Here is a 114,007-nt window from a genome sequence, read left to right as displayed (position 1 = left end):
AGGACCGGAGTGGACGAACCTCTGGTGTACCGGTTGTCACGCCAGTGGCATCGCCGGGTAGCTATGTTCGGAAGAGATAACCGCTGAAAGCATCTAAGCGGGAAACTCGCCTTAAGATGAGATATCCCTGGGGACTAGATCCCCTTGAAGGGTCGTTCGAGACCAGGACGTTGATAGGTCAGGTGTGTAAGCGCAGTAATGCGTTCAGCTAACTGATACTAATTGCCCGTAAGGCTTGATCCTATAACAAGTCTGCCTTGTAGATCGGCGCCGTGCGACAGCACCGGCCGCAAGATCCAGAGCGACAAGTTGGATTCTCGTGTGTGATACACACAACTCAAAATTACTGCTTCTTCCAAGATTGGTTCTGTTGGCCACGCCAGCAGAACAACCCTCTTTGCCTGATGACCATAGCGAGTCGGTCCCACCCCTTCCCATCCCGAACAGGACCGTGAAACGACTCTACGCCGATGATAGTGCGGATTCCCGTGTGAAAGTAGGTAATCGTCAGGCTCCCTAAGCCAGAAACCCCCGCCCGAAAGGCGGGGGTTTTTGCATTGGCGCGACGGAAATGCGCGAGTGATCGGGATCGGTGGCCTGGCTGCAACCGGGCGCAGAATGCGTCGAGCGATCGGTAGCTCTGCGCTCCCGACACGTTCCCCATTGCACTCCATGTACTTTGGAACCTCTTCCACAACCGCCACCGGCACGATTCTCCCGAGTGCGGCACGGTGAGTCATACCGCTTCCTTCCGCCTCACGAGTCAGATCGTGATCCGCAAGATCGGAAAGAACCTGCCCGGGACGATGCTTGATTCCTTTTCACCGATTTTTTCAGCCCCGATCGTCAGATAGAACGGAACCGCATTGGGATCGGCTTCGATCACAAAGCTCCTGATCCCTCTCGAAGCGCTTTCCTTGCGGACCGCTTCCCACAGCGCACGGGCGATACCCCGGCCCATGTGGTCGGGATGGACGAACAGCCATCCGGGTGTCGGGCGATCGGATTCCGACGACGCCCTGACCCAGAACCCGATGATTGCCTCCGCGGATTCCGCGACGTAACCGATCGACCCATCAATCGTTTCCGGTGCAATTGTGAGATCGCTCTGCCACAAGTCGAGCCAGTCCTTCGGATAGCCCCAGTGTGCCTTCGAAATGCGAGCCAGACGCGTGAGTTCGCCCGCGTCCGCGGTACGGGCAGCGCGTACGGTAAATGGTTTGTGCATTTCGTCTCCTGTCATGGTCGACACCTTCGTCGAGGTATCGTCTGGCTCGCATCGACTCAAACAACTCCGGATTCGCAGCTTGCCGACTCGAAGGGAGGCGAGCTCGACGCGACTACATGACCTGCGATGCGTGTCCGGCGACGATGCGCCAGCCGGCATCCGATCGACGCCACAGCCGAGTATAGGCAAACACGCCGTCGAACGCCGTGCCGTCGAAATGGCCGGCGAGCGTCGCCTTCGTTGTGGTCAGGATCATCTCGCCGATCGCGCAGGCGCGCGTTTCTTGCACCTCGAGCTTGTCGAGACGCAGCAGATTCTCGCGATGCGCGGCCAGGTCGTCTTCCTTCGAGATGACCTGGCCGGTCGGAACGGTGAACACCAGGTCGTCGTCCAGCAACGCTTCGAGTGCTTCGACATCGTTGGCCAGCATTGCGGCGCGAAGCGCGGCTTCGCTGGGTTCGATGACTGTACGGATTGCATCCATTTCCGGGCCTCGTATCGTCTCTGAAGGTTTGTGGTTCCGCTCATATCGACGAGCCTCAACAGCAGGCAACATACCGCACCGACGGATACCGCTTACCGCGTGGCCGACAACGATTGACGCCGGACCAGCATCACCACGCAGATGCCGATCGACGCAACGATGTTGACAGCCGGATAGAACGCGACCGCGATACCCCACGTGCTCAATGCCAGCAGTGCCAATGCGTACTTGAGCACGCACAGCGCGAAATACGCGAGGCTCTCGCTCCACGGATCGCGGATCGTCTTGCGGACGGTCGGGCCGAGGCCGGCAAGTTCGATCAGCGTCACCAGACAGACCGAGATCGTCGGATCGTCAGTCAGTATCCAAAGCGGAATGGCCGACAGGGCCGCGACCAGGAAAAACCAGTCGACGCGCGTCCAGCCGCGTTCGCCGCGAAACACGCTGGCGACCAGCGTCAGAAAGCATGTCACCGCAATCGCCGCCGTGCACCACGCGGACGGCCCGGCACCCGCGACGAACTGGCCGGCAGCCGCGATCGCCGTGACGACCGACCACACGAGCCATGTGAACAGATGCGGACGAACGGTGCGCCGGTAGATCGCGAGCGCGTACGGGATTGCCGCCAGCAACGACACGGCCGTTCCGACGACGCCGAAGATCGAAGCGGCACCCTGATCGACATTCCCCATCGAATGCATCCTTGTTCGCACCGTCCGACCAGTATGTGGTCGGACGGGCCGCGGCGCAATGTCGTGCCGGCTCGGCGTCGCATCGGGTGTCACGTTGCATCGCACCGAAAAGCCGATGAGGTCGCACGCAAACAAACGGCACCGGGATCGTGCCGTGGCAGGAAAACCCACTGCACGCGCGCAGGATGAATAGAAATAACCTCTTCAATGAGAAGAAAAACTGTTCTTTCAAATCGCTTTTTGATGATCGACAGTTTGTCGACCGGACGACTGCGGCGATTCACTGCGGTCATGAGCATCGGCTGCGCCCACTGGCGTCTTTCGTCGGGTCGAGTTCAGGCGAAGAACAACGCACAAACGCCTGGTCGTCAAAACGGAGTCTTGAATGAACCCAACTTCAGCAGAAAACCATCAGCACGCGGACTGGAGACGTCTCGCGGCGCAAGTCGAGCCGAGAACACTCGCGCATATCGGTGGCCGCAGCGTGCCGGCCCGAAGCGGCCGGACGTTTGCCGCAATCAATCCGGCTACCGAGGCCGTCATCGCGGAAGTTGCGTCGTGCGATACCGCGGACGTCGACGATGCGGTGCGTGCCGCGCGTCACGCGTTCGAATCCGGCGTCTGGTCGCGCTGCGCACCGGCGGAGCGCAAGCGTGTGCTCTGCCGGCTCGGCGAGCTCATCGCATCGCACGGTGCGGAGCTCGCACTGCTCGACTCGCTCAACATGGGCAAGCGCGTGGCGGACGCGTTCAGCATCGACGTGCCGGCCGCAGGAGGGCTGTTCAGCTGGTACGGTGAAGCTGTCGACAAGTTGCACGGCGAAGTTGCGTCGACCGACCCCGGCAACCTCGCGGTCGTCACGCGCGAACCGCTCGGCGTCGTCGGTGCGGTGGTGCCGTGGAATTTCCCGCTCGACATGGTCGCGTGGAAAGTGGCGCCGGCGCTGGCGGCCGGCAACAGCGTCGTGCTGAAGCCGGCGGAACAATCGCCGCTGTCCGCATTGCGTCTCGCCGAGCTGGCGCTCGAGGCCGGCCTGCCGCCGGGTGTGCTGAACGTCGTGCCGGGCTATGGCGAAACCGCGGGGCGGGCGCTCGGGCTGCATCCCGACGTCGACGTGCTCGCATTCACGGGCTCGACGGCCGTCGGCAAGAAATTCCTCGAGTACGCCGCACAGTCGAACATGAAGCAGGTGTGGCTCGAGTGCGGCGGCAAGAGCCCGAACCTGGTCTTCGACGATACGGACGATCTCGATCTTGCCGCACGCAAGGCCTGCTTCGGCATCTTCTTCAACCAGGGCGAGGTGTGTTCCGCGAACTCGCGGCTGCTGGTCCAGCGTTCGATTCACGATGCGTTCGTCGACCGCCTGATTGCGCATGCCGCTGCGTTCATGCCGGGCGATCCGCTCGATCCGGCGAGCGGCATGGGGGCCATCGTCGACGAGCAGCAGCATCGGCGCGTGCGCGAGTGGATCGCACGCGGCCGCGACAGCGCGACGCTCGCGATCGGCGGAGGCGCGCCGCGTGTCGACGGCAAGGGCTACTTCATCGAGCCGACGATCTTCATCGACGTGAAGCCTGACGACGCCATCGCGCGCGAGGAGATCTTCGGGCCGGTGTTGTCGGTGATGGCATTCGACACCGAGGACGAGGCCATCCGGCTCGCGAACGACTCGATCTATGGCCTTGCCGCGTCGGTCTGGACCGGCAGCCTGTCACGCGCACACCGTGTGTCGGGCCGGCTGCGCGCCGGCACGGTGTCCGTCAACACGGTCGATGCGTTGAGCGCGCAGACGCCGTTCGGCGGGTTCCGCCAGTCCGGCTTCGGTCGCGATCTTTCGCTGCATGCGATCGACAAGTACACGGGCCTCAAGACGACCTGGATCAGTTACTGATTCGACGCAGCGGGCCGCAAGCGGCCGCGCCGCGCTACACGACAACGACTTTATCCACACAACGAACCGGAGACTTGCCCATGAATGCGCCCAACTTTCCGCATCGTACGACGCAGGACTATCAACGCAGCGACGCCGCGCATCACCTGCATGCGTTCGTCGACCAGAAGGCGCTGAACGAGGAAGGCGCGCGCGTGATGGTACGCGGCGAAGGTGTCCATCTATGGGACAACGACGGCAACCGCTACCTGGACGGCATGTCCGGGCTCTGGTGCACCAACGTCGGCTATGGTCGGCCGGAGCTGATCGACGCCGCCGCGCGGCAGATGAAGGAACTGTCCTACTACAACATGTTCTTTCACACCACGCACCCCTCGGTGATCGAACTGTCGGAACGTCTGTTCGCGCTGCTCGGCAATCGCTTCAGTCACGTGGTGTATACCAATTCGGGTTCGGAATCGAATGAGGTGCTGATTCGCACCGTACGGCGGTTCTGGGACGTGATGGGCAAGCCCGCGAAGAAGGTGCTGATCGGCCGCGTGAACGGCTATCACGGGTCGACGGTGGGCAGCGCGTCGCTGGGCGGCATGGCATTCATGCACGAAATGGGCGACCTGCCGATTCCGAACATCGCGCACGTGGACGAACCGTACTGGTATGCGAATGGCGCCGACCTGAGCCCCGAGGCATTCGGCAAACAGGCGGCGCTGTCGCTCGAGCGCAAGATTCTCGAGATCGGCGCGGACCGTGTCGCCGCGTTCGTCGCTGAGCCGTTCCAGGGGGCGGGCGGGATGATCTTTCCGCCGGACGGCTACTGGCAGGAGATCGAGCGCATCTGCCGTCAATACGACGTGCTGCTCTGCGCGGACGAAGTGATCGGCGGCTTCGGCCGTACCGGCGAGTGGTTCGCGCACCGCCACTTCGGCTTCGAACCTGACCTGATCTGCGTGGCCAAGGGGCTGACCTCGGGCTACGTGCCGATGGGCGGGCTGATCATGAGCCGGCGCGTGGGCGATGCGCTGGTCGACAAGGGTGGCGTCTATGCGCACGGGCTGACCTATTCGGGGCACCCGGTCGCGGCCGCCGTCGCGCTGGCCAACCTCGACGTGCTCGAGCGCGAAGGCCTCGTCGAGCGGACGAAGACCGACACGGGGCCGTATCTGCAGAAGGCGCTGCGCGAGGCGTTCGACGGCCATCCGCTCGTCGGCGAGATCCAGGGCGCGGGCGCGGTCGGCGCGATCCAGTTCGCGAAGAACAAGGCGACGCGCGAGCGCTTTGCGAACGAGGCGGACCTGACCTGGCACAGCCGGACGGTCGGGTTCGAACTCGGTGCGATCGTGCGTTCGACGAATGGCCGCCTGATCGTTGCGCCGCCGCTGGTGATCGATCACGCGCAAATCGATGAACTGGTCGACACGATGCGCAAGGCCGTGGATGCCACCGCGCGGGAAGTGCTCGGCATCGACTGCTGACCGTCGAGCGACGCGCTTCCGTCCGGCAACAGACGGGCGGAAGCGCACTGAACCACGGGTTCCGCTCCGGAGGCGGGCCGGATTCGCGCATCCACAGGAGCGGCTGGCCGACGCGTTGAGAATGGAGTGCCGCAGGCGGCAGTCATGTAAAGCGATGCGCTATCGACCGCCTATTGATCAGGAATGCGAATAAGAATGATGAGTTCGTCGCAGAACCCGCGCTTCACGTGCACCTGGCATTCCGGGCCACCCTCCAGCCGCCGAACCCGCGAACACCACAACATAAACAAGGAGACGAAATGAGTCAGGGCGAGTCCATTGCTCATCTCGAGGAAAGCACCATCCAGCCGATTCCGCTGACCGAGCGCCATGGCAGCGCGAAGGACCTGTTCACGATCTGGTTCGGATCGAACATCATGATGCTGACGATCGTCACCGGATCGCTCGCGACCACGGTGTTCAAGCAGCCGTTCTGGTGGGGGGCGCTCGCCACGCTCGTCGGCAGCCTGATCGGCGCGGTCTTCATGGCGCTGCATTCCGCGCAGGGGCCGCAGCTTGGCGTGCCGCAGATGATCCAGACCCGCGGGCAGTTCGGGTCGTTCGGTGCGCTGCTGGTGGTCGCGCTGGTCGTCGTGATGTACGTCGGCTTCTTCGCATCGAACTGCGTGTTCGGCGGGCAGGCGCTGCACAGCCTGGACGCCGGTATTCCGCTCGATGCGGGCGTCGTGGCGATCGGCCTGATCAGCCTGCTCGGATCGATCTATGGCTACAAGCTGATCCACGCGTATGCGCGAATGCTGAGCTGGTGCTCGGGCAGCGTACTCGTGCTGGCGTTCGTCTGGATCATTTTCGTGCATGGATTGCCCGTCGATACCTTCTCGAAGCATTCGCTGAACCTGTCCGGCTTCCTGGGCGCGATGTCGGTCGCCGCGCTGTGGCAGATCGCTTATGCGCCTTACGTGTCGGACTATTCACGCTATCTGCCGCCCGATACCGGGCCGCGCACGGCGTTCTGGTCGAGTTACTGGGGCTGCGTGCTCGGCTCGTTCTTCCCGATGCTGCTCGGCTGCCTGGTGGGCCTTGCGACGCCCGACGGCAATGTCGTGAGCGGCCTCACGGGCCTCACGCAAGGGATCAGCGTACTCGTGATCGTCGTGCTGTCGTTCGGCATCGCGGCCAGCAATGCGATGGAGCTGTATTGCGGCGCGCTGTCGGCCATCACGGTGCTGCAGACGCTCTTTCCGTCGTGGTCGGGCAAGGCGCGTGCGCGGGCGATCACCGCGATCGTCCTGTGCGCGATTGCGCTCGCGATCGCGTTGTTCGGGCAGGACAATTTCCTCGCCGGCTACACGAACTTCATCCTGCTGCTGCTGTACGTGCTCGTGCCGTGGACCGCGATCAACCTCGTCGACTACTACCTCGTCTGTCACGGCGAGTACGACGTCGATTCGTTCTTCCGGCAGGACGGCGGCATCTACGGACGCTTCAACACGATCGCCGTCGGCTCGTATTTCATCGGCATCGTCGCGCAGGCGCCGTTCATGGCGACCGATCTCTATACCGGCGAACTGGCGAGCCGGCTCGGCGGTGCGGACGTGTCGTGGATCGTCGGTTTGTCGCTGACGTCGCTCGTCTACTACGCAGGCTGCAAACTGTTCTCGCGGCCGCTGCGGGATATCGCCGTGCGCGTCGACGGCGTTTCCCGCTGAGTGCGCGTCACGTCACGGCCTGAATGTCCGCAGGCGCTCGGCGTGGGCTTCGAGCCCGTCGAGGCCGAGATGGTGGTGGAGCTTGCCGGCGCGGACCCGGGCGATGTCGGTCTCGAGTTCGTGCAGCAGCGTCGCGATCGCCGAACGGCAGGCAGACGCCGCATCGGCGCCTTGGGCCGACAGTGCGGCGCCGATCAGGCGCGCGCTGTCGGTGCCGCCGGCGGCGACGCAGCGCGCCATCGCGTCGGCATCCGGCTGCACGCCGGCGTCGAACAGCGCGCGAATCAGTGCGGGCGGCACCATGCCGGACACGGACTCCAGCGAATCCGGCGCGACCGGTGCGCCGGATTCGAGCAATGCGCTCGCGGCAGCAAATTTCTGTCGCCGCAGCGCATAGTCGGCCGGGTTCGAACTGCCGGCGAGTGCCGCGCCGAGATTCGCGATGAGCGGTACCAGTTGCACGGTGAGCGCTGCGTCGTCGTGGTCGATCGCATGTCGCAACGCGTGGCGCGCGAGCGCCGGTTGGGCGGCGAGCGTGCCGTCGGCGAGCGGTGTGCGCCAGTCGATCACGGCCCGGCGATAGAACGCGATGACCTTGTCTCCCAGCGATGCCGACAGGCCATGCTCGGCCTGGCGTTCGTCGATATAGTCGAGCAACGTCGCGCCGGTGCCGTTTTCGTTGCCGGGTTCCAGCGGGCCCGCATTGAGCTGCAGGGCGCCGAATGCCGCGTACAGGTCCGGCGCGACCGTCGCGAGGCCGTCCTCGTGCATCGCGCCGCGCCACGCGGGCGGCAGCCCCTGTTTCCACGCGAGCACGTGGCCGCGATCCTTCGCATCGGGGTCCGTCACGATGTAGATGCGGTCGCAGTACTCGAATCCGCCGAACGGCAACACGTCGAGCCTGCCGCTCCACGGGCGTGAATGCTCGTCGGCGGCTTCCTCGGCCAGTTCGAGTTCGTGGTCGATCCAGCCTTCCAGGTCGCGGTAGCCGTTGCTGCCGTTGTAGAACAGCTCCCCCCAGCTGATGGCTTCGATGTGTCCGTTCATCTCCAGCGTCAGGTCGTAGTCGAGGCTGCCGCCGGCCGTCGTGCGCCACAGCTCGAGTAGTGCGGGCGGAAGGTCGCCGTGACAGCGGGCCTGCACGGCCGCGATCTGGTCGGCCGGCATCGGTGGCTGAGCGTCGAAGATCACGCGGTCGGCAAACAGCACGATGCCGTGCGCGCGCAGTTCAGCCAGTTCAGTGTCGGAAAAGTCGGTGGCTTGCATCGGAGCGGTAGTGGTGAGTCGTGTATTCGCCGTCGCTTGCCGACAACCATCGACAACGAACGGCAGCCGGCAGGTCGCATCGTATCAGCGTCGAGTGAGCGTTTCCATGTCGGCCCAGCACGCCTGTCGACGACCGCCTGCCGCGTCATCCGCTCGCACTTCCCGGTTCCGCCTCGGCCGCATGCACGTCCCGACGGAACGCGCCGGGGCTCGTGCCCGTCCATTTCCGGAACGCGCGATGAAACGCGCTCGGCTCGGTGAAGCCGAGCTCGACCGCGATCTCCGCGACGCTGAGCGTGTGCCCGCGCAGCAGCGACTGGGCGAGCGCGCCGCGCAACTCGTCCTTGATTGCCGCGAAGCTTTGCCCTTCGCTGCGCAGACGCCGCCGCAGCGTCGCGGGCGTCGTGCCGACGCGCACGGCCAGCGTATCGAAGTCGGGCCACTCGGCGGCCGGCAGCATTTTCAGCTGCGCGCGCGTTTTCGCGACCCAGCCCGTATCGTGCCGGTAGCGCACGAGCAGGTTGCCGGGCGCGCCGCGCAGGAAGGTCTTCAGCGCCTGCTCGGAGCGGATCGTCGGCAGCGCGAGGTAGGCGGCGTTGAATGCGAGCCGGCTGTCGGGCCGGTCGAAATGCACGGGCACGCCGAAGAACTGGTGATAGTCGCTGCGCTGGTCGGGGCTCGGGCACGCGAAGTCGATGTGTTGCAGCGGGATGCGCCGGCCGATCAGCCAGCATGCGACGCCCAGGAGGATCAGCCAGAACGTCCGGTACGCGAACGCCGGGTAGGGCGCGCCCGTCTGCGTCAGCACGATCTGCGCCTGCCCGTCGGCCACGACGAGTTCGCCGTGCGGCTCGTCCAGCACCACGCGCAGGAACTGCAGCGCGCGCCGCAGCGCCTTGTCGAGCGTGCCGGCGTGCAGCACCGCGTGGCAGAGCAGCGTGAAGCTGCCGTGCCGCATCGGGCGCGCGGCGAGCCCGAAGAATTCGTCGTCGAGGGCGCCGGCGATCGCGAGCCACAGCCTGCCGTACTGCTGCGGCGTGACGGGCTCGCGCACGGCGGCCGGCAGGCCGGCGGCGCGCAGCACGGGCGTCGTCGCGATGCCTTGCCGGCGCAGGCACGCGAGCGCGTCGTCGACGAAATCCGGCGAAATCATCTGCGGCCCCATTTTCCTGCATCCTCCCGACATGGCAAAAGCGATCACGATTCTAGATTCCGTTTGTCATTGATTGCAATGTGGGGGCTGTCTACTATCGAGCTATCCCCGTCGCGCCCCTGGCTCGCCGGGGGCCATAACGCACAGGAGACACGCATGCCTGATGGAGCTACCGCCCGGGCGGTGCCGGCCTACGCCGACGCCGTGGCCCGATTCAGTATCGAGACCGCCGCGCAGCAATTGCACGGCGACCTGGAGCGCGGCCTGAACGCGTGCGTGGAATGCTGCGACCGGCACGCCTCCGCGGACGCGATCGCGCTCGACTGGATCGACGCCGGCGGCCAGCACCGCCGCTACACGTTTGCGCAGATGAAGGCGCTGTCGGCACGCGTCGCGAACCTGCTGGTCGCGCAGGGCGTGAAGCCGGGCGACGTGGTGGCGGGCCTGTTGCCGCGCACGCCCGAACTCGTCGCGACGATCCTCGGCACGTGGCGCGCGGGCGCCGTCTACCAGCCGCTGTTCACCGCCTTCGGCCCGAAGGCGATCGAGCACCGGCTGCGCATGAGCGACGCGCGCCTGGTCGTGACCAACGTCGCGAATCGCGCGAAGCTCGACGAGATTGCCGCTTGCCCGACCGTTGCGACGGTGCGCGAGCCGGGCGAGACGCTGCCGGAAAACGACATCGATTTCCGTGCGGCGCTCGATGCGCGGTCCGACTCGTTCGAACCGGTGCTGCGCAAGGGGTCCGACCTGTTCATGATGATGTCGACGTCGGGCACGACGGGTTTGCCGAAGGGCGTGCCGGTTCCGCTGCGCGCGCTGCTCGCGTTCAGCGCGTACATGCGCGAAGCGGTCGACCTGCGTGCGGGCGACCGGTTCTGGAACATCGCCGATCCGGGCTGGGCATACGGGCTCTATTACGCGATCACGGGCCCGCTGATGCTCGGCCACGCGACGACGCTCTACGAGGGCAGCTTCACGGTCGACAGCACGTACGACGTGATCGAACGGCTCGGGATCACGAGCCTCGCCGGCTCGCCGACTGCGTTCCGGATGCTGATGGCGGCCGGGACGGAAGCGGCGGCGCGGCTGAAGGGCAAGCTGCGCGTGGTCAGCAGCGCGGGCGAGCCGCTGAATCCGGAAGTCGTGCGCTGGTTCGACGCGGCGCTCGGCGCGCCGATCTACGATCACTACGGCCAGACTGAACTCGGGATGGTTGTGAACAACCACCACGGCCTCGCGCATGCCGTCCACGCCGGTTCGGCCGGCTTCGCGATGCCCGGCTACCGCGTCGCGGTGCTCGACGAAGCGAGCCGCGAACTCGGCCCCGGCGAGCCCGGCAACCTCGCAATCGACATCGCGCGCTCGCCGCTGCTGTGGTTCCACGGCTACTGGCAGCAGGACACGCCGGCGATCGCGGGCGGCTATTACCGGACCGGCGACAACGTCGAGCTCGAGCCGGACGGCACCGTGAGCTTCATCGGCCGCGCGGACGACGTGATCACGTCGTCCGGCTACCGGATCGGCCCGTTCGATGTGGAAAGCGCGCTGATCGAGCATCCGGCCGTGAGCGAGGCCGCGGTCATCGGCGTGCCCGATGCGGAGCGCACGGAGATCGTCAAGGCGTTCGTCGTGCTGTCGAACGACTTCGACGGCACGCCGGCACTGGCCGAGGAACTGAGCCAGCACGTGAAGCGGCGGCTGTCCGCTCACGCTTATCCCCGCGCGATCGAATTCGTCGACGCGCTGCCCAAAACCCCGAGCGGCAAGATCCAGCGCTTCGTGTTGCGCAAGATGGAAGCCGACAAGGTCGCTCAACCCTGAACACACACTGTACGGATTGCGAATGGATATCAAGGATCGCGTTTTTCTGATCACGGGCGCCGGGTCGGGCCTCGGCGCCGCAGTGGCGCGCATGGTGGTCGCAGAAGGCGGCAAGGCCGTGCTGCTGGACGTCAACGAAGAGGCCGGTGCGGGCCTCGCGCACGCGCTCGGCGAGGCTGCACGCTTCGTGAAGACGGACGTGACGAGCGAAGCCGACGGCCAGGCGGCCGTCGCCGCCGCGCGTGACGCGTTCGGCCGCATCGACGCGCTCGTCAACTGCGCGGGCGTCGCGCCGGGCGAGAAGGTGGTGGGCCGCGATGGTCCGCATTCGCTCGACCGCTTCGCGCGCGCGGTGTCGATCAATCTGGTCGGTACGTTCAACATGATCCGGCTGGCCGCCGAAGCGATGTCGAAGCAGGACGCCAATGCGGAAGGCGAGCGCGGCGTGATCGTCAACACCGCATCGGTCGCGGCGTTCGACGGGCAGATCGGGCAGGCCGCGTATGCGGCATCGAAGAGCGGTGTCGTGGGCATGACGCTGCCGATCGCGCGCGAGCTCGCGCGGTTCGGCATTCGCGTGGTGACGGTCGCGCCGGGCATCTTCGCGACGCCGATGATGGCCGGCATGCCGCAGGATGTGCAGGACGCGCTCGGCAAGAGCGTGCCGTTCCCGCCGCGGCTCGGCCGCCCGGAAGAATTTGCGGCGCTGGTGCGCCACATCGCCGAAAACACGATGCTGAACGGCGAAGTCATCCGTCTCGATGGCGCGTTGCGCATGGCACCGCGCTGACACTGGAGGAAGCGAATCATGACGACTCAGGATCCGATCGTAATCGTTGGCACGGCGCGTACGCCGATGGGTGGTTTTCAGGGCGACCTGGCGGCAGCCAGCGCGAGCGACCTCGGCGCGGTGGCGATTCGCGCGGCGCTCGAGCGCGCGAACGTGCCGGCCGAGCGTATCGATGAAATCGTGTTCGGCTGCGTGCTGCCGGCGGGCCAGGGCCAGGCACCGGCGCGGCAGGCCGCGCTGAAGGCCGGACTGCCGCTCGGGGCAGGCGCGACCACGGTCAACAAGATGTGCGGCTCGGGGATGAAGGCCGCGATGTTCGCGCACGACCTGTTGCTGGCGGGCTCGGCGGGTGTCGCCGTCGCGGGCGGGATGGAGAGCATGACGAACGCACCGTACCTGCTGCCGAAGGCGCGCGCGGGGATGCGGATGGGCCACGGGCAGGTGCTCGACCACATGTTCCTCGACGGGCTCGAGGACGCGTACGAGAAGGGCCGCCTGATGGGCACGTTCGCGGAGGATTGTGCGCAGGCGTACCAGTTCACGCGCGACGCACAGGATGCGTTCGCGATCGCGTCGCTGACGCGCGCGCAACGCGCGATCGCCGAAGGGCATTTCGTGTCGGAGATCGCGCCGGTGACCGTGAAGGCCGGCAAGTCCGAAACCGTCGTGTCGATCGACGAACAACCGGGCAAGGCGAAACTCGACAAGATCCCGACGCTGAAGCCGGCCTTCCGCGACGGCGGCACGGTGACGGCCGCCAATGCGTCGTCGATCTCGGACGGCGCGGCCGCGCTCGTGATGATGCGCCGCTCGGAAGCCGAGCGCCTGGGCCTCACGCCGAAGGCCGTGATCGTCGGGCATTCGACCTACGCGGACAAGCCGGGCCTGTTCGCGACCGCGCCGATCGGCGCACTGCGCAAGCTGTCGGAGAAAACCGGCTGGAACCTGCGCGACGTCGACCTGTTCGAGATCAACGAAGCGTTCGCGGTGGTACCGATGGCCGCGATGCGCGATCTCGACCTGCCGCACGAGAAGGTCAACGTGCACGGCGGCGCGTGCGCGCTCGGTCATCCGATCGGTGCGTCGGGTGCGCGCGTGATGGTGACGCTGCTGGCCGCGCTCGAGACGTATGGCCTGAAGCGCGGCATCGCATCGCTGTGCATCGGCGGCGGCGAGGCGACGGCGATCGCGATCGAGCGCGTTGCTTGACGCGTAGTACAAACGTAACGACGCACACGCGCGATACGGCACGCTGACCGTATCGCGCTACGGGCGAAGGGCATCGCGCAGGCCTCTCTGCGCGTCGACCTTCGCCCGCTTCGTTTTCAGTGAATGGCGATTCGCGTTGCCCTACGCCTTCGCGTGCGGCGACACCGCCCCGCACGCACGAATCACGAGCTGCACGACCTGCTCGGTCTGCTCGTCGAACGCCTTCTGCGTGAACGCACGCTTGCCGCTCAGCGCGCGGATCTGCGCATCGAAATCCGCGTAGTGCTGCGTGGTCGCCCAGATCAGGTACATCAGCGCGTGCGCGTCGATCGGCGCGAGCAGCCCGCGTGCGATCCAGCCGTCGATCACCTTCACGCGCGTGTCGAACCACGGCTTCACGCGTTGCGACAGGATGTCCTGCATGTGCTCCGCGCCATGGATGATCTCGTTGGCCCAGACCTTCGAGCCGAGCGGGCGCCGTCGCGACAGATCCATCTTCGCGCGCACGTAGCCGCCGATCGCTTCCACTGGATCGTCGCCGGCCTCGAACGTGCCGGCCGCGCGATGCCAGTCCTCGAACAGGTCGTCGAGCACGCGGCGGTATAGCGCGAGCTTCGTCGGGAAGTAGTAATGCAGGTTGGCTTTCGGCAAGCCCGCGCGCTCCGCGATCATCGCGGTGCTCGCGCCGTCGAGCCCGCGCTCCGCGAACACGGCCTCCGCACACGCGAGCAGATGCGCTTCGTTGGACTCGCGGATGTGTGCCTTGCGTCGCCGCAAAGGCGCGGACGTTTCGTCGCTGTCGGTCGCTTCGGCTGTCGCCTCGTCATGTCTCATCGTTACCCTCGCGCGGCGGGCATGCCGCGTTGGGCTTCATTCTAGCCGCTGATCCGCGTCGAACGCACGCATGCGGAAACGGCGCATCCGCAGCGATGCTGCGTTGCGATGGCACGTTTCTCGCTCTATCGATCCACGGAAGAAAGACATTGCTTTGGTCATTTTGATCGTCTAAAACCTGTCCAATCGGACAGGATTCGACGAGCGGTGGAAGGCAGTTCCGGCGATTCGTCGGACGAACTTCGCGCACGACCGGGACATGCACCGCACATGGGCGGGATTGCCCCGAAACAGGTATTGCACGCACCGGCACAGACCGGGCTGACGACATCACCGACCCCACAGGAGCGATACGAATGAACGCGGTATCGGAAACAGTGAAGCGGGCAGCTTTCGACACGTCGATCAAGGTCGACGGCAAGCGGTTGTGGGACAGCCTGATGGAAGTCGCGAAGATCGGCGCGACGCCGAAGGGCGGCGTGTGCCGCCTCGCGCTGACCGATCTCGACAAGGCCGGCCGCGACCTGATCGTGGGCTGGGCGAAGGCCGCCGGCTGCACGGTGACGGTCGATACGATGGGCAACGTGTTCATGCGCCGTGCAGGCCGCGTGGCCGATGCGGCGCCGGTCGTTACCGGCTCGCACGCGGATTCGCAGCCGACGGGCGGCCGCTTCGACGGCATCTACGGCGTGCTCGGCGGCCTCGAGGTGATTCGCAGTCTCAACGATCACGGCATCGAGACCGAGCATCCGGTCGAGGTCGTGATCTGGACCAACGAGGAAGGCTCGCGCTTCGCGCCCGCGATGGTCGCATCCGGCGTATTCGCGGGCGTTTTCCCGCTCGAATACGGGCTGTCGCGCAAGGACGTGGAAGGCAAGACGATCGGCGAGGAACTGGCGCGCATCGGCTACGCGGGCGACGTGCCGTGCGGCGGGCGCAAGCTGCACGCGGCGTTCGAACTGCATATCGAGCAGGGGCCGATACTCGAAGCGGAGTGCAAGACGATCGGCGTCGTGACCGACGCGCAGGGGCAGCGCTGGTACGAGATCACGTTCACCGGCCAGGAAGCGCATGCGGGGCCGACGCCGATGCCGCGCCGGCGCGATGCGTTGCTCGGTGCGTCGCGCGTGGTCGATCTGGTCAACCGGATCGGCCTCGATCATGCGCCGTTCGGCTGCGCGACGGTCGGCATGATGCAGGTCTACCCGAACTCGCGCAACGTGATTCCCGGACGCGTGTTCTTCACCGTCGATTTCCGTCATCCGGACGACGCGGTGCTCGCGAAGATGGATGCTGCATTGCGCGACGGTGTGGCGCGCATCGCGGCCGACATCGGGCTCGAGACCCAGCTCGAGCAGATTTTCTATTACAAGCCGGTCGCGTTCGACTCCGCATGCGTGGAAGCGGTGCGCGGTGCGGCCGACCGCTTCGGCTACTCGCATCGCGACATCGTATCGGGAGCGGGGCACGATGCGTGTTATCTCGCCCAGGTCGCGCCGACGTCGATGGTGTTCGTGCCGTGTGTCGACGGGATCAGCCACAACGAGATCGAGGACGCGACGCCCGCATGGATCGAGGCCGGCGCGAACGTGCTGCTGCACGCGATGTTGTCGCGCGCATGCGAGCCGGCTTCATGACGCAAGGACCGTAGCAGCCGGCAGGCTGCGTACCGCCTGACCGTAGCATTCCTGATAATGATGACCGCCCCGACTGTGCATTCGCAGCCGGCGGGGACGGCTTTGTCTCCACCCAGTCGAAGGAACGCGTATGACCACCAAGCCAACCGGCGATATCGCCGCGCATCGCCTGTCGTCCACGCAACTCTCGTGCGAATTCGCCGATATCGCGCCGCTGCTCGATCCGACCGCGGCAGCGGCCGCCGCCAGCCGCTGCCACTACTGCTACGACGCACCGTGCGTGCAGGCCTGCCCGACGCAGATCGACATCCCGAGCTTCATCCGCAAGATCGGCAACGGCAACCTGAAGGGCGCCGCGACCGACATCCTGTCGGCGAATCCGCTCGGCGGGATGTGCGCACGCGTGTGCCCGACCGAGATCCTGTGCGAAGGCGCATGCGTGCGCAACCACCAGGATGCGCAGCCCGTTGCGATCGGCGCGCTGCAGCGGCATGCGACCGACTGGGCGATGGCGACCGGCGCGGTGCGCTTCACGCGCGCGCCCGACACGGGCCGCCACGTCGCGGTGGTCGGTGCGGGGCCGGCTGGGCTCGCGTGTGCGCACCGGCTCGCGCTCGCCGGGCATCGCGTCACGCTGTTCGACGCACGCCCGAAGGCCGGCGGTCTCAACGAATACGGGATCGCCGCGTACAAGACCGTCGACGATTTCGCGCAACGTGAAGTCGAGTGGCTGCTGTCGGTGGGCGGCATCACGCTGCAGACCGGCGTCGCGCTTGGCCGCGACATCACGCTGGACGCGCTGCGCGAGCAGCACGACGCGGTGTTTCTCGCGATGGGCCTCGCCGGCGTGCGCGCGCTCGCGATTGACGGCGAACAACTGGACGGCGTGATGAACGCGGTCGACTTCATCGAGCAGGTACGGCAGGCCGACGCGCTGGAGAACGTGCCGGTCGGGCGGCGCGTGGTCGTGATCGGCGGCGGCAATACGGCCATCGATGCGGCGGTGCAAAGCCGCAAGCTCGGCGCCGATCGCGTGACGATGGTGTACCGGCGTGGCGTGGACGCGATGAGCGCGACGTGGGCCGAGCGCGAATTCGCGCAGAAGAGCGGCGTCACGCTCGTCACGCACGCGAAACCCGTGCGCATGGCGGGCGCGAACGGGCAGGTGACGGGTGTCGAGTTCGAGGCGGCATCGGGCGAGCGTTTCACCGTCGAAGCGGACATGGTGCTGAAGGCGATCGGCCAGACGCTGGTGCCGGACGATGGCGCAGCCGCGCTGCTGACCGCGGACGCCACGCGTATCGCGGTGGATGCGGACGGGCGCACCGCATGGCCCGACGTGTGGGCCGGCGGCGACTGCGCGGCGACGGGCGGCATCGACCTCACGGTGCAGGCCGTGCAGGACGGCAAGCGCGCGGCCGCGTCGATCGACGCGGCGCTCGCGCAACGCGACGCGAAGGCCGCGTGAGCGCACCGCGCGCGTCACATACCACCACGAGCACAACGAACACGACCCCACTCTCACGGAGCCGAACATGGCCGACCTTCGCTGCACCATCGCAGGCATCACTTCGCCGAATCCCTTCTGGCTGGCGTCCGCGCCGCCGACCGACAAGGCCTACAACGTGAACCGCGCGTTCGAGGCGGGCTGGGGCGGTGTCGTGTGGAAGACGCTCGGGCTCGATCCGCACGTCGTCAACGTCAGTTCGCGCTACGGCGCCGTGCAGTGGAACGGCCAGCGCATCGCTGGGCTGAACAACATCGAGCTGATCACCGACCGTCCGCTCGACGTGAACCTGAGAGAGATCGCGCAGGTGAAGCGCGACTGGCCGGAACGCGCGCTGATCGTGTCGCTGATGGTGCCGTGCAACGAGCGGGACTGGAAATGGATCTTGCCGCTCGTCGAGGATACGGGCGCCGACGCGGTCGAGCTGAACTTCGGTTGTCCGCACGGGATGAGCGAGCGCGGAATGGGGGCGGCGGTCGGGCAGGTGCCCGAATACGTGGAGATGGTCACGCGCTGGGTGAAGGAAGGCACGAAGCTGCCGTGCCTCGTGAAGCTCACGCCGAACATCAGCGATATCCGGATGGGGTCGCGCGCCGCGTACAAGGGCGGCGCGGACGGCGTGTCGCTGATCAACACGATCAACTCGATCGTCGCGGTCGATCTCGACCACATGGCGCCGATGCCGACCGTGGACGGCAAGGGCACGCACGGCGGCTATTGCGGCCCGGCGGTCAAGCCGATCGCGTTGAACATGGTCGCGGAGATCGCGCGCGACCCGGAAACGCCGAACCTGCCGATCTCCGGCATCGGCGGCATCTCGTCGTGGCGCGACGCGGCCGAGTTCATGGTGCTCGGCGCCGGCAGCGTGCAGGTGTGCACCGCGGCGATGCATTATGGATTCCGGATCGTGTCGGACCTCGCCGACGGCCTGTCGAACTGGATGGACGAGAAGGGTTACGCGACGCTCGACGATATCCGCGGCCGCGCGGTGCCGAACGTGACCGACTGGAAATACCTGAACCTGAAGTACGACATCAAGGCGCGCATCGACCAGGATCGCTGCATCCAGTGCGGGCTGTGCCATATCGCGTGCGAGGACACGTCGCACCAGGCGATCACTGCGACGAAGGACGGCGTGCGTCACTTCGAAGTGGTGGACTCGGAATGCGTCGGGTGCAATCTTTGCATGCATGTGTGTCCGGTCGAGCAGTGCATCACGATGGAGCGTGTCGATTCGGGCGACTACGCGAACTGGACCACGCATCCGAACAATCCGGCGAGCGCGGACGCGGGGGCGAGTGCAGGTGCGGGGGCGGCACCCGAGAAGCACGCGAAGAAGGCTGCCTGACCGGCGTCCGGCGGCGCGGGAGAGCCCCGCATCGCCGCTTTTCGTTCCACCCGGGCCGGCACGCATGGTGCCGGCGCCGACGTTTTCGTGGAGTGCGTTCGATGAATCACGCAGCGAATCCCGCCGATCCCGATGGCGCCGCGGCGCAGGGCGGCAGCCTGTACAACGACGACCTCGCGCCGACGACGCCGGCGCAGCGCACGTGGAAGTGGTATCACTTCGCGGCGCTCTGGGTCGGGATGGTGATGAACATTGCGTCGTACATGCTTGCGGCGGGGCTGATCCAGGAAGGCATGTCGCCGTGGCAGGCCGTGGCGACCGTGTTGCTCGGCAACCTGATCGTGCTCGTGCCGATGCTGCTGATCGGTCATGCGGGCGCGAAGCACGGGATTCCATACGCGGTGCTCGTGCGCGCGTCGTTCGGCACGCAGGGCGCGAAGCTGCCGGCGCTGTTGCGCGCGATCGTCGCGTGCGGCTGGTACGGGATCCAGACCTGGCTCGGCGGCAGTGCGATCTATACGCTGCTGAACATCCTGACCGGCAACGCGCTGCACGGCGCCGCGCTGCCGGTCATCGGCATCGGGTTCGGGCAGCTCGCGTGCTTTCTCGTGTTCTGGGCGCTGCAGCTCTACTTCATCTGGCACGGCACCGATTCGATCCGATGGCTCGAGAGCTGGTCCGCGCCGATCAAGGTCGTGATGTGCGTGGCGCTCGTGTGGTGGGCAACGTCGAAGGCGGGCGGCTTCGGCACGATGCTGTCGGCGCCGTCGCAGTTCGCGGCGGGCGGCAAGAAGGCCGGGCTGTTCTGGGCGACCTTCTGGCCGGGCCTGACCGCGATGGTCGGCTTCTGGGCGACGCTCGCGCTGAACATCCCCGATTTCACGCGCTTCGCGCATTCGCAGCGCGACCAGGTGATCGGCCAGTCGATCGGGCTGCCGTTGCCGATGGCGCTGCTGTCGGTGGTGTCGGTCGTCGTGACGTCCGCGACCGTCGTGATCTACGGCAACGCGATCTGGGATCCGATCGACCTGACGAGCCGGATGACGGGCATCGGCGTGGGCATCGCGCTCGTGATCCTCACGCTCGACACGATGTGCTGCAACCTCGCCGCGAATCTCGTCGGCCCGGCCTACGATTTCTCGAGCCTGTGGCCGAAGGCGATCTCGTACCGCACCGGCGGGATGATCACCGCGACCATCGCGATCGTGATGATGCCGTGGAAGATCCTCGCGACGACGGACGGCTACATCTTCACCTGGCTCGTCGGCTATTCGGCGCTGCTCGGGCCCGTGGCGGGGATCATGATGGTCGACTACTTCCTGATTCGCGGCACGCGGCTCGACACACGCGCGCTGTTCGACGAACGCGGCGGCTTCAGCTACGCGCGCGGCTGGAACCCGGCCGCGCTGGCCGCGCTCGCGGTCGGCGTGCTGCCGAACCTGCCCGGCTTCCTGCACACGGCATTTCCGGCGTCGTTCCCGAACGTGCCGGCGTTCTTCAACACGCTTTACACGTACGCGTGGTTCGTCGGCCTCGTGCTGGCGTCGGGCGTGTACGGCACCTGGATGAAGTGGCGCGCCGGACAGCGCGCGCAGATCGCGAGCGCATGACACGTGCGATGCGCTTGATGCGTGCGATGCGGCACCCGACAGTCAACGAGGAGGCAACCCCATGGCAATCCTGATTCGCGGCGGCACCGTGGTCGATGCGGACCGCTCCTATCGCGCCGACGTTCTGTGCGCGGACCCTGAAGACGGCGGCACGATCCTCCAGATCGCCGAGCAGATCGACGCGCCGGCCGGCGCGAGCGTCGTCGACGCGCACGACCAGTACGTGATGCCGGGCGGCATCGATCCGCATACGCACATGGAACTACCGTTCATGGGCACGACCGCGAGCGACGATTTCTACTCGGGCACGGCCGCCGGGCTCGCCGGCGGCACGACGAGCATCATCGACTTCGTGATCCCGAGCCCGAAGCAGCCGCTGATGGACGCGTTCCGCGAATGGCGCGGCTGGGCCGAGAAGGCGGCGGCCGACTATGGCTTCCACGTGGCCGTGACGTGGTGGGACGAGAGCGTGCATCGCGACATGGGTACGCTCGTGCGCGAGCACGGCGTGTCGAGTTTCAAGCACTTCATGGCGTACAAGAACGCGATCATGGCCGACGACGAGGTGCTCGTGAACAGCTTCTCGCGTTCGCTCGAACTCGGCGCGCTGCCGACCGTGCATGCCGAGAACGGCGAGCTCGTGTTCCAGCTGCAGAAGGCGCTGCTCGCGCGCGGGATGACGGGGCCGGAGGCGCATCCGCTGTCGCGGCCGCCGGAGGTCGAGGGCGAGGCCGCGAACCGCGCGATCCGCATCGCGCAGGTGCTCGGTGTGCCCGTGTACATCGTGCACGTCTCCGCGAAGGACGCGGTCGACGCGATCACGCGCGCGCGCAGCGAAGGGCTGCGCGTGTTCGGCGAGGTGCTGCCGGGGCACCTGGTGATCGACGAGGCCGTTTATCGCGATCCGGACTGGACGCGCGCGGCCGCGCACGTGATGAGCCCGCCGTTCCGCTCGGCCGAGCATCGCGAGGCGCTGTGGCGCGGGCTGCAGGCGGGGCAACTGCATACGACGGCGACCGACCACTGCGTGTTCTGCGCGTCGCAGAAGGCGATGGGCCGTGACGATTTCACGAAGATTCCGAACGGCTGCGGCGGGGTCGAGGATCGCATGTCGGTGCTGTGGCATCACGGCGTGAATCACGGCCGCATCACGCCGAACGAGTTCGTGCGGATCACGTCGACGAACGCCGCGCAGATCTTCAACCTGTATCCGCGCAAGGGCGCCGTGCAGGTGGGCGCCGATGCGGACCTCGTCGTGTGGGACCCTGCCGCGACGAAGACGATCTCGGTGAAGACCCATCATCAGCAGGTCGACTTCAACGTGTTCGAGGGGATGACGGTGCAGGGTGTCGCGACGCATACGCTCACGCGCGGCGCGCTCGCGTGGGCCGACGGCGAATTGCGCGCGGTGCGCGGTGCGGGCCGCTACCTGAAGCGCCCGCCGGCGGCCGGCTACTACGAGGCCGCGCGGATCGCGAACCGGCTGCGCGAACCGCATCCGGTCGAGCGCGCCGGCTGAACGGTGCGTAACGTGTGTAACGTGCGGGGCGTGTCGGGTCGAGCGGCACGCCCCGCATGCTTCCTCTTGCCTTCCCGTGCATGCCGGAACCGCTTCTGTTTGCTGCTCACCATCCCGCCAATTCTCTCAGTATTTGGGACGGATCGTAGCGTGATCCCGTCTTGTCGATCTCCCGGTATGTAGAAGAACTGAGCAAGTCGACGAAGCACGCGACGTTGCTCGAACGCGGCCATTTTGTTTGCGTTGTCGGCGTGCATGCCGGCGAGTAATATCCACCGACGGCGTTTCGCAGGCATGCCGGGCCTGCCCGCCGAACAATCCAACAACATTGAGAGCAAGGAGTACGAGGTGGATATTCTGCGCAGTCTCCTGGGTATGCTGTTCCTGCTGCTGGTGGCCTATCTGCTGTCGAACAACCGGCGCGCGGTGAGCGGCAGGACCATGATCGCCGCGCTGTGCACGCAGCTGGCGATCGGCGCGCTGGTGCTGTTCGTGCCGTCCGGCCGCACGGCGCTGGCGGCGGCCGCGAACGGCGTCAATCGCGTGCTCGACATGGGCAATCACGGCATCGCGTTCGTGTTCGGCGGGCTCGTCGACAGCAGGATGTTCCAGCTGTTCGGCGACGGCGGGTTCGTGTTCGGCCTGCGCGTGCTGCCGATGATCATCTTCGTGACCGCGCTGATCGCGGTGCTGTACTACATCGGTGTGATGAAGTGGATCGTCGCGATCCTCGGCGCCGCACTGGCGAAAGTGCTCGGCGTGAGCCGCATCGAGGCGTGCTCGGCCGTCGCGACGATCTTTCTGGGGCAGAGCGAGATGCCCGCGCTCGTGAAGCCGTTCGTGCGGAACATGACGAGCGCCGAGATCTTCACGGTGATGGCAAGCGGCATGGCGTCGGTCGCCGGCTCGGTGCTGGTCGGCTATGCCGGCCTCGGCGTGAAGATGGAATACCTGCTCGCCGCGTCGTTCATGGCGGTGCCCGGCGGCCTGCTGTTCGGCAAGCTGCTGTTTCCGACGGTCGAGCCGAGCCGCGTCGTGGTCGACGGGCTCGACTTCGACGACAAGCGCGCCGCCAACGTGATCGAGGCGGCGGCGTCGGGCGCGTCGGTCGGGCTGCGGATCGCGATCAACGTCGGCGCGATGCTGATCGCGTTCGTCGGGCTCATCGCGCTGATGAACCTCATCGTCAGCGGCGCGGCGGCGTTCGCGGGCTTTCCGCAGATCACGCTCGTGGGTATCATCGGCCACCTGTTCGCGCCGCTCGCGTGGATCATCGGCGTGCCGTGGCACGACGCGGCACTGGCCGGCAACTTCATCGGCGAGAAGCTGATCTTCAACGAGTTCGTCGCGTATGGCGACCTGTCGCCGTACCTGAAGAGCGGCGAGCACGTCGCGGCGGCCGGCCTGCAGGTGCTCGACCCGAAGACGCTCGCGATCGTGTCGTTCGCGCTGTGCGGCTTCGCGAACTTCTCGTCGATCGCGATCCTTGCGGGCGGCTTCAGCGCGGTCGCGCCCGAGCGCCGCTCGGAAGTCGCGCGGCACGGCCTGCGCGCACTGACGGCCGCGACGCTGTCGAACCTGATGAGCGCGGCGATTGCGGGCCTGTTCTTTTCGCTCCATTGAACTTGCGCCTGAACCTGAACGATCGAGGAGAGGCAACGATGTTTTTACCGCAGGAATTCATTCGCCGGAAGCGCGACGGGCAGCCGCTCGATCGCGACGGGATCGCCGCGTTCGTGCGCGGCGTGACCGACGGCAGCGTGACCGAGGGCCAGGTGGCCGCGTTCGCGATGGCCGTGTTTTTCAACGACCTGAGCACCGACGAGCGCGTCGCGCTGACGCTCGCGCAGCGCGACTCGGGCGACGTGCTCGACTGGCGCGCGCTCGATCTCGGCGGGCCGGTGATCGACAAGCATTCGACCGGTGGGGTCGGCGATGTCGTGTCGCTGATGCTCGGGCCGATGGTGGCCGCGTGCGGCGGCTACGTGCCGATGATCTCGGGGCGCGGGCTCGGCCATACCGGCGGCACGCTCGACAAGCTGAGCGCGATTCCCGGCTACGACGTGACGCCCGATACTGACGTGTTTCGCCGCACGGTGCGCGAGGTCGGCGTCGCGATCATCGGGCAGACCGCGCGGCTGGCGCCGGCCGACATGCGCATCTATGCGATTCGCGACGTGACGGCGACCGTCGAATCGATCGCGATGATCACCGCGTCGATCCTGTCGAAGAAGCTCGCGGCCGGGCTCGACGGGCTCGTGATGGACGTGAAGGTTGGCTCCGGCGCATTCATGCCGACCGCCGAACAGTCGGCAGAACTGGCGCGCAGCATCGTCGACGTCGGCAACGGCGCCGGCATGAAGACGACCGCGATCCTCACCGACATGAACCAGTCGCTCGCGCCGTGCGCGGGCAATGCGCTCGAAGTGGCGTGCGCGATCGACTACCTGACGGGCAAGTCGCGCCCGGCGCGCCTGCATGACGTCACGATGGCGCTGTCGGCGGAGCTGCTCGTCACCGGCGGGCTGGCGCGCGACGTCGAGGCGGCGCGCGTGAAGTTGCAGCACGCGCTCGATTCGGGGGCGGCTGCGGAACGCTTCGCGAAGATGGTCACGGCGCTCGGCGGCCCCGCGGACCTGATCGACGCACCCGCGCGTCATCTTGCGCGGGCGGAGGTGATCGTACCGGTTCCGTCGCGCGTGAGCGGTGTCGTGCAGCGGGTCGATTGCCGCGCGCTCGGGCTCGCGGTCGTCGCGCTCGGCGGCGGGCGCGCGCGCGCGGCGGACGCGATCGACTACAGTGTCGGCCTGACGGCGCTCGCGGAGATCGGGCAGCGTGTCGAAGCCGGCCAGCCGCTCGGCCATGTGCATGCTCGCGACGCAGCCGCCGCGGCGCACGCGGTGGATGCGATCCAGCGCAGCTATGTGCTGGGCGAGACGGGCGACGCGCCGCCGACCCTCTATCAGCGGATCGGCTGACCGATCACACGGTGCGGATACCGGCGATCGCTTCACGCCACGGGCGTATCGTGGCGGCCGGGATGCGGCCGCGCCGATGCTCCCCGGCACACAATCGGAGGCACGACGAGATGGAACGACACGAACTGATCGAAGCGGCGAAGGCGGCGCGCGAACGCGCGTACGCGCCGTATTCCCGCTTCAAGGTCGGCGCCGCGCTGCTGGCGCGCGACGGGACGGTTTTTCACGGCTGCAATGTCGAGAACGCGTCTTACGGACTCTGCAACTGCGCGGAACGCACGGCGATGTTTGCGGCCATCGCCGCCGGCTATCGTCCAGGGGATTTCACGCGGCTCGCGGTCGTGGGCGACACGGACGGCCCGATCGCGCCGTGCGGCGCATGCCGCCAGGTGATCATCGAGATCGGCACGCCGGACATCGAAGTGATCCTGGCCAACCTGAACGGGGCCGTCGACGTCACGACGGCCCACGCGTTGCTGCCGGGCGCGTTCCGGTTGTAACGAACGGCGCGCGCGCCGGCGCGCCGCTCACGTCACGCGCCGTCGCGCGCTTCGCGGATCGGGATCACCGTGCGCGCGCCGCACTGGCGCAGCAGGTCGCGCAGCTCGTTGATGACCGGAAACACCTCGTGGTTCCAGTCGGCGCCCTGCCGGTCATGCGCTTCCTGCTCGCGCTCGACGATCCAGCGATCCTCGCGGAAGATGCGCTCGGTGAACCAGACGAGCAGCGGCCACGCGAGATCGAGCGCGAACGGTATGCCGGGCTTGTGGATCGACAGCAGTCCGAACGTGCGGTTGGTGCGCTGCTCGGCGTCGAGCGGGACGTAGACGATCCACAGGTCCATCACGAGCGTGCCTTCGCTCGAGCGGATCTGCAGTGTCTGGTACGGATAACCGGTACGCACCGTCATCACGCTCTTGTCCGCCTGCTCGCCCGGCTTCTTGCTCGCGCCGAACACGAGCGCCTCGCCGACCGGCTGCTTGCCTTCCATCCGCGCGAACGTGTAGTCCACCTCGACCCAGTCGTCGCCGCGACGCCGGCCGACCGAGCGCGCACGCATCTGCCCCATCTGCTTGCGATGCAGGAACTGATGGTTCATGTCCATCAGGTTCTCGTGCATGAACGAGTAGTGGCACTTGACCTCGCGGCCGAAGCGGCGCGTCTTGAACGCGCGGTCGTCCGCCGATTCGAGCGCGGGGAACGGCCGCGAGTCGGCGAGCGTCGCGTCGCCCGGGAACACGAAGATCAACCCGTGCGCTTCGCGGCACGGATAGGCGCGCACGCCGTTGGGCAGGCGCTCGCGGCCGAGGTACGGCACGTCGACGCAGCGACCGCTGTCGCACGCGTAGGTCCAGCCGTGATAACAGCAGCGCAGCGTCTCGCCGCTCACGACGCCCGCGTGCAGCGGCACCTGGCGGTGCGCGCAACGATCCTCGAGCGCGTATACGGCGCCGGATTCGGTGCGCACGAGCACGATCGGATCGCCGGCGAAGCGCACGCCGAGTGTCTTGCCGCGTTTCAGCTCGCGCGACCACGCGAGCGGGTACCAGTAATCGGGATGAATCGGCACGCGGCGCAAGTCGCGCACGGCCGAGCCGGAAGAGGGTTCTCCAAGGGTGCCGCTGTCAGGGAAGGGCACTGCTCGCATGCGTGACGTCTCCGGGCTGGACTGGAATTCCGGGCGCCGCAAGATGCGGCGGGGATCTGGAGAAGTCTACGCGAAGTTGCCGGTCGCGGCGGACGCGATGCGGGTTTGCCCCGGCACGGCGCCCGCGGTTTCGTTGATGCAGCGCAAACCGGATCGCGGGCGGCTCGCGCCGGCCGTGCGTGGCCGCACGGGCTTCGGCCGCGCGGCGGGCGTTACGCGGTCAACCCCGTCACCCCGTCACGCGGCCGCGTGACCGCGTGGCGGTCACGAGCGCGCATCGCGCCACAGCACCGCGTCGGTGCGGTACAGCGCCGGGAAGTACTGCTTCAGCCCGGCGATCTTCGGCATGTCGTTGTACGCGATGTACGGCGCGTCGGGGTGCAGCTCGAGGTAGTTCTGGTGGTAGGCCTCGGCCGGGTAGAACCCCTTGTAGTCCTCGACGCGCGTGACGACCGGCGCCGGAAACACGTGCGCGGTGCCGAGCTGCGCGATGTACGCGGTCGCGACCGCGCGTTGCTGCGCGGTGGTCGGGAAGATCGCCGACCGGTATTGCGACCCTTCGTCGGGGCCCTGCCGGTTGAGCTCGGTCGGATCGTGCGCGACCGAGAAGAACACCTGCAGAAGCCGGCCGTACGTGATCCGGGTCGGGTCGTAGACGATGCGAACCGATTCCGCGTGCCCGGTCAGCCCCGAGCCGACGAGCGCATAGTGCGCGGTTTCGGACGCACCGCCCGCATAGCCGGCCGTGACCTGCTTCACGCCCTTCACGTGCTCGAATACGCCCTGCACGCCCCAGAAGCAGCCGCCGGCGAACACGGCCGTCTCGTCGTGCGATGTGCCGGGCGTTTCGTCGAGCGTGGGCGCGGGTACGGTGCGCATCGCCTCGGCGGAGTTGACGATGCGCTGGTAGCCGAACACGGCGAGCGCCGCGACGGCGATGGCGCCGATGCGGCGCAGCATCGCCGTGCGCCGTTGCGGCGCGGAACCGCGGGGGGAGGTGGTGTTCACGGTGTGCTCCTTCGGAAGGCGGAATGGAAAGCGGGGCCCGGACGCGGCGCCGGTGCGCCGCCCCCGGCCGGGATCAGCCGAACGTGAACGCATAGGCATTCACGCCGGGATCGAGAAACTCGATCGAGAACGTGCGATCGGCGATCGCGCCGGGTTGCCGGACCAGCTGGTACAGGCGTTGCCCGGTCACGGTGCCGTAGCCTTGCGCATCGACGTCGCTGCCGTGCGCGGCGCCGGGGGCCGCGCCGTCGAGCGTCACGCGAAAGCGCACCGGCTTGCCGTCCTCGCCGGGGCCGAGCACCAGGTGGAGGTCGCGCGCATGGAAGCGGTAGACGATGCGGCCGGCGGGCGCCGCGAGCGTCGCGCGTTCGGCGCCGACCCGCCACATGCCGGCGAGGCCCCAGTCGTTCAGATCGGGACGGGCCGGCTCGGCATAGTGATACGCCGCATCGCGCACCACGCCGCCGGGCGACACGAAATCCTCGGCGCGTGCGTAGCCGACGTAGGTCTCGGGCGAGCGGACGTCCGCGCTGTCGGCCGCCGCGAGCGCACCCTTCGCGGGCGTGCCGGCGAGCCCGAGCGGCACGTTCAGCGCTTCCGGATGGCCGGCCTCGGCGAGCAGCGACTGGATCGCGCGCTCCGATTCCGCGTACTCGCCTTCGCCGAAGTGGTGACGGCGCACGCGGCCCTGCGCGTCGACGAAGTAGTGCGCGGGCCAGTATTCGTTGTTGAATGCGCGCCAGATCGCGAAACGGTTGTCGATTGCCACCGGGAAGTCGATGCCGAGGTCGTGCACGGCCTTCTTCACGTTGCCGATGTCGCGTTCGAACGCGAATTCGGGTGCGTGCACACCGATCACGACGAGCCCGTACGGCGCGTACTTGCGCGCCCACGCGGTCGTGTACGGCAGCGTGCGCAGGCAGTTGATGCACGAATAGGTCCAGAAATCGACCAGCACCACCTTGCCGCGCAGGCCGGCCGCCGTCAGCGGCGGCGAGTTCAGCCACTGCACCGCGCCGTCGAGCGACGGCAGCGTGCCTTCGACGGGCAGCGCGGCCGGCCCATGCGTCGCGTCCACCGCGCGCATCATCGCGCCGCCGGCCTGCGCGGCATCGGCTGTCGCGGCCATCATCGCGCCGCCGGAACCGTTCGCGGCACCGTTGGCCGCGCCGTCCGCCGCGCGTTCTGCCACGTTCTCCGCCGAACCGCCGGCCGCGGCCATCGCGACCGGCGCGCCGCTCGCATGCCCGCCGAGCCGGTCGACGAGCTTCGTTTCGAGCCCGCCCGTCGTGACGGTCGACAGTTGTGCGAGCGCACCCGTATCGAGGCCGAGCGCGATCGCGCCGACTCCGGCCAGCAGCGCCGCGCCGATTCCGCGCTTGATCCATTCGCCGGCGCCGAGCGAGCGCTCCATCGCGGCGAACACCTTGCCGCCGATCACCAGCGCGACGCCGAGCGACGTCGCCGCGCCGGCCGCATACGCGACCAGCAGCAGTGTCGTGCCGACGCTTGCGCCGCGCAGCGCGGCGCCGGTCAGCACGAGCCCGAGGATCGGGCCCGCGCACGGCGCCCACAGCAGGCCGGTCGCGACGCCGAGCAGCAGCGACGACGCGGGGCCGGCCGGGCGGCCGTCGCGTTGCGCGAAGCCGGTGAGGCGGTTGCCGGCGGCGACGAGCGGGCGCGTCAGGTGCTCCGCGAGACGCGGCATCAGCAGCGTCAGGCCGAACACCGCGAGCAGCACGATGGCGACCCAGCGGCCGGCCTGGTTGGCCTGCGCGACCCAGCCGCCGCCGACGGCCGCGAGCGTCGCGACGACGGCGAACGTGAGGGCCATGCCGGCCAGCAGCGGCAGGCCGGTGCGCACGAACGGCTGGTCGGCGCGCGCGAACACGAACGGCAGCACGGGCAGGATGCACGGGCTCAGGATCGTGAGCACGCCGCCGAGATAGGCAAGGACGATGAGCAGCATGGTGCGTTCTCCAGTCGATCAGGCGTGGGGCCGGATCAGGCGGTGGCGGGGTGGAAGGCGAGGGCGAGGCCGTTCATGCAGTAGCGCAGGCCGGTCGGCGGCGGGCCGTCGTCGAACACGTGGCCGAGATGGCCGCCGCAGCGGCGGCAGTGCACTTCGGTGCGGATCATCCCGAACGACGCGTCGGTGTGGGTGGCGACCGCGTGGTCGAGCGGCTTCCAGAAGCTCGGCCAGCCTGTATGGCTGTCGAACTTGGTGGCCGACGAGAACAGCGCGAGGTCGCAGCCGGCGCACGCGAACGTGCCGTGCCGGTGCTCGTCGTTCAGCGGGCTGGTGTACGGGCGCTCGGTGCCGGCTTCGCGCAGGACCGTGTACTGGGCGGGCGTGAGCCGGCGATGCCATTCGGCGTCGCTGAGGGTGACTTCGAAAGGCGCGGCCGTCTGCGGGGTGGCCGGCGGCGCGGCGAACGCGCGGCCGACCAGCGCGCGGCGGCCGACGGACGACAGGGTCGCAAGCGCGGCGAGGCCGGTGGCGCCGGCGAACAGCAGATGTCTGCGGGTGGGCATGATGGGCTCCTGGCAGCAGGTCCTGAAAACATGCGCCCATCGTAGTCAGCGGCCGGTGTCGAAGTCCTCACGGAAAGTTAAATGAATCGTGAAGTCTGGGATGGCGTTGCATGCGGGCCGGGAGGTTCTTCGATCCGGGCCGTGCGACCGGAGGTGGCTTTGTCTCTGGCGGTGCCGAAGCTCAATTGCGAGCGCGCACTTTTAGCGCAGTGACAGGCGAGAGCCTCGACGGGCCGGTGGCTGAATTCTCTCCGCGGTGCGGAGAGAATTGGGGGAGCGCCCAGCAGGGTTCCGCCGTTGCCGAGATTCCGGTAACGTGGCCACTACTGGCGCGCGCCCGGGCGGCGGCGGCCGTCAACGCAGAACTGACCCTACTTTATTGGCAGGTTGGGTGTCGCATTCGGGATGATGTGCTGGGCGGTGAGCGCGCGGGCTACGGACAACAGATCCTCCCCGCGCTCGCCCGGCAACTGAGAGCCGAATACGGCCGGGGTTGGAGCGAGCAGCAATTGCGCCACTGCATCCGCGCGGCCGAGGTGTTTCCGGATGAACCAATTCTCTCCGCACTGAGGAGAGAATTGAGCTGGACCCATCTGAAGATGTTGATGTACGTCGACGACCCGCTCAAGCGCGACTTCTATATTGAACTCTGTCGCCTGGAGCGCTGGTCGTCGCGGCAGTTGCAGGAGCGGATGCAGTCGATGCTGTTCGAGCGCAGTGCACTATCGCGCCAGCCCGACGAAGTGATCCGGCGCGAAGTGGCGCACCTGCGTGACGCGCAGCAGGTGACGTCCGATCTCGTGCTGAAAGATCTGTACATCCTCGACTTTCTTGGCCTCAACGATCACTACCTCGAGCGCGATCTCGAAGATGCGATTCTGCGCGAGATGGAACAGTTCCTACTGGAGCTCGGCGCAGGCTTCACGTTCGTTGCTCGCCAAAAGCGATTGCCAATCGACGATGACGACTTCTATCTTGATCTGCTGTTCTACAACCGCTTGCACGTCACGACGAGAATGTCTCAAGTCCGCAAAAAATCCATAGCTGTACGCCTAGACTTGTACCTGCACATCCGAGCAGCAATCAATGACAGTCCAACCTCGACCCATCAGCGTGTCGAGTTCCCCAGGCCCAAACGCGTCCTTTCGCATCGCCAAGCACAGCAGATGGGTCGGGCGAGTCATCGCGACGTAATGTAACTTGAGCCGCCCGAGCATTCTCGGGCCTTCAGGGACCTGCCGGCCCCTGGCGTTTGTCGAAAAGCCGCCCGACTTCGTGCCCAGCAACCATGGCTTGAGTTCGCTTAGATGATGCGCGTGGTAGAAACTGTCGAGGACGAGCGTCGCCGTGTGCGTTTCGCCCTTTACCGCATGGATCGAGCTCAGTCGAATGTGTACTTGTGGTGCGTCAGGCGGATAAGCAAACAAATTATCGGTACGCGCGGCGATTGCAGCTTCGGCCCCAGCTATGGCCTGAGCCTGCGGCGGTGCTAAGAAGGTGGCAACATCCTCCCCAAGTACCTCTGCGCCGCTCAGTTGCCGGATCACTGCCTCGAGATGGGCATGTGCTGCCTCCGCACAGAGCGCAGGGGTGATATCGCCTTGGTGCGTCAGGATGATCTCTTGCAATGCGAGATATTCGCTTCTTGCATCGCTGTCGCCAAGCATCTCGACCACCCGGCGATGAGGCGATTTTCGTGCGCTCGCTCCATATGGGGCGCCGGCAAGCTCGCTGGCAGCGAGGAGCGCCGCCGCCACGGCGTTGATAAGCCTGTCCGTGTTTCCGCTGCCAGCCATCTCAAAACGAGCCCGCGCAAGGTATTGGGCGAAGCTGCTCGGAGTTGACTCCTTCCGAACGCATGCCGGGTCGTAACCGGGCACATAGTGTCCCATCGCTCGCGGGATGCGATCGTCGCCTCCGGGTTCGTGAACCCCAGCCACTGCAGTGAACACTCCGTTTTCCAGTACAGCCGCGTCGAAGCTATCCAGCAGATGCTGGCCATAGCGCTCCAGCACTCTCTGGACCGACCCGTCATCGAAAAGGAAGATTGCCGACGCCTTAGGATCGGCGCTGAGGTGATCCGGTGGACCGGCGCCGATTAGCGCATGCGGCGTAACCCCAAATCCCTTCACTTGGTCCGCAAGATTCTGACCAAAACGGTAGCTTCGTGGCATCGGATGTACAGCAGCGCCTGGAAACTGGTCCGTCGTGGCGCCGCTCTCGCTGGCGCTACCGTAGATGGCCTGGTTGGAATCGCCGAAACGCTGACGGCGCGACGGTGCGTCGCCGCTGCAAAAGATGCGGTGCAGCAGCGCCGATTGTGCCTCACTGTTGTCCTGCGCCTCGTCGATGAATACCAGTGGAAAGCGCCGACGTAGCATTGGAATCGTCTCAGGATGCCGATCAAGCAATTCGCAGGCCCATACGAACATTTCGTCGAAGCAAAAATATCCCTGTTCGCTCGACTGGCGACGCGCATCGATCATCGCTTGATATGTCGGCGTCTGCGGTCCGAAACGGCCTGTCTTGCCCCCGCCATAGTCAGTCTGGTCGTAAATCAGGCAGGTCTCGCTCAGATTTGCCTGCTGCAAAGCCCAGCGCCGATTCGCGGGTAACAGGTTCCACCGCTTCGCAAGTGCAATCCTGGTATCGATGCAGCGCACTTCGACTCCTTTCGACCGGAGCCAAGGCAGCGCGAGATACTCATTCACAAACGCGTGGATCGTGCCGACGAAGTGCGGGTAGCGTGTCAAGGAGACACCCGACGCCGAGCTGCTGAGCTTCGCGCTGATTTCGTTGCGCGCGGCATTGGTATGTGACAGCACGCAGATGCCCTGCTGACGGCTTGGCCAGCGCATCGCTAGAACTGCGAGTTTTGCGACCAACAAAGTCGTCTTGCCACTTCCCGGGCATGCCTCGAAGTCGATTGTGTCGAGTCGCAGCATTGCTCGGAGTCGGCTGTCATCACCCTCGACAGCCGCAAATCCGGCGGGGCCAAGCCCCATCAATACCGCTGCCCAGGTAACGTCTTCCTCGCGGACTAGATCGTCGTACATCACTCAGGCCCCCGGTGCCCGCGCCATCACTACCGCGCCGGGCTCTCCGGCTGCGCCACCTGCGAGCGGCGGTGCGAACGGCCCGGTGACATGCTCGATAGCAGCAACGATGTAGGGCGGCAGCAATGCGCGCAAGCTATGGGCATCTAGGTTATTGTAGGCGGCCTCCTTTTCCAGCAGTTCGGCAAGATATTGCGCGCCGATCGCCTTTGAGGCCCCATCAGCCTCAAACAGCGCATAGACATGTGAGGCGAGCGTCGATGGGTCATGACCCGCATCGATCAGCGCTTGATAGGCTGCATCGGCGGCGGCGAGGATGACGGCCTGCTCGGCAGTGCCGGCAGAGAGGCGGTCATTGGCTAACGCCAGTGTCCCAGCGCGGTAGACGTGCTTGCCGAGACCGTGGAATGCGAGGTCAAATTCAAGCGTCCATTCGTTAGCGACGAACGTCTCGACCTTTTGGCCTGAGGCCTTCTCCCTGCGTTCGGCTCGCCGCTGTTCAAGGTGTTCGCCCGGAAAATCGTCCTTAATGCGCCATTGCCGCTTTGAGGGAGGTCTTGGAGGGATCAGCTGCCCGTCCTCCAGCTTGCCCACGATCCAAGGCGCATTGTTTGGCATCACGTCCATGTCGGTGAGGCAGGCGACGGAAATGTTAACGACCCCATCCTTCTCGACGTCTTCGCGCATGAATATGCGTGCGTATCGGCCGAGCCCAACACCGCCGACATTAACCACGGAGACACCGTGATGGTGGAAATCGCGGTCAAGTAACCTCGCTATGACGGGTAGGAGGATGTTCTCGGCATCCCCCTCGACAATCATTACTGCGCGCGCGAAGAACAAGTTTGCCTTGGTCACGTCGAGGAAGCGCTCGAGAAATCGATAGTCTGATCCACTGAGCTTGGTCTTACCCTGACTCAGAGGGAAAGCCCGTCCGCCTTCAATCAGTACGAGCTTGTCGAGTTGTAGGTCCGAAGCGAGATTGGCACTGTGCGTTGTAACGATGATCTGGATGCGCTGTCCATCAGCACGCGTCTTCTTTGCCTGTGCCTGCAGGAACGACATAAGTTGCAACTGCCGCTGCGGATGGAGATGCGCCTCGGGCTCTTCGATTAGCAGCAACGGGAACCCGTCGCTTTCAGTAGCGAGAAGCAGGAGCTCGCACGCCATGAACAGCAGGTTGTTTGAGCCGAGTCCACGACTGTGCGCACTTTCGGCGTCAGACGATGCGGTCAGTACGAGCTCAAGCTTCTCAAGTAGCTGCCGCAATCTGAGGCTGTCCTCCTGCGCTCCTGCTACGCCGATTCGCGCATTCAGCATATCGTTAGCGAACGAGAGGGGCTTCAGGTACTCATCATTGAGCCGCTTTCGAGCCTGCTTAATGCCTTCGCTCTCCGCAAGCAGATGAGTAGCATAGTCGCCAAGGCCCAGCACACTCAACGTCGTCGGGTCGGGTGGTGGATCGGCAAGCTTGTCGAAAGGGTTTCCTGTGTCGCGGATTTCCGTGGTGTGCTGGAGGATCTGCGATAGTCGCGATCCTCGACCAGAACTCATGGCCCGCTCGGCGTCGCGTAACGGCCGCAGATACGTCGCCGTCAGCAGCGATCGTGCCCCCAGATCGAGCAAGGGGCCGTCCCCCTTGGCACCCGTCCGCCACTCAGGCGGAAGCACCCGGCGTGAGCTGCCTTCCTTTGTGTTGCGTTTCGCAACCCAGGTCACGATCAGCACGGTATTGGTCGCTCCCGCTACCGTCTCATATGTGAGGAATTCGGCAAACGCACCTCGATCCGCCGTGGTGAGGCCTCTGAAAGTCAGACGGATGATAATTTCATCGGCACTTGGACCACCGGGGGTAGGCTGATGAAAATCAAGTGGATCCACCCGCAGTACGTCCTGATCACGCGTGCCGACCACCAAACGTAGCGCGTCAATAACCGCTGTCTTGCCGGCATCGTTCTCGCCGACCAATGCGGTAAGTCCCGGGGACAGTGGTAGCACGAGCGCCTTGTTATTGGCACCAAACAGCCGGAAGTTCTCGATTCGAATTTCTGCGATATACACAGTGACGCCCCCGCCGCGTAGAGCCCTACCGATAGCCTATCCAGTGACACAGCCGAGAGACTGAATATTTGTCGGAAATTCTAACCGATCATTGGAGCTGTGATAGGCCGGAATAGAATTTCAGGGATATCTAGCGAACGGTAATCCCTTGCTTTTGACGCAAGTCAAAAATAGAGTGTCTGTTGCGGCCATGAAGCGCCGTTTCAGCGCGATGCCGGCCGAACCCATGTTTGGGCAATTCTTCTTATCACGATAGCGCGATCGTCTTCCAAAACTTAGGTTTCGGAAAACGCGTGACCTCAGCTCCCGGCGCGGCGACGGCGCCGCAGTGGAGTTGACATCGGTCTTCGCGACGCCGCACTCAGTGACAACATTATTGCGCGACGTGAAACCTCATGAATTCCCGAGGGTTTTGCATTTCTTGGTCAACGATGACCGGCGACGTGACATCTTTCCTTCGCAAACAGTGACGACTTTATTTTGGTCTATGGTGCTGTCATGCCGTGATCGGCTGTTGTCGCAGTACAGCTGTGCCTCGGCGAAATAGAGTTGGGCGAGCGCCGCGTTGGTGGTTGTGGCTGGCGGTGGATGGCGCGTCGACCACGCGCCGCAGTCGAACGTGACGATGCCAGTTGACATGGTAAATTTCATGTTCCGAGCATCTGATCATTTTTACGAGCTACGGAAGTGTACATTTGCGCCGATAGACACGAAATCCGCGTTTGGATGTTCGCTTGGCTTTCAGCGACCTTATCCAGAGACCTCAATTTTTCGTTCTGCGTTGGAGGCGAATGTTGGAATCGAAAATCGGTAGCTTCGCACACATGCTACGGCAACATGGGTTACAGAAAGCGATCAGTGCCATTGTGCCGGTTGCATCAGCGTTTGGAATCATCTGCTTAACCGTGTATTTCGGCACGCTCGAGTTCACGCCGGATATTTCCTTCGCTCAGGGAGCCCTTGTTGCCGTACAAGCCGGTTTGACCGGGGGGATTTTTCTGGCCGTGCTCATAATTTCGCTGTCTGTACCGGCGTGGGTCTATTACATGCTTGGGATCAGGCCGGCAGAACTCGTGTCTCTAAGACGTCGGCGCGAGGCGATTAACCACCTCGTCACCAGATTTTTCTGCACCCAAGCGTTGACGATCTCCGCAGTGGCTGCGTGCGCCTACTTTCCTCAGCGTGCTGAGTCTCACGCAGCTATTTGCGTGGGTGTTGCTGTAATCGGTTTCATATGGTCCTGTATTTTCCTTGTGTCATGTCCACGCGTTTGGGGTGTGGAGGCATTGGAAAGTCGATGGACATTTTTCGTGTCGGTTGTGTTAGGCGCATTCACGACGGTCTCCTCGCTGGTAACGTTGAACTTACTCTGGGCGAGTTCGCCTGGCCATCATAGCAATTTTTGGTTTCTGATCACCGTCTTCGTCGTTGTCATATTGGGAGGGGCACAGGTAGCTATTGGGCTCCGGGACGTGGGCGCACAGTTAAGTATCAGCGCCATGCTGGTACTCGAAATAAGCCTGTTGCTTGGACCGCCGGTGCCTCGATTTATCGCGAACGCGGTTGGTATTGCTGAGAAGACGCCAGTAGACCTACTGGTTGGCAGTGAGCTGTGCAATGCCATTCGTACATCTGCCGCCGCACCCCAGCTTCGATGTGAGGGGAAAGGTCCATCCCTCGTAAAAAGCGTCGAGGTTCTTAACTCGTTGGGGAGTCGATGGGTGATTCGTATTCCTGCGTCAGGAAAGATATTGATTATTCCCGGTAAGGACTTGACCGTTGTGCGTGCGAACTAGCTGACTCATGGTCCACTTCCACCTGTTTTCACTCCTTCTCCAGCGGCATAAGTCCTTGCGGAGCTTCTTTGGGTAAAGCGGTTCCAGGCCGCTCTTGATGTCTGAGCGCTCGGTCGCCATCGCGTCGATATCGGCACGACGCGGCAGCGCAAAGATCAGCTTTTTGCGAATCGCGGGCGGTTCCTGATTTTCGGCCAGTCACCGATCGAAGAATGCCTCCGGCACGTCGTTGGTGATGCCGAAGACACCGAGAGCGGGCGCCGTTTGGGGATCGACAGGCTCTCGTCAGAAGCGAGAGCGAGGTCAAACGTTTCCGGCTCGAATTTCCGCATCGAACAGCTGCTTGGTCAAAGCCCCTACGACACACCTGCGAAACTTTCACTCTGACCGCTTGACGACGCATAAGGGACATTCGGTTGCGCGCCGCAAACGTCTACGATGGGTTGATCTGCGCCGGTCGCGCGTTGCAGGGCGGCGGTCGGCCGCCATGAACAGTCATTCGAGGTTGAAACGCGAGCATCTGCATCTTCTCGCCCAAAGGCCATTCGAAGAAGAGAGCGAGCATCGGTAAGTTCACCTCGTCCCATTTGAGATCTCGCTCTCTACGTACCACTCACTGCGTCGTTGCACTGTTTCGTCTACGACTCGTTTCGCGGGCGTGTACGGTTTGCGATGCTAGAGCCTCGGTCCACGACACAGATTTCGCGCTTTGCTTTGCGGTGTCAGACACTTGGAGTTTGCCAACCTTTGATTCCAGCGAGTCGATCCGATGATTGAGCATTTCAGTCGTGACTTTCCATCGCTCTGCATCACGAATCAAAGCGTCTCGTTCGTTACGGACCTGCGATTCCTGCCCCGCAGACTCCCACAGCGAGACCAACGAAAACAGGAATCCACTGAGCCCAATTGTCAGGACGTACTGAAGCACCGTACTAGCCACTCGGCTGGCCCGTCGCCCCTCGACCCTTTTATTAACCGACATGGGCTTCGTAAACCGCATCCAACCGACGCGAAGACGGTCAGCGAATGTCGGCAGCCCGTCTACGCTAGTGCATTGCATGCACGATACAAATGCCCGCCAGTGCCGCCGATGGATTATTTCTGAGCAAATTGAACGGGGCTTCTAATCCAATCTAAGACGATAAATTCCTCCCGCTGCTTCAATCATGCCGTAGTTGCGGGGTAAATGGTCACGAGGACTGTTCCAGCGTCCGTTCGTTCGGATATCAACTGGGCACCGGATTCCACGGTCGTCACCCGTTTTACAGTTGGCAAACCATTTGCTCCGGACGCAAGTTGTTGAGTCGCGCCTAGCGCGCGATTTCCATAAAAAACCTCCACCACTCGATCGTCGAGGGCACCATTTGAACCGCCAGGGACGGCGTAAAATGAATAATGTTTTTCTATTTCATTTGCGGCTTCGTCGTTCTGGAAGAAGCCATCAAATGTTACCTTCGAATCTTTATAGAACCGTTTGAAGGCGTTGTATCGGTCGACGAGTTGCGCCATAAACACCCCTATGAGCAAGATTATTTGTAAGTTAGGGGGTGAAGTTTACCCGTTCGAGACTTGAACTGATCGCGCTCGATATGAATGTCGCGGCGTCGCTGATCTTGCCGAGCTGAGGGCTACCTAAGACGCACGAATCGGTAACCCGCTCGTCGCGCAAGAGCCGACATCAACAAGTTAGACACGAAGGACCGCTCAGGGTAGTTCAGAGTCGTTCGCGCCGCCCCAGAACCGCTATTCGCTGTTGCGTACCGATTCTATCGTCGGGATTAACGCGCCAGAGAGATATGGCTTATTATCGTGACGCGCGGGTTTTTATCATCGCTTGGAACGCATCGCGTTCGCCTTCTAGTGTTTTTTTAAGTGTTCTGACTGGGGTAAGGAGCGTTTCGTTTGAGGGGCCGCAGTGGAAAGCCTTGCGGGTATTGGCTGACAGCACAGCCACGATCCAGAGTTAAATGAATCGTGAAGTCTAGAGTGTTTGGTTGGGGGGCGCTGGAATCCGGACTTTGGCTTGCCGATCGAACCGTACCGGGATACACGAGATGTCTGACCGAGGTCGCGAATCACACCGGGATGAGCAATCCCGGCTTGATCACCGCAGCCGATCCGGTGACGAAGTCGCCTTACAGTCACCACCGATTCATGATGGGGTATACCGGGATGCGGAAGGGACGTAACGGGTGCAGACCGTGGTCTGCACCCGTTTTCATTTTCTGTTGACCTTCCCGAATCTTCTCGGCCACTGACCAGGCTGATCGGGAGCGTGGAAACATGCACTTCCCATCTTCTTGTCATCGTTGAAAATCATTCAATCGCGAAGCCAATTATCAAGATCGACCGGAGGCAACAAAATACAACATCGCACCCTCGTACAGGCATGAGCCATGCATTTCGACCACGCCACCATCGTTACCGATGACATCGACGGTACCCGTTGCTTTTTCGATGAGGTTGTCGGTCTCGATACCGGGCCCCGACCGCCGTTCAGCGTGGACGGCTATTGGTTGTATCTCGATCGTCACCCGATGATTCACGTTACGCGCGCGACGCTTCCTGCGCAAAAAGGTCGTAGCACACCGCGTATCGATCATATTGCGCTGCGCATCGACGCGCGTCGCGAATGGGAGGCGTTGATCGAGCGGCTGACCACCAGGCGGATCGACTACACATTGAGCGACGTGCCGTTGTCCAACGAGCGACAGCTGTTCGTGTCTATTGCTCCGGGCGTTTGCGTCGAGTTCGTGACGGCACTCGCAACCAATGATCAAGGCGATATCAAGAATACTTGAACCGGCCACGCGATTTGCCGACCGCAGCCAACGCGCGTTATTACGCGCAGCGCGCGTCAGCGGCGCTGATCGTGACCGAAGCCACGCGGATTTCTCCGCAAGGTAAGGGTTACGCGTTTACGCCGGGTATTCACAGTGCGCGCAGATCGAAGGCCGGCGTAACGTGACAGAGGCGGTGCATGCAGAGGGAGGGGGCGCATCTTTTTACAGCTCTGGCATGCAGGCAGGATGTCGCCCCCGGCTTTCCACGATGGTGCGTTGCCGGTCGCGCCATCGGCGGTGGTGTTCGAAGGACAGATTCTTAACGGAGGAAACGGGCGATGAAACTCAATGATCAAAGGGTGTTGGTGGTTGGCGGAAGCTCCGGGATAGGTGAAGCGACAGCACGTGCATTTGCGGAGGCCGGAGCGACAGTGACGATTGCGTCGCGCGATGCGGCCAGGCTGGCGGCGAGCAAAGACAGGATCGGTTATGGCGTGAGCACCGGCGTGATGGACATTACCGACGACGCGAGCGTCCGTGCATTTCTCGATTCGGCGGGCGAATTCGACCACGTTGTCGTATCGGCCGCCCAGACAGCCACGGGGCCGGTGCGTGGTCTGGAGCTTGATGACGCCTACGCGGCGATGGACAGCAAGTTCTGGGGAGCGTATCGCATCGCACGGGCCGTCCGCATTCGGCAAGGTGGTTCCCTGACGTTTGTGTCGGGCTTTCTGAGTGTGCGGCCGAGCAAGAATTCGGTCTTGCAAGGCGCGATCAATGCGGCGCTTGAATCGTTGGCGAGAGGACTTGCGCTTGAACTTGCTCCGGTACGTGTCAATACGGTATCCCCGGGCCTGATTGCGACACCTCTCTGGTCGAAGATCGATGCTGAAGCGCGCGACCGGATGTACGAAGGCGCCGCGGCGCGATTGCCGGCCGGTCGAGTTGGACAACCCGAGGACGTCGCGAACGCCGTGCTCTACCTTGCGTCGACCCCTTATGCGACGGGTTCGACGGTGCTGGTAGACGGTGGTGGCGCGATCGCGTAGTACCCTGCGTCGGGACGCGTGCCGGTGAACCCAAAACATCATCGAACCTGACGGGCCGCGCCGTTGCGCGTGATCTTCCTTTACGGCCGCTTGCTGGTACCGCGCGTCCGCGATTTAGCGGAACTCCTTCGCGAATCGCTCACGTCCGTCCGGAGTTGGGGCGAAGGGGAGTATCCGCCTCATGAGCAGCCGTTCCGTCTACGCCACGGGCGTGTTCAGGATGCCGTCAACGCTGTCGAATACGCGGACGGCGGGACGGCTCCGACATGCGTGCCGAATCGTCGTCTGGCGTTTCCAGGCCAGACGAACGAATCGTTTGCAACATCGCTTCTTCAAAACGTTCCATGGCGGGTGTAAAGGTCCTGCCGCGGCGCCAGCGCAACGCAGCGATGCGCGCCAGGCCGTCGTCCGAGATAGTCGTCGTTTCGATTCGCGAGCCGGCCTGCACTGCCAGCGGGCTCGCGATTGTTGCGTAGTCGGCATGCTCGACGAGCCGTATCAGCGAATCGACATTGGCGGCCTCTAAGCGAACGTCCAGCGCAATGTTTGCACTCGCGCATGCGGCGTCGATTTGCCCGCGCATGGCGAATGTCCGATTCAGCAGCGCGAGCGGCTGGCGCGCAACTTCTTGCAGGCTGACGGTCTTTCCGGCCTTGCGACGCTTGGATCGCCGGACGAGCGCCAGCCGTTCCGTGAACAACGTTCTCTGCTCGATGTCCGCATTCGACAAGTGAGAGAACGACACGCCGATATCCAGTTCAGTTTCGATCAGCCCTTGATCGATCGCCGCGGCCGGGAGTTCGTGAACGGACACGCGCAGCTGAGAATGCCGGGCGAGTAGCGTCGATATCGTCGGTATCACGAGCGATCTTGCGTAGGTGTCGATCGCACCAATGCGCAATGTGCCGTGAACTTCGAGCGAGCGGTTCCGGACGTTGGCAAGCGTCACGTCGAGTTTTTCCAGGATCGGCTCGACTTCCGCGAACAGGTCCGCACCCGCTTGAGTGAGCAGAATGCCGCGACCCACCCGATCGAACAACGTCACGCCGAGCAGATCCGCGAGCTCACGGAGGTGCTGCGAGAGTGCCGATTGAGTCAAATGCAGTCGGGCTGCCCCGCGGGTCACACTGCCCGAGCGTGCGACCGCAATGAAGCTGCGCAGCAGGCGAAGATCGATGGCTGAATACATAACAGGGGCTAATGAATTGATGCGTAAAACATTAATTTACATCAGGTGATTCGAATCCTAACCTCTCACCCACGCATTCTTTCAACAGAGGTGAAGACATGCCGCACCTGATCATCGAATCCACGCCCGGGATTGCGCGACTGATCGATTTCCGATCCTTGACGAGCACGTTGCACAAACGGCTCGCGGCGCAAGGGCATGCTTTGTTATCCGAATTGAAGAGCCGCACCTATACGGCCGAGCAGTTCTTGTCCGGAGATGATCCGACAAACGAATTCGTCGTCGTCAGGCTGTTGCTGACGAAGCCCAGGAGCGAGCCGGTACTGCACGAAATGGGGAGACTGATTCACGACGTCGTGCGAGACGACGTCGAGCGTATCCAGCCGGCGTTCGGCTGGCAGTGCTGCGTACTCGTCTGCGATTTCAGCGGCGCGCCGTACATCAAGACCGTTCGTGACGGGACCCACGCCGAGACGGGTGCTTCTGCATGACGTGGCACGTACTAACAACAATTCATGGAGACTGAAATGGACATCATGCGCAGCACCGGGTGTGAGACGCCCGACGAGCGGAAAGCAATCCCGGCAGACTCGTCGCCCGCGGATCTCGACGCACTTTATCGACGCATCGGTTGGAAACTGATGCCGTTGCTTCTGGTGGCTCAGGTTCTTGCGTATCTCGACCGGGTTAACGTCGGGGCCGCGAAGCTGCAGATGGCAGGTGATCTTGGGTTGAGCGACACCGTCTACGGTATCGGCGCGGGGATATTCTTCGTCGGCTATTTCTTGTTCGAGGTACCGAGCAACCTCGTGCTGCATCGTGTGGGCGCGCGCGTGTGGATTGCCCGCATCATGGTGACCTGGGGTATCGTTTCGGCCGCCGCGGCGTGGGTACATTCTCCCGCCACTTTCTATCTGCAGCGGTTGATCCTTGGCGTAGCGGAGGCCGGATTTTTCCCTGGCATCGTGCTGTATCTGACCTACTGGTTTCCTGCTCACCGGCGCGGCCGGATGACGACGTTGTTCATGAGCGCGACGGCGGTCGCAGGCATTGTCGGCAACATGCTGTCGGGTTGGATCATGACGAATCTCGACGGATTCGCGGCGCTGTCCGGATGGCAATGGACGTTTGTAATCGAAGGCTTGCCGACGGTCGTCGTGGGCCTCGCCGTGCATTATCTGCTGCCGAGCCGCCCGAACGATGCCCGCTGGCTGTCGCCGGAAGAGGCGGATGCGGTGTTGCGAGGCCTCGATGTCAATGCAGGTCGTACCGAGGAGACGCAGCGCGCATCCAGGTTGTCGGCATCGGAGATGGTGTTGCTGACGACGATCTATTTCCTGCTTCTCGTCGGTCTGTACGGAATCGGCTTTTGGCTTCCGACGCTCGTGAAGGACACGGGTCTGACGAAACTGTCATGGATCGGCGTTTGCAGTGCGATTCCGTATTTGATTGCGGTGCTGGCGATGAATATCGGAGCACGTAGCGCGGACCGTGCGGGTAACTGGGCGGCCTATGTCGTAGGCGGCGCCGGTGTGGCATCGGTTGGTTTCATTTTGAGCGCATCGTTCAGTGGCGCTCTGCCGGCCGTGATCGCGGGGCTTTCACTCGCCGCTGCGGGCACGCTGACCGCATTGCCGCTGTTCTGGCATCTGCCGACCATGCGATTGACCGGCACGGCCGCGGCAGCGGGGATCGCGACGATCAATTGTTTCGGAAACCTTGCGGGCTTCGCCGGACCGATCGCGTTCGGGTGGTTGAAAGACCGTCATCACGATGCGATCGGGCCGACCATGTTGCTGGCACTGAGTGCCTTGTCGGCTGCGGTACTCACCGCGATTTATCGGCGGGTGGCGAGGCATTGAAGAGACGCATGCCGAGTTTGCCTGACCTGTCTCGGTGGGATCCGAATTTTTTGGTCTGGATTGAAAGTCTATTCATTTCAAGGCCCATTTTCAAAATATGGGCGTTTGCCGAAAATTAATCCCAAGCGCACGGTTTGGCGCGACATTCAATATCTGTTCATTCGTCATCATGCACCGCAACGCGGTGACATAGACGCAGACGCGCTTGTGCGTCATGTGGAGCTTATCTATGGCAATTCAGGTCGATCAAACGGATCGTGATTCAGTCAATCGGGCGCCGGATCAGCCGACGCGCCGTTCCTTCCTGACCAAGGCCGGTGTCGGCGCGGGTGCTTTCGCCGTCGGTGCGATGCTTCAAACGGCACAGGTCGGCGCGCAAACGAGTCATTCCCAATCGAACGCGGTCGCTGCGCCCGGGCGGGGAGAATTCTGGCCTGACGGCGCGCGGCTGGTCATTTCAATCTCGATGCAGTTCGAGGCGGGCGGGCAGCCCCCGAAGGGGGCCGACAATCCGTTCCCGAAGGTCGATTTCCCGGCGAGTGTCCCCGCCGATCTGGCCGCCGAAGCGTGGTTTGCGTATGGATATCGCGAAGGGATTCCCCGGATGCTGGATCTCTGGGATCGCCACGATGTGAAGGTGACGGCTCATATGATCGGCGAGGCAGCGAAGCGGCATCCGGAGATTGCTCGGGAGATCGTGGCGCGTGGCCATGAAGCGTCGGGCCACGGGCCGACGTGGAACTCGCAGTACGCGATGTCGCGGCCACAGGAACGCGAGTTCCTGATCCAGGCGCGATCGATGGTGGAAGAGGTGACTGGTCAACGCCCGATCGGCTATAACGCGAACTGGCTGCGACGCGGCCCGAACACACTGTCGTTGCTGCAGGAACTCGGTTACGTCTATCACATCGACGATACGAGCCGTGATGAGCCGTTCATCGAAAAGGTCAACGGCAAGGATTTCGTGGTGGTTCCGTACACACTGCGCAATAACGACATCCTGCTGGTCGAGGGCCGGAATTACTCTCCGGAAAAATTCCTCGAACAGATCAAGTTCGATTTCGATCAGCTGTACGAAGAGGCGGGATCGCGTCGACGCATGATGTCGATCAGCGCGCATGACCGTATCAGCGGAACGCCGCAGATGACGCGTGCATGGGACGCGTTTCTGCGTTATGCGAAGAGCCATCCCGGCGTTGCGTTCATGCGCAAGGACGACATTGCGCGGTTCGTACTGAAAAGCCCGATTACGGTACGCGAAAGCGAGACGATCTAGGGTACTGCCCGAGCGGCTTCGCACTGATGCGATCGCGCAGCACGTATTCCCGCCTGAACATTCAAAGCCGCATCATTTCCGGATTCATTTCATTTTTTCGAGCACACCGCAAAAGAGCCTGACATGAAAACCAGCACCGTCGTTTCCGTCGTTTCCCGCATCGCGTTGGCCGCCGCCACAGCTGCTGCCGCATTGCCGGCCGTTTCCGCCACCGACGACAATCTCGTGCAACCGAAAACGCTGATTGTCGACAAGAGTCTGTCGAAGCATCAGGCCGAGCAACAGATCCGTGCGGCACGCCTTTACGATACCTTCTGGAGCACGGGTGACGAGGCCCAGGCTCGAGAGGCGCTGGCGGCCGATTTCACCGACCGCACGTTGCCCGCCGGCCGGCCGCAGGGCATCGCGGGGCCACTCGCGGCATCGAAGGGTTTCCATGGCGCCGTGCCGGACGTTCACGCCGACGTTGAACAGATGATCGTCGCAGGCGACCGCGTCATCACCCATCTGCACTTCACCGGTCACTTCACGGGCAGCTTCAACGGCGTGCAGGGAAAGGGGCAGGTGGTCGACTTCATCGCGACGGACATCTATCGCGTTCGCGACGGCAAGATCACCGACAACTGGCATCTCGAGGACAATCTGACGTTCCTCCAGCAACTCGGCGTGGTCGCCGGGTAAACGGGCATGAGGCCGATCCCGCCGGTCGGCCTTTCCTGATTCGATCTGCATCGCGTTACCATGCCGGGGCCCACGCGGGGTATCGCGCGGCACAACCCATCATTATTTTCGCGTGACGCGATCATGGACAATCTCGGTGATATTCGCCTCTTCGTTGAAACGGCAAGCCAAGGCAGTCTTTCGGCTGCCGGCAGAAAGCTCGGCCTCTCTCCCGCCGCGGCGAGCGCCCGGCTCGTGAAGCTCGAGGGAGAACTCCATACTCAGCTGTTCGAGCGGTCGACCCGCAAGCTGCGCCTCACCGACGAAGGTCGCCTGTACCTCGTACATTGCCAGCATGCGCTGCAAACCCTGGAAGATGCGCGCGCTGCATTGCAGGCCGGACGGGCGTCGGTGAGTGGGGCGTTGCGCGTGTCGGCTACCTCCGATTTCGGACGCACCGTGCTACGTCGATGGCTCGACGAATTCAACGAACGCCACCCGAACGTCACGCTGACGCTGGTCCTGTCCGATTCGCTGTCACATTTGCTGCAGGACGACATCGATCTCGCGATCCGCTTCGGCGTGCCGGCCGACAGTTCGATGGTCGCCAAGCGCATGGCCGACAATCGCCGTGCACTATGTGCGTCGCCCGACTACATTGCCGCGCACGGTATGCCGAGCCATCCCGACGATTTGCGCGAACATCGGTTCATCGTACTTTCTTCGGCAGCGGGCGCGGCGAACAACTGGCGTTTCGCGCGCGATGGCGAGACAGCATTGTTCACGGCACCGCTCGACAGTTCACGTCAAACGAACGACGGTTCGCTTGCCCGCGAATGGGCGATAGAGGGTCGCGGCGTGGCCATGAAGTCGATCTGGGACATCGGCGCAGATCTGCAGGCCGGGCGGCTGAAGCTGCTCCTGCCGGAGTGGCGTTGCCCGGACGTGCCGGTGAACGCACTCTTTCAACGCACGCTTTATATGGCACCGCGCGTGCGCACACTGCTCGACTTCCTCGAAAAGCAGTTCTCCGAAGCTTCAGAAGCGTTGGCGCCGTTTCTGCGATAGCTCGCTTTATCGGCGGCTAACGATTTGGCCTGTATCCGCGCAGATCATTATGGCCAGTGAGCGAGTCGCGGGGAGGTCGGCGTCACTCATGGTTTCGAGTCGTTTCTGTCGTGCCGGAAATGCCGCGAATGCTCGTCGCCTGCCCAGGGTGACCTGGACCCATCACGTGTCGGCCGGGCGCGAGGCATCGCGTCGCGGAATGTCCGCTCGCCGTCTTCGTACGGCTCGGGAAGAGGCGATCCCGCTACGCGACGACACGGAGCCGGGTTCGACGCGACGCTCGCCGCTTTCCTCGCAGCCGGACACGACCAAGGTGATCCGGCATGCACGGGACTGTCAGCGAGCGCCGATTTTGAGCCTCCCGTTACCGGTCGTACTCGAAGGACTCGGTAAAGAGCGTGTCGACCGGATCGGACCAGTTCAAATTCACGAACGAGAAGTCCGTGCTGCCGGTCCAGCCGGCGACCGACGGAAACGCCACGCCCTGGTCGCCCGGCACGTTGAGCGTCACCGCAGCGCCCGGCTGGACCGGCAACGCCGATGCCGAACCATTGACGAACGTCGCCGCCGTCTGCCCGGCCGCGGTTGCGCGAATCTGCACGTTGCCGCGCTTGACGAACGGCAGTCCGGCTTTCGACGTCCAGGCCAGCGGAAAGGTCGTGCCGCCCACGAATGTATCGGCAGTGCCCGGCGTCAGCTTGTCGCGCGTGGATTGCGCCAGCTCGTGCCACGCGTACTGGCGCAACGCTTCGGGAAGCGGCGACGGCGTACGCAACCGAACCGTGTAGTGTTTGGCTGGTGTCGACGTGTTGCCGTTCTGATATACGTCGATCGTATAGGCGCTGAACGGCTTGATGTCGGCCAGCTCGGCGGCACTCAGTTGCGGTTTCGCCCACGCGGTATTGTTGCGCGGCGCGTCGCCGGGCCATGTGAACTGGCCCTGGGTGGCCGGATCCTGCGCGACGCCGGCGAGGCGGAAATTGTTGCGGCACAGCGCATTCTTCGCTAGTGCGGCAAGCTGCGCCGGCGTCTGCCCGCTCGCGATCTGCGCCCGGATGTTCAAGGTGTCGCAGGTGCCGCTCGACGGCTGCAGGAACACGCCGTTGCGCAAGCCGGGGCCGTTCACGATCGCGAAGTCCACGGCGGTACCGGTCGCATCGACAGCGCCCACCTGGAGGTTGAGCGAATCGACGAATGCATTGGTTCCCGTCGACGGGTTGGCCGGATTCAGCCAGTCCCATTTTTGCGCGTTCGCGTTCACCTTGCTCAATACCGCGCGCTGATTGCCGACCACGCGCCAGCCGTTGTCGCCGCTCGCGAGACTGCCCGCCCGCACCGCCAGTTGCACATGCTGCTGCATGCCATCGCGAATGCCGTCACTGCGCGTCCACGCGAGCTTGACCCACATCGTGTCACCGGCAACGACGCGGATGACTTCCGGCAAGCTGAAGCTGGCGTTGTTCATTGCATCGTCGGCGACGATCCCCGGCGTTCTGCCGGCCACTGCACCGAACTCCTGGTCGGCCGACATCCCGTTGTTGAGATATGCAGCCGGCACGCCGGCGTTCAGCGCACTCGATGCGACGTCGTCCACGAAGATCCGGCCGCACGCCGCTACGCTGCCGCCCGTTCGCGCGGTGCCGGTCGAGCCGGCGAAGCACTGGTTGAGTGCGGTCTGCAATGCGGCCAGATCGCTGGCGCTCGGCAAATTCGACACTACCGCACCGTTGATGGTCGCGGCGGCCGGCAGGCTCGCCTTGTCGCCGGCCTGCGGCGCGACACCAGCTGCTAGCTGAAGCTGTACCGGCGTATCGCTGGACGCGCCTGCCACCGAGCTGATCTGGACACCGCCATCCGGCAGCACGTTGACCTTCACCTGGTCGAGCAGCCGGTCGAGGCCCGGTGCGCCGGCGGTCAGCGGGCCGGAAATCAGGTCGACACCCGTATTGCCGGTCGCGGCCAGCAGGTCCGATAGCGCAGACGAATAAGCTTGCACGGTGCTCGCAACTGCCTGCGCGGTGACTTTGCTCTGCAGCAAGCCGGTGTCGGCGAGCAGCTTCGTCGGGTTGTCGCCGATGATCGTGGCGGCGATTGCATTCGTGATCGGCGTGATGTTGATGGTCTGCGTGCCGGCTTTCGCGCTGAGCGCGATCAGCGTGGCTTGCGAATCGGCGACGTTGCCGTACGCGGACAATGCGAACGGCGCGCTCAAGCCCGTTACGGTGCAATGAAACGCGCCGGTCGACGCATCGGCCGGGCAGTCCACCGCTTTGCCGGTGGCATCGACCAGCTTCACGGTGGAGCCCTGCATCGCCGCGCCGGCGGCCGCGACCCCGCTGACCGTCTGTGCTGTTGGTTCGGCAGGCGACGAGGACGAACTGCTACCGCCGCCGCAAGCCGACAGGACGAGCACTGCAATACCGGATACGACAGGTGTGAGCTTCATTGTTTTTTCCCCGAGAGCCTGCTGGTTGATACGTGCCATTTGCACTGCTCATGCACGCTGAATGGCCGGGATTCTCGCAAAGCCATTTTTTTTGATCATCATTCAGGTGGATGAAAATCAGGAAATAACATGGCACTGCATGCAAATAACCTGTGTTAGCCTGAAAACATTCGGTATTCGAAGCAATATCGTCAGACAAAATCAACATACGAAGATCGCGAAGCGACGGGGGGAGCATGCACCGTGACCAACTCATCGGGGACCTCTACGAGGCCGCGCTGCATCCGGATGGTTTTCTCGAAGTCTTTCACCGGGTATCCGAAAGCCTCGGTGCAAATGTATTTCACATGTTCAGTTGGGACGTCGCACGCAATGCGCCGAAATTCTCGATTTATTCACCGCGCGCGGAATTCGACGAGATCGTCGCGCTCTACGACCAGTATTACGGCGCGCTCGATCCACGCCGAGGCTTCGTGGAGAATGCACCGCTAGGCGAATTCGTTTGCTGCCAGGATTACCTGACCGAGCGCGATATCGAACGCAGCGAATTCTTCCAGGACTATCAGATTCCGTCGGGCATTCGCTATCTGATGGGCATTCGGTTCGCCCGCCCCGGTAGCGACAACATCTTGCTCGGGCTGTTGCGCGCACACGGGCGCCCGCCCTATTCACCGGAAGAGCGTGCGACGCTGACCGGCATGGCCGGGCATCTGCAACGTTCGATCAACCTGTGGCAGGACGCCAGGGTACTGCATCACGATGCGGCACTCGGTACCGAACTGATGGAGGAACTGGGCTTGTCCGTCTTCGCGCTGGACCGGCATGCACGCATCGTGTTCGTCAACAGGGCGGCCGAAGCGATGCTCCGCGCGGCCACCTGGATCAGGCTCGAGAACGGTCATCTTGGCGCGGTAAGTGCGCCTCAGAATGACGCGCTCAAGGCGGCGCTGGGGCGTGTCGCGAAAACCCGCAAAAGCGAGAGTCTGGCCTTGTCCAGCACCGTGAACGCCGCGCACGAAGTCTTTCTGAGCATCGCCGCCTTGTCCGGACACGGGCGGCATGCCGTTCTCGGCGATGCGACGCTGCTGGTCACGGCCAGGCAACGTAGCGGGGCGCCGCTCGTCGCCGCGCAACAGCTACGACAGGCGTTCGGCTTGTCGAGCGCGGAAGCCGCCGTCGCCGAAGCGTTGATCGGTGGCAAGACGCCGGACGAATGCGCGGCCAGCGCGGGCGTGTCGCTCGCGACCATTCGCACTCAATTGCGCGCGATTTACGAGAAGACGCACACCCGGAACCAGGCTGAGGCAGTGGGACGGATGCTCTGGGTGCTACCTCAGCATTCGCGCGGTGATTGATGCTTCGAAACCGCTCGCCGGATGAGGATAAGTCGCTTTCCGGCTCTGCGCGAGACCGCCGATCTCGCCGCAGTCGTGTGTCGCCTCGTTCACGGCGTAGTCGTAGTGGCGCAGGATCTGCCCAATCTGGTCGAGCAGGTGGCGCCCGCGTCGCCAGCCGTGGCACGTTCTCGAACACGATGAGTTCCACCGGGCCTTCCTTCCGTGCTTCACACGTCTGCCAGATACGCCCTTGCACGGCGAGAAAATGAACACGCAGTGCGGATGCTGGTTGCCGGCAGCGACATGGATGTCTGTGGCGGCCGCTTCGCCCCACGTTCAAAGCCGCGCGCGGAGCGCCGCAGCCCGCAGGGCGAATACCGAACGGGTGCCGCAGCCGGCGAAGCAGATCCTTGAATGGGAACGCGGAAGGGCCACGGTCGCGTTCGGGACGACGAGCTCAGGGGCTGGAGGTATGCGGATACGCGAGGCAGCACGCGCTCGCCGCGCGGCGAGCGCCCCTTCTCGTGGCCGCAAGGCCACAGTACTGGACACGCGGTTGCGCTATGCGTTCGCGTGATCGTGTGACATCAGAGACGAATCGATGCTCATTCGAGAACGGGGAAGCCTCATCATCAAGGTGCCACGCATCGAGCCACCCAAGCAAACGCCGACCGGGGGCGTCGATGAACCGATACCGACTCGATCAGTCGAGATGCATGTCGCACATTGGCCGAGATTGGGAAGAAAGATTGCGTTGATTCTCCACGCCTACAGGAAGTTGCTGAAGGCCCATTGAGGGCTAGGCAAGAAATTACGATGTCCACCCGACGAATACCATTAGTAGAACGACACAGGTATGTCGCGCTCGCGAAGCTTGCCAAAACCCGATTGCTTCCGATGCCAAATCGGCAAGCCGAAAGCTGGCGTTGGAGTATCACGCGGCGTTCGAGGCGTCGCACGTGCGCCGCGGCTCGGCGCACGGACTCGCTGTTCTGCTCCAGTTGGTCGTGCTCTTTCGCTTTATCGACGAAGCCCGCAAGCGCGAGCTACGCGCCGAGATCCTGGTGGCCAGCGAGTTTCCGTTGTAGATGAAAACGTGCCGTCGTCCCGTCAGTTGACCCGCGCTGACTCTCGCGACATGCTGATCATGGCGATCGATGTAGGACGCACGCGTCGCGGGCGGGATCGCCGCAAGTGCGTCAGGCATTCAGACAAGGCTTGAGATTAGATGGCACCCACATGTCGCCCGATGCCCGTGCCGGGCAATCGGGATACCGCCATCCGTCAACAAAGAATCGCCTTCCTCGATGACATTGGGCGAGACATCAGGGTGCTGAGGACACGACACATGATCACCCTTGCGAGCGACATAGCGGCCGTCGAAGCGCATTGTCGTTGAGCCAGTTTCGACTTTGCCGCCGTGGTCTGTAGCATCGCCGATGCGAATAAGGTTTATCATCGCCTTGATTTCAGTCTCCCTAATTGATGCAGTTTTTGACGAAGTCCGAGTATTTTTTCTTATTTAAATGCAATTATTGCGGATGGTCATCATCTCGAGACACGTCAAATGCCTTCATCTTGCCTATATTTAAATTAACCCATCCGATCGCAACTTTCCGTTAGCATTGTCTGGGCTATCTGCGGGAACCGAGATTTGCACACCATATGCAGCTGTGGAGGGGTTGCCGTCGTCGTCCGACATTTCCTGAAGCTCAACCTGCATCTTGCTTTTAGGCATAGGGAAGCTTGCGATAGCCGACACACCAAGATTTCGCAACTCTTGTTGACAATTGTGCGTCGCAGCCAAGCTGACGTATGAGAATTCCATAAGAAACGCAACAATTATAAATGAAGGATTCTTTACTTTCACATTACATTTTCGCGCAATAAAAATTGTAGAAGCGACGAACATTGGTCAATTTTGTCGTCGTAGCCAGCACCGTCACTCACACGGATGGGATTCTTCATTTAGCACCTTTCGGCTTAATAATTGGCTGAGGCGGAGCTATTCCGACACCATTCGCCCTTAGCCGGCTTTTCCTCACCCATCCTATCGTTGGCCCACCCTGCTTTGCGCCCAAGTATATTACCCGAGTGAATCCATTGTAGTTGGAATATGCATCAACCTGCTCGCTCGGCAAAATAAAGACTCCTTGCATTTTGCATGAATAATCCGGGGCAGAATAGAACTGGAGCCGCCCGTGTCCGACTACCACCCTACCAGCCCTATCACCCATTATAAAATCACCGTCTTGGGAGGCGCTGGCGTTTAATTTTCCGCAGTCGACGGCCGAAAGTGCAATAGGACAATACCCAGAAAGAGCAAATATTGTCACACCAATCAAGGTTGATCTCTTGACAATAAAATTAACATTCATATCAATCTTTACTTTAGATCGTATTGAGTTAGGTTGTACGGCTCGATCATCCTGCCAATTAGCTTCTTGCTGTAAATTGGGTCTGTCGCGTAGTGACCATCAAGGCCTCTCGCAAATCCAAATGGATCTGGAAGATGGGCCCGAGCCTCTGCGTACGGTTTTCGAGTGGCGAGGAGTTCAGCATGGAAATCGAATGCCTCCTTCCAGGTTGGGAATTTTTTAAATGGTTGAGGTATTCTAATTTCCTTCCCGTTGACAAACTCAGACGTCATTGCATTGACATAGTTTCCCGTTTCGAGATCATGCTTATTCGCCTTGATTCCAAATGGATTGTTACTTCCGTGCGGCATTCTTTTCCCGAAACCACTTTCAAGCGCCCATTGGGCAAGCGAAATAGATGCTGGAATTCCCCATTTAGATTGGCTTGCTTGAGCCGCTTCGATGACCTCCGCGGGGAAGGCCGCTGTCCCGATCGCAGAAGGGCGCCGGGTCGCAAAATTTCCGACGATTCCGATCGGATGAAAATGCCACGGATTGGGCTCCTTGGGAAACCCCTCCACGCTGGCGACTTGCTCCCACCACTGCAATTTACCGATCCGCTCGAGCTCCGCTTTCCACAACCACAGCAACTTCTTCATCAGCGGGGACAATGCTTCCCACTTGCCCAAGCCACCACCCCATTCACTTTCACACCGTACCACAAGGTGGGATAGGGCTTCCGCCGTCCACTGCGTTTCCTGCGCATGTTTCAACTCCTGCGCAGTGACCTTCCCATCTTGATTCGCATCGATCGCCTTCTCAAGCTTCGCGATCAGCGAACTCGCATTGACCTTCGTTGCACTTGTCTCGAATTCGGTCTTGTTTTCATCCGCCAGAAGCTGCTCGGTGACGTAGATGTAACGCTTGAGCATGTCGATCGGCAAGATGCTGGTGTTGTCGGCCAGTTCGAAGCCAGGCCAATCCCAAGGGCCACACATTCGCACGAGGGGAAGATTTTGCTCGCAAACCCAGCCCGCCCGCTTGCTGCCGTCCTTAGCACCGAGTTCGACGTAGTACCAAAACCGCCCCTTGTCGTCCTTTGCGATTTTGTCGGCACCGCTTTTCTCAAGGTCGGCTCGCCGGAAGACGTTGCGGAAGTCTGAGCCCGGCCCTCGCGCATTCGAGAAGCTCAGGGGGAAGTCCTTCCACGCCGGAATGATCCCGGTTGTCGTGGTGCCCGCGAAGCTACCATCGACCCACACCGGCGAGCCCGAATTGGTCAGAGTCGGCTTTGCATGGTGTCCCGCATTCGCGGGCATCGTGACCGTTTTCGGTTGCACTTTGATCCACTTGGCCTTGGCGCTGCTGTCGAGGGGGACGAGTTTCAGACCCGGTTGCAATTTCTGCTCCGGCTCCGGTAGGTCGGTGACCAGTAGCGCGCCTGGCGAGATTTCCAAAAAGGCGTTCTCAGGGGGACGCTCCTTGGCACGAGCCTGACTTTTTTTGATGAACTTCTCGAGTTCGGGGCCAGCGAACACTTCAAGATGAAGCTGAGAACGAGTCGGCTTCGCCGGCAGTAGTTTCGCGTCGGGGTAGCGCAGATAGTGCCCGAGATGACCAACAACATCCCCGGCGTTGATTCGATGAGGCGTCTTTAGGACGACGACCGTATCAAGTGGCTTGGGATCGACAATGAGATCCAACTCATTCTCGATCACATAGCCATATGGCGCATGCGGTGAAACCGGCTCGCCGACGACTGTTGCACCGGGCTTCCCTGATTTGATCGCCAGGATTTTCGCCCAACCTGGTTTGGCCTTGGCCTTCTCGTCCGTGTTCGAGATCGTAAGCTCGGCTCCGGTCGGCAAGATGCCGATGATCTTTCCGTTCGGGAGGTCGTAAATGTTGACACCAGTGATCGGTGGAGGCAGGGGCTTGGTATCTTTGGGAGCTTCGTCTTCCGGTGGGAGTTTGAAGTCGTTCTTGATGAAGTCGCCGAGAATATCGCGCGAAGGCAATGGCACTTTCGGATGCGGTACAGTCTGCTTACCTTTCGCCTTGTCACCCACCCGATAGTAGCGGTCGCCTTCCCAATACGACATCGGCTCGATGTTCGGCTGGGAGTGGTCGACTTTGCTTGCCTTCGCTTGTTTCGCTGCGGCCACGTAGCCGTCGTGGTCCATCGTGTGCATGTACAGGCTAAAGAACGTCAACGTCTCGTCTGGAGCCGGTTTGCTTGAAGCCGGTGCCGGTACCGCTGCTGTTCCTGATGCCGTCGTTGGTGCGGATCTGGCTGCCGCCGCCGCCTTGGCTTGCGATGCGGGATGAGCTGGAGCGCTCTTTGCGGTGTCCGCTTTTGCGGGCGCGGGTGGCGGGGGCGCGGGCGGAATTTGCAAGCGATGGCGAATCAGTACGAAGCCGGTCGAGTACAGTGCATGTCGACCGTCCTGGTACTCTTGTTCAGGATACTTGCTGTCGAGCCGGTATGCGACCACTTCACCGTCAGCGATTGCGCGGACGCCGTCGTCTTGCTTCAGTGACACACCTGTATTCTGGTCGAAATGGATACCGCCGTGCCACATACCGTTTGCACCAAGCGGGTAGTAGCCGTCTTCAGCGGTCGCCAGCGCCTTCATGTAGGTCATTGGATCGTCTGGATCTTCCTTACCCGCAGGCGTAAATGGAAATGCCCATTTCAGCGGAGTGAAAGGCTTGGGCACGGTTGCGCTAGGCGCGGCGGGCGTACTCGCCGGCTTGGCCGGGGCGGCCGACTTCGAGGGATGATTTGTGTCCATGTTTCTTGAGATCTCTCAGTTCTCTCTTCTTGCGGAAACGCGCCGTTCTCAGGCCGAACATCAGCCGGAGAACAACGAGCCGCGACCGCCGTCAGTCGATACCGGCGTCGCTTGCAAGGGATCGCGAATCGTCCCGCTTTCACCGCCGGATTTATCCCAACTTCCGCATTTTTCTAGAATTTGCCCGGTCGTCACGTTCTCGATCAGACCACCTTTGATGCTGATATATGAGCCGCCGGCGCCGATCCAGACTTCCTTCGCTGCCGTCAGAATCAACCGGCCGTCAGCGCTCTCGATCTTCACATCCTGCAGGGCCACCAGCGAGGCCGTGCTGCTTTGCGCCTGAATGTCTACAGAGCCCTTCGCTGCAAAAATCTTGATGCCGAGGTTCTGAGCGAACACACTGATCTTGTCGAGCACACTTACCAACAACGACTTGCCGGCCGCCAGGTTGACGTTTTGGCCGGCAACAACGTTCGCGTGCTGGTTCGCCGTGACATGCACTGATTGCTGCGTCGACGCTGCAATGCCTTCGGGGCTAGACAGCAACATCACGGGCTTCGCGAAACCGTTCACGCTCCCGGTGCCGCCGCCGGCCGTGCGGCCGCCGCTGGTCGAGCCTGCGACTGCACGCTGCGTCGCATCGGTGAACGACTTCAGTGCAGCCTGGCCGTCTTGCAGGCTCTCGGCACGATTTGTTTCGCTGGCCTTCGACACGGTTTCGAACACTGCCTCCGCGCCCGCAAGGGGCTCGGTTGCAGCCGTCACGTTCAGCGGCTGAGCGGTGGCCGGCTGTGTCGACACATACAGCCCCTGTTCAGCGCGCACCGCACCGTGCGCGCCCGACTTCAGGTCGAAGCCGTTGCCGAGGAACGCACCACGTGTGTTGTCGGATTGCTCGATCAGGTAGCCAAGATGTAGGTGGGAGCTGTAACTCGATGAGTAAAGGTGAACCCGGTTCTGGCCGCTCGAGTCATCCATGACGAGCTGGTTGAAACCATCGCCACCGTATTCACGAGACCGAAAGCCCGACAGCAGGCCGTGCGTATGCCATACGGGCATCGTCGCGCCACCGTGCAGCCTCGATATGATTACCGGCCTATCGCAATCGCCATTCACGAACCCCAGGAGCACTTGGTCATCTTTGCGCAACGGGAAGTAGCCGCCGCGCTTCGCGCCAGCGTCCGGCATCGCCGCGCGGATCCATGTCGTCGACTTCGTATTGCGATCGTTCCGGCTGTTCGACGTTCGGACCCGCACGCGGTTGCCATCGTCAGTGACGATCTCCTCTTCACTGTCCGTCACTACGATGGCCGTCTGCAGGTGCATTTCGGGCTTTTGGTGCTCGAATGGACTACGGAACGGTGTCTTGCGCCGTTGCGCCTCGATCTCGACATGGAAGAATCCGACGCTGCCATCACGATGGCTCACCGTGGCACCGGTCCCGCCCGCTTGAACCTGCTCGATTTCGCTACGCAGGCTTCGCGGAAACCGCGTGAGCGTGTCTATGCCCGGTAAGTTGTTCTGAATCAGCCAGTCGCTTGCGATGACCGAAAGTTCGCGCTCGTCTTCCGGCAGGGTGTCGAGGACGGGATGCCCCGACACCTTGAACCAGTAACCGGGAAGGGCGTAACGTGGGCTGCCGGTTGCGAAATAGCGCTTCGACCGAGATGCCCATTCCTCGGTGCGAATGCGGGCCTGCTGTTCTCCGACGTCGGATCCCGCCCAGGTCTGAGACCCGGTATAGAGATAGTCCTCACCTTGACCTGGCAAATTCTCCAGATCCGCGGCTGGCGTGCTGACCTGCTGATCGAGGTTGGGGCGCTTGTAGTCGGCCGTGCCGATCGTGAGAGTGTCACTTTGCGCATCTTGCTGCTCGCTCAACTGGGTGAGCCCGTCGAAATCTTCATCCGTGCCGGCATGACTGAACTTCATTTCCACATTCGGCAGCGACGGCCCGAAATAGAGGTCGTCCATCATGACTACCTTGTGGGCCTTCCCGTCTTTCGCGAAGTCGAATCGCATGAACACCCCGACTTCCTCGAGACTCCGGTGCACGAAATTCCAGTCGGTTTCCCACTGAACGCGATGCGAATACGAGCGGATCGTCCCGCGCAACTCGAGGCCGTAATTGCCAGATGCCTGCGGATGCTTGTTCAACACGTCGGTCAGGATCTGCCAGCCGCCGGCCTCCTGCCAGTCGCGCCGATCGCTGCTGAGCTTCAAGAAGCTCAACCAGGAAGAAAATTGGAGCTGAAAGTAGGAGATAGAACCGTCGTATCCCAGCCGACGAGCCCGCTGCACGTAACCATGAATCGGCAGGTAACCACCGTCGGTCTGCTGTATCCAGAGTGTGACGGGTTTCAGCATCAGCGCATTGAGCTTGATCTTGTCGCCCATGACCGACGAAGCGTCGACAACGACTTCGAAATTGCGTCCAAGTCTGGCGCTGATCTTGACGTACAGCGGCACAAGCCAGTCTTCACCAAGTGGTGTATCGAGCTTGATGATGCGATCGAACTGTGCGTGCCCTCCGCGTAGCGCCTTCAGCAACACTTGCCCACTCATGCGGATACCCCGTCTGATGGTAGATAAATGCAGCGATTATTGCCCTCTCAGAGCTGCATTTGAATTTGTAAGAATCGGTGTCGTCGCAATTGATTATTCTTTCATTAACCATACAGATCCGTCGCTAATTAGAAGCACCGCGCGCGGGTCTTTTATCAATCGCTTCGACTAGAAAGTCATTTTGCGCTCGTATGGTAATACAAGTAGTCACAATTGCGCGTTCTAGCGTGGGGCGACCGTCAGCGATTGTTAAATTTCTTTCACGTGCTGGATGGTGGGAGTGGCAAGGACAGCGGGGGGGCTGTGTGCTCAAGCCGGGGCCACGTCGCGACCTAATTCATTGAATGTCAAATAGACGTTGAGTCAGCAATCAGAATAATTCGTTCGCCGTGCTTGAAATGTTTGATCGGCTTTTCGTAACGTGCAGCACGTCGTAACTTGGTACCGAGGGCGCTACGCATAGCCCGCATTCGCGAACATTGTTCTACATATTTTAATTTCATAGCGCACTCTCGATACGCGATAATTTTTATAAATAGTTTTTCAACCTCGCTATCTTTCGCGTCCGCGCGGTCACCCCCCGTCAGTCGTTGATCGGCGACTTTCGATCAGCCGGGCACGCATGCGCTCGCGACGCTCTGCCGTGACGCGGGTCCGATGGTAGGCCAGGCGAGTACGTGTGCGAGGCTCCTCAGTTTGACGATCGTGATGAGCACGCCGAGCATCAGCACCTCGACCATGCTCCATGACCGCAATCGGTGAATGCCGCGCAGCACCGACGCGAAGTGGCTCAGTACGCGGCCCGCACGCAACGGCACGAGCAGGTACTGCCATGCGGCCCGCTCCGGCATCGTCGTGCAGAACACGAGCGGCCACCAGCGGCCGTGATCCTGACGCTATCGCGACTGATGCGGCTGTACGGCAAGCCCGCGCTCGTTCGGTCTGACAACGGCGCCGGATTTACCGCTGCCAAAATCATGCAGCTGGTTGCGAGACGCTGCGATCGGTCCAGCCTTCGTCGAGCCTGGCAGTCCGTGGCAAAACGGGTTCTTCGAGAGCTTCAATGGCAAGCTGCGTGACGAATTGCTGAACCGGGAATGGCTCCGCAGTCGCGCCGAGGCGAAGGTGCACATTGAACGCTGGCGGCAGTTCTACAACAAGCGCCGGCCCCGTAGCGCGCATCGCTATCAACCTCCCGCCATGGTCCGTCGAGGCTGGCTGGATTCCGATAATATCGACACGAGACTCACTGCCTGATTGGCTACGAAATTCCGCCGCAGGTCACGGTTTCCACCTTCCCAATGATTTCTTCGGCCGAGCCTCCGTGCACTGACTACAACGCTTCGAGAACAGTCGCGATCCCTTGTCCGCCACCGATACACTGCGTGGCAAGCGCGTAACGACCATTGACACGGCGCAGTAGCGTCGCCGCCTTGGCCGTGATCCGTGCGCCTGTCGCGCCGAGCGGATGGCCAAGCGCGATTGCTCCGCCGTCGATATTGGTTCGATCGGGATGGATGCCGAGCTCGCGCATGCATGCGATCGCTTGCGAGGCAAAGGCTTCGTTGATTTCGATCACATCCATGTCCTCGATGCGCAAGCCGGCACGCGCAAGTGCCTTGCGGGTCGCGTGTACCGGCCCCATTCCCATGATTTCGGGTTCAAGGCCCGCAATTGCAGTCGACCGTACACGGGCGAGCATGTCGAGCCCATGCTGTCGTGCGAATGCTTCCGACGTGACGAGTACGGCAACGGCACCATCCGTCAAAGGCGAGGCAGTACCAGCCGTTACAGTACCGCCTTCCCCGAACGCAGGTTTCAGCGCGGCGAGCCCTTCGAGCGAAGTCTGCGGACGCAGACAAAGATCGCGATCGACCACGGTGCCATCGGGCGTGATAACCGGCACGAGCTCATCGTCCAGACGACCTTCGGCTTGCGCACGCGAAGCCTTGCGCTGAGACTCGACGGCGAACGCGTCTTGTTGCTCACGCGAAATAGCCCAGCGTGCCGCCACGTTTTCGGCAGTGATGCCCATTGGCGTGTACGCCTGGGTCGGAATGTCCGCATCGGGATGTTCTCTCGACGCGAAACGCGGATTCGGAGATGCCGACAAGCCGCCTTGCGGCACCATCGTCATGCTCTCGACACCGGCCGCGATGAATGCTTCGCCGGCACCGATGGCTATCTGTCCGGCCGCCATGTGGATGGCATACATCGACGAGCCGCAAAAGCGATTGACCGTCGCGGCACCGATTTGAACGGGCAGTCCCGCGAGCAGCGATGCGATACGTGCGACGTTGTCGCCCTGAGCGCCCTCGGGATAGGCGCACCCCATCAGTACATCCTCGATCAGGTGCGGATCGATTCCGCTGCGTCGGACCAGTTCGGCAAGTGCGACGGCGGCGAGATCATCCGGCCGCGTTGCATGAAAGGGCCCCTTGCGTGCAAATGCGAAAGGCGTGCGCACATAACCAGCGATGACGGTACGATTCATTTCACCATTCTCCAGATATAGCCGATCGATAACGGCGGGTCGTTGCGCGATCCGTCACACCTCGACCCGAGTCCAGATACGTTTGGGCACCATCGTGGCCGCGCATACCAGCGCTGAACCGATCGTCCCCGCCGCGACGAAGGCGGACAGCGTGCCCATGCCGCCCCCCAGCTGATTGACGGCCAGCCATCCACCACCGGCCGCAATGAACAAGCGAGCCGTTCCACCCAGGATTGTCCAGAAAGGACGGCCGATACCCTGGGCCGCAAACGAGAGGATGAAAGACACACCGACCAGACCGTAGAGTGGCGCGATGGTCCTCAAATAGAGGCCCCCGAAGTGTGTCGTGGCCGTGTCATGCGTGAACAGGCCCAGCCAGACGGGGGGATGGATGGCGACGACCAACCCGATGATCTGCGTGAAGCCGGCTCCCATCGCAATGCCGAGCCATGTAGCTCGTCTGGCCCGCGCGATGTCGCCGGCTCCCATGCATGTCCCGACGACGGTCAGCACGGCGGTACCTAGACCGAACAGCAGCGGTATCAAGACGTAGTCGAGTCGTGAGGCGATGCCGTAGCCGGCCAGCGCAGCCTGGCCAAAACGCCCGACCACCGCGGTCAGCAATACGACCATCAGATTCAGTTGCAGTGCGCCTATCGACGAGAGCGCACCAACCCGAAGAATGTCCGAAAAGAATCGCAGATTCAGCGGCGTGCGTGTCAGGACCAATCCGGCGTGCCCCCTGGCCATGTAGATCAGGAGCGCGACGGCGGCGATGCTGTAATAGAGGGAGACGGCAATACCCGCACCGGCAATGCCCAGGCCGGGTACGGGGCCTATGCCGAAAATCAGCAAAGGCGAAAGCGGAATCAGCACCAGCGCACCGGCGAAGGTCGTGATCGCGGGAATCTTGACGTTCCCGCTACCTCGCAGGGCTGCGCACAGCAAGTTGACGATCCAGACTGGTATGGCGCCGGCGAATACGTAGTTTGAATAGGTCACCGCCGCGGCGAGTCCCGGCCCCCGGCCGCCGAGTGCGGCATACAACTCGGGACCGTAGCACCACGCCAATATCGTGAAAAGGCAGCCGAGTGCCACGGCCACGACAACCGCATGCAGGACGAGCGCGTCGGCATCGCGCCGTTTGCCGCCGCCAATTGCTCGAGCCACGGCGGACGCAACGCCACCTCCGATGCCGCCGTTGGACATCATCGTCATCAACATCGAGATCGGGAAGACAAGCGACACGCCGACCAACGAATCGGTACCGAGAAAACTCACGTACCACGTCTCCAGCACGCCGACGAATGTCTGGGCGATCAATACGGCCATGGTGGTCACCCCGAGCGATAGCAGCGTTCGAAACAGGGGGCCGCCCAGAATGCGGGCGCGACGTAGCGCGCCGGCATCGGGCTTGTTTGAAGTCTGATCCATATGCTTCGTCCCTATCCCCGGTCGGACAGGAACGACAGCAGCAGCTGATTGACTGCGTCCGGCGCTTCTTGCTGCGCGTAATGACCGATTCCGGCAATCAGGTGCTTTCCCTTCAGGTTGGGCACGTTAAGTTCGAGCGTCTCGTATTCATCCTTCGCCATCTTCAGCACGCCATCCAGTTCACCGGCGATGAAGACCGTGGGCTGGAGGATGCGCGCGCCGTCCAGGAACGGCGTCAGCTCCCAGTTCCGATCGAAGTTCCGATACCAGTTGATGCCGCCCCGGAAACCCGACACCTTGAACTGAGCCGTGAAGTAGTCGAGTTCCTCCGTCGTCAGCCAGGCGAGTTGCTCGTCGGGGAACACGAGACTGTCGACAAGACGACTGGCCTTGTCGAAACGGACGAAGCTGGAATGGCGGTGTTTTTCACTCGAACGAGCCTGCCCCGAGGCCGAATACAGAATGCCCAGCAAAGCGCGGCGAACGTCGGCGTCGAGCTCACGCTCGATCCGCCCCGGTTCCTGAAAATACTGTTGATAGAAATGCTGCTCCTGCGTGAGCAATTGAAAGCGGACGGCCGGCCGCAGTGTCTGGCGTGGCAGGTACGGCACGCTCAGCAAAGCCAGTTTGCGGAACATGTCGGGACGAAGCAGTGCGGCGGACGCTGCGACCATGGATCCCCAATCGTGCCCGACGAGAATCGCGTGTTCTTCCCCCAACGCATGAACCAGGCCGACCAGGTCTGCAACGAGATTCAGGACGTTGTATGCGTCGATTGCTTGCGGTGCATCGGTGTCGGCGTAGCCTCGCTGATCCATTGCGACAACCCTGTACCCGGCCCGCGCCAATGGCGCGATCTGATGGCGCCACGAAAACCACGATTCAGGCCACCCGTGACAGAGCAGGATCAGCGGCCCGGATCCCTGCTCCACATAGTGCATGCGAATGCCGTTGGTATGGACGTATCCATGTTTCCAGTCCTGTCCCACTTCCGCCCCCTTGGGTAAATAAGAGTATGGTCGACATCCAATTAGAGTATGAATACACTCTAAGTGTCAACGGGAAGTTTTACACGGAGCGCTCAGGCGCAAGATCGATATGAGAAAGTCGAGGGAAGAGGCAAGCGAGACCCGCAAGCGGATCGTGGAAACCGCTGCAAGGGAGTTTCGCGAGAAGGGGGTGGTAGGTGCGGGGATTGCCGACATCATGTCGGCTGCCGGCTTGACCCCGGGCGGGTTCTATCGGCACTTCGAGTCGAAGGACCATCTCGTGGCGGAAGCATGCGATGTTGCCAGTGCGACGCTGTACGGAACGCTCGAGTCGTTCGTGCAGGGGAAACCGCCTCGTGAGGCGCGCCGGGAGATTGCGGAGCGTTACCTGTCGGTCGCGCATCGCGACAATATGTCGATAGGCTGCCCGTTTGCGGCGCTGGGTGGAGATATGGCGAGAGCCGATTCGCGCACACGGCAAGTCGCGACGGACGGGTTTCTCCGTCTCGTAGGTCTCATCGAGGCACAGTTGGGGGGCACGGAAGCAAGCAAGCGTGGCAAGTCGCTGGCGGCCGCGTCAGCCATGATCGGTGCGCTGATGATGTCGCGCGTGGTGGATAACGAGGCGCTGTCGGAAGAAATACTCGAGGCTGCTCGGGATGCGCTGTGCAGATAACGCGGGAATGGCTTTCCTCGACGCCGTGAATCGATCTACGCGCCGCTCGATTTGGTCGCACAGAGTATCTCTTCGAGCACTGTCGGCCTTCGGGCTCCTTGAGTTGACAGCCACTACCAGCAGGACTTCATTGACAATCAGGCCGGCGCCGGCGAGCTTTTCGCACTGGTGCGGGGCGAGCCGCCGCTGCCCTTCGTCATCGTGCCACGTCCCGACAGGACATGAATCCATGGCTCGTTCCTCTGCCATGAAATCGCCGGCCCTGCCGGCACCCGGCCACGTCAATGCCGTGGTGTTTGCGGTCGCGACGCGCTTCGGCGACGTCGCGGTGATCGGCATCCCGCTCGCGCATCGCGGCCGGACGTGGGCCGTGCACGGCATCGTGGGCTTGTCCTGACAACGCGCCGTGCGACATCGCCTCTGACGTGCTGCTCGGGCGCCACGTGCCAAAGATCGAGGCACGGACGATCGACGCGTCGCGCGCGGCCGCGATCGCGACGCTCGACGCCGTCTCCGACGAGAAATGGGCGGAAACATTCGGCGCCGGTGAGGCGGCGCAAGCCGCGGCAGCCTGACCGATATCGAACCGCCCGCAGCAACTGATGCTGCCTCCCGCCGCGCACCGACAGCCGCACCGAAATCAGGGCGCGGCGCGCGGGTCGAAGGCCTGCCGATCGCGACGATCGCGCGACTATACTTCGCCGCCGACACCACCGAGCCGTTCGAGGTCGAGCGCCTGCTACGCACGATGCGCGACGACCTCGTTGCGGCTGCTCGCGTGACGGTTCGCCGGTATTGGCTTGCGGCACGGGCACGACGGCGTGGGCCGCCGATTCGAAGACCCGACACGTTACGCGTCGAGCCAGGCATGGAAATCGCTCCGATACGTGGATCAACGTCGCACCGACGCATATCCGATTTCGCGATCCACTGTCAGGAGGCCGCGCCATGCACGAATTCACGAACTGGAGCCCATTGGTTTCGCTGATCGCCGGGATTCTCATTCTGGTGGTACCGCGACTGCTGAATTACATCGTTGCGCTTTACCTGATCATCATAGGGTTGCTCGGGCTTTTCGGCGGACATTTCCACTGACGCGCCGCGCGGAACGGCCCTGTGCATGACCGCACAGTGCCGCTTGCTCGAGTTTTCGGAGACGCGCAATGCCGCCGGGAAACGGCGGCGCGTCGGAACCTACATGTGCTCGACGCGTACCTCGACCGAATCCCTGGGCACGGTCAATCGCGTGCGACCCAGCAGTGCATCCGCGGGCGCGGCGCCGTCCGGGTTCAACGGCTTCATCTTGTTGAACGTGACGGAAAAGGAGTCCGGCGTGACCGTGGCCGACGCGTAACCCTGTGCGTCGTGGTCGGCGTGGCACAGATCGGGGTTGTTCGCCATCAGGAAGCGGTCGAGCCTGGCAGGCGTCGCCGCGATGGACGCGAGCGGTGTGCCGTTCCATGCGGCCTTCAGGTAGGAATAAAAGGACATGCTGCTGATGCCGGCGCAGACGAAATCGACGATGACCGGCACCCCCGTCGCGGGATCGGGATCGTCCCGCACGATGCCGCACTGAAATGCATGCAGGTCTCCGGTGATCGCGACGACGTTATGGATCCCGTGCTCCCTCAAGTAGGCGAGCAGTTCGTGCTTGTGCGCGGGATAACCGTCCCATGCGTCGCAATCGACCACGAGGCGGGCTCCCGGTGTCTTGGGTGCACCCGGCATCACGAACCACAGACGGTTCAACATCACCTCGTTGCCCCATACCTTCCAGGTTGCCGGCGAGTCCTTCATCGCGGCTTTCCACCATTGCGTCTGTTCCGGACCGAGCAGCGACGGCGGGCGGCCCAACTGCCGGGCAAGACGCGCCTCGTCGCGTAGCAGTCCATCCTGCTTGACGAAGTAACGCGAGCCGGCCGCGTCGTCACCGTGCACCGGGTCGTGCCCGTGCGCGCGCGCGATAGCCGCTTCGCTCACGACATGGTCGTCGCGATACAGCCGCTCGTCCGTCATCACCAGATGCATCAGCATGCCGAAACGAAAATCGCGGTAGATGCGAATGTTCGTGTACGACGGATTGTCCGGCTCGAAGCGCACGTCGCCCCAATCCACCGGCATGTACTCTGCCCACGCGCGGCTGGCGTTGCGCCGCCGCCGGGTTTCCTGTCGCTCCTCGTTGGTGTAGACCTGATGATCCTGCCAGCAATCGTCGGAAAATTCGTGGTCGTCCCAGATCGCGATCATCGGCAGGCGCTGGTGCAGTGTCTGCAAGCGCGAATCGGTACGATAGGTGCGATAGAGCGTCCGGTAGTCTTCGAGCGTGTCGGCATACGCGCGGCCGTCCGCGAGCCGCTTGCCGTCGGGCAGATGCAGCGGAGAATGTGCCGGCTCGGCCTGGCCGGGGGGAGAGGTCCCGACCGTTTCATAGATATAGTCACCCACGTGCACGACGAAATCGAGATCGCGTTCGGCGGCCATCAGCGTCATCGCCTGCCAGTGGTTGACGCTCCAGTCCTGACAGGTGAGCCACGCGAAGCGAACCTGTTCGTTGGCCTCGCCGGCCTCCGGTGCCGTGCGCGCGACACCGGTCATGCTGACGTCGCCGCTGGCGACGAACCTGTAGTGGTAGGTCGTCTTCGGCGAGAGCGCCGTCACCTTCGCGCGCACGGTGAAGTCGTAGATGGCCAGCGCCCTCAGCGGTACGCTGGCGACGAGCGTCGAGAAATCCGGCAGCGTCGATACTTCGAGTCGTAGCGGTACCGCGCGCGCGGCACTTCTTGCATCGTGCTGGTCGCCTCTCGGTACCGGCACGCAGCGTGTCCAGAACACGATGGAGCGATCGCGCGGATCGCCGCTTGCGACACCTTGCGGAAATTGACTGGTTTTTTTGCGCACGGTGCTGCCCGGCAGGCCCGCTGGTGAAACGTCGTACGGGACAGCAGCGGCGGCAGCCGCAATGGTAAAAAAGGCCGACGACTTGAGGAAATGGCGACGATCCATTGATCCTCCCGATCGCATCCCGCGGATGCAGGAAGCACTGCAGCAGGCGTCCGCTTCTCTCGCTCAACGAGCTTGCCGGCGTTACGCGGCGAGGGGCAGGTAGCGCAGTCGATCCGGAACATTACTGCGAAGATCGACGCCTGAAAAGTCGTACGAACCCCATCTCGAAGGCACGCACGCTACCTGGCGGGCGGACCCCGTATTCAGGAACACGAATTGCTGGATACGGTGCAGCAAACTCGGGGAGGGAGCAATGCACATTGGCCACACCGTCGGCAAGGTGGCCGCGTGGCTTGCCGTCATCGTCACCCTGGCGCTTGCCGCGCTGGTCATCTTCATCGTCACGTTCGACTGGAATCGAGCCCGGCCGTGGATCGATGACAAGGTGTCGGACGCGATCGGACGTCAGTTCGCGATCAACGGCGAATTGCGTATCGATTGGCGTCGGCCGGTGAGCGAGCAAGGCTGGCGCGCATGGGTGCCGTGGCCGCGATTCAGCGCACGTGATGTCACGATCGCCAATCCCGATTGGGCGCGCACGAAGTATTTCGTCATGCTGGACATGATCAGCTTCGAAGTCGAGGCGCTGCCGCTGATGGCACGCCGCATCGTGATTCCGGCAATCGACCTGGTCAATCCTTCTGTCGACCTCGAGCGCATCAGGGACGGGCGAGTCAACTGGACGCTCAAGCTCAAGAGCCCCGCGCAGCCGGGCCGATGGACGCTCGACCTGCATCAGATCGCGTTTGCCCAGGGTCGTCTCGGTTACTACGATCAGCAAAAGCAATTCGATCTGAGCGCCGTGGTCGACACGCTTGGCCAGCCGATCCCGTTCGGCGCGGTGGTGAAACAGCAGGAGGCGTTGGCGCAACACGAATCGGCGCGTGCCGTCGGGCCGGCAGGTCAGAAAAAGCTCGCGGCCCAGGCGCGCGCCGGCCCGGCGCAACCGGTGGTGCCTGCGTCGGGTGCCGAGGCGGCGTCCCGCGCATCGGCCGCGGCGTCGCAAGCGTTGGCCGCTGCGTCCAATGCCGCGGCGACGACATCTCGCACCACGATAGCCCCGGCTGCATCAGGCCCGTCGATGGCATCGAGCGCGCCCGCAGTGGCCGCGTCGGGCGCAACGGCTTCGGCGACAACGAGCGCATCGACGGGCGCAGCATCCGCAGCACCCGCGGCATCTGCCGGCGTCGGCACGTACGCGATCGGCTGGACCGTCAAGGGGACCTACAAGAAAGGCGCGGTCGCCGGCACGGGCAAGATCGGCAATGTGCTGGAGGTGCAGGGCGCGCAACACCCGTTTCCGGTTCAAGCCGATTTGCGCTTTGGCGATACGCACCTGGCGCTCGTCGGCACGCTGACCGATCCGGCTCACCTGGCGGCGGTCGATCTTCGACTGTGGCTCGCGGGCACCAGCATGGCCAAGCTGTATGACGTCACGGGCCTCACCCTTCCCGAAACCGCTCCGTATGCGACCGACGGCCGACTGGTCGGCCAATTCCGGGCGTCCGGCAACGTATTCAAGTACGAGGACTTCACGGGACGCGTCGGCGGCAGCGACATCAACGGCTCGTTGGTCTACGTTTCGCGCGAACCGAGGCCGCTCTTGTCCGGTACCCTGGTGTCGAGGCTGCTGCAGTTTTCCGACCTTGCGCCGCTCATCGGCGCCGACACGAATGCCAGCAAGGCGCGGCGGGGCGCCGCCGTCGCGCAGCCCGCGAACAAGGCGTTGCCGGTCGAGGCATTCCGCACGGACCGCTGGAAGAAGATCGACGCCGACGTTCGATTGACCGGGCGGCGCATCGTCAAGACCGCGAGCCTGCCGATCACCGACCTGTCGACCCACGTCGTGTTGCATGACGGCGTGCTGACGCTCAACCCGCTGAACTTCGGCGTCGCGGGGGGGACGCTTGCTTCGAACATCCACCTGGACGGCAGCGGCACGCCGCTCAAGGGGCGGTTCTCGCTGCAGGCGCGACATCTGAAACTCAAGCAACTGTTCCCGACATTCCCGGTGATGCAAACGGCGCTCGGCGAGGTCAACGGCGATGCCGCGCTGTCGGCCACCGGCAATTCGCCGGCGGCACTCGCCGCGACTTCCAACGGGGAAGTGAAGACATTGGTGACCGACGGCACGGTGAGTCTCTTGCTGATGGAAGCCGCGGGGCTGAACGTTGCAAACGTGGTGTACGAGAAATTGTTCGGCACGCGCGACGTCAGGATCAACTGCGGTGTGGCCGACTTCGTGGTCACCGACGGCGTGCTCGACTCGCGCGTATTCGCGCTCGACACCGAGGATGCGGTGATCGGCATGGATGGCAACGTGAACCTGCGGGACGAGACCATGAACCTGACGATCCATCCCCATACCAAGGGATTCCGGGTGATATCGCTACGCTCGCCGCTGTACGTCACCGGGTCCTTCAAGCAACCGCACGTCGGGGTGAAGGCGGGCGCACTGATCGCGCGTGGCGGTGCCGCGATCGGGCTGGGCTTGCTGAATCCGCTCGCCAGTCTGCTCGCGTTGCTGCAGCCGGGCCGCAGTCGCTCGTTGCCGTGCGGGCAGATGCTGGCCGACATGGAGCAGCGCCCGACGGCGCCGCCGCCGGGCGTCCGACAGGGAAAGAAGGCTGTCCCGGCGTACATGAACGCGCCGTTGGCTGCTTCTGCCGCTTCCGCGCCGGACGGTGCCGAACCCGGGCATTCGACGCGGGCGAACCGGGGTTCCTCTCATGACCGGTAACGCCACGTGCGCGGTCCGTTCCCGCGCTCGGCCGCCTCGAGTACACGCACGAGCATCGACAGATCGCGCAGGGGGCGCGGCGATTGCGATACGCGCGTGACCCAACCCTCGTGGCGCTGATGAATCGCGACGTCGTCGTGTGCAACTCGTGCGCGCGTCGACAAGCGGGCCCGGTTGCGGAATCCGATGGGCGACAAGCCGAAGTAGCGTGGCGACGCGCGTCCGCGAAGCGCGGCCGATGCAGGTAGCCGGAATACCGCGAGATCGCGTTCGGGATGCCGTTCGATTTGCGTGGCCGGCCGATTCCCGGCCGCCAGCAGGGCACCGCATCGGCCGAACGCAGGCGCACCGCGTCGACCCGTGACGACAGGTTCCTGCTTGCCTTGCCGTCACCCGGTGTCTGCGGCCGATATGGACAGGGGGCGACGTCGAATGGCGGTTGAGATCGAATCGCGTGCGGTGCACAATCCGGAAACAGAATGACATCGCGCAAACGGGCCGTCTCGCTTCACGTATTCCGTCGCACGATGATTGATGGAGCGCCGTGCCGCCGATCGAGCGGCACGGTTGTCCGTCATCGTGCGCTGCGCGGATATCACGTCGAATTCGCGGTTCCCGTTAATCGTCAATCCAGGCCGGGTCCCGATCGGCACGAGTTGAACAAGATGAATGCACCTGACCTCAATCTCTTGATTGTTCTGGATGCCTTGCTGTCCGAGAACAGCGTCGCGCGGGCCGCGGAGACGCTCGGCCTCAGCCCGTCGGCATTGAGCCGGTCCCTGGCCCGCCTGAGGGCCACGACGGGTGATCCGCTGCTCGTCAGGGCCGGACGCGATCTGGTGCCGACGCCTCATGCGCTTGAACTGCGGGTCCAGGTTCGCGCGCTCGTGGAAGGGGCGCAGGCTGTCCTTTGTCCGTGCAAGAACGCGGACCTCGGCGGGCTCGAGCGCACGTTTACGATCCGTGCCAACGAAGGGTTCGTCGATACGTTCGCGGCCGAACTGCTCGCGCTGGTGATGGAAACCGCGCCGAACGTTCGGCTGCGCTTCGCGCCGAAGCCGGACAAGAGTGTCGAGGCGTTGCGCATGGGGGCCGTCGATCTCGAAATCGGCGTGGTGGGCCATACGGGCCCCGAATTGCGTGTACAGGCGCTGTTCCGCGACCGCTTCATCGGCGTCGTTCGGGCCGGTCACCCGCTTGCGCGGGAGGAGGTCACGCCGCAGCGATATGCATCGTTCGGCCATATCAGCGTGTCGCGGCGGGGGCAGCTCAGCGGTCCCATCGACAACGTGCTTGATACGCTGGGGCTGCAGCGAACCGTCGCGGCGATCGTGTCCGGTTTTCCCGCCGCATTGTCCCTGGCGCGCGATTCGGATTTGATCGCCAATGTTCCGGAGCGGCAGACCGCGAAATCGCGGGGGGGAATGTTCAGCTTCCCGTTGCCGGTGCTGACTGCCACGTTGACGGTTTCGCAGATATGGCATCCGCGCTTCGATAACGACCCCGCGCATCGCTGGCTGCGCAGTTGCCTGCGACGTGTCTGCGCGACCCAGGCGTCGTCGTTGTACGATGTCGGCGCACCTGAACCATGACGGTGCACACGTCACGTTCGCGCGCGTCAACTGCATGAATACATTGAGCCTGACGCATCTTCCGCGCGGGATTGCAACTCGGTATGCTCAACCTTGTCCGATTGCTGCGTCCGGCGTAATTAATCCGTATTGCATTGTTTCGCTCAATGCACCTTGATTCGTGATTGTTGCCTGATCGTTGCTGATAATGATCCCGAGGTACGCGAGCGGCACATGGCCGATTCGCGTGCATTACTGACTTAATAAATAAAGAAACAGGCTGGCGCTTTGGCGCCAAGCACTGTCGTTTGCGCTTTCGAGGGCTGAACAGGATGATTCACGCTTCGCAGGATGGGCGTGCGCCGAGTCGGCCAGCATGGTTAATTGTTCTGGAGATTAGAATGACTCGGTTGGCATTGAACATGACACCCCCCACTGCGGTCGCGTTGAGCACGAGAGAGTGTGAAGTATTGAAATGGGCAGCCGAAGGGAAGACTGCCTATGAGATAGGCATGATTCTCGGATTGACCGAACGTACGATCAATTTTCACATTTCACGTTCCATTGCCAAGCTGGACGCTTCGAACAAGACAAACGCGGTCGTGAAAGCCGTGCTGATGGGCCTGATCGTATTCGTTTAGAAAGGACCCGGGGCGCCCGCCCCGGGAAGCCGTTTGTCAGATCGCGCCCTGGAACGCCAGCACGCGTGCCTTGAACTCTTCGGGAACCGGCATCGTCGCATTGCTCGCATAGTCGAACATCACGTGCGTCGACTGTGCGCGGGCAACGATCGCGTCGTCGCCGGCCGCGCCGTTGTCCCGCATCATCAGGTGCTCGAGCTCGAAGCTCTTCGAGCCGAAACGGGTAATGCTGCTGCGTACCGTGATCGTATCCCCGTACTGCGCGGGCTTCAGGTACTCGCACGACGTCTTGACCATGATGTGCGGCAACTTCTCCGAATACGGCAGCTCCAGCAGGTCGTGCATGAACGTCAGATACGCGTGTTGAAGGTAATCGTAATAAACCGGGCTGCTGACATGCCCGAGTCCGTCCGTCTCCCGGTATTTAACGGTAATTTCAGTTTCATAATGATTTTTCGTCATGTGTATCTCCATGTGAGAGTGCGAGGTGCAATGGCGCATGTCCTCGCGATGAAAATAAATTGAATCGGATGGTTTTAGATACTGTAAAAAATGGCAGATTGAGGAATTCGATCGGCGACTGAGATAAATGACAGTATCGAATCGAATTTGATAAAGCTTTAATTGACCCCCGTGAGTTTCGTATTGTCGAATCGAAATCGGAGAGTCAAGTGGAACAGCCTCATCTGAAAGGGACGGCGGCGGTCACCGGGGCAATGCAACTGCGCGGCGAGTTGCATGCCGACGCCGCGACCACTCGTGTGGTACGTGGCGCCCAGCGCGCACTCGCCCGCATCCTCGCGGGCAGGGACGATCGCCTCGCGTTGATCGTCGGGCCGTGCTCGATTCACGACACGGACGCCGCGCTCGAATTCGCGCGCCGGCTCGCGCCGCTGCGGGCGCGTTACGCCGATACGCTCGAGGTCGTGATGCGCACGTACTTCGAAAAGCCGCGCACCACGGTCGGCTGGAAGGGCTTGATCAACGATCCGCGGCTCGACGGAAGCTATCGCGTCGATGACGGGCTGCGTCTTGCGCGTCGCCTGCTGCTCGACGTCAACGCACTCGGCATGCCGGTCGCGACCGAGTTTCTCGATCCGCTCACGGCGCCCTACCTCGACGATCTGGTGTCCTGGGGTGCGATCGGCGCACGCACGACCGAGTCGCAGATTCACCGGCAGATCGCATCCGGCCTCGATGCGCCGATCGGCTTCAAGAACGGCACCGACGGCAACGTGAAGATCGCGATCGACGCGGTTCGCACGTCGCGGGCAGCGCATCACTATCTCCGTCCGCGTGACGAAGGCGGCCTCGAGGTCGCGTCCACGCAGGGCAATCCGAATACGCACATCGTGCTGCGCGGCGGGCGCGTGCCGAACTACGACGACGTCAGCGTGACGGCCGCCTGTGCGGCGCTGCGCGATGCGCAGTTGCCGCCGCACGTCGTGATCGATGCGAGTCACGGCAACAGCGGAAAGCAGACGCGCGCCCAAATCGCCGTATGCGAGAACGTGGCCGGGCAGCTGCGCGACGGGCAGCGCGCGATTGCCGGCGTGATGGTCGAGTCGTTTCTCGTCGAGGGGCGGCAGGACATCGTGCCCGGCCGGGCACTGACCTACGGGCAGAGCGTGACGGACGCCTGTCTCGGCTGGGAGGACACGGTTGCACTGATCGAGCTGTTCGCCGCCGCGGTCGCGTCGCGGCGGCGGTCCCGAGTCGGCTTTCTGGTACCGGGTGTTCCGGCCGGCACCGTACAAGCCATTTCTTACTGAAAGGAGCTTTCTTGAACTCACCCATCGATATCGCACACGCGCTCGACTGGAAGGGGGACGGCGCAAGCCGGACACCGTTCGAAGCCTATACGAGCGATGCGCTTTACCAGCGCGAACTGGAGCGTTTGTTCTATTCGAAACACTGGTGTTACATCGGCCTCGAGGCGGAAGTGCCGTCTCCCGGCGATTTCCAGCGCACCGAAGTCGGCGAGCGCTCGGTCGTGATGACGCGCACCGAGGACGGCGAGGTGGTCGTGTTCGAGAACGCCTGCGCGCATCGCGGCATGCAGTTCTGTCGTGAACGCGCGGGGAACGCGAAGGATTTCCACTGCCCGTATCACCAGTGGAACTACGACCTGAAGGGCAACCTGGTCGGCGTGCCGTTCCGGCGCGGCGTACGGCAGAGCGGCAAGATCAACGGCGGCATGCCGCCGGATTTCGATCCGAAGAATCACGCGTTGCGGCGGCTGCGCGTGTCGACGCGCGGCGGCGCGGTGTTCGCGTCGTTCGACCAGGACGTCGAGTCGTTCGAGGATTTCCTCGGTCCCGACATCCTGCGCTATTACGACCGCCTGTTCCACGGGCCGAAGCTGACCGTGCTCGGTTATACGCGCCAGCGCGTGCCGAGCAACTGGAAGCTGATGGTGGAGAACATCAAGGACCCCTATCACGCGGGGCTCCTGCACACCTGGTTCGTCAACTTCGGGCTGTGGCGCGCGGACAATCCGGCCCAGCTGGTCACCGACGCGCATCACCGTCACGGCGCGATGATCTCGATCCGCAGCGGCGGGGGCGGCGGCGAGGTCACGCACAACGTGACGAGCTTCAAGGAGCGCATGACGCTGAACGACGACCGTTTCCTCGACGTCGTGCACGAGCCGTGGTGGGGCGAGCCGACCGTCGTGATGTTGACGTTGATGCCGAGCGTGATCATCCAGCAGCAGGTGAATGCGCTGTCGACCCGGCGCATCCGCCCGGTCAGCCCCGGCGTGTTCGATTACGTCTGGACGCACTTCGGATTCGAGACGGACGACGAGGACATGACGCGCCGGCGGCTGCGTCAGGCCAACCTGTTCGGGCCGGCCGGCTTCGTTTCGGCGGACGACGGCGAAGTGATCGAGTGCGTGCAGCAGAGCTTCGAGCAGATCCAGCACGGCAACGTATACAACGAGCTCGGCGGCCGCGAAGTCGACGAGCGCACCGACCACATGGTCAGCGAAACGCTCGTGCGCGGCATGTACCAGTACTGGCGCCACGTGATGGAGGCATGAATGACGATTTCATCCGCATTGGCCGACGCACGGCCCGCGACGCGCGGCACCGGAACGGTTGCGGCGACCTTCGCCGATTTCTACGGGCTCGTGGACCTGAACGCGCGCTACGCGTCCGCGCTGGATCGCGGCGACTGGGACGCGTGGCCGGAATTCTTCGAGGAGGACTGCACGTATCAGCTGTTGCCGCGCGAGAACCATGAACGCGACTTTCCGCTTGCGCTGCTCGCGTTCGAGAGCAAGGGGATGCTGAAGGATCGCGTGTACGGCATCAAGGAGACGCTGTTTTACGACCCGTATTACCAGCGCCACCTGATCGGCACGCCGCTCATCACGTATCTCGACGAATCGGTCATCGAGGCCGAGACGAACTACGCGGTGCTGCGTACCAAGAGCGAGCAGATGAGCGACGTGTACAACACCGGTCGTTATCTCGACCGGATACGCCGCACGCCGCACGGGCTGCGTTTCGAGTCGCGCATCTGCGTGTACGACAGCGAGATGGTGCCGAATTCGATCATCTATCCGATCTGAGGAGGCAGCGTGAAGACGGAATGGACCTATGCGGTCGATACGGCCGCGGTACGCGAGGAGGGGCTGACGGGCGTGATCGTCGGCGGGCGCGACATTGCGCTGTTCGCGGTCGACGACGAGATCTTCGCGACCGACAACCAGTGCACGCACGGCGAGGCGCGCCTGAGCGACGGTTTTCTGCTCGACGACGAAATCGAGTGCCCGCTGCATCAGGGGCGCTTCAGCGTGCGGACCGGTGCCGCGCTGTGCGCGCCGGTCACGGCTTGCGTGAAGACGTTCCCGGTGAAGATCGAGGCGGGCCGGGTGTTCGTGCGATTCGATACCGAAGTCGCGCATGACGAAGCGGATGCATCAACGGGAGAGCGGACATGAGTGCCTATGTGGTGGTGGATGTCGACGTATACGACGAAGTGCGATTTGCCGAATACCGGAAGCTCGGTGTGCCGACGATCGCCGCGCACGGCGGCCGCGTGCTCGCGCGCAGCGACGACGTGGTCGTGCTCGAAGGCGAATGGACGCCGCGGCGCCTGGTCGTGCTGGAGTTCGACGATCTCGACGCGGCGCGCCGCTGGCACGGTTCCGACGAATATCAGCGCGCGAGGCAGCTGCGGCTCGATGCGGCCGACACGCACAGCATCGCGCTCGGGAGCCTGTGAAACCGGGGCCGCGCTCGGCCGCGGCCCGCGAGACCAAGTGGGGGAAGACATGACGGCATATATCGTGTTTGACATCGACGTTCACGACGCACGCGGTTATGAGCAGTACCGCGAGATCGGCGCGCCGACCGTCGCTGAATTCGGCGGGCGTTTCCTGGTGCGCGGCGGCGAGGCGGCAACGCTCGAAGGCGCGTGGTCGCCTCGGCGCGTCGTGGTGCTCGAATTCGATTCGATCGACCGCGCAAAGGCGTGGTACGAATCCGACGGCTATCGGCGCGCACGGGATATTCGCGAACGCACCGCACGCACGATCGGCATCATCGTACAGGGCGCGGCACCGGCGGCAACCGTGGGAGAGCAGGGATGACCGGGACGACTTCGGCGGCGCGCATCGCGATCGTGGGCGCGGGTATCGGCGGGTGCGCGCTCGGCGCGATGCTGCAACGGATCGGCCATGACGTGCGCCTGTTCGAGCAGGCGCCGGCGTTTGCCCGGGTGGGCGCCGGCATTCACCTGAGCCCGAACCTGATGCGGGTGATGCGGCTGCTCGGCGTGCATCGCCAGGCCCTGTGGGCGGGCCAGGAACCCGATGCGTTCGCCAACCGCCAGGCGGCCGACGGTGAGCTGCTGTATCGGCTGCCGCTCGGCGAACACGCGATCGGCCGCTTCGGCGCGACGTTCGTGACGCTCAAGCGCGGCGACCTGCATGCCGCGCTGTTGGGGGCGGTGGCGCCCGGGACGATCGCGTGGGGCAAGCGTCTCGCCGGCCTCGACCCGGCGGGCGACGCGATCAGGCTGACGTTCGAGGACGGTTCGAGCGAAACGGCCGATCTGGTGATCGGGGCAGACGGCCTGCGCTCGCGCGTGCGCGAGGCGCTGCGCGGATTCGAGGCGCCGGAATTCTCCGGGCAGGTCGCGTTTCGCGGGGCGTATCCGCGCGCGCTGCTGGGCGAACTCGCGATCGAGGATCTGACCAAGTGGTGGGGCGACCGGAAATTCGTGCTGTCGTACTGGCTCGATCGTGCGCGCCGCGAATTCTATTTCGCCGCGATGACACCGCAGGCCGAGTGGCCCACGCAGGCTTCGTCGATGCCGGGCGACGTCGACGAGATGCAGGCGATCTTCGCGGATTTTCATCCGGCCGTGCGTCACATGCTGGCACGCGCGCCACGCGAGTCGGTCATGAAGTGGGCGTTGTTCGAACGTTCGCCGCAGTTCGAGTTCGGCAACGAGCGCGTCGTGCTGATCGGCGACGCCTGTCATCCGATGCGCCCGTTCATGTCGCAGGGCGCGGCCATGGCGCTCGAGGACGCGACGATCCTGCTGCGTGCGCTCATCGGCTCGTCGAACGCGGCGAGTGCGTTCTCGACCTATGCGCAGTGCCGGGTCGCGAGACTCGGCGAAGTGCATCGCGTGTCCGCCGCGAATACCTTCATGCACGGCCCGACCGAGCCGGACTGGGTGTTCGGCTACGATGCGCTGACCGCGCACGCGTCGCCCGCGCTGCCGCCGTTACCTGTCGAGCTGGACTGGCTGGTCGGCGCGTCGCCGCTCGCCGCGCGCATGCAGGCCGCGGCGACGCGTGCGGTACCGTCGCATCGGTCGCCGCCGATGCCGCACGCGCAGGCGCCGTATTAGACCGGTGCCGGATTGCGCTCGAAGCCGCGCTGGTGCCAGTACGGGTAGGGCAGTTGCGTCGTACTGGCGGCATCGAGCCGTTTCACCTGGTCGGGTGTCAAGGCCCAGCTGGCCGCCTGCGCGTTCTCGCGCAATTGCGTGGCGTTTCGGGCGCCGATGATCACGTTCGCGACGGTCGGCCGCCGCAGCAACCAATTGAGTGCGACCTGCGCGACCGACTTGCCGGTTTCGGCGGCGATCTCGTCGAGCGCGTCGACGACGTGGTGCAGCAGGGCATCCGTGACGGGCGGCCCCTCGTTGGCGGTCTTGTGCAGCCGGCTCGTCTCCGGCAACGGTCGGCCCCGTCCGATCAGGCCGGTCAGCCGTCCCCACCCGAGCGGGCTCCAGACGATCGCGGACACCTGCTGGTCGAGCGCGAGCGGCATCAGCTCCGTTTCGTAGTCGCGGCCGATCAGCGAATAGTAGACCTGGTGCACGGCATGTCGCGTGAGCCCGTCGCGATCGGCGGCCGCGAGCGACTTCATCAGGTGCCAGCCGGAGAAGTTCGAGCAGCCGATCACGCGGATCTTGCCGGCGCGCACGAAATCGTCAAGCGTGCGCAGGGTTTCCTCGACGCGTGTCTGGGCATCGAATCCATGCAACTGGTACACGTCGATGTAGTCGGTGCCGAGCCGCTTGAGGCTGCCGTGAATGGCATTGGCGAGATGATGGCGCGACGACCCGACGTCATTCGGGCCTTCGCCGAGCCGGAACGTGCCCTTCGTCGACACGATCACGCGATCGCGCCGGCCGGCGATCGCCTGGCCGAGCAGCTCTTCGGCGAGTCCGTCGGAATAGACGTCCGCGCTGTCGAACATCGAGATGCCGGCGTCGAGCGCGATGTCGAGGAGCTCGCGCGCGCCGGCGGCGTCCGTGCTGCCCCATTCCCTGAAGAATGCGTTGCCGCCGCCGAACGTCGCGGTGCCGAGACTCAGAACGGGAACCTTGAAGCCGGTTCCGCCGAGGGTTCGGTATTCCATGATCGGTACTCCTTGTAGAAGCGTGAAGGACTGCAGGATGGCGCCGCGAGGGCGCCGCGAGGGTGTCGGATACGGGCGGCGGACGGCAGGGCATGCGCCCGCCGTCCGCCGGGGTTCACGGGGGCGACCGGTCGGTGTGCATCAGCCACGCTGTCAGCAGGACGCCGGCGAATGCGGCGCAAGCGCCGACGGCGAAGGCGGACGGGTAGTCGGTACGCGCGACGACCCAGCCCGCGAGCGGGCCGGTGCACGCATAGGCGACGTCCTGGAACGCCGTGAAGCCGCCGAGGGCGGTGCCGCGTGCCTGCGCCGGCACGTGCCGGAGGGTGGCGACACCGAGCGCGGGAAAGACCAGCGAACAACCGAGGCCGGACACGGTCGCGCCGACGAGCGCGACGCCGGATACCGGCGCCGCCCACAGGAGAAGCTGGCCGATCGCCTCGACCGCGAGCGCGGCGAGTGCGACCGGATAACCGCCGAACCGGTCGGGCAGATGGCCGAACAGGACGCGGACGAGGACGAAGGCGCCGCCGAAGCAACTGAGCGCGAGGCCCGCGCCTTCCCATCCGCGCGCCTGGAACAGCAGCGTCACGAACGCGCCGATCGCCGCGAAACCGACGCCCTGCAGCGCGAGGCTGCATCCGGGCCGCGCGATGATTCGCAGCACGCGGGACAGCGGCACCCGCAGGCCCGGCTGCGGCGCGACGGCAGGCAGCGAAGCGACGAGCGCGAGTGCGATGCAGGGCAGGACGATCGTGGCGCCGGCCACGGCCGCCAGCCCGCCGGCGCGCGCGAGCGCCATCCCGCATGGGGCGCCGAGCGCGATCGCGCCGTAGAGGGCCATGCCCGTCCACGAGAGCACGCGGCCCGAGCGGGTCGCGCCGAGCGTGCCGATGCCCCACGCGAGCGCCCCGGTGACGAGCTGGCTTTCGCCGAGCCCGGACAGCAGCCGCGCGGCAACCAGCAGCGCGAGACGTGCGCCGGGGCCGGCCGGCGCCGTGGCGCTCGCGACGTAGACGCCGCCCGCGACGACGCACGACACGAGCCCCGCGCACATCGTGCGCTTCGCGCCACGATGATCGGCGCGGCGGCCCGCGACGCTCCGCGTGAGCACGGTGGCGAGGAATTGCGCGCCGACCGCCGTGCCGACGACGAGCGTGCCGAAGCCGAGCGTGTCGTGCACGTACAGCGGCACGACGGGCAGCAGGAGGCCGAAGGTCAGCGCGCCGAGAAAGACGCCGAAACAGATGAGCCGGGCCGTGCGTGCCGGGGCGATGTCGGGTGCGACTACGTTTTGGAGGTCGGGGGCGTTCATCGGAAGGGGCCGGTTGATCGGCGTCACGGACGCCGGTAGCGGATGGACCAGACGGTCAGCAGGGTCGCGCCGAACAGCAGCAGGCAACCGAACGAGAAATCGTTGAGCGCGAGCATGTGGGCTTGCACGTCGATCGAGCGGCTGACCGACGCGAGCGCGCCGGCCGGCGACATGCCCGCATGTTCGAGCCGGGCGAGCCAGTCGCCGGCGGCCGGATCGAACGGCGTGATGCGATCGACGAGGTATGTGTTGTGAACGCGCGAGCGCCGCTCGAAATAGGTCGGCGCGACGGAGGTGGCGACGCTGGTGCCGATCCGGCGCAGCGCATTCTGCACGCCCGACGCCGCCGGCAGCCTTTCGCGCGGCAACCCGGCGATCGACAGCGACACGAGCGGGGTGATGAAAAACGCGGTGGCCGCGCCCATCAGCAGCGAGTTGGCCGCGATGTCGCCGAGCGTCACGTCGGTATTGAAGCCCATGCGCCAGAACGACGCCGCGCCCCAGCCGACCAGCGCCACGGTCGCGAGGTGGCGCGGGTCGGTGCGCCCCTGGATGCGCCCGATCAACGGCGCGATCACGATACCCGCGATGCCGAGCGGCGCGGTGGCGATGCCGGCCCAGGTTGCCGTGTAGCCCTGCTCGGTCTGCAACCAGAGCGGCACGAGCACGAGCGCGCCGTAATAGACGCCGAAGCCGACCGTCACCGCGATCGTTCCCGCGGTGAAGCCGCGATCCGCGAACAGCCGCAGGTCGACGATCGGATGCGCGTCGGTCAGCTCCCAGAGGACCAGCGCGACGAACGACACGACGCAGAGCACGGCGAGCGCGCGGATCTCGACCGCCGCGAACCAGTCGAGGTTCTGGCCGCGGTCGAGCATCAGCTGCAGCGAGCCGAATGCGGCGGCGAGCAGCAGCAGGCCGACGAAATCGACGGGAAGGTGGCGGGTCGGGTTGTCGCGCCGGCCGAGGAAGCGGGTCAGCACGAGCAGGACCAGCGCCCCTGTCGGCACGTTGACATAGAAGATGTAGGGCCACGAGAGGTTGTCGGTGATCCAGCCGCCGGCGATCGGGCCGAGCACGGGCGCGACGAACGTGGTGGTCTGCCAGACCGACAGCGCGACGTTGCGGCGCGCGGCCGGAAACACGGCCAGCAGCAGCGCCTGCGAGAGCGCGGTGATCGGCCCGGAGGCCGCGCCCTGCAGCGCGCGGAACAGCAGCAGCGATTCGAAATTCGGTGCGAGGCCGCACAGGATCGAGGTCAGGACGAACAGCACGACCGAGACCCGGAACAGCCGCACCTGGCCGAAGCGCTGCGCGAGCCAGCCGGTCAGCGGCAGCGTGATCGCGAGCGGCGTCGCGAACGACGTCAGCATCCAGGTGCCCATGTCGGGCGCGACGCCGAGATCGCCGGCGATGGTCGGTACCGCGACGTTGGCGATCGTCAGGTCGAGCGTCTGCATGAAGTTGGCGACGCTGATCGCGATCGCGACGAGCACGAGAGCCGGGCCCTGCAGCGGCTCCAGCGGCAGTTTCGGCGCCGCAGCCCGAGCGACGGGCGCCATGCTCAGGCTCCCGGCGCGCGGCGCACGGCAACGCCGTCGTTCGCGCGGATCGTGTCGTTGACGAGGGCGTCGCCGGACGAGGCATCGTCATCGAAGATCGACGTCGCGTCGATCGGGCGCCGGGCGGCGGCCGGCGCGGGGCGCACGGAGGCCGATGCGGTGCCGGGCGCGTTGTCGCCGAGCACGACCGATGCGTTCATCGACAGGCCGATGCGCAGCGGGTGCGCGCGCAATTCGCCGGGATCGAGCGCGACCCGTACGGGTACACGCTGCACGACCTTGATCCAGTTGCCGGTCGCATTCTGCGCGGGCACCGACGCGAATGCCGAACCCGTGCCCGCCTCGACGCCTTCGATGCGGCCGTGGAACACGACGTCGGAGCCATACAGGTCCGAGCGAAGCTCGACGGCCTGCCCGGCGTGCATGCCGCGCAGCTGCGATTCCTTGAAGTTGGCCTCGACCCACACATGGTCGAGCGGCACGAGCGCCATGGCCGGCGCGCCGGGCGTGACGTGCTGCCCGACCTGCACGACACGGCGTGTCACGAGCCCCGCCAGCGGCGCGCGGATTTCGGTGCGGCGCAGTGCGAGCGCCGCACTGCGCACCCGCGCGGCCGCGGCGCGTACCAGCGGGTTCGAGTCGATCGACGTGCCGTCGACGCGCGCACGCGATGCGTCGTATGCGGCCTGTTGCGCGTCCAGCGCGGCGGACGCGCTGGTCATCGCGTCGCGCGCGTGGCGGATGTCCTCGCGCGATACGCCGCCGTCCTGCGCGAGGCCGAGCCGCCGCTGCAGGTCGTCGGAGGCCTTCGACAGCTCGGCCTTGCGCTGGAGGATCTGCGCCGCCTCGCGCGCCGTGTCGGCATGCGCGGTGCGGTACTCGCGCACCGCATGGGCGAGCTGTGCGACGGCGTCGTCGAGCGCGAGCTTCGCATCGGTCGGATCGACGCGGAACAGCGGATCGCCGGCATGTACCCATTCGGCGTTCTGCACCATGATCGTGTCGACCGTGCCCGCCACCTGCGGCGATACCTGCACGACATCGCCCGTCACGTAGGCGTCGTCGGTCGTCTCGGTACCGCGCGACGTGACCCACCAGTAGCCGCCGGCCAGTGCGGCCAGGGCGAGCGCGATGAAGAACCAGCGGAAATAGCGGCGCCGCGTGGTGCGCAGCGCCTGTTCGGCGGGCGGGGGCGACGCCGCGCCCGCGGCGGCCGGCGCGGCGGCCGGCGGGGTGTCGGTGCGATTCATTGTTGGGCTCCGGGGTTCGTTGCGCCACCGAGCGCGGCGATCAGCCGGACGTGCTCGACGGCAAGTGAGGTATCGGCGCGAGCGACCGACCGGCGGTCTTCAAGCAGCCGGGTTTCGGCCAGCAGCACGTCCAGGTAGCCGGAAATGCCTTTCTGGTAGCGCCGCGTCTCGATGTCGTAGGTCTGCTGCGCGCGTGCCAGCGCATCGCGATTCAGGTCGCGCTGCCTGGCCAGCGCGTCGAGCTGCACGAGCGAGTCGCTGACCTGGGCGAGCGCGTTGACGACGGTGTCGTCGTAGTCGGCGACGGCGGCGTTGTACGCGTCGGTCTGCGCGCGCAGGCCGGCTCGCAGCCTGCCGCCTTCGAAGATCGGCAGCGTGATCGCGGGGCCGGCGCCGAACGTGCCGCTGCTGCCGTGAAGCAGCGCGCGAAAGCCGAAACTCTGCACGCCGACGAACGCCATCAGGTTGATGTCCGGATAGAACGCCGCGCGGGCCGCGTCGATGTCGGCCGACGCGGCCTCGACGCGATAGCGGGCGGCCAGGATGTCGGGCCGGCGCCCGACGAGCGCGGCCGGGAGCGTCGCGGGCAACGGCGCGACGGCATGCAGCACGCGCGGTGACGGCGTGAGCGTGTCCGCATAACCGGGCCCGCGCCCGACGAGCGCCGCGAGCCGGTGGCGCAGCAGCGCAACGGCCGCGCGCTGCCGCTCGACATCGGCCTGCGCGAGCGGCAGCGGCTCGCCGGCACGCGCGACCGCGACCGGCATGTCGAGTCCCGCCGCTTCACGCTGGCGGGTGAGGCGCAGCAGGTAATCGTGCTGACGCAGCGTATCGTTCGCGATGTCGAGCAGTTGCAGCTCGAGCGCGAGCTGCAGGTACGTCTCGACGAGCGCGGCCTGCAACGACACGGTTGCCGCGCGCTCGAGCGACTGCTGCTCGCCGGCGCGCAGGGTCGCGGCGCGGGTCAGCGCGCGCAGGCGCCCGGCAACGTCGAGATCGAACGACGCATTCAGCAGCGCCTGCGCGTTGACTTGCCAGTGGCCTGCGGCGGGGGGCGGGGTGGTGTAGCTGCGCGGCAGCCGCGTCGGCGTCGCGCTGACCGCTGCGCCGAGCAGCGGCAGGGAATCCGCCGCGCTGACGTCGGCTTGCGCGAGCGCTTCGTCGACCCGGGCGCGCTGGGCCTTCAGCGACGGCGCGCCCGCGAGCGCGTCGGCCAGCACGCGGTCGAGCTGCGGATCGCCGAAGGTGCGCCACCATTGCGCGTCCACGTCGGCCTGACCCTTGGCCGCGTGAAGCGCGAGGCCCGGGTCGAGCTGTTCGACCGGGGTGATCTTCTGTTGGTCCGGCTGCTGGCCGAACGGGGCACAACCGGCCATGACGGCCGCCGTCACGGCTGCCGTAGCGATCGGACCCCATCTTCGAGTCGAGACAAGAAACTTGGACATGATCGGTTTCCACGAGTCCGGTTGACGAATTCAGACTATCTAAAAATATATCTTTAGATATTCTCAAACAACGAGCAACTGTCAGAAATGGCAGTGGGGAGCGCCCGTGACGGGGCGGGAAGGGAACCGGGAGCGGGGCAGCCGCGCGCATGGGCGCGACCGTCAGGCGGACGCGGATTCGGCGAGGGCCGCCGCGACGATTTCGTCGATCGACGCGCCGCGCGTGTCGAGCAGGCGATGCGCGCAGGCCCGGTACAGCGGATCGCGCGTCCGCTGCAACTCGGCCAGCACGGCGCGCGGATCGGGCACGTTCAGGAGCGGGCGCGCGGGATCGCGCCCGGTGCGCCGGTACAGCGCGTCGATGTCGCTGACCAGGTAGATCACGTGGCAGCGCGCCTTGAGGCGCGCGCGGGTGTCGTCGCGCAGCACCGCGCCGCCGCCGGTGGCGAGGATCAGCGTGTCGCGTTGCGACAGCGCATCGATGACGCCGGCTTCGCGGGCGCGGAACGTCGGCAGCGGAAACAGCATGGCAAGCGGGGCGCCGAAGCGCTGCTCCATCTCCCGGTCGGAATCCGCGAACGGGCGGTCGAGTGCCGCCGCAAGCGCCGCGCCGATCGTCGTCTTGCCCGCACCGGGCATGCCGATCAACGCGATGCGCGGATGGTGCGCTGCCGTCACAGCCGGCTCCGCAGCGAATGCGTCCGGCGCGTCGCCGCCGTGATACGGCGCAGGCGCACCGTATTGGCGAGGCGGTCCAGGACGCCGGTCATTCTTGCGGGCGATACGGGCGCGGCACCGGGTTGCGCGAGCAGATCGCCCAGCGCGATGCCCCCGACCTGCACGTCGTTCGCAAGCAGCGCATCGGTCAGCATGGCGACGCTCGTATCGATGCCGGCCCACGCATGGCCGAAATCGGCGAGCACGCGGCGCGAGGTCGCGGGTGCCGCGAGGCAGTCGCGCCAGGGCACGAGTACGCCGCCGACGGGCGCCGCGCCACGCGCGGTTTCCAGCAGCCGCCAGCCGTGCGCGGTGGCGCCGTTCCGCGTGCACCAGCGGCCGTAGGCCGTCGCGGACGTATCGACGACCAACGCCGTCGGCAGCCGCAGTCTGCCGAGCCGGCGAAGCAGCGCGGCCCGCGCGTCGTCGTCGACGTCCGGCGTGGCCACGCGCTGCACATGCGTCAGCAACTCCAGTTCGTCTTCGTAGTCCGCGCGCAATGCACGCAGCCATGCGCCGGTGTCGCGACGCAGCGACGGCGGCACGACCCCGAGCAGGACCAGCAGGCGATCGTCGTGACCGTCGCAGATGGCCCGCACCCGGCGCGCGACGGCGGTATCGGCGGACGCGGCACTCATGTCGCGCTCGGCTCGGCAACGGCGCCGGCATCGACGAACGGCGCGCGCGGGTAGGAACCGAGGATTCGCAGGTCGGCGGCGATCGTCCTGATGTCGCCGAGGGCGGCACGGACATGCGCGTCGTCCTGGTGGCCGTCGATGTCGACGAAGAAGCGGTACGCCCACCCGGCGGCGCGGCCGGGACGCGCGTCGAGCCACAGCACCGAGATCCGGTGGCGCGCCAATGCATCGAACACGCCTGCGAGCGCGCCGATCGTATCGTCGAGCTGCAGCAGAAGACTGGTGCGGTCATGGCCTGTCGGCTCTGCCGGGGGCCCGCCGAGGACGAGAAAGCGCGTGCGATTGCCGGGCTCGTCCTGGATCGCGTTCGCCACGATACGCAGTCCGTACTGGTCGGCCGCCCGTTCGCCGGCGATCGCCGCGCAATCCGTCATGCTCGCTGCTTCGCGGGCGGCCGCGGCGTTGCTCGCGACAGGCACGCGGCGCAATTGCGGCGCATGCGCATCGAGCCATGCACGGCACTGCGCCAGCGCCTGCTGATGACCGAGCACGCAGTCGACGCCTTCGAGCGTGCCGGATGCGCTCAGCAGGCAGTGCGCGACCGGCAGCACGATCTCGCCGACCACTGGAGCGGTCGCGTCGGCCAGCAGGTCGATCGCGCGCGTGACGGTGCCTTCGGTTGAATTCTCGATCGGCACCACCGCATGGTCGACGTTCGCGGCCGCCAGTGCGGCGAATGTCGCTTCGAGCGTGTCGCACGCATGTGGACGGATCGGGGCGCCGAAGTAGCGCTGCATCGCGGTCTCGGTAAAGGTGCCGGGCGGGCCGAGGAACGCGACCGACGGCACCCGCTGCAACTCGCGGCTGACGCGGAACAGCGTGTGCCAGATCGCCGCGACGTGGCGCGCCTGCAGCAGCCCGTGCGGCCGGGCGCACAGCCCCGCGACGATTTCCGTTTCCCGGGCCGGCTGGCGGATCGTCCGGCCGTCGAGCGCCTTGAACCGGCCGATCGCGGCGGCGTGCTGCATCCTGCGCGCGATCAGCGCGAGCAGTTCCTGGTCGATGGCATCGATCTGCGCGCGTTGCAGCGCGACCGGATCGAGAGCGGGCAAGTCGGTGGCGGTGAGGGTCATGACGGTACCGTGGAGGTAGCGAAAGAAAGCGGGTGCCCGGTCAGTGCGCGGGGGCGTGCCGGCCGATGCGGGCGGACTCGTGACGCACGCGTTCGAGTGCGACGCCGTACTCGATCTCGAGCTGCGCGACGATCTGCTCGACGCTCAGTACCGTGTCCATCGAGCCCACGCCCTGGCCGGCGCCCCAGATGTCGCGCCACTGGCGCGCGCCGGATTCGGGCGAGAAATCGAGGTGTGCGTGCTCGCTGCGGGGCAGGTTGCGGACGTCCATGCCCGCGGCCTCGATGCTCTGGCGCAGATAGTTGCCGTGCACGCCGCTGAACGCATCGGTGTAGACGATGTCGGCGGCGGTGGCCTCGACGATCGTGTCCTTGTAGCGCTGCGCCACGTTGGCTTCGTGAGACGCGAGGAAGCGGGTGCCCATGTACGCGCAGTCGGCACCCAGTGCAAGCGCCGCCGCGATGGCCGCGCCGGTGGCGATCGCGCCGGACAACGCGATGAAGCCGTCATGAATGCGGCGCACCTCCGACACCAGCGCGAACGGGGACAGCGTGCCGGCATGGCCGCCCGCTCCGGCCGCGACCAGGATCAGGCCGTCGACACCGGCCTCGAGCGCTTTCTCCGCGTGTCGCACGGTCGTGACGTCGTGCAGCACGACACCGCCGTAGGCGTGCACGGCTTCGACGATCTCGCGCGGCGGCGCGCGCAGGCTCGTGATCAGGATCGGCGTGCGCCGGTCGATGCAGATCCGCAAGTCCGCTTCGAGCCGCGTGTTGGTCTGATGGCAGATGTGATTGACCGCGTACGGCCCCACGCACGCATCCGGATGGGCGGCACGGTGCGCGGCCAGTTCCTCGTCGATGCGATCGATCCAGTCGCCGAGCTGCGCGCTCGGTCGCGCATTGAGCGCGGGAAAGGCGCCGACGATCCCGCTCTTGCACTGCGCCAGCACCATCTCGGGGTAGCTGGCGATCAGCATCGGCGACGCGATCAGCGGCAGGCGCAGGTCGTGTAGCGGCGTCGGGCGCATCGGGGTGTCTCCTCCAGTGGTGCTCATTGCGCGACCGGTGCGCGGTCGCGGCGCTCGGCAAGCCGCTCGTGAAAACTGTCGCGACCGACCGCGCAGCGTGTATGGATGCCTTCGCCGACGACGCCGGCCGCATCGCGAACCGACACCTTGTAGGTCATCATCCGGCCTTCCACGGAGATCAGCTCGGCGTCGACCGTGACTTCCCAGTCGGGCGGCGTCGGAGCGAGATGCTTGATCTCGAAGTTGTAGCCGACCGTCATCAGGTCGGAGCCGAGCAGGTGATCGGTTGCCTGCATGCAGGTCTGCTCGATGAAGATGATCATGATCGGGCTGGCAAGGGCGTGCGCTTCGCCGCCCCATTGATCTGCAAGCGAAATCGTATCGACACGGTGCGTGGCACGGGCACGGAGGCCGGGCTGGATGGTCAAGGCAGACTCCTTCGGGATGAGAAACGAAAATTGAGCACTCAGGCCGCGTGCATGTGCGACGCGGTCGCGCGTCGCTGCATCTGGCTGAAGATGTTGCGCGCGTGCATTTCTTCGGTGCCGCCCGCGGTTCCCATGGCGAGTGCGTCGGCAACGAAGGTCGCGAGCGGGCCGCGGCGATAACCGTCGCTGCCGTAGATCGCGAGCAGGTGCAGCGCGGCCTGGGTCAGGTCGCGGGCGCCGCCCAGTTTCGCAATGGAGCAACTGGCGAGCGCGGACGGGTCGCCCGCCCTCAACTGGTCGAGCGCGGCGAGTGCCATCCAGCGCGAGCGCTCCGCACCGACATGAATGTCGACGAGCCGCCGCTGGACATGCTGATGCTTGTCGAGCGTCACGCCGAGCGCGCCGCGTTCGCCGACGTACGCGAGTGCGTCGGCGAGGAACGGCCCGACCACGTCCGCGCACAGCAGGCCGAACAACGCGCGGTTCATTGACGCGATGTCCATCAGCACGCGCAATCCGTCCTTGGGAGTGCAAAGCAAATCGTCCGTGCCGACGGGAACACCGTCGAACGTCATGTCGCCGATCGGCAGATCGGCGACGCCCAGGGTTTCCTGGGGCGCGGTGCGCGTCACGCCGGCGCGTTGCGGATCGAGAAGAACCAGCGCCGTACCGGGGCGACCGTCGTGCGCGGCGCTCGCGGCGACGAGGATCAGTGCCGCGTCCGGGGCGTGGCTGATGTTGTACTTGTGACCGTCGAGGCGACAATCCTGGCCGTCCAGCGTGACGCGGCTCTGCAGTGCACGGATTTCGGTGCCGGTGCCTTTTTCGGAAATGGCGGTCGCGGCCACCGCGCCGGACGTCAGGGCCGGCAGGAAACGGTCGCGCTGCGACGGTGTGCCGTGGAGCAGCAGCGCGCGAATCACGGTCGCCTGATTCGCCAGCGCCATCGCGAAGCCGACGGATCTCGTCGCGGTCACGATCGCCTCGAATGCGGCGATGAACACATTCAACGACGCGTCCGCGCCTGCATCGCGGCCGGCGACGAGCGTGCGCCACAGACCTGCTTCGGACAGCGCGCGCCAGGTTGCCCAGTCGAAGCCGCGGCGCGGCGACGACGCGAAGTGACGCAGCGCGACGGCGCGATAGGTGGCGGCGGCAGCGCGTTGATCGGGGGTGGCTTCGAAGTTCATGGTGTCCCTGAGGCGATGCGGATGCGGTACGGCCAATCTATCCAAAACCCCGGGACGGAGAAACTGTCATTTTTCGCAATCGCTCATCGGCGATGACGGTGCGTTTCCGGACAGCGCCGGCCCGCCACACAAACAAAAATCGACAAATCGGAACAGATGGGCGTGGTGTTCCCGCCTACCATCCGGACGTGCTTCGCGCGTTCCCGCACCACTGCGCGATCGGCAGATGCATCGCCTGCATTTCGCTGCACGTGACTCCCTCGCACCCTCGCACTCTCGCATCCTGACGAGCCGCCAACAGGCAAAGGATTCGCCATGTCCGCAAGATCATTCGCCTCATTCGTGCTGATGCTGCTGCTTGCGGCATGCGGCGGCGACTCGGATTCGTCGGTGCCGGGCGGCCCGGTCGCGGCGGCTTCGGCGCGCGCGTCGCAAGCCGCCGCGTGGAAGCCACTGGTGCCCGGCACGAGCTGGCAATGGCAGATCGACGGCAACACGATCAACGAGAAGGTGCTGGACGGCGTGAACAACGCCCGCAAGATGTACGACGTCGACATGGAACTGACCGATGCCGGCACGATCCAGCGCCTGAAGGCGAAGGGCATCACCGTCGTGTGCTACATGGAGGTCGGCGGGCGGGAAGACACCCGTGGCGATGCCGGCAGGTTTCCCGACAGCGTGCTCGGTTACCCCGTCGAAGGATACGAGGATCACGAACGCTGGCTGGACATTCGCCAGACCGCGATCCTGATGCCCTTGATGCTGGCGCGTCTCGACATGGCGAAGAAAAAGGGCTGCGACGGCATCGAGCCGGACCTCGACGACAGCTATCGCCAGGAAACGGGTTTTCCGCTGACGCGCGACGACCAACTGCGGTACAACACGGCGCTGATCGCCGCCGCGCACGATCGCGGGATGTCGATGGGCCTGAAGAACGGCTCGGGTATCGCGGCCGCGATGGCGAAAGTGGCCGACTGGGCGCTCAACGAGCAATGCAACAGGTTCCACGAGTGCGGCAGTTACGCGAGCTTCATCGCGCTGAACAAGGCCGTGTTCAATGTCGAGTACACGCGCCCGGACGGCATGACGCTCGCGGCTTTCTGCCCGGCGGACAACCAGGCCGGTTTCGACGGCATTCTGAAACTGTCGAGCGACACGCTTTCGGCGCTGCCGCGCGCGGCCTGCCGGTTCGAGTGAGCGGCGGGACGCAGCCGGGTGCCCTCCGGCGTGCCGGCGAAGCGCGTGCGCGTGCGGCACGCGCTTGATGCAGGTCAACCGCGTTTTCCATGGCGGCCCTACAGTCGATTCGAGCGCTCGGACGCCGCGGCACGTGACCGCGCGTCGAATGCGGGAAGTCGGCCGTCATACGGCCGGATTGGCGTCGAACGGGTTCGTGCTACCCGACGGCGAGCGGAGCGCGATGTGTTGCGGGGCGGTCGAGATGAAGCAACGGGTGTGGGCAGTCGGCGTGCTGCTTGCGTTGGGTGCGTGCGCCGGAGTGGAGCGGAACGCGGCCTTCCGGTCGACGGAAACGCAATTGTTCGCGACGCGCCAGGCCGCGGCGCTGCAGTGTTCGACACCGGCCGAATGCGACCGCGCATGGCGCCTTGCGCGCCGCTACGTCGAAGGGCATTCGTCGACCCGGATCACCCGGGCCGATGCAGACACGATCGAGACGGCGCCGCCGTTCCTGGCCGGCGAAGTCTATTTGTGGGCCTCGCGCACCGCATCGGGCGGCGGCGCGGCGGTGATCCGGCTCAAGGCGATGTGCAAGGGCATGTACGGCAGCGATGGCGGCCCGGGGTGGCGGTACGACGCGTGCGCGACGAAGATCCTCGACATCGAGCGGGGTTTCCGGGCCGACGTGAGCCAGGCGCGTTCCCCCGACGCGCCGCAGCCGGTCGCGCCGCGCTGATCCGGCATCTCGTGCCCGTGCGCCCGCGCGCCTCCACGTGATTTCGAACCGTTGACCTCCGTCAACGCCCGCGTCCGGCGAACGCCGATGATGACACCCATCCGCACGCCGCCGGCGCGTCGGTTCATCCAGCGAGGTCGGTATGTACACGAACATCATGGTCGCCGTGGACGGCAGTCCTTCATCGAAACTGGCGCTCGACGAAGGTCTGAAGGTGGCGCGATCGTACGGCGCGCGCCTGTTCGCCGTTTTCGTCGTCGACCGCTCGCTTCTGGTGACGTACGCCGGACGAATGGATCCGGACGCGCTGCTCGACGAGGTTCGGCGCGACGGCGCGGCGGTGCTGCGCAGCGCGGAACGGGCGATCTCGCATGCGGCGGTCAACGGCGACACGGAAATCGTCGAGACCGAGCCTGGCCAGAATGTCGCCGAACGGCTGCAACGGTACGTCGTCGAGCGCTCGATCGATCTGGCCGTGATCGGCACGCACGGCCGCCGCGGTGTCCGGCGGTTGTTTCTCGGCAGCGTCGCGGAGCGTTTCCTGCGCGGATCGAGTTGCCCGGTCCTGCTCGTACGCGCCGGCGATGCCGCCCCGGCCGCGGCGGCGGCAGCCTAGCGTTTTCGCGCGCGGCGCCTCGCGGCGAGGACGCGGGCAGCACCCGGGGCACCGCCAGCCCGTGCCCACCCATGCGCAACCTGCACAGGTGACCATCATGCAGATCTCCTTTCCTTGCGAACATCCGACGTATTGCAGCCAGGATCCCGCGCTGGCGTTTCCCGCGCTGGTCGAAGGCCGCCGTGTGCACTGCGCGATCACCGCGGAAGCGCTGGAGGATCACTTCCGCGCGGCATCGCCGCGTGAACAGGATCTCGTGGAGGCATTCGCCCGTCATCGACCCGCGATCGAGCGCGCCGCGCGTTGCCTGCTCGAGGAGATGGGCGGCCGGCCGATCCTGCTCCACAGCGGCTATTTCCGGTTCTGCACCTGAGCGTCCGCTCCCGTTGACGCGCGTCAAGCCCATGCCGATGCGGGCAGTTACGCTGGAATCCTGACGATCGTTCGTCCGTTGCCCGGCACACGGTGCCGCGCCAATCCGATCTTCGTCATGGCTTCGCGCGGGCGGGACGAAAGCGCGGGCCGCATGTCAATCGCTCGAGGAGTACGAACCATGAGCAATGTCACACGGTACGATCCGTTTTCGATCGAACCCGTCGCCGACCTGTTTCAGGGCCTGTTCAGGCCGCTGCGCGGGATGACGCTGGCGGACGAGCCCGATCTTGCATCGATGAAGATCGACGTGACGGAAAGCGACGATGCGTACAAGGTCAACGCGGAGCTGCCGGGCGTCGCCAGGGACGACATCGACGTTCAGGTGACGGGCAGTACCGTATCGATCAACGCGAAAATCCAGCGCAACAGCGAGCAGAAGGAAGGCGAGCGCGTGATCCGGCGCGAGCGCTATAGCGGCGCGGTCAGCCGCTCGTTCTCGCTGTCGGGTGAAATCGACGACGCGAAGGCAACGGCGACGTATCAGGACGGCGTGCTGTCGCTGACGCTGCCGAAGAAGGCGCCGGTCGCGCAGAAAAAGCTGACGATCGGCTGATCGGGCGGCAGGCCGCGGGTGGCGCCGGCATGCGCTGCCCGACAGGAGGAAACGGCGCGCGGAGCGATCCGCGCGCCGTTTCGTTGAAGCGGGCGCCGGGGCGCTCACGCATTCGATGCGGCACCGCCTGCGCGGTAGCCGACCGTCTGCGCGAGGATCGGCAGCTCGTCCTCGTTCAGCCGCAGCGCGTCGGCCAGCACGCGATGGTTGATCCAGCCGCGCACGACCGTGCCGAGGCCGGCGCCCGCGCAGTAAAGCGACACGTTCTGCGCGATGGCGCCGGCCGCGATCGCCGAGAACACGTCGCGCTGCTGCGGCGGCATGTCGAGGATCGCGGCGGTCCGCACGACGTAGACGAGATCCAGCGGCGCGCGCCCGACGAAGTCCTGGTAACCCGTCAGGTTGCGGGCATCCACGGCGTGTTTCAGCACGAGCCGATGCGCGGGCGCGTCGTAGCGATAGACGCCGTACGGCAGCGCGACGTACACGTCGATTTCGTTGAACGCATGCGCGGACGGCGCCGTGCGGCCGCCGCCGACCGGCCGGTTGACGCCGTCCGCGGCCCACAGCATCGCGCCGAGCGTCGCGGGCGGCAGGGGCGTGGCGGCGAATTCGCGGGAACTCATTCTTGCCGCGAGTGCGGTCATCAATGGCGGGCCGCCGTCGAGGTCCGGGTACGGCAGGTCGATGAGGGGCGGGGATTCGCCCTGTGGCGATACCGGCCCTGCCGGTGGTGTCGGCGAATAGGCCAACAGTTGCTGTTCCGTCATGTGAGTCTCCTTGGAGCATCGCCGTGCTTGCCCGGGGCGTCGCGCATCGGCGATCTCACGATAAGTCTGCCGGGCCGCGCCGGCTTGACCTCCGTCAAGCGGCGCACCGGCAGGCCGCGATGCGCGTCGAGCGGCGTCCGTTGACCTGCATCAGCGATCCCCGGCCGTGCATGTGCAAATCTGGGCATATGCGGCGGACAGGCACGCCGCGGCTCACAGGAGTGCAGGCGATGAAAACCGACAAGCAACTGAAGCAGGACGTCCAGGACGAACTCGAATCCGACCCGGCGATCGACGCGACACGTATCGGTGTCGAGGTCGTCAACCGGATCGTGACGCTCTCGGGTCACCCGCCGAGCTATGCGGAGAAACTGGCGATCGAGCGTGCGGCGAACCGCGTGGCCGGCGTCAAGGCGCTCGTCGTCGACATGACCGTGCATTTGCCGGACGACGACGTCCGCACCGACGAGGACATCGCGAATGCCGTGCGCTCGGTTCTGCACTGGACGGTCGGTCTGCACGACGACGCGGTCAAGGTGCAGGTCGAACACGGCTGGATCACGCTGTCCGGCAGGGTCGACTGGGCGTACCAGAGCCATATGGCCGTGCGGGCGATCTCGCAGATGCGCAGCGTGACCGGCGTGACCGACCACATCGCGGTGCAGGGGGCGGTCGGGTCGGCCGACATCGGCGGCAGCATCAAGCGCGCGATCATGCGCCACGCGGAGCGCGAGGCGAAGCACATCGCGATCGAGGTGCACGACGGCACCGTGCGGCTGTCCGGCAAGGTCGGTTCGTTCTCCGAGCGCAAGGCTGTGCGCGGTGCCGCGTGGTCGGCGCGCGGCGTGCGTGCGGTGGTCGACGACCTGGTTGTCGAGTAAGCGCGGAACCCGGCAACCGGATGGGCAGTCCGCGCAGTTGAAGGAGGGAAGCCGGATGACACTGTCAGGCGAGGTACACGACGCGGACTGGTCGGTGACGATCGAGACGATTGCCGCCGAAGCGGGCGGCTACCGTTGCAGGATCCACGTGACGTTCACGTCGCCGGATGGCGCATGCGAGCGCACGTTCGCGCACAGCCGGAACCACGATACCGAGCGTGAAGCCGCGATCGACGGGCTGCGCGCCGGAATGACCTGGGTCGAGATGAGGAAATCGAACACGTTCACGGTCTGACGCCACGGCGCACGTGAACGTGTCTCCCGTGCGTCGACGTTTCGTTCGTCATCCGATGCAACGAGCGCCGCGTCGCATGGGTATCGGTGTGCCTACCCGTCCGCGCGGTCGCGGTCGGCAGGCGGCGGCGCGGGGTGCGCAACCGGTTCGTCGTCACGCGCATGTTCGCGTTGCCGCCGGACATGATGCGCGACGGCGTCGGTCACGGTCGGAAAGAAGCTGGCGGGATCGAACGCGTCGAACAGCCCGTAGGCGCGCAGGCGATCCTTCACCGGCCCCTTCATTTCGGCGAAGTCCAGTGCGATTGTCTGCGCGCGGAGTTCCTCGCAAAGCGCCACGAGCCGGTCGGCGGCGCTGACGTCGATATCCGTGACGGGCTCGGCCGCGATGACGATGCGCGTGACCGGAGACGCCGACGATACGATGGCCGCGTGCAGATGCTCGCAGAAAATCTCGACGTTCGCGTAGAAGAGCGGCGCATCCCAGCGGAACAGCAGGAGCCCCGGCGTCTGCACGGCGTCCGGATGGCGCGCGATGTCGTGATAGCCGCGCACGCCGGCCAGCCGGCCCAGCACCGCATCGTACGGATGCCAGGCTCGCCACACGAACGACAGCAGCGACAGCGCGCTGGCGAGCAGGATGCCGGGCACGACGCCGATGCCGACCACGCCGGCAAAGCACAGCACCGCAATCAGGCATTCGCCGCGACGCATCCGGTACAGCCGGACGACGCTGCGCACGTCCGCGATGCCGAACGCCGCGTACATCACGACGGCGGCCAGCGCCGCGCGCGGGACACCGGTCAGGAGCGTCGGCGCGGCAACGAGCAGGATCGCGATGCACGCCGCCGCGACGAGGTTCGTGACCTGGCTCTGCGCGCCCGCGGCAATCGCGACGGGCGTGCGCGATGCGCTGCTGCTGACCGCGCAGCCCTGCATCATGCCGGCCAGCAGATTGGCGGCGCCCAGTGCGACCAGTTCCTGGTTGCGATCCGGCGTTTCGCCCGAACGTGCCGACAGGGCGCGCGACAGCATGCTGATGTCGGCGAACGACACCAGCGCGACGGCGACGGCGCCGGACGCGAGCGCGCCCAGGTCGGCGACGGAGACGACCGGCAGGTGCGCCACGGGCGCGCCGGCCGGCAACGTGCCGACCGTCGCGATGCCGTGCAGCGGCGACACGTGCGCGACCACGGTCGCGGCCAGCACCGCGATCAATACGCCGGGTGCGCGCGGCATCACCCGTTTCATCAGGAAAATGGTGGCGAGCGCACCGATGCCCAGCAGCGCGGCATCGGTGGAGAACCGGCCTTCGGCGAGGGCGTGCACGATGGGCGGCACGCTGGAGAACACGTCGCCGCCCGCCGCGGGCATGCCGAGCAGTTCCGGCAACCGGCCGATCGCGAGCGCGATCGCGATACCGTTCAGGTAGCCGTACTGGATCGGACGTGACAGCAGGTCGGTGACGAAGCCGAGGCGGAGCGTGCCGAGCAGGATGCAGATCGTGCCGGCCGACAGCGCCATCGCGCCGGCCAGCGCGATGGCGCGCTGCGGGTCATGGTCGGCGAGCGGGGCGATCGCGCCGGCGATCAGCGCGGCCAGCGCCGAATCGGGGCCGAGGACGAGGATCCGGCTCGGGCCGAGCAGCGCATACGCGAGCAACGCGGCGATCGACGCATGGAGGCCCGTGACGGCGGGCAGGCCGGCCGCCTGTGCATAGCTCATGCCGACGGGCACCAGCACGGCCGACAGCGCGATGCCCGCATACAGGTCGCGCGACAGCCATGCGCGCCGGTAGTGCGTGAGCAGTGCGATGCCCGGAAACAGGTGGGCGACGTGTTCGGAAAGGTGCCGGTTCATCGCGGCTTCATCCCGGAGACGTCCGGGCGAACGGGATGGACGGCTTCGGCAGGCGCGTGGTGACCGGGCCGCCGCCGTCGCGCCGGATGCCGGCGGCGCGGCACGGCTGCGGGCTTCAGGCGGCCTTGAGTGCCGACAGTTGCAGTGCCTGCGCAAAGCGGGCCAGCGTGGCGATCGAGCCCGTCACGCTCTCGTACCGCTCGCGCCCGATCTGTCCGTCGAGGATCACGAGCATGCCGGCGTCGCGCGCCAGGGCGACGAGCGCCTGCGTGTCGAGCGCGGCAGCGTCAGGCCGGCGGGCCTGGTCGCCCGAATCGGGAAGCGGGGTAGCGTGTGTCATGACGGCTCTCCTGATGGCCCGGAATCCGGCTGGCGCGCAGCCGCGATCCGTGATTTCAGTATCGTTGCCGCGCCCGCGCGATTCAATCGGCATGCCCCGAAGCTGCGGTAGGAATCGCGCGGAGCGCGTCGGCAGATTCCTACACGGCACGCCGCCGTGCATACCAGCTTCCGATCGCGCGCCAGATGTCGGGGGCGGATTCGCAGTACGTGAACAGGTCGAGATCGCGGCGATCGATCATCCCCTCGTCGGCGAGGAAGGCCAGGTCCACCGCGCGGCGCCAGTACGCCTCGCCGACGAGGATGACGGGCAGCGGCGGGATCTTGCGCGTCTGCAGCAGCGTCAGGACCTCGAACAGCTCGTCGAATGTGCCGTAGCCGCCCGGGAAAAACACGGCGGCTTTCGCGCGTTCGAGCAGGTGCAGCTTGCGGATCGCGAAATAGTGAAACCGGAAACCGAGACCGGGCGTGATGTACGGATTCGGCGCCTGTTCGCGCGGCAACTCGATGTTCAGGCCGATGCTCGGCGCGCCGAGTTCGTATGCGCCGCGGTTCGCGGCCTCCATGATGCCGGGGCCGCCGCCGGTGACCACGGCGAGCCGCGCGGCGCGCGTGCAGCGGTCGGCGTGGCCGACGATGCGCCCGAATTCGCGTGCGACGCGGTAATACGCGCTGTGCTCGACGAGCCGGCTCGCCGCCGCGACGGCGCGGCGCCGGCCCGCATCGTGCGGACGCTGCGCGAGCAGGCGATTGGCTTCGTCCAGCCGGGCATTCGCGACGGCAGGGGCGACGATGCGCGTACTGCCGTAGATCACGACGGCATGGCCGATGCCTTCGCTCTGCAGGCGCGCCTCGGCTTTCCAGTAGTCGAGCTGCAGCCGGATGCCGCGCATGCTCGCGCGCTGCAGGATGGTGGCGTCGTCGTCGGCAGGCGTGCGCTTCGGGCGTTGGGCGGGACGCCGCGCGCGGCGCGGGCCGGGCCGGGCGCTGTCGTCGTTGCCGGCGAGCGCATCGGGCCGCGTACGTGCGCGTGTGCCGCGCGTGTCCGCCGGCGGCGCGCCGGGTGCGGCACGGCGGCGCGCGTTGCCTCGTACCGTACGGGCGGGTAGGCGTTTGATGGCGGTCGGCATGCGGTGCGGGCCGGCGGGCCGGCTACTGGCTCAGCACCCATTGCACGAGCTGATGCGCATCGTCGGCGGACAGCGGGCCGCCGCGATCCTCGGCGGACGGCATCGGCGTGTCGCCCCAGTGCACGCGGCCGCCGACGCGCAGCTTGCGTTCCAGTTCCGCGGCGGCCGCCGGATCGCCGCGATAGCGCTGCGCGATCTCGTGGAACGACGGCCCGAGGAACCTCATGTCGGGCGTGTGGCAGAACATGCAGTGCTGCGCGTTGACGAGATCGGTCGGCTCGGGCACGGCCGTCTGCGCGGCGGCCGGGCCGGCCGCCGCAGCGATCGCGCAGAGGGCGGCGAAACGCAGGAGGTTCATGTTTTTATCCTCGTCCGGGTCGGAGGGGGCGCACCTTGCCTCGCGGCGCGATCAGGAGACGACTTCGTCGAGCGGGCGGCGCGGCGAATGCGGTGTATGCGGGCCGCGCCCGACGCGCAGCAGCAACTGCGGCTCGCCGCGCAGCCCGAGCATGTGGCGCAGGTGGGCGCGCAGCCCGGCCGTCTCGATCGGCTGGTTCAGGTAGGACGCCGTATGGCCCGCGCGCGTCGCGACGAGCAGGACGCGCTCCAGCGCCTGTCCGGCGGCGAGCCACGCCTCGCGATCGTCGCGTACGGTCGACAGGCAGACGATCAGCGGCGACGCGCCGACGAGCTGGTGATGCAGCGCGGCGAGCCCGTTGCCGAGATCGAACGTCCGGACCGCCATCGTCACGACGGGCGCCGCGAAGTCCAGCAGCGTCGGCACGCCGGCCGCGAATGCCGGCATGCCGTCGACGTGCCGGCGCGGATCGATCCAGCTCGCCAGCTCGCGCCGGAAGCGCGGATCGGCGAACTGCTGCCGGTCGGCCTCGGCGACGAGCTCGGCCACCCGTGCGCGGTGCGCGATCGCGTCGACACAGGCGACCTCGACGCCTTCCGCCGCGCCGGCCGCGATCAGCTCGCGCTGGAGCGTGTCCGGAACGGCCGTCGATTCGAACGGCGCGCGCGTCGTCACGCGCTCCGGAATCGCATCGAACAGCGCGCCGAGCGACGCGTCGGAATAGCCGTCGTCGCAGACCCGCACCAGTGCGAGCAGATCGGGGTCGACTTCGGAGGGAAACGTGCTGATCGTGTGGGCGAGCCCTGCGTGGTCGAGCGCGACACGCAGGTTGAGCAAGGCGGCGCCGCAACTGATGATCAGCTCGCGATCGAACGGATCGACCACCGGCAGCGCACGGACGCGGTCCGCGCAGACCGCGATCGTGGGCCCGTCGACGATGAACCGCCACGGCTGCGAGTTGTGGCTGGACGGGGCCAGCACCGCATAGGCCAGCAGCGACTTCAGATGCGCTTCGGGATGCGCGCTTGCGGCAAGTGGGGGAACGGCTGTCATTCGATCATCTCCTGGTCGCCGGGCCGGCGGCGTCATGCCACTTCATCGTGTCAGCAACCGGCCGGCCGCCGTTGACCCACGTCAAGCGCCCGTCACTGCGCCATGCGCGCGCGGCGCGTGGCGACTAGCCTTGGATCGTGACGCGCGCGAACACGATGGCGAGGGGAGGCGAGCATGCTTGCGATGATGTTTGACGGCACGACGCCGCATTTGCGCGAGGCGCGCGTGCCGGATCCGCTGCCGGCGCCGGGCCAGTTGCTGATCGACGTGCACGCGTGCGGTGTATGCCGGACCGATCTCCATGTCGTCGACGGCGAACTCGCGCACCCGAAGCTGCCGCTGGTGCCGGGGCACGAAATTGTCGGAACGGTGCGCGTGCTGGGTGAAGGCGTGACGGGATTCTCCGTCGGCGACCGGGTGGGCGTTCCATGGCTGGGCTCGACCTGCGGGCATTGCGCGTACTGCGCGTCCGGCCGCGAAAACCTGTGCGACAGCCCGGGATTCACCGGTTACACGATCGACGGCGGTTATGCCGAGTGCGCCGTTGCCGACCATCGCTATTGTGTGCACCTGCCGCGGCGCTATTCCGATCTCGAGGCCGCGCCGCTCCTGTGCGCCGGCCTGATCGGTTACCGAACCTTGCGCATGGCCGGCGATGCGCGTCGCGTCGGCATCTACGGCTTCGGCGCGGCCGCCCATCTCGTCGCGCAGGTCGCGCATTTCGAGGGGCGGAAGGTGTTTGCGTTGACGAAGCCCGGCGACACCGTCGCCCAGCAGCTCGCGCTGTCACTCGGTGCCGCATGGGCCGGCGGCAGCGACGAAACGCCGCCGGAACCCCTCGACGCCGCACTCGTCTTCGCGCCGGTGGGCGCACTGGTGCCGGCCGCGCTTCGCGCGGTCGACAAAGGCGGGATCGTCGTATGCGGCGGCATTCACATGAGCGATATCCCGGGCTTTCCGTACGCGTGGCTGTGGGGCGAGCGCCGCATCGCGTCGGTCGCCAACCTGACGCGAGCGGACGCGGCCGCGTTCATGCGGATCGCCGATGCGATGCCGCTGCGGGTCGAAGCGGTGCGTTACGCGCTGACCGATGCAAACCGCGCACTGGACGATCTGCGCGCGGGGCGCGTATCCGGCGCCGCCGTGCTCGGCATGCGCGGCTGATCCCGCTCGACATGCCCGCACCGCAATGCGCTCAGATGCGCCCGAGGCCGTCCGAATCGACGATGCGGATCTGCTTGCCTTGCGCGGCGACGAGCCCCTTGCGCTGGAACTTCGACATCATGCGGCTGACCGTTTCGAGCTTCATCCCGAGATACTCGCCGATCTCGTCGCGCGTCATCCGCAGCACGAATTCGGCGGCCGAGTAGCCGCGCGCCTTGAAGCGCGTGGACAGGTTCAGCAGGAAGGCGGCCACGCGCTGCTCGGCGGTCATCGTGCCGAGCAGCAGCATCTGCGCGGATTCGCGCACGATCTCGCCGCTCATCATCTGATACACGTGATGCTGCATCGGCCGAACGTCGCGGCACATCTGCTCGAGCTGGCCGAACGGAATGATGCAGACGGTGCTGTCCTCGAGCGCGATTGCGTCGCCGTTGTGCCGCCCGGTGTGCACGCCGTCGAGCCCGAGCGATTCGCCGACGATCTGGAAGCCGGTGATCTGCTCGTCTCCGTCGCGATGCATCACGATGGTCTTGAACGAACCGGTTCTGACCGCATAGATGCTGTTGAATGCGTCACCCGCGCGAAACAGCGTTTCGCCGCGCCTGACGTGCCGCGTCGTGCAGATCATCGCGTCGACGCGCGCGAAATCGTCAGGCGAAAGATCGGGCGGCATGCACACGGTACGCAGCGCGCACGTCGAGCAACGGGACGCGGCGCGCTTCGGCTGGTCCGCCCGTTCGACGGGATGCAGCGGGATGAACGGACGTGACGGTTGTAACGGGTGTAACGGGTGTAACGGCATGGTCTGCGAAACATCGGCATGGCTTTGCATGATCGGCTCCAATTCCTGGGCCAGCGGCGAATCGCTGTCGGGCAGGATCGCGCTGGCCGTCGTACCGGCGGCCTTGGTGTCTGCCGCCTTCCTGATGGGGAACCACACCGGACGGGCCAGGAGACCGAAACCGGTCTCGGGGTTGAGGGGGCCTTTGCTCCGGGTGGCACGCTGGCTTGTTTTTCTTGATACGCAGTATGGATGGCGCGGCGCTCGACGGAAATCAGCCGGAATTGAAGATGCGGTAGGACACGTGGAAGCGTTGTAGGGCGTTTCCTACAAAGGGGGCGGCATCTTGCCGCGATCTTGCCGCCCACGCGGCCGGTGGCAGCGGGATCGTCGGCGCAAGCAGCCGGCTGCCTGGCGGCCGTCAGAGTTCGTCCGGGTCGTCGAACAGCTTGTGGCGCATCGCATAACGCACGAGCGCCGTGTCGTTCGGCATTTGCATCTTCTCGAGAATGCGCGTCTTGTACGTGCTGACGGTCTTGACGCTGACGCAGAGCGCCTGCGCGATTTCGGAAATCGACTCGCCGGTGGTGACGCGCCGGAAGACGTCGAATTCACGGTCGGACAGACGCTGGTGCGGCAGGAGATCGGTCGGTTCGTTCAGGCTCTGCGCAAACTGTTCGGCCATCGTCAGGCTGACATACACGCCGCCGGCCGCGATCTTGGTCAGCGCCGCGACCAGCTCGGCGCTCGCGCTCTCCTTGGTCATGTAGCCGGATGCGCCCGCGCGGAACGCGCGCACCGCGTATTGCTGCTCGGCGTGCATCGTCAGCACGAGGACATGCAAGGCCGGTTTCTCGTCCTTGATCTGCTTGATGAGTTCGACGCCGTTCCGGCCGGGCATCGACAGGTCGAGCACCAGCACGTTCGCGGCCGTGCCGCGTACGAGTGCGATCGTGGATGCGCTGTCGCACGCCTCGCCCGCGACCTCGAAGCCGCTTGCGTTCTGCAGGATGTGCCGCAGGCCGTCCCTGACGAGGGCATGGTCGTCGGCGATGAGTACCCTGATCATGACAGCACATCTCCTTGCTGGATGGCGTGAAGCGGCAACGCCACGGTAATCGTGAATCCCGTTCCCGGCCGGTTCTCGATCGTCACCGTGCCGTCGAGCATGTGCGCGCGCTCACGGATGCCGATCAGCCCGAACGACGTGGCCAGGCCGAGCGCCAGCGTCAGCAGCGCGGCGAGGGTCGCGGATCGCGCGGGCCGGACCCTGCGCGGAGACGGCCCGGCCTTGAAGGCGGGCACATGGACTGTCATTGCCGTTCATCCTGACGGATTTCGCCGGCGGCCGGCGGGCCGGACGCGGGGCACGGGAAGCGGGGCCGGCCGAAACTGCGATATCGCCCGAAATCGTGCGCGTTTTGTCCGGATTCGCCAATCGGGACCGATGCGTACGCCTGTTTCCGTGCGGGCTTGACCGGCGTCAACCGGACGATGCGCGTCGGGCCCAGACTGGTCTGGCATGCCGGTCAAATCCGAACGGCAACGGGGAGGTTCCATGTATGCACGGATCTTTGCGGCACTCGACGGCAGCCGCGCTTCGCGACTCGCGCTCGACGAGGCGATCGCGCTCGCCCGCGATTCAGGCGGCCTGATCGTCGCCGTGTGCGTGGTATCGGACGCGCCGAGGGTGGCCGACGTCGACAGCGGCTATATCGGCCAGCGCGACCCGGCGGGGCTGGATGCGGACAGGGCCGCGATCGCGGTGGCGGACGCGGAGACCGCGTTTCGCCTGTGCGGCGTCCGCGGCACGGCACACACGCTCGACGCGTGCGGCGAGGACGTGTCGTCCGTTCTGGCGCGGGCCGCCGCCGAATGCGACGCGGAGCTGATCGTGATGGGCACGCACGGGCGGCGCGGCGTGCGCCGCGCGTTGCTCGGCAGCGTCGCCGAATCGCTGGTGCGCACCGCCGACCGGCCGGTGCTGGTCGTGCGGGAGGGGCAGGGCGCGTGTGCGGCCGTGTTGTGACGAAAAGGGGGCGGCCGCAAGCGGCTGCCCCCTTTTCGACGGCTCAGTGAGACAGCAGCACCGGCACCGTCATCGTCTCGAGGATCGTGCGTGTGGCGCCGCCCAGCACGCGTTCGTGCATGCGCGCATGGCTGTACAAACCCATCACGAGCAGGTCCGCGTGCAGGTCGGTCACCCGGTTCAGCAGCGTCGCGCCCACGCCGACCGACCGGTCGCGCGGCGTCGTGGAGAACGACGCGCGAACACCGTGCCGTTCGAGATACGCGGCGACGTCGACGCCCGCGGGCGTCTTGTCCGGGTCGGGCTGCCCGCGCACGACCGTCTCGACGTTGACGAAGCGCGCGCGGGCGAGCAGCGGCAGCGCATCGGCCATCACGCGGGCGGCTTCGCGCCCGCCGTCCCAGCCGATCAGCACGTTCTCGCCGATCGTTCGCACGTCGCCCGCATAGGGCACGACGATCGCCGGGCGGCCGCTGCCCATCACGACATCCTCGACGAAATGGCGCGCGACGTAGGTCATGCGATCGTCGGGGTCTTCCTGGCCGAGCACCAGCAGATCGGCGTGACGCGCGTGCAGAATGGCGGCGGCGGTCGCGTCGCCGGCGGGGGCCTGCCATTCGACGCTGCGTCCCGCGCGCTCGGCGACCGTCAGGAATTTTTCCTCGGCTTCCTTGCGGCGCTGCTCGCACAGCCGCTCGTACACGGCAAGCTTCAGCGGTTCGTCGGGCCGCCGCAACGGCTCGAACAGGTCCTGGCAGACCACGTAGAGGCCGATCAGATGCGCGTTCCAGCGCGCCGCGAGTTCGAGTGCGAGGCCGACGCGCGTCGCGCAGCGCTCGCTGTCGTCGAGGTGGACGAGCAGGGTCTTGTAGCTCATGACGGCTCCTTTTCGGTTGATGCCGCGGCGGTTTCGGCGGGTTTCTCCGACGGGCAGTTCGCCGGAATCATCAGGATGGGGCAGGTGGCCAGGCGCAGCACGCGCTCGGCCACGCTGCCGAGGAAGAGGCGCTGAAAGCCGCGCCGGCCGTGCGTGCCCATCACGATCAGGTCGGCCCCGGTTTCGTCGGCAAGACGGACGATCCGGCGCGGAATGTCCTCGCCCGCGGGCTCGACGTTGGAGATCTGCGGCGTGCCGGCCACGTCGCGCGCTTTCAGGCGTCGCGCCGCGTCGTCGGTGACGCGCAGCCCCTCCTCGCGGAAGGCATCGACGAGGATCGACGGATCGTATCCGTACGTGTCGTAGGCCGGCACCAGGAAATCGACGACGTAGACGGGGGTCAGCCGCGCACCCGTCTCCGCCGCGAGCGTCAGCGCGGCGTCGAGTGCGCGGGACGACGTGTCGCTGCCGTCGAGCGCAACCAGAATGTTCGAGTACATGGCATTTCCCTTGAACGGATGTGGATGAGGTCATCATCGGCGCGTGCGTGCCGACGGCGCTGATCTGGATCAAGCGGCGCGGTTGCCGCGCGGCACGCGCACCGCGGCGCGTGCCGCCGGGCACGACGCGATGGGCAATGGCGCCCACCGTGATGTGCGGCAACTGCACACGGATCCACGTCGCGATCCGCGCAGGCATGTCGCGACAGGGATCGCTCGTGCCGAGCGGCATCGCATCGGCCGGCTCAGTGCGACATCAGCACCGGCAGCGTCATCGACCCCAGCACCGTGCGCGTGGCGCCGCCCATCACCAGTTCGCGCCAGCGCGGATGGCCGTAGGCCCCCATCACGAGCAGGTCGGAACCCGTTTCGTACGCGCGTGACAGCAGCGTGTCGCCGATCGACGCGCCGGCGCCGGTACCGATGTCGAGCACGTTCACGTCGTGCGCGTGGCGTGCCAGCATCAGCGCGGCATCGGCGGCCGGAATGCGCGTGGTCGCCGCCTCCGAATCGGCGTCGACCACGGCGGCGACGGTCGTGCGCTTCGCATGCTCGAGAAACGGGAGCGCGTCGTGCGCGGCACGGGCCGCTTCGCGGCTGCCGTCCCATGCGACGAATACCCGCTCGCCGATCGACGGAAATTCTCCGGTGTACGGCACGAACAGCACCGGGCGGCCGGCGGACAGCACCAGGTTCTCCGGAAACTGGTCGTCGATAAAGGTCTCGGGATCGTTCGGGTCGCTCTGGCCCGCAATCACGAGATCGGCGAGTCGCGCGGCGCGCAGCACGGCCAGATTCGCGCGTTCGTCCGCGTGAACCCAGGTTGCCGGCACCTTGGCGCGGGCGGTCTCCGCATGGAACAGGCGCTCCAGCGCGGCGAGCCGTTCGTCGCGCCGCTCGCGGTGCTCGCGGAAATAGTCGGCGGAACCGGCCATCACGTAGAACGAATACGGCTCGGGCGTGTAGACCGCGAACAGCCCGGTGAGATGCGCACCGAAGCGCCGGGCGAGACGCAACGCGAACTCGAGGCGCGAATGCGCGCGGGCGCTCGTATCGAGGTGCACGACCATGCTTTTGTAGCTCATCGGAATCGCTCCATCGACGGGTGATCCGCCAGTGCAATCCAGTCTACGAAGCAGGGTTTCCGCGCGCTTGACTCAGATCAACGGCAGCCGAGCGCCGCGGCCGCACAGTGAGGCGGTCGCCATGCCGATGCCCGGCAGGCGGCACGAGGCGGATGCGAACCCGTTGACCGGATCGAAGGAGGGAACACGATGAGCGCCCATGCTTTGACGACACCGAACGACGCCTGCCGCGCGGGATGCGATCTTGCATTGCGCATGGCCGCGCTGAACCGAGGCTGGCAGCAGGAATGGCATGCGCTCGCGGGGCGCTGCATCGAACGGGACCGCGACGCCGTGCGCGGCCTGCAGCAGGCGCTCACGGCTACGAACGAGTGGACGGCCTTCGGTGAAGCGGCCCGGCTGGCGATGCGCGACTACACGGTCGCCACCGTCGCGATCTGGCAGGACGCCACCGAGCTCTGCATGCGCGGGCAGTTCGAGAGTGCCGGCGCGTGGCGCACGTGGCTGCGCGAATACGGCCCCGGCGGGCTGGCGCGCTACCAGACCGACTGGCTGCCCGACCTCGGGCGGCTGGCCGTGATCAACGAGGCCAGCATGCCGTGGCGCGACTGGATGGCGGCGTTCGAGCTCGGCATCACGGAGGCCGTCGGCGCGAGCGACGGCGGGCCGGTGGCCATGCGACTGCCGGACGACCACCTTGCCGCGCGGGAGCACGATCATGTCCGCTAGGCGCGTCGCGTTCGTCACGGGTGGAATGGGCGGCCTTGGCGCCGCGATCAGCCGTTGCCTGCACGACGCGGGCATGACGGTGGCGGTGTCGCACACCGAACACAACGACCACGTCGCGACGTGGCTCACGCAGGAACGCGACGCCGGCCGCGCGTTTCATGCGTACGAGGTCGACGTTGCCGATTACGATGCGTGCCAGCACTGCGCGGCACGCGTGCTGGCCGAATTCGGGCGCGTCGACGTGCTCGTCAACAACGCCGGCATCACGCACGATGCCACCTTCGTGAAGATGACCAAGGGCATGTGGGATGCGGTGCTGCGCACCAACCTCGACAGCATGTTCAACATGACGAAGCCGTTCGTGCCCGGCATGATCGACGCGGGCTTCGGGCGGATCGTGAACATCGGGTCCGTCAACGGTTCGAGAGGTGCGTACGGGCAAACGAACTATGCGGCCGCGAAGGCCGGCATCCACGGCTTCACGAAGGCGCTCGCGCTCGAGCTTGCGCGTCACGGCGTGACGGTCAACACGGTCGCGCCAGGCTACCTGGATACGGCGATGCTCGAATCGGTGCCGAAGGAAGTGCTCGACACGAAGATCCTGCCGCAGATCCCGGTGGGGCGTCTCGGCCGCCCCGACGAGATCGCCGCGCTCGTCGGCTTCCTGTGTTCCGATGCGGGCGCATTTGCGACGGGCGCGGAATTCGATGTCAACGGCGGCATGCACATGCAATGACAGCCTCCGTCATCCGTGCACCGTTCACGCACGAATCGAATCCGCCGCCGGATCGGGGCGGGCAGGCGTCGCGTTCCGCCGAATGCCCGGCGGGAACGACTTCGCCTGCCGAACAATGGAACCGCGCAGCGCATGCGACCGTCGCCGCGATGACCTTCGGGCTGTCACCCGTATCGCTGGCGCTGGCCATGCTCGATTGGGGCGCGCATCTGGCGGTGTCGCCGGGGAAGTGCTTCGAGCTCGCGACGCAGGCGTGCACGGCCGCCGTTGCACCGGCGGCAAACCGGCGTGAGGGCGACGCCGACGCTGCGGACATGAGCGGCCTTGCCGTGCATGCCGGCGAGGCCGATCCGCGCTTCGCCGTGCCGGCGTGGGCCGGCTGGCCGTTCAGCGCGTATCGCGACAGTTTCCTGTCGATCCAGCGCTGGTGGCGCGACGCAACGCGCGGCGTGCCGGGCGTCGAACGGCACCACGAGGAACTGGTCGGGTTCGTCGCGCGTCAATGGCTGGACGCGTGCTCGCCGGGCAACTTCCTGGCGACCAATCCGGTCGCGCTCGACGCGACGATGCGCAGCGGCGGCGCGAATCTCGCGGCAGGCTTCCGGAACTGGCTGGACGACGCGAGCGCGTTGCTCGATCGCACGAGCGGCACGCGGGCCCGCGACACGCGCACGTATCTGCCGGGACGCGACGTGGCGATCACGCCGGGCCGCGTCGTCTGGCGCAACGCGCTGTGCGAGCTGCTGCAATACGACCCGACGACGCCCGCCGTGGCACGCGAACCGATCCTGATCGTGCCGTCGTGGATCATGAAGTACTACATCCTCGATCTGCAGCCGCACAACTCGCTGATCCGCTTCCTGGTCGACGCGGGCTACACCGTGTTTGCGGTGTCGTGGCGCAACCCGGGCGCGGAGGCCCGCGACGTCGGGCTCGACGATTATCTGCGTGACGGGTGCATGGCGACGCTCGACGCCGCCCGGTCGATCTGCGGCGAAGCGGTCCACGCGGTCGGCTATTGCCTGGGCGGCACGCTGCTGGCGATCGGCGCGGCGGCGCTCACGCGCGACGGGCGGCAACACGACGCACTGCGCTCCGTCACGTTGCTGGCGGCCCAGACCGATTTCAGCGAACCCGGCGAGCTCGGCCTGTTCATCGACGCGAGCGAACTGTCCGCACTCGACGCGCTGATGTGGCGGCAGGGTTACCTGGACGGCGCGCAGATGTCCGCCGCGTTCGAACTGCTGAACGCGCGCGACCTGATCTGGTCGCGGATGATGAGCGAATACCTGCTCGGCACGCGCACGAAGCCCAACGACCTGATGTCGTGGAATGCGGACACCACGCGCATGCCGTATCGGATGCATTCGGAATACCTGACGCGGCTCTTTCTCGACAACGATCTCGCGGCCGGCCGCTACTGCGTCGACGGGCGGCCGGTCGCGTTGTCGGATCTCGACGTGCCGACGTTCGTGGTCGGCACCGAGCGCGATCACGTGTCGCCGTGGCGTTCCGTCTACAAGCTCCACCTGCTCACGCACCACGCGCTGACCTTCGTGCTGACATCGGGAGGGCACAACGCGGGCATCGTGTCCGAACCCGGCCATGCGGGGCGCCACTATCGATGCGCGACCCGCGAACCCGGCGCGGCCTACCGCAGCCGGCACGATTTCGTACGCGACACGCCGGCGGTCGACGGATCGTGGTGGACCTGCTGGCGCGACTGGCTGCACGCGCGCTCGTCGGGCGACGTGCCGGCCCGTACGCCGGCCGCGGGGTTTGCGGCGGCGCCCGGCACCTACGTACTCGAAACATGAGCGAAAACCCGCCGCCGGAGGGGCTCGACGACGCATGCCTGCCCGGCTTGCTGCCACGCCCGGACGGCGCATTACCCGAGCTGATCGCGCGGGCGCGCAACGCGGCGCCGCTCGTCGTCGCCGTCGTGCATCCGTGTGACGCGACCAGTCTCGTTGCGCTCGCGGCGCTGCGCACGTCACCCCTGGGGGCGGCGATCGAACCGCTGATCGTCGCGCCGCGCGCCAAGGTGCAACGCGTGGCGAACGAGGCGAGTGTCGATCTTTCGAAGTGGACGATCGAGGACGTGCCGCACAGCCATGCGGCGGCGGCCCGCGCGGTCGAACTGGCGGCGGCCGGCCGCGCCGGCGCGCTGATGAAGGGCAGCCTGCACACGGACGAGCTGATGGGCGCGGTCGTCGCGGCCGGTTCGGGCCTGCGCACCGACAAGCGCATGTCCCACTGTTTCCTGATCGAGGCGCCGGCGTATCCGCGCCCGTTCATCCTGACCGACGCGGCGGTGAACATCGCGCCGGATCTCGCGCAGAAAGCGGCCATCACGCAGAACGCGATCGACGTCGCACATGCGCTGGGCGTTGCCTGCCCGCGCGTGGCGGTGCTGTGCGCGGTCGAAACCGTCAATCCGGCGATGCGCTCGACGCTCGATGCGGCCGCGCTCGCGAAGATGGCCGAGCGCGGCCAGCTCACGGGTGCGATCGTCGACGGCCCGCTCGCGTTCGACAACGCGATTTCGCTGCGGGCGGCGCACGACAAGGGGATCGATTCACCGGTAGCCGGCCGCGCCGACATCCTGGTCGTTCCCGATATCGAAGCCGGCAACCTGCTCGCGAAGCAGCTCGAATACCTCGGGGGTGCCGTCAGCGCAGGCATCGTCGTCGGCGCACGCGTACCGATCGTGCTGACGAGCCGTGCCGACAGCGTCGCCGTCCGGATCGCTTCGTGCGCACTCGCGACGGTGCTGGCGCAGGGGCGGCATCACCTGCAGTCCTGATGAATGAACCCGCAACCCTTTCTTTCGATGGAGGAACCGCGATGAAAGCACTCGTTTACCACGGACCCGGGCGCAAGGCGCTCGAGGAACGGCCCAGGCCGGAACTGCAGTCGCCCACCGATGCGATCGTCCGCATGACGCGCACGACGATCTGCGGTACCGATCTGCATATTCTCAAGGGCGACGTACCGACGTGCGAACCCGGCCGCATTCTCGGCCATGAGGGCGTCGGCATCGTCGAGCAGGTCGGCGCCGCGGTCGATTCACTGAAGCCGGGCGACCCCGTGCTCATTTCGTGCATCTCGTCGTGCGGCCGCTGCGAGTACTGCCGGCGCGGCCTCTATTCTCACTGCACGACGGGCGGCTGGATCCTCGGCAACCGGATCGACGGCACGCAGGCCGAGTACGTGCGCATCCCGCATGCGCAGACGAGCCTCTACCGGATTCCGCCGGGCGCGGACGAGGACGCGCTCGTGATGCTGTCCGACATCCTGCCGACCGGGTTCGAATGCGGCGTGCTGAACGGCAAGGTGCAGCCCGGCTGCTCGGTCGCGATCGTCGGCGCGGGCCCGATCGGGCTGGCGGCGTTGCTGACCGCGCAGTTCTACTCGCCCGCGCGGATCATCATGATCGACCCGGACAGCAACCGGCTCGAGGTGGCGCGGCGTTTCGGCGCGACCGATTGCATCGACGGCCGCAGCGGCGACCCGGTGGCGGAGGTCATGAAGCTGACCGACGGCGTCGGCGTGGATTGCGCGATCGAGGCGGTCGGCATTCCGGCGACGTTCGAGATGTGCACCTCGCTGGTGGCGCCGGGCGGCGTGGTCGCGAACGTCGGCGTGCACGGGGTCAAGGCCGACCTGCACCTCGAGAAGCTGTGGGATCGCAATATCTCGATCACGACGCGGCTCGTCGACACGGTCAGCACGCCGATGCTGCTGAAGACCGTACGCGCCGGGCGCCTCGATCCGACGCGCCTGATCACGCACCGGTTCTCGCTCGACGACGTCGAGCGCGCATACGACACCTTCGGCCGCGCGGCGCAAACCCATGCGCTGAAGGTCATCATCGAAGTCGGTTGATCGCCGATAGCCGATAGCCGCGCCGCGCCGCGCCGCGCCGCGCCGCGCCGCGCCGCGCGAGCACGGGACCCGGCGCGCGATGTCCGGTTCCCGCCGCGCCGGCCCGGGCGTCGACGGCGTCGCCGTCAGGATGAAAGCGCGGCCGGCTCGTGCGTGTCGCCCGATTCGACCGCGTCGAGATCGACGCACTGCGCGTAAGTCGGCACCTCGCACGGCCAGTGCAGTCGCTCCGCGATACGCCGCCGCATCGCATCGGCCGCCGCGGGTTCGCCGTGCGTGACGAAGGTCCGCACCGGCGCGCGCTGCATCGTGCCGAGCCAGCGGAGAATCTCCTCGTAGTCGGCATGCGCGGAGAGCGTCGTGATCGACTCGACCTGCGCGCGCACGCGCACGTATTCGCCGTGAATCTTCAGCGTCGGCTCGTGCGCGGCCAGCGCCGCGCCGCGTGTGCCGGCCGCCTGGTAGCCGACCAGCGCGATCGTGTTGCGCGCATCGGGCGCGTAGCGGCTGAGGTGATGCAGCACGCGGCCGCCCGTCGCCATCCCGCTGCCGGCGATGATGACCATCGGGCCATGATGGTCGGCGATCGCTTTCGACTGCTCGACCGACCGGATCATCGTGGCCGCGTGACCGAGCGCGTTCGCTTCGGACGGCGTCAGCCGGTGCTCGAGAATATGGTGACGATAGATCTCGGTCACGTCCGTCGCCATCGGGCTGTCGAGATATACCGGGACGCGCGCCATGCGGCCGGACGCCTTCAGCCGCGCGATGTAGTGCAGGATTTCCTGCGCGCGCCCGACGGTGAAGCAGGGCATCACCACGACGCCGCCGCGCGCGAAAGTCTTGTCGAACAGCGCGGCCAGTTCGTTCTCGGGGTCCGATTCCGGATGCAGACGGTCGCCGTACGTCGATTCGACGACCAGGAAGTCCGCATGCGCGGGCGCCAGCGGCGGCTGCATGATCGGGTCGTGATAGCGGCCGAGGTCGCCCGAGAACGCGAGCACCTTGTGATTCCAGTGCATCACGACGCTCGCCGCGCCGAGGATGTGCCCGGCCGGCAGCAGACGGAACGCCAGGCCGCCGCCCAGTGCGGTGCATTCGTCGAACGCGACGGGCTTCAGCAGTTGCAGCGCGCGCTGCGCGTCGTCCAGCGTGTAGAGCGGCTGTGCGGGGTGATGCTTCGAGTAGCCGTGGCGGTTCGCGAAGTCGGCTTCCTCTTCCTGCAGCCGCGCGCTGTCGCGCAGCATGATGTCGCAGAGTTCGGCCGTGGCGGCCGTGCAGTACACGGGCCCGCGATATCCTTCGCGCACCAGTACCGGAAGGTAGCCGGTATGGTCGATATGCGCGTGCGTGAGCACGACCGCGTCGAGCGTGTCGGGCGCGAGCGGCAACGGGCTCCAGTTGCGCAGCCGCAGGTTCTTCGTGCCCTGGAACAGGCCGCAATCGACCAGCACGCGCCGGTTGCCGTGCTCGAGCAGGTACTTCGAGCCGGTCACGGTTTCGGTCGCGCCGAGAAAAGTCAGTTTCATGGATGCCTCACCGGGAGTCGAGGGAGCAGTGAACCGATTACAGCGCGGATGCGCGTGAAGCGATTGATGGAAATCAGGGTTTGCCGTATCCGTGCCCGGGATAGGTGAGGTTCGTCCTCCAGCCGTTGCGGCTACGGTTTGACGTCAATCAACGCGCGGGCCGGACGGTGGCGCGATAGTGGTCGCATGCGCGAGGGCGATGTCGTGATTCCGCCCTCCGCGCGGGCCGCGGATATGCCGTACACCATAGGCAGCGAGATTTCGACGCGATAGGGACGAATCCATCATGACGCTGATCGCCAACCTGGACGGCGCGCGGACCGGCTACCGGCTGTGCTTCGTCCGCGCGCCCTGGGCGTGGTTTACGTGCCTGCCGCTCGACCTGCAATGCGGCCAAAGCTGGGCCGACGTGCCCTATCAGGACGTCGCGCAGCCGCCTTACAGCGATTCGCGCACACAGCTGCTGCGCGTGGCGTTCGACGCGCCGCGCCTGCTGCCGCCCGAGGCCGGCCGGCACGGGCAGGACTGGAGCGTCGAGCAGATCAACGGCGGCGCGGTGCCGTGGCTGCGCAGCGAGGAATTCGTCGACGCGATGAAGCTGGCCGTGCCGGCGGGGGCGACACTCGCCGAATTCGTCGAGACGATCGAGGCTGCTGGCGGTACCGTCTACGGCCCGCTCGGCTGGGCCGAGTTG

The 114,007-nt window shown here is 65.3% G+C and carries 103 protein-coding genes, 2 rRNA genes and 6 pseudogenes (2 of these 111 cut by a window edge); 59 read left to right on the top strand and 52 right to left on the bottom strand.

Annotated elements, in window-relative coordinates; translation table 11 throughout:
- A 23S ribosomal RNA gene (locus tag APZ15_RS33125) occupies positions 1-243 on the top strand; it begins 2,638 nt to the left of the window's first position.
- Positions 244-400: 157 nt separating this feature from the next.
- Positions 401-513: ribosomal RNA gene (rrf, locus tag APZ15_RS33120) — 5S ribosomal RNA — on the top strand.
- Between the two features lie 250 nt (positions 514-763).
- Here rrf and APZ15_RS33115 read toward each other — a convergent pair.
- From APZ15_RS33115 to APZ15_RS41420, 4 genes are all read right to left on the bottom strand, one after another.
- Positions 764-1,243 (bottom strand): GNAT family N-acetyltransferase, encoded by a 480-nt coding sequence (locus tag APZ15_RS33115; protein WP_034196202.1) that lies wholly within the window; start codon positions 1,241-1,243, stop codon positions 764-766.
- A gap of 97 nt (positions 1,244-1,340) precedes the next feature.
- Positions 1,341-1,712 carry a nuclear transport factor 2 family protein gene (locus APZ15_RS33110; protein ID WP_027792234.1) on the bottom strand — a complete coding sequence of 124 codons (372 nt, stop codon included), beginning with the start codon at positions 1,710-1,712 and terminating at the stop codon, positions 1,341-1,343.
- A 92-nt stretch (positions 1,713-1,804) separates the two neighbouring features.
- A complete protein-coding gene (locus tag APZ15_RS33105; RefSeq protein WP_027792235.1) occupies positions 1,805-2,404 on the bottom strand; it encodes a hypothetical protein in 600 nt (199 codons plus the stop codon).
- A gap of 89 nt (positions 2,405-2,493) precedes the next feature.
- On the bottom strand, positions 2,494-2,697 hold the full coding sequence (locus APZ15_RS41420; RefSeq protein ID WP_124533637.1) for a hypothetical protein: 204 nt from the start codon (positions 2,695-2,697) through the stop codon (positions 2,494-2,496).
- A 92-nt stretch (positions 2,698-2,789) separates the two neighbouring features.
- Between APZ15_RS41420 and APZ15_RS33100 the strand changes: the two genes are divergently transcribed.
- From APZ15_RS33100 to APZ15_RS33090, 3 genes are all read left to right on the top strand, one after another.
- Complete coding sequence (locus APZ15_RS33100; protein ID WP_027792236.1) at positions 2,790-4,295, top strand: aldehyde dehydrogenase; 1,506 nt, start codon at positions 2,790-2,792, stop codon at positions 4,293-4,295.
- Between the two features lie 80 nt (positions 4,296-4,375).
- The gene (locus tag APZ15_RS33095) at positions 4,376-5,767 is read left to right on the top strand and encodes an aspartate aminotransferase family protein (protein ID WP_027792237.1); all 1,392 of its coding nucleotides are present in this window, start codon (positions 4,376-4,378) and stop codon (positions 5,765-5,767) included.
- 299 nt (positions 5,768-6,066) lie between these two features.
- Positions 6,067-7,476: a purine-cytosine permease family protein gene (locus APZ15_RS33090; RefSeq protein WP_027792238.1), complete on the top strand. Its 1,410-nt coding sequence runs from the start codon at positions 6,067-6,069 to the stop codon at positions 7,474-7,476.
- A 12-nt stretch (positions 7,477-7,488) separates the two neighbouring features.
- Here the strand turns inward: APZ15_RS33090 and APZ15_RS33085 are convergent, their stop codons facing one another.
- A complete protein-coding gene (locus APZ15_RS33085; protein WP_027792239.1) occupies positions 7,489-8,742 on the bottom strand; it encodes an SMI1/KNR4 family protein in 1,254 nt (417 codons plus the stop codon).
- A 145-nt stretch (positions 8,743-8,887) separates the two neighbouring features.
- The gene (locus APZ15_RS33080; protein WP_027792240.1) at positions 8,888-9,907 is read right to left on the bottom strand and encodes an AraC family transcriptional regulator; all 1,020 of its coding nucleotides are present in this window, start codon (positions 9,905-9,907) and stop codon (positions 8,888-8,890) included.
- 144 nt (positions 9,908-10,051) lie between these two features.
- Here APZ15_RS33080 and APZ15_RS33075 point away from each other — a divergent pair, with 144 nt between their 5' ends.
- The 3 genes from APZ15_RS33075 to APZ15_RS33065 are packed head-to-tail and all read left to right on the top strand — an operon-like array spanning position 10,052 to position 13,718.
- The gene (locus APZ15_RS33075) at positions 10,052-11,719 is read left to right on the top strand and encodes an acyl-CoA synthetase (RefSeq protein ID WP_027792241.1); all 1,668 of its coding nucleotides are present in this window, start codon (positions 10,052-10,054) and stop codon (positions 11,717-11,719) included.
- 22 nt (positions 11,720-11,741) lie between these two features.
- The gene (locus APZ15_RS33070) at positions 11,742-12,509 is read left to right on the top strand and encodes a 3-hydroxyacyl-CoA dehydrogenase (RefSeq protein WP_027792242.1); all 768 of its coding nucleotides are present in this window, start codon (positions 11,742-11,744) and stop codon (positions 12,507-12,509) included.
- Between the two features lie 18 nt (positions 12,510-12,527).
- Positions 12,528-13,718: an acetyl-CoA C-acetyltransferase gene (locus APZ15_RS33065; protein WP_027792243.1), complete on the top strand. Its 1,191-nt coding sequence runs from the start codon at positions 12,528-12,530 to the stop codon at positions 13,716-13,718.
- A 141-nt stretch (positions 13,719-13,859) separates the two neighbouring features.
- Here APZ15_RS33065 and APZ15_RS33060 read toward each other — a convergent pair whose 3' ends face one another.
- Positions 13,860-14,552: a TetR/AcrR family transcriptional regulator gene (locus tag APZ15_RS33060; protein ID WP_027792244.1), complete on the bottom strand. Its 693-nt coding sequence runs from the start codon at positions 14,550-14,552 to the stop codon at positions 13,860-13,862.
- 356 nt (positions 14,553-14,908) lie between these two features.
- Here APZ15_RS33060 and APZ15_RS33055 point away from each other — a divergent pair, with 356 nt between their 5' ends.
- From APZ15_RS33055 to APZ15_RS33020, 8 genes are all read left to right on the top strand, one after another.
- Positions 14,909-16,189, top strand: coding sequence for a Zn-dependent hydrolase (locus tag APZ15_RS33055; protein ID WP_027792245.1), 1,281 nt, complete (start codon positions 14,909-14,911; stop codon positions 16,187-16,189).
- 130 nt (positions 16,190-16,319) lie between these two features.
- On the top strand, positions 16,320-17,657 hold the full coding sequence (locus tag APZ15_RS33050; protein ID WP_021156779.1) for an NAD(P)-dependent oxidoreductase: 1,338 nt from the start codon (positions 16,320-16,322) through the stop codon (positions 17,655-17,657).
- A 67-nt stretch (positions 17,658-17,724) separates the two neighbouring features.
- On the top strand, positions 17,725-19,044 hold the full coding sequence (preA, locus tag APZ15_RS33045; RefSeq protein WP_027792246.1) for an NAD-dependent dihydropyrimidine dehydrogenase subunit PreA: 1,320 nt from the start codon (positions 17,725-17,727) through the stop codon (positions 19,042-19,044).
- Between the two features lie 101 nt (positions 19,045-19,145).
- On the top strand, positions 19,146-20,654 hold the full coding sequence (locus APZ15_RS33040) for an NCS1 family nucleobase:cation symporter-1 (RefSeq protein ID WP_027792247.1): 1,509 nt from the start codon (positions 19,146-19,148) through the stop codon (positions 20,652-20,654).
- A 61-nt stretch (positions 20,655-20,715) separates the two neighbouring features.
- Positions 20,716-22,173: a dihydropyrimidinase gene (gene hydA, locus APZ15_RS33035; protein WP_021156782.1), complete on the top strand. Its 1,458-nt coding sequence runs from the start codon at positions 20,716-20,718 to the stop codon at positions 22,171-22,173.
- A gap of 348 nt (positions 22,174-22,521) precedes the next feature.
- A complete protein-coding gene (locus APZ15_RS33030; protein WP_027792248.1) occupies positions 22,522-23,796 on the top strand; it encodes a NupC/NupG family nucleoside CNT transporter in 1,275 nt (424 codons plus the stop codon).
- A gap of 38 nt (positions 23,797-23,834) precedes the next feature.
- Positions 23,835-25,151: a thymidine phosphorylase gene (gene deoA, locus APZ15_RS33025; protein WP_027792249.1), complete on the top strand. Its 1,317-nt coding sequence runs from the start codon at positions 23,835-23,837 to the stop codon at positions 25,149-25,151.
- 62 nt (positions 25,152-25,213) lie between these two features.
- Positions 25,214-25,651 (top strand): cytidine deaminase, encoded by a 438-nt coding sequence (locus APZ15_RS33020; RefSeq protein WP_158605813.1) that lies wholly within the window; start codon positions 25,214-25,216, stop codon positions 25,649-25,651.
- Positions 25,652-25,683: 32 nt separating this feature from the next.
- Here APZ15_RS33020 and APZ15_RS33015 read toward each other — a convergent pair whose 3' ends face one another.
- The 4 genes from APZ15_RS33015 to msrB all read right to left on the bottom strand — a co-directional run bounded on the left by APZ15_RS33015 (position 25,684) and on the right by msrB (position 30,342).
- Positions 25,684-26,799, bottom strand: coding sequence for an aromatic ring-hydroxylating oxygenase subunit alpha (locus APZ15_RS33015; RefSeq protein WP_027792251.1), 1,116 nt, complete (start codon positions 26,797-26,799; stop codon positions 25,684-25,686).
- A 264-nt stretch (positions 26,800-27,063) separates the two neighbouring features.
- Positions 27,064-27,759 (bottom strand): peptide-methionine (S)-S-oxide reductase MsrA, encoded by a 696-nt coding sequence (gene msrA, locus APZ15_RS33010; RefSeq protein WP_049096759.1) that lies wholly within the window; start codon positions 27,757-27,759, stop codon positions 27,064-27,066.
- A gap of 121 nt (positions 27,760-27,880) precedes the next feature.
- Positions 27,881-29,776: a cytochrome c biogenesis protein DipZ gene (locus APZ15_RS33005; RefSeq protein ID WP_027792253.1), complete on the bottom strand. Its 1,896-nt coding sequence runs from the start codon at positions 29,774-29,776 to the stop codon at positions 27,881-27,883.
- 35 nt (positions 29,777-29,811) lie between these two features.
- Entirely contained in the window at positions 29,812-30,342 is a 531-nt protein-coding gene (gene msrB, locus APZ15_RS33000) for a peptide-methionine (R)-S-oxide reductase MsrB (protein WP_027792254.1), read from the bottom strand.
- A 110-nt stretch (positions 30,343-30,452) separates the two neighbouring features.
- Here msrB and APZ15_RS42425 point away from each other — a divergent pair, with 110 nt between their 5' ends.
- Positions 30,453-31,541, top strand: coding sequence for a PDDEXK nuclease domain-containing protein (locus APZ15_RS42425; RefSeq protein WP_226153384.1), 1,089 nt, complete (start codon positions 30,453-30,455; stop codon positions 31,539-31,541).
- A gap of 1,044 nt (positions 31,542-32,585) precedes the next feature.
- Here APZ15_RS42425 and APZ15_RS42420 read toward each other — a convergent pair.
- The 3 genes and pseudogenes from APZ15_RS42420 to APZ15_RS41415 form a co-directional block, all read right to left on the bottom strand.
- A pseudogene (locus tag APZ15_RS42420) lies at positions 32,586-33,287 on the bottom strand (UvrD-helicase domain-containing protein); the annotation flags it as partial.
- Positions 33,288-33,401: 114 nt separating this feature from the next.
- On the bottom strand, positions 33,402-35,459 hold the full coding sequence (locus tag APZ15_RS32985) for an ATP-dependent nuclease (RefSeq protein WP_049096761.1): 2,058 nt from the start codon (positions 35,457-35,459) through the stop codon (positions 33,402-33,404).
- A 393-nt stretch (positions 35,460-35,852) separates the two neighbouring features.
- Entirely contained in the window at positions 35,853-36,098 is a 246-nt protein-coding gene (locus APZ15_RS41415; RefSeq protein WP_138143338.1) for a hypothetical protein, read from the bottom strand.
- Positions 36,099-36,253: 155 nt separating this feature from the next.
- On the opposite strand from APZ15_RS41415, the gene APZ15_RS41410 reads away from it, so the two are divergent.
- Positions 36,254-37,255, top strand: a complete 1,002-nt coding sequence (locus APZ15_RS41410) for a hypothetical protein (RefSeq protein ID WP_138143337.1) — start codon at positions 36,254-36,256, stop codon at positions 37,253-37,255.
- 1,164 nt (positions 37,256-38,419) lie between these two features.
- Here APZ15_RS41410 and APZ15_RS41405 read toward each other — a convergent pair.
- Positions 38,420-38,764 carry a hypothetical protein gene (locus APZ15_RS41405; protein ID WP_138143336.1) on the bottom strand — a complete coding sequence of 115 codons (345 nt, stop codon included), beginning with the start codon at positions 38,762-38,764 and terminating at the stop codon, positions 38,420-38,422.
- An 887-nt stretch (positions 38,765-39,651) separates the two neighbouring features.
- On the opposite strand from APZ15_RS41405, the gene APZ15_RS32980 reads away from it, so the two are divergent.
- The 3 genes and pseudogenes from APZ15_RS32980 (at position 39,652) to APZ15_RS32975 (ending at position 41,087) form a co-directional block, all read left to right on the top strand.
- Positions 39,652-40,056, top strand: coding sequence for a VOC family protein (locus APZ15_RS32980; protein ID WP_049096763.1), 405 nt, complete (start codon positions 39,652-39,654; stop codon positions 40,054-40,056).
- A 17-nt stretch (positions 40,057-40,073) separates the two neighbouring features.
- Positions 40,074-40,356: pseudogene (locus APZ15_RS40265) on the top strand (oxidoreductase); the annotation flags it as partial.
- Between the two features lie 20 nt (positions 40,357-40,376).
- Positions 40,377-41,087 carry an SDR family oxidoreductase gene (locus tag APZ15_RS32975; protein WP_027792256.1) on the top strand — a complete coding sequence of 237 codons (711 nt, stop codon included), beginning with the start codon at positions 40,377-40,379 and terminating at the stop codon, positions 41,085-41,087.
- A gap of 226 nt (positions 41,088-41,313) precedes the next feature.
- Here APZ15_RS32975 and APZ15_RS32970 read toward each other — a convergent pair whose 3' ends face one another.
- Entirely contained in the window at positions 41,314-42,276 is a 963-nt protein-coding gene (locus tag APZ15_RS32970; protein WP_027792257.1) for a LysR substrate-binding domain-containing protein, read from the bottom strand.
- 98 nt (positions 42,277-42,374) lie between these two features.
- Between APZ15_RS32970 and APZ15_RS32965 the strand changes: the two genes are divergently transcribed.
- The 5 genes from APZ15_RS32965 (at position 42,375) to APZ15_RS32945 (ending at position 47,142) form a co-directional block, all read left to right on the top strand.
- Positions 42,375-42,767, top strand: a complete 393-nt coding sequence (locus APZ15_RS32965; RefSeq protein WP_027792258.1) for a 5-carboxymethyl-2-hydroxymuconate Delta-isomerase — start codon at positions 42,375-42,377, stop codon at positions 42,765-42,767.
- Positions 42,768-42,812: 45 nt separating this feature from the next.
- The gene (locus APZ15_RS32960) at positions 42,813-44,138 is read left to right on the top strand and encodes an MFS transporter (protein ID WP_027792259.1); all 1,326 of its coding nucleotides are present in this window, start codon (positions 42,813-42,815) and stop codon (positions 44,136-44,138) included.
- 229 nt (positions 44,139-44,367) lie between these two features.
- Positions 44,368-45,414, top strand: coding sequence for a polysaccharide deacetylase family protein (locus APZ15_RS32955; protein WP_049096765.1), 1,047 nt, complete (start codon positions 44,368-44,370; stop codon positions 45,412-45,414).
- A gap of 123 nt (positions 45,415-45,537) precedes the next feature.
- Complete coding sequence (locus APZ15_RS32950) at positions 45,538-46,095, top strand: ester cyclase (protein WP_027792261.1); 558 nt, start codon at positions 45,538-45,540, stop codon at positions 46,093-46,095.
- A gap of 123 nt (positions 46,096-46,218) precedes the next feature.
- A complete protein-coding gene (locus tag APZ15_RS32945) occupies positions 46,219-47,142 on the top strand; it encodes a LysR family transcriptional regulator (RefSeq protein ID WP_027792262.1) in 924 nt (307 codons plus the stop codon).
- A gap of 364 nt (positions 47,143-47,506) precedes the next feature.
- Here APZ15_RS32945 and APZ15_RS32940 read toward each other — a convergent pair whose 3' ends face one another.
- Positions 47,507-49,588 (bottom strand): hypothetical protein, encoded by a 2,082-nt coding sequence (locus tag APZ15_RS32940; protein ID WP_027792263.1) that lies wholly within the window; start codon positions 49,586-49,588, stop codon positions 47,507-47,509.
- A gap of 236 nt (positions 49,589-49,824) precedes the next feature.
- On the opposite strand from APZ15_RS32940, the gene APZ15_RS32935 reads away from it, so the two are divergent.
- Positions 49,825-50,943, top strand: coding sequence for a helix-turn-helix transcriptional regulator (locus APZ15_RS32935; RefSeq protein ID WP_027792264.1), 1,119 nt, complete (start codon positions 49,825-49,827; stop codon positions 50,941-50,943).
- Between the two features lie 36 nt (positions 50,944-50,979).
- Here APZ15_RS32935 and APZ15_RS42415 read toward each other — a convergent pair.
- Positions 50,980-51,258: pseudogene (locus tag APZ15_RS42415) on the bottom strand (DNA cytosine methyltransferase); the annotation flags it as partial.
- A 593-nt stretch (positions 51,259-51,851) separates the two neighbouring features.
- Between APZ15_RS42415 and APZ15_RS41400 the strand changes: the two are divergent.
- Positions 51,852-52,013 carry a hypothetical protein gene (locus APZ15_RS41400; protein ID WP_155253153.1) on the top strand — a complete coding sequence of 54 codons (162 nt, stop codon included), beginning with the start codon at positions 51,852-51,854 and terminating at the stop codon, positions 52,011-52,013.
- A 119-nt stretch (positions 52,014-52,132) separates the two neighbouring features.
- Here the strand turns inward: APZ15_RS41400 and APZ15_RS40255 are convergent, their stop codons facing one another.
- The 4 genes from APZ15_RS40255 to APZ15_RS32920 all read right to left on the bottom strand — a co-directional run bounded on the left by APZ15_RS40255 (position 52,133) and on the right by APZ15_RS32920 (position 59,511).
- Positions 52,133-52,384: a PAAR domain-containing protein gene (locus tag APZ15_RS40255; RefSeq protein ID WP_080981959.1), complete on the bottom strand. Its 252-nt coding sequence runs from the start codon at positions 52,382-52,384 to the stop codon at positions 52,133-52,135.
- A gap of 927 nt (positions 52,385-53,311) precedes the next feature.
- Positions 53,312-56,077, bottom strand: a complete 2,766-nt coding sequence (locus APZ15_RS32930; RefSeq protein WP_027792265.1) for a glycoside hydrolase family 73 protein — start codon at positions 56,075-56,077, stop codon at positions 53,312-53,314.
- 60 nt (positions 56,078-56,137) lie between these two features.
- Positions 56,138-58,645 (bottom strand): type VI secretion system Vgr family protein, encoded by a 2,508-nt coding sequence (locus APZ15_RS32925; protein WP_027792266.1) that lies wholly within the window; start codon positions 58,643-58,645, stop codon positions 56,138-56,140.
- A gap of 608 nt (positions 58,646-59,253) precedes the next feature.
- A complete protein-coding gene (locus tag APZ15_RS32920; RefSeq protein ID WP_027792267.1) occupies positions 59,254-59,511 on the bottom strand; it encodes a paraquat-inducible protein A in 258 nt (85 codons plus the stop codon).
- Between the two features lie 18 nt (positions 59,512-59,529).
- On the opposite strand from APZ15_RS32920, the pseudogene APZ15_RS40245 reads away from it, so the two are divergent.
- Positions 59,530-59,902 (top strand): annotated as a pseudogene (locus APZ15_RS40245) (integrase core domain-containing protein); the annotation flags it as partial.
- Positions 59,903-59,978: 76 nt separating this feature from the next.
- Here the strand turns inward: APZ15_RS40245 and APZ15_RS32915 are convergent.
- From APZ15_RS32915 to APZ15_RS32905, 3 genes are read right to left on the bottom strand one after another with little or no spacing between them, the layout of a single operon-like run.
- Positions 59,979-61,139 (bottom strand): thiolase family protein, encoded by a 1,161-nt coding sequence (locus tag APZ15_RS32915; RefSeq protein ID WP_027792268.1) that lies wholly within the window; start codon positions 61,137-61,139, stop codon positions 59,979-59,981.
- Between the two features lie 54 nt (positions 61,140-61,193).
- Positions 61,194-62,573, bottom strand: a complete 1,380-nt coding sequence (locus APZ15_RS32910) for an MATE family efflux transporter (RefSeq protein WP_049096768.1) — start codon at positions 62,571-62,573, stop codon at positions 61,194-61,196.
- Between the two features lie 11 nt (positions 62,574-62,584).
- Positions 62,585-63,562 (bottom strand): alpha/beta fold hydrolase, encoded by a 978-nt coding sequence (locus APZ15_RS32905; RefSeq protein WP_027792269.1) that lies wholly within the window; start codon positions 63,560-63,562, stop codon positions 62,585-62,587.
- A gap of 109 nt (positions 63,563-63,671) precedes the next feature.
- On the opposite strand from APZ15_RS32905, the gene APZ15_RS32900 reads away from it, so the two are divergent.
- From APZ15_RS32900 to APZ15_RS40230, 5 genes and pseudogenes are all read left to right on the top strand, one after another.
- Positions 63,672-64,238, top strand: coding sequence for a TetR/AcrR family transcriptional regulator (locus tag APZ15_RS32900; protein ID WP_027792270.1), 567 nt, complete (start codon positions 63,672-63,674; stop codon positions 64,236-64,238).
- Positions 64,239-64,467: 229 nt separating this feature from the next.
- Entirely contained in the window at positions 64,468-64,635 is a 168-nt protein-coding gene (locus APZ15_RS42410; RefSeq protein ID WP_226129521.1) for a hypothetical protein, read from the top strand.
- 28 nt (positions 64,636-64,663) lie between these two features.
- Complete coding sequence (locus APZ15_RS42405; RefSeq protein ID WP_226129519.1) at positions 64,664-64,813, top strand: hypothetical protein; 150 nt, start codon at positions 64,664-64,666, stop codon at positions 64,811-64,813.
- 3 nt (positions 64,814-64,816) lie between these two features.
- A pseudogene (locus APZ15_RS42400) lies at positions 64,817-65,013 on the top strand (integrase); the annotation flags it as partial.
- Between the two features lie 173 nt (positions 65,014-65,186).
- Positions 65,187-65,333, top strand: a complete 147-nt coding sequence (locus APZ15_RS40230) for a DUF3096 domain-containing protein (RefSeq protein WP_021157720.1) — start codon at positions 65,187-65,189, stop codon at positions 65,331-65,333.
- Between the two features lie 99 nt (positions 65,334-65,432).
- On the opposite strand, the gene APZ15_RS32895 is transcribed toward APZ15_RS40230, so the two are convergent.
- A complete protein-coding gene (locus APZ15_RS32895; RefSeq protein ID WP_027792271.1) occupies positions 65,433-67,241 on the bottom strand; it encodes an alkaline phosphatase D family protein in 1,809 nt (602 codons plus the stop codon).
- 253 nt (positions 67,242-67,494) lie between these two features.
- Here APZ15_RS32895 and APZ15_RS32890 point away from each other — a divergent pair, with 253 nt between their 5' ends.
- Positions 67,495-69,981, top strand: coding sequence for an AsmA family protein (locus APZ15_RS32890; protein WP_034196203.1), 2,487 nt, complete (start codon positions 67,495-67,497; stop codon positions 69,979-69,981).
- Here the strand turns inward: APZ15_RS32890 and APZ15_RS42395 are convergent.
- Positions 69,969-70,268 (bottom strand): DUF6687 family protein, encoded by a 300-nt coding sequence (locus tag APZ15_RS42395; protein WP_370672076.1) that lies wholly within the window; start codon positions 70,266-70,268, stop codon positions 69,969-69,971. The two genes, APZ15_RS32890 and APZ15_RS42395, sit on opposite strands and share 13 nt — an antisense overlap.
- Positions 70,269-70,646: 378 nt before the next feature.
- Between APZ15_RS42395 and APZ15_RS32885 the strand changes: the two genes are divergently transcribed.
- Together APZ15_RS32885 and APZ15_RS40225 are read left to right on the top strand one after the other, a co-directional pair.
- The gene (locus tag APZ15_RS32885) at positions 70,647-71,573 is read left to right on the top strand and encodes a LysR family transcriptional regulator (protein WP_034196250.1); all 927 of its coding nucleotides are present in this window, start codon (positions 70,647-70,649) and stop codon (positions 71,571-71,573) included.
- A 380-nt stretch (positions 71,574-71,953) separates the two neighbouring features.
- Positions 71,954-72,193 (top strand): LuxR C-terminal-related transcriptional regulator, encoded by a 240-nt coding sequence (locus tag APZ15_RS40225; protein ID WP_225723211.1) that lies wholly within the window; start codon positions 71,954-71,956, stop codon positions 72,191-72,193.
- A 36-nt stretch (positions 72,194-72,229) separates the two neighbouring features.
- Here the strand turns inward: APZ15_RS40225 and APZ15_RS32880 are convergent, their stop codons facing one another.
- Entirely contained in the window at positions 72,230-72,655 is a 426-nt protein-coding gene (locus APZ15_RS32880; protein WP_021157713.1) for an acyl-CoA thioesterase, read from the bottom strand.
- Between the two features lie 209 nt (positions 72,656-72,864).
- Here APZ15_RS32880 and APZ15_RS32875 point away from each other — a divergent pair, with 209 nt between their 5' ends.
- Genes APZ15_RS32875 through APZ15_RS32845 form a run of 7 tightly spaced genes read left to right on the top strand, consistent with a single transcriptional unit; the run spans position 72,865 to position 78,064 of the window.
- Positions 72,865-73,965 (top strand): 3-deoxy-7-phosphoheptulonate synthase, encoded by a 1,101-nt coding sequence (locus tag APZ15_RS32875; protein WP_063623169.1) that lies wholly within the window; start codon positions 72,865-72,867, stop codon positions 73,963-73,965.
- Between the two features lie 11 nt (positions 73,966-73,976).
- On the top strand, positions 73,977-75,236 hold the full coding sequence (locus tag APZ15_RS32870) for a Rieske 2Fe-2S domain-containing protein (RefSeq protein ID WP_027792272.1): 1,260 nt from the start codon (positions 73,977-73,979) through the stop codon (positions 75,234-75,236).
- Positions 75,237-75,770, top strand: coding sequence for an aromatic-ring-hydroxylating dioxygenase subunit beta (locus tag APZ15_RS32865; protein WP_027792273.1), 534 nt, complete (start codon positions 75,237-75,239; stop codon positions 75,768-75,770). It begins immediately after the preceding gene.
- Between the two features lie 9 nt (positions 75,771-75,779).
- Positions 75,780-76,142: a non-heme iron oxygenase ferredoxin subunit gene (locus APZ15_RS32860; RefSeq protein WP_027792274.1), complete on the top strand. Its 363-nt coding sequence runs from the start codon at positions 75,780-75,782 to the stop codon at positions 76,140-76,142.
- A complete protein-coding gene (locus APZ15_RS32855; protein ID WP_027792275.1) occupies positions 76,139-76,426 on the top strand; it encodes a DUF1330 domain-containing protein in 288 nt (95 codons plus the stop codon). The genes APZ15_RS32860 and APZ15_RS32855 overlap by 4 nt, the downstream gene beginning before the upstream one ends.
- Positions 76,427-76,475: 49 nt before the next feature.
- Positions 76,476-76,793 (top strand): DUF1330 domain-containing protein, encoded by a 318-nt coding sequence (locus APZ15_RS32850; RefSeq protein WP_027792276.1) that lies wholly within the window; start codon positions 76,476-76,478, stop codon positions 76,791-76,793.
- The gene (locus APZ15_RS32845) at positions 76,790-78,064 is read left to right on the top strand and encodes an FAD-dependent monooxygenase (protein ID WP_027792277.1); all 1,275 of its coding nucleotides are present in this window, start codon (positions 76,790-76,792) and stop codon (positions 78,062-78,064) included. Before APZ15_RS32850 ends, APZ15_RS32845 begins: the two co-directional genes overlap by 4 nt.
- Here APZ15_RS32845 and APZ15_RS32840 read toward each other — a convergent pair.
- The 11 genes from APZ15_RS32840 to APZ15_RS32790 form a co-directional block, all read right to left on the bottom strand.
- Positions 78,061-79,083, bottom strand: a complete 1,023-nt coding sequence (locus APZ15_RS32840; protein WP_027792278.1) for an aldo/keto reductase — start codon at positions 79,081-79,083, stop codon at positions 78,061-78,063. The genes APZ15_RS32845 and APZ15_RS32840 overlap by 4 nt on opposite strands.
- A gap of 115 nt (positions 79,084-79,198) precedes the next feature.
- Entirely contained in the window at positions 79,199-80,398 is a 1,200-nt protein-coding gene (locus tag APZ15_RS32835) for an arabinose transporter (protein WP_034196204.1), read from the bottom strand.
- A gap of 23 nt (positions 80,399-80,421) precedes the next feature.
- Positions 80,422-81,960, bottom strand: a complete 1,539-nt coding sequence (locus tag APZ15_RS32830; RefSeq protein WP_027792280.1) for a DHA2 family efflux MFS transporter permease subunit — start codon at positions 81,958-81,960, stop codon at positions 80,422-80,424.
- A 2-nt stretch (positions 81,961-81,962) separates the two neighbouring features.
- Positions 81,963-83,210, bottom strand: a complete 1,248-nt coding sequence (locus tag APZ15_RS32825; RefSeq protein WP_027792281.1) for an HlyD/EmrA/EmrK family protein — start codon at positions 83,208-83,210, stop codon at positions 81,963-81,965.
- Positions 83,207-84,655, bottom strand: coding sequence for an efflux transporter outer membrane subunit (locus APZ15_RS32820; RefSeq protein ID WP_063623170.1), 1,449 nt, complete (start codon positions 84,653-84,655; stop codon positions 83,207-83,209). Before APZ15_RS32820 ends, APZ15_RS32825 begins: the two co-directional genes overlap by 4 nt.
- Positions 84,656-84,817: 162 nt before the next feature.
- Positions 84,818-85,333, bottom strand: coding sequence for a shikimate kinase (locus APZ15_RS32815; protein WP_370448738.1), 516 nt, complete (start codon positions 85,331-85,333; stop codon positions 84,818-84,820).
- Entirely contained in the window at positions 85,330-86,010 is a 681-nt protein-coding gene (locus APZ15_RS32810) for a hypothetical protein (protein WP_027792284.1), read from the bottom strand. The genes APZ15_RS32815 and APZ15_RS32810 overlap by 4 nt, the downstream gene beginning before the upstream one ends.
- A complete protein-coding gene (pheA, locus tag APZ15_RS32805; RefSeq protein ID WP_049096441.1) occupies positions 86,007-87,143 on the bottom strand; it encodes a prephenate dehydratase in 1,137 nt (378 codons plus the stop codon). Before pheA ends, APZ15_RS32810 begins: the two co-directional genes overlap by 4 nt.
- 40 nt (positions 87,144-87,183) lie before the next feature.
- Complete coding sequence (locus tag APZ15_RS32800) at positions 87,184-88,173, bottom strand: NAD(P)H-dependent flavin oxidoreductase (protein WP_027792285.1); 990 nt, start codon at positions 88,171-88,173, stop codon at positions 87,184-87,186.
- Between the two features lie 23 nt (positions 88,174-88,196).
- A complete protein-coding gene (locus APZ15_RS32795; protein ID WP_027792286.1) occupies positions 88,197-88,601 on the bottom strand; it encodes a thioesterase family protein in 405 nt (134 codons plus the stop codon).
- Between the two features lie 38 nt (positions 88,602-88,639).
- A complete protein-coding gene (locus APZ15_RS32790) occupies positions 88,640-89,791 on the bottom strand; it encodes an acyl-CoA dehydrogenase family protein (protein ID WP_027792287.1) in 1,152 nt (383 codons plus the stop codon).
- Positions 89,792-90,106: 315 nt separating this feature from the next.
- Here APZ15_RS32790 and APZ15_RS32785 point away from each other — a divergent pair, with 315 nt between their 5' ends.
- From APZ15_RS32785 to APZ15_RS32765, 5 genes are all read left to right on the top strand, one after another.
- The gene (locus tag APZ15_RS32785; protein ID WP_080981921.1) at positions 90,107-90,988 is read left to right on the top strand and encodes an endo alpha-1,4 polygalactosaminidase; all 882 of its coding nucleotides are present in this window, start codon (positions 90,107-90,109) and stop codon (positions 90,986-90,988) included.
- A gap of 340 nt (positions 90,989-91,328) precedes the next feature.
- Positions 91,329-91,706 (top strand): hypothetical protein, encoded by a 378-nt coding sequence (locus tag APZ15_RS32780; protein ID WP_306304910.1) that lies wholly within the window; start codon positions 91,329-91,331, stop codon positions 91,704-91,706.
- Between the two features lie 142 nt (positions 91,707-91,848).
- Positions 91,849-92,322, top strand: a complete 474-nt coding sequence (locus tag APZ15_RS32775; RefSeq protein ID WP_027792288.1) for a universal stress protein — start codon at positions 91,849-91,851, stop codon at positions 92,320-92,322.
- A gap of 97 nt (positions 92,323-92,419) precedes the next feature.
- Positions 92,420-92,695: a DUF1488 family protein gene (locus APZ15_RS32770; RefSeq protein ID WP_027792289.1), complete on the top strand. Its 276-nt coding sequence runs from the start codon at positions 92,420-92,422 to the stop codon at positions 92,693-92,695.
- 180 nt (positions 92,696-92,875) lie between these two features.
- Complete coding sequence (locus APZ15_RS32765) at positions 92,876-93,310, top strand: Hsp20/alpha crystallin family protein (RefSeq protein WP_027792290.1); 435 nt, start codon at positions 92,876-92,878, stop codon at positions 93,308-93,310.
- Between the two features lie 104 nt (positions 93,311-93,414).
- Here the strand turns inward: APZ15_RS32765 and APZ15_RS32760 are convergent, their stop codons facing one another.
- A complete protein-coding gene (locus tag APZ15_RS32760; RefSeq protein ID WP_027792291.1) occupies positions 93,415-94,080 on the bottom strand; it encodes a nitroreductase family protein in 666 nt (221 codons plus the stop codon).
- A 230-nt stretch (positions 94,081-94,310) separates the two neighbouring features.
- On the opposite strand from APZ15_RS32760, the gene APZ15_RS32755 reads away from it, so the two are divergent.
- Positions 94,311-94,961 carry a BON domain-containing protein gene (locus APZ15_RS32755; protein WP_027792292.1) on the top strand — a complete coding sequence of 217 codons (651 nt, stop codon included), beginning with the start codon at positions 94,311-94,313 and terminating at the stop codon, positions 94,959-94,961.
- A gap of 55 nt (positions 94,962-95,016) precedes the next feature.
- The gene (locus APZ15_RS32750; protein ID WP_027792293.1) at positions 95,017-95,256 is read left to right on the top strand and encodes a hypothetical protein; all 240 of its coding nucleotides are present in this window, start codon (positions 95,017-95,019) and stop codon (positions 95,254-95,256) included.
- Positions 95,257-95,348: 92 nt separating this feature from the next.
- On the opposite strand, the gene APZ15_RS32745 is transcribed toward APZ15_RS32750, so the two are convergent.
- From APZ15_RS32745 to APZ15_RS32725, 5 genes are all read right to left on the bottom strand, one after another.
- Positions 95,349-97,115, bottom strand: a complete 1,767-nt coding sequence (locus APZ15_RS32745) for a SulP family inorganic anion transporter (protein ID WP_049096443.1) — start codon at positions 97,113-97,115, stop codon at positions 95,349-95,351.
- A gap of 115 nt (positions 97,116-97,230) precedes the next feature.
- Positions 97,231-97,455 carry a hypothetical protein gene (locus tag APZ15_RS32740; RefSeq protein WP_021159371.1) on the bottom strand — a complete coding sequence of 75 codons (225 nt, stop codon included), beginning with the start codon at positions 97,453-97,455 and terminating at the stop codon, positions 97,231-97,233.
- Between the two features lie 139 nt (positions 97,456-97,594).
- A complete protein-coding gene (locus tag APZ15_RS32735; RefSeq protein ID WP_027792295.1) occupies positions 97,595-98,584 on the bottom strand; it encodes an LOG family protein in 990 nt (329 codons plus the stop codon).
- 22 nt (positions 98,585-98,606) lie between these two features.
- Positions 98,607-98,942 (bottom strand): c-type cytochrome, encoded by a 336-nt coding sequence (locus APZ15_RS32730; protein WP_021159373.1) that lies wholly within the window; start codon positions 98,940-98,942, stop codon positions 98,607-98,609.
- Between the two features lie 51 nt (positions 98,943-98,993).
- Positions 98,994-99,995, bottom strand: a complete 1,002-nt coding sequence (locus APZ15_RS32725; RefSeq protein ID WP_027792296.1) for an Acg family FMN-binding oxidoreductase — start codon at positions 99,993-99,995, stop codon at positions 98,994-98,996.
- Between the two features lie 174 nt (positions 99,996-100,169).
- Between APZ15_RS32725 and APZ15_RS32720 the strand changes: the two genes are divergently transcribed.
- The gene (locus tag APZ15_RS32720; RefSeq protein ID WP_027792297.1) at positions 100,170-101,159 is read left to right on the top strand and encodes a zinc-dependent alcohol dehydrogenase family protein; all 990 of its coding nucleotides are present in this window, start codon (positions 100,170-100,172) and stop codon (positions 101,157-101,159) included.
- Between the two features lie 31 nt (positions 101,160-101,190).
- On the opposite strand, the gene fnr is transcribed toward APZ15_RS32720, so the two are convergent.
- The 3 genes and pseudogenes from fnr to APZ15_RS42835 all read right to left on the bottom strand — a co-directional run.
- Positions 101,191-101,991, bottom strand: coding sequence for a fumarate/nitrate reduction transcriptional regulator Fnr (gene fnr / locus APZ15_RS32715; RefSeq protein WP_027792298.1), 801 nt, complete (start codon positions 101,989-101,991; stop codon positions 101,191-101,193).
- A gap of 370 nt (positions 101,992-102,361) precedes the next feature.
- Complete coding sequence (locus tag APZ15_RS32710; RefSeq protein ID WP_027792299.1) at positions 102,362-103,009, bottom strand: response regulator; 648 nt, start codon at positions 103,007-103,009, stop codon at positions 102,362-102,364.
- Positions 103,006-103,146, bottom strand: a pseudogene (locus APZ15_RS42835) (ATP-binding protein); the annotation flags it as partial. The gene APZ15_RS32710 and the pseudogene APZ15_RS42835, both read right to left, overlap by 4 nt.
- A gap of 352 nt (positions 103,147-103,498) precedes the next feature.
- On the opposite strand from APZ15_RS42835, the gene APZ15_RS32700 reads away from it, so the two are divergent.
- Entirely contained in the window at positions 103,499-103,969 is a 471-nt protein-coding gene (locus APZ15_RS32700; protein ID WP_027792301.1) for a universal stress protein, read from the top strand.
- Positions 103,970-104,012: 43 nt separating this feature from the next.
- Here APZ15_RS32700 and APZ15_RS32695 read toward each other — a convergent pair whose 3' ends face one another.
- The 3 genes from APZ15_RS32695 to APZ15_RS32685 form a co-directional block, all read right to left on the bottom strand.
- Entirely contained in the window at positions 104,013-104,846 is an 834-nt protein-coding gene (locus tag APZ15_RS32695) for a universal stress protein (protein ID WP_027792302.1), read from the bottom strand.
- Positions 104,843-105,346 (bottom strand): universal stress protein, encoded by a 504-nt coding sequence (locus APZ15_RS32690; RefSeq protein WP_027792303.1) that lies wholly within the window; start codon positions 105,344-105,346, stop codon positions 104,843-104,845. The genes APZ15_RS32695 and APZ15_RS32690 overlap by 4 nt, the downstream gene beginning before the upstream one ends.
- Positions 105,347-105,591: 245 nt before the next feature.
- On the bottom strand, positions 105,592-106,431 hold the full coding sequence (locus APZ15_RS32685) for a universal stress protein (RefSeq protein WP_027792304.1): 840 nt from the start codon (positions 106,429-106,431) through the stop codon (positions 105,592-105,594).
- 189 nt (positions 106,432-106,620) lie between these two features.
- Between APZ15_RS32685 and APZ15_RS32680 the strand changes: the two genes are divergently transcribed.
- The 5 genes from APZ15_RS32680 to APZ15_RS32660 are packed head-to-tail and all read left to right on the top strand — an operon-like array spanning position 106,621 to position 111,784.
- Complete coding sequence (locus APZ15_RS32680; RefSeq protein ID WP_027792305.1) at positions 106,621-107,160, top strand: hypothetical protein; 540 nt, start codon at positions 106,621-106,623, stop codon at positions 107,158-107,160.
- Positions 107,150-107,896 (top strand): beta-ketoacyl-ACP reductase, encoded by a 747-nt coding sequence (locus APZ15_RS32675; RefSeq protein WP_027792306.1) that lies wholly within the window; start codon positions 107,150-107,152, stop codon positions 107,894-107,896. Before APZ15_RS32680 ends, APZ15_RS32675 begins: the two co-directional genes overlap by 11 nt.
- The gene (locus APZ15_RS32670; RefSeq protein WP_027792307.1) at positions 107,893-109,713 is read left to right on the top strand and encodes a PHA/PHB synthase family protein; all 1,821 of its coding nucleotides are present in this window, start codon (positions 107,893-107,895) and stop codon (positions 109,711-109,713) included. Before APZ15_RS32675 ends, APZ15_RS32670 begins: the two co-directional genes overlap by 4 nt.
- Complete coding sequence (locus APZ15_RS32665) at positions 109,710-110,702, top strand: bifunctional enoyl-CoA hydratase/phosphate acetyltransferase (RefSeq protein WP_027792308.1); 993 nt, start codon at positions 109,710-109,712, stop codon at positions 110,700-110,702. The genes APZ15_RS32670 and APZ15_RS32665 overlap by 4 nt, the downstream gene beginning before the upstream one ends.
- Positions 110,703-110,743: 41 nt before the next feature.
- Complete coding sequence (locus APZ15_RS32660; RefSeq protein WP_027792309.1) at positions 110,744-111,784, top strand: zinc-dependent alcohol dehydrogenase family protein; 1,041 nt, start codon at positions 110,744-110,746, stop codon at positions 111,782-111,784.
- 125 nt (positions 111,785-111,909) lie between these two features.
- Here the strand turns inward: APZ15_RS32660 and APZ15_RS32655 are convergent, their stop codons facing one another.
- The gene (locus APZ15_RS32655) at positions 111,910-113,313 is read right to left on the bottom strand and encodes an MBL fold metallo-hydrolase RNA specificity domain-containing protein (RefSeq protein WP_027792310.1); all 1,404 of its coding nucleotides are present in this window, start codon (positions 113,311-113,313) and stop codon (positions 111,910-111,912) included.
- 286 nt (positions 113,314-113,599) lie between these two features.
- On the opposite strand from APZ15_RS32655, the gene APZ15_RS32650 reads away from it, so the two are divergent.
- Positions 113,600-114,007, top strand: the 5' portion of a protein-coding gene (locus APZ15_RS32650) for a hypothetical protein (protein ID WP_021163484.1). It continues 39 nt past the right edge of the window; the window shows 408 of its 447 coding nt (coding positions 1-408); the start codon lies at positions 113,600-113,602; the stop codon falls past the right edge of the window.

It is taken from the genome of Burkholderia cepacia ATCC 25416, assembly GCF_001411495.1.
Classification (GTDB): Bacteria; Pseudomonadota; Gammaproteobacteria; order Burkholderiales; family Burkholderiaceae; genus Burkholderia; species Burkholderia cepacia.
The sequence above is the reverse complement of the archived record's forward strand: the minus strand, read 5'-3'. Positions and strand labels throughout refer to the sequence as shown.

Excerpts from the sequence above, each read along its gene's own strand:
- APZ15_RS33020 (WP_158605813.1), top strand. The coding sequence starts at position 25,214 with ATGCGGCCGCGCCGATGCTCCCCGGCACACAATCGGAGGCACGACGAG.
- APZ15_RS33095 (WP_027792237.1), top strand. The coding sequence starts at position 4,376 with ATGAATGCGCCCAACTTTCCGCATCGTACGACGCAGGACTATCAACGC.
- APZ15_RS32690 (WP_027792303.1), bottom strand. The coding sequence starts at position 105,346 with ATGTACTCGAACATTCTGGTTGCGCTCGACGGCAGCGACACGTCGTCC.
- pheA (WP_049096441.1), bottom strand. The coding sequence starts at position 87,143 with ATGACCCTCACCGCCACCGACTTGCCCGCTCTCGATCCGGTCGCGCTG.
- APZ15_RS32785 (WP_080981921.1), top strand. The coding sequence starts at position 90,107 with ATGTCCGCAAGATCATTCGCCTCATTCGTGCTGATGCTGCTGCTTGCG.
- APZ15_RS32900 (WP_027792270.1), top strand. The coding sequence starts at position 63,672 with ATGAGAAAGTCGAGGGAAGAGGCAAGCGAGACCCGCAAGCGGATCGTG.
- APZ15_RS33040 (WP_027792247.1), top strand. The coding sequence starts at position 19,146 with ATGAATCACGCAGCGAATCCCGCCGATCCCGATGGCGCCGCGGCGCAG.
- msrA (WP_049096759.1), bottom strand. The coding sequence starts at position 27,759 with ATGCTGCGCCGCATCGGCGCCATCGCCGTCGCGGCGCTCGCCGTGTTC.
- APZ15_RS32835 (WP_034196204.1), bottom strand. The coding sequence starts at position 80,398 with ATGAACGCCCCCGACCTCCAAAACGTAGTCGCACCCGACATCGCCCCG.
- APZ15_RS32970 (WP_027792257.1), bottom strand. The coding sequence starts at position 42,276 with ATGTATTCAGCCATCGATCTTCGCCTGCTGCGCAGCTTCATTGCGGTC.
- APZ15_RS32955 (WP_049096765.1), top strand. The coding sequence starts at position 44,368 with ATGGCAATTCAGGTCGATCAAACGGATCGTGATTCAGTCAATCGGGCG.
- APZ15_RS32810 (WP_027792284.1), bottom strand. The coding sequence starts at position 86,010 with ATGAGTGCCGCGTCCGCCGATACCGCCGTCGCGCGCCGGGTGCGGGCC.
- APZ15_RS32695 (WP_027792302.1), bottom strand. The coding sequence starts at position 104,846 with ATGAGCTACAAGACCCTGCTCGTCCACCTCGACGACAGCGAGCGCTGC.
- APZ15_RS40230 (WP_021157720.1), top strand. The coding sequence starts at position 65,187 with ATGCACGAATTCACGAACTGGAGCCCATTGGTTTCGCTGATCGCCGGG.
- APZ15_RS33015 (WP_027792251.1), bottom strand. The coding sequence starts at position 26,799 with ATGCGAGCAGTGCCCTTCCCTGACAGCGGCACCCTTGGAGAACCCTCT.
- hydA (WP_021156782.1), top strand. The coding sequence starts at position 20,716 with ATGGCAATCCTGATTCGCGGCGGCACCGTGGTCGATGCGGACCGCTCC.
- APZ15_RS33090 (WP_027792238.1), top strand. The coding sequence starts at position 6,067 with ATGAGTCAGGGCGAGTCCATTGCTCATCTCGAGGAAAGCACCATCCAG.
- APZ15_RS32855 (WP_027792275.1), top strand. The coding sequence starts at position 76,139 with ATGAGTGCCTATGTGGTGGTGGATGTCGACGTATACGACGAAGTGCGA.
- APZ15_RS33060 (WP_027792244.1), bottom strand. The coding sequence starts at position 14,552 with ATGAGACATGACGAGGCGACAGCCGAAGCGACCGACAGCGACGAAACG.
- APZ15_RS33105 (WP_027792235.1), bottom strand. The coding sequence starts at position 2,404 with ATGGGGAATGTCGATCAGGGTGCCGCTTCGATCTTCGGCGTCGTCGGA.
- APZ15_RS32790 (WP_027792287.1), bottom strand. The coding sequence starts at position 89,791 with ATGAACTTCGAAGCCACCCCCGATCAACGCGCTGCCGCCGCCACCTAT.
- preA (WP_027792246.1), top strand. The coding sequence starts at position 17,725 with ATGGCCGACCTTCGCTGCACCATCGCAGGCATCACTTCGCCGAATCCC.
- APZ15_RS32910 (WP_049096768.1), bottom strand. The coding sequence starts at position 62,573 with ATGGATCAGACTTCAAACAAGCCCGATGCCGGCGCGCTACGTCGCGCC.
- APZ15_RS32685 (WP_027792304.1), bottom strand. The coding sequence starts at position 106,431 with ATGAGCTACAAAAGCATGGTCGTGCACCTCGATACGAGCGCCCGCGCG.
- APZ15_RS32930 (WP_027792265.1), bottom strand. The coding sequence starts at position 56,077 with ATGGACACAAATCATCCCTCGAAGTCGGCCGCCCCGGCCAAGCCGGCG.
- APZ15_RS32820 (WP_063623170.1), bottom strand. The coding sequence starts at position 84,655 with ATGTCCAAGTTTCTTGTCTCGACTCGAAGATGGGGTCCGATCGCTACG.
- APZ15_RS32755 (WP_027792292.1), top strand. The coding sequence starts at position 94,311 with ATGAAAACCGACAAGCAACTGAAGCAGGACGTCCAGGACGAACTCGAA.
- APZ15_RS32750 (WP_027792293.1), top strand. The coding sequence starts at position 95,017 with ATGACACTGTCAGGCGAGGTACACGACGCGGACTGGTCGGTGACGATC.
- deoA (WP_027792249.1), top strand. The coding sequence starts at position 23,835 with ATGTTTTTACCGCAGGAATTCATTCGCCGGAAGCGCGACGGGCAGCCG.
- APZ15_RS32850 (WP_027792276.1), top strand. The coding sequence starts at position 76,476 with ATGACGGCATATATCGTGTTTGACATCGACGTTCACGACGCACGCGGT.
- APZ15_RS32730 (WP_021159373.1), bottom strand. The coding sequence starts at position 98,942 with ATGAACCTCCTGCGTTTCGCCGCCCTCTGCGCGATCGCTGCGGCGGCC.
- APZ15_RS40255 (WP_080981959.1), bottom strand. The coding sequence starts at position 52,384 with ATGATAAACCTTATTCGCATCGGCGATGCTACAGACCACGGCGGCAAA.
- APZ15_RS32980 (WP_049096763.1), top strand. The coding sequence starts at position 39,652 with ATGCATTTCGACCACGCCACCATCGTTACCGATGACATCGACGGTACC.
- APZ15_RS32745 (WP_049096443.1), bottom strand. The coding sequence starts at position 97,115 with ATGAACCGGCACCTTTCCGAACACGTCGCCCACCTGTTTCCGGGCATC.
- APZ15_RS32710 (WP_027792299.1), bottom strand. The coding sequence starts at position 103,009 with ATGATCAGGGTACTCATCGCCGACGACCATGCCCTCGTCAGGGACGGC.
- APZ15_RS32840 (WP_027792278.1), bottom strand. The coding sequence starts at position 79,083 with ATGGAATACCGAACCCTCGGCGGAACCGGCTTCAAGGTTCCCGTTCTG.
- APZ15_RS32865 (WP_027792273.1), top strand. The coding sequence starts at position 75,237 with ATGACGATTTCATCCGCATTGGCCGACGCACGGCCCGCGACGCGCGGC.
- APZ15_RS32950 (WP_027792261.1), top strand. The coding sequence starts at position 45,538 with ATGAAAACCAGCACCGTCGTTTCCGTCGTTTCCCGCATCGCGTTGGCC.
- APZ15_RS32885 (WP_034196250.1), top strand. The coding sequence starts at position 70,647 with ATGAATGCACCTGACCTCAATCTCTTGATTGTTCTGGATGCCTTGCTG.
- APZ15_RS33075 (WP_027792241.1), top strand. The coding sequence starts at position 10,052 with ATGCCTGATGGAGCTACCGCCCGGGCGGTGCCGGCCTACGCCGACGCC.
- APZ15_RS33055 (WP_027792245.1), top strand. The coding sequence starts at position 14,909 with ATGAACGCGGTATCGGAAACAGTGAAGCGGGCAGCTTTCGACACGTCG.
- APZ15_RS32830 (WP_027792280.1), bottom strand. The coding sequence starts at position 81,960 with ATGGCGCCCGTCGCTCGGGCTGCGGCGCCGAAACTGCCGCTGGAGCCG.
- APZ15_RS33100 (WP_027792236.1), top strand. The coding sequence starts at position 2,790 with ATGAACCCAACTTCAGCAGAAAACCATCAGCACGCGGACTGGAGACGT.
- APZ15_RS32945 (WP_027792262.1), top strand. The coding sequence starts at position 46,219 with ATGGACAATCTCGGTGATATTCGCCTCTTCGTTGAAACGGCAAGCCAA.
- APZ15_RS33065 (WP_027792243.1), top strand. The coding sequence starts at position 12,528 with ATGACGACTCAGGATCCGATCGTAATCGTTGGCACGGCGCGTACGCCG.
- APZ15_RS32935 (WP_027792264.1), top strand. The coding sequence starts at position 49,825 with ATGCACCGTGACCAACTCATCGGGGACCTCTACGAGGCCGCGCTGCAT.
- APZ15_RS40225 (WP_225723211.1), top strand. The coding sequence starts at position 71,954 with ATGACTCGGTTGGCATTGAACATGACACCCCCCACTGCGGTCGCGTTG.
- APZ15_RS32735 (WP_027792295.1), bottom strand. The coding sequence starts at position 98,584 with ATGCCGACCGCCATCAAACGCCTACCCGCCCGTACGGTACGAGGCAAC.
- APZ15_RS41405 (WP_138143336.1), bottom strand. The coding sequence starts at position 38,764 with ATGGCGCAACTCGTCGACCGATACAACGCCTTCAAACGGTTCTATAAA.
- APZ15_RS33070 (WP_027792242.1), top strand. The coding sequence starts at position 11,742 with ATGGATATCAAGGATCGCGTTTTTCTGATCACGGGCGCCGGGTCGGGC.
- APZ15_RS32775 (WP_027792288.1), top strand. The coding sequence starts at position 91,849 with ATGTACACGAACATCATGGTCGCCGTGGACGGCAGTCCTTCATCGAAA.
- APZ15_RS32680 (WP_027792305.1), top strand. The coding sequence starts at position 106,621 with ATGAGCGCCCATGCTTTGACGACACCGAACGACGCCTGCCGCGCGGGA.
- APZ15_RS41420 (WP_124533637.1), bottom strand. The coding sequence starts at position 2,697 with ATGACCGCAGTGAATCGCCGCAGTCGTCCGGTCGACAAACTGTCGATC.
- APZ15_RS32895 (WP_027792271.1), bottom strand. The coding sequence starts at position 67,241 with ATGGATCGTCGCCATTTCCTCAAGTCGTCGGCCTTTTTTACCATTGCG.
- APZ15_RS32725 (WP_027792296.1), bottom strand. The coding sequence starts at position 99,995 with ATGACAGCCGTTCCCCCACTTGCCGCAAGCGCGCATCCCGAAGCGCAT.
- APZ15_RS32720 (WP_027792297.1), top strand. The coding sequence starts at position 100,170 with ATGCTTGCGATGATGTTTGACGGCACGACGCCGCATTTGCGCGAGGCG.
- APZ15_RS32665 (WP_027792308.1), top strand. The coding sequence starts at position 109,710 with ATGAGCGAAAACCCGCCGCCGGAGGGGCTCGACGACGCATGCCTGCCC.
- APZ15_RS32740 (WP_021159371.1), bottom strand. The coding sequence starts at position 97,455 with ATGACACACGCTACCCCGCTTCCCGATTCGGGCGACCAGGCCCGCCGG.
- APZ15_RS33080 (WP_027792240.1), bottom strand. The coding sequence starts at position 9,907 with ATGGGGCCGCAGATGATTTCGCCGGATTTCGTCGACGACGCGCTCGCG.
- msrB (WP_027792254.1), bottom strand. The coding sequence starts at position 30,342 with ATGCCCACCCGCAGACATCTGCTGTTCGCCGGCGCCACCGGCCTCGCC.
- APZ15_RS33005 (WP_027792253.1), bottom strand. The coding sequence starts at position 29,776 with ATGCTGCTCATCGTCCTTGCCTATCTCGGCGGCGTGCTCACGATCCTG.
- APZ15_RS32670 (WP_027792307.1), top strand. The coding sequence starts at position 107,893 with ATGACAGCCTCCGTCATCCGTGCACCGTTCACGCACGAATCGAATCCG.
- APZ15_RS32890 (WP_034196203.1), top strand. The coding sequence starts at position 67,495 with ATGCACATTGGCCACACCGTCGGCAAGGTGGCCGCGTGGCTTGCCGTC.
- APZ15_RS33050 (WP_021156779.1), top strand. The coding sequence starts at position 16,320 with ATGACCACCAAGCCAACCGGCGATATCGCCGCGCATCGCCTGTCGTCC.
- APZ15_RS32925 (WP_027792266.1), bottom strand. The coding sequence starts at position 58,645 with ATGAGTGGGCAAGTGTTGCTGAAGGCGCTACGCGGAGGGCACGCACAG.
- APZ15_RS32700 (WP_027792301.1), top strand. The coding sequence starts at position 103,499 with ATGTATGCACGGATCTTTGCGGCACTCGACGGCAGCCGCGCTTCGCGA.
- APZ15_RS32675 (WP_027792306.1), top strand. The coding sequence starts at position 107,150 with ATGTCCGCTAGGCGCGTCGCGTTCGTCACGGGTGGAATGGGCGGCCTT.
- APZ15_RS32800 (WP_027792285.1), bottom strand. The coding sequence starts at position 88,173 with ATGCGCCCGACGCCGCTACACGACCTGCGCCTGCCGCTGATCGCGTCG.
- APZ15_RS32965 (WP_027792258.1), top strand. The coding sequence starts at position 42,375 with ATGCCGCACCTGATCATCGAATCCACGCCCGGGATTGCGCGACTGATC.
- fnr (WP_027792298.1), bottom strand. The coding sequence starts at position 101,991 with ATGCAAAGCCATGCCGATGTTTCGCAGACCATGCCGTTACACCCGTTA.
- APZ15_RS32770 (WP_027792289.1), top strand. The coding sequence starts at position 92,420 with ATGCAGATCTCCTTTCCTTGCGAACATCCGACGTATTGCAGCCAGGAT.
- APZ15_RS32975 (WP_027792256.1), top strand. The coding sequence starts at position 40,377 with ATGAAACTCAATGATCAAAGGGTGTTGGTGGTTGGCGGAAGCTCCGGG.
- APZ15_RS41415 (WP_138143338.1), bottom strand. The coding sequence starts at position 36,098 with ATGTCAACTGGCATCGTCACGTTCGACTGCGGCGCGTGGTCGACGCGC.
- APZ15_RS42425 (WP_226153384.1), top strand. The coding sequence starts at position 30,453 with ATGCGGGCCGGGAGGTTCTTCGATCCGGGCCGTGCGACCGGAGGTGGC.
- APZ15_RS33110 (WP_027792234.1), bottom strand. The coding sequence starts at position 1,712 with ATGGATGCAATCCGTACAGTCATCGAACCCAGCGAAGCCGCGCTTCGC.
- APZ15_RS32825 (WP_027792281.1), bottom strand. The coding sequence starts at position 83,210 with ATGAATCGCACCGACACCCCGCCGGCCGCCGCGCCGGCCGCCGCGGGC.
- APZ15_RS32655 (WP_027792310.1), bottom strand. The coding sequence starts at position 113,313 with ATGAAACTGACTTTTCTCGGCGCGACCGAAACCGTGACCGGCTCGAAG.
- APZ15_RS32760 (WP_027792291.1), bottom strand. The coding sequence starts at position 94,080 with ATGACGGAACAGCAACTGTTGGCCTATTCGCCGACACCACCGGCAGGG.
- APZ15_RS32940 (WP_027792263.1), bottom strand. The coding sequence starts at position 49,588 with ATGAAGCTCACACCTGTCGTATCCGGTATTGCAGTGCTCGTCCTGTCG.
- APZ15_RS33115 (WP_034196202.1), bottom strand. The coding sequence starts at position 1,243 with ATGACAGGAGACGAAATGCACAAACCATTTACCGTACGCGCTGCCCGT.
- APZ15_RS32765 (WP_027792290.1), top strand. The coding sequence starts at position 92,876 with ATGAGCAATGTCACACGGTACGATCCGTTTTCGATCGAACCCGTCGCC.
- APZ15_RS32660 (WP_027792309.1), top strand. The coding sequence starts at position 110,744 with ATGAAAGCACTCGTTTACCACGGACCCGGGCGCAAGGCGCTCGAGGAA.
- APZ15_RS32845 (WP_027792277.1), top strand. The coding sequence starts at position 76,790 with ATGACCGGGACGACTTCGGCGGCGCGCATCGCGATCGTGGGCGCGGGT.
- APZ15_RS42410 (WP_226129521.1), top strand. The coding sequence starts at position 64,468 with ATGGCTCGTTCCTCTGCCATGAAATCGCCGGCCCTGCCGGCACCCGGC.
- APZ15_RS32960 (WP_027792259.1), top strand. The coding sequence starts at position 42,813 with ATGCGCAGCACCGGGTGTGAGACGCCCGACGAGCGGAAAGCAATCCCG.
- APZ15_RS32880 (WP_021157713.1), bottom strand. The coding sequence starts at position 72,655 with ATGACGAAAAATCATTATGAAACTGAAATTACCGTTAAATACCGGGAG.
- APZ15_RS33085 (WP_027792239.1), bottom strand. The coding sequence starts at position 8,742 with ATGCAAGCCACCGACTTTTCCGACACTGAACTGGCTGAACTGCGCGCG.
- APZ15_RS32915 (WP_027792268.1), bottom strand. The coding sequence starts at position 61,139 with ATGAATCGTACCGTCATCGCTGGTTATGTGCGCACGCCTTTCGCATTT.